General features: G+C 40.2%; 105 protein-coding genes, 1 tRNA gene and 1 other RNA gene (2 of these 107 cut by a window edge). 47 read left to right on the top strand and 60 right to left on the bottom strand.

Annotation, left to right across the window (positions count from 1 at the left end; translation table 11 throughout):
* Positions 1 to 1,088, bottom strand: the 5' portion of a protein-coding gene (locus CHB71_RS06325; RefSeq protein WP_089356053.1) for an MATE family efflux transporter. It extends 319 nt beyond the left edge of the window; only the first 1,088 of its 1,407 coding nucleotides appear in the window; its start codon is at positions 1,086 to 1,088; its stop codon lies off the left edge, out of view.
* Positions 1,089 to 1,516: 428 nt separating this feature from the next.
* On the opposite strand from CHB71_RS06325, the gene CHB71_RS06330 reads away from it, so the two are divergent.
* Positions 1,517 to 2,524, top strand: a complete 1,008-nt coding sequence (locus tag CHB71_RS06330) for a hypothetical protein (RefSeq protein ID WP_089356054.1) — start codon at positions 1,517 to 1,519, stop codon at positions 2,522 to 2,524.
* Here CHB71_RS06330 and CHB71_RS06335 read toward each other — a convergent pair whose 3' ends face one another.
* On the bottom strand, positions 2,525 to 4,567 hold the full coding sequence (locus CHB71_RS06335; RefSeq protein WP_089356055.1) for a M3 family metallopeptidase: 2,043 nt from the start codon (positions 4,565 to 4,567) through the stop codon (positions 2,525 to 2,527).
* A gap of 79 nt (positions 4,568 to 4,646) precedes the next feature.
* On the opposite strand from CHB71_RS06335, the gene CHB71_RS06340 reads away from it, so the two are divergent.
* On the top strand, positions 4,647 to 6,239 hold the full coding sequence (locus tag CHB71_RS06340; protein ID WP_089356056.1) for a mechanosensitive ion channel family protein: 1,593 nt from the start codon (positions 4,647 to 4,649) through the stop codon (positions 6,237 to 6,239).
* A 52-nt stretch (positions 6,240 to 6,291) separates the two neighbouring features.
* Here CHB71_RS06340 and CHB71_RS06345 read toward each other — a convergent pair whose 3' ends face one another.
* The 3 genes from CHB71_RS06345 to CHB71_RS06355 form a co-directional block, all read right to left on the bottom strand.
* Positions 6,292 to 12,105 carry an FG-GAP-like repeat-containing protein gene (locus CHB71_RS06345; RefSeq protein ID WP_089356057.1) on the bottom strand — a complete coding sequence of 1,938 codons (5,814 nt, stop codon included), beginning with the start codon at positions 12,103 to 12,105 and terminating at the stop codon, positions 6,292 to 6,294.
* 132 nt (positions 12,106 to 12,237) lie between these two features.
* Positions 12,238 to 13,350 carry a TIGR03032 family protein gene (locus tag CHB71_RS06350; protein WP_089356058.1) on the bottom strand — a complete coding sequence of 371 codons (1,113 nt, stop codon included), beginning with the start codon at positions 13,348 to 13,350 and terminating at the stop codon, positions 12,238 to 12,240.
* A gap of 68 nt (positions 13,351 to 13,418) precedes the next feature.
* On the bottom strand, positions 13,419 to 13,889 hold the full coding sequence (locus CHB71_RS06355) for a hypothetical protein (protein ID WP_089356059.1): 471 nt from the start codon (positions 13,887 to 13,889) through the stop codon (positions 13,419 to 13,421).
* A 217-nt stretch (positions 13,890 to 14,106) separates the two neighbouring features.
* On the opposite strand from CHB71_RS06355, the gene CHB71_RS06360 reads away from it, so the two are divergent.
* Positions 14,107 to 15,246 carry a cystathionine gamma-synthase gene (locus tag CHB71_RS06360; RefSeq protein ID WP_089356344.1) on the top strand — a complete coding sequence of 380 codons (1,140 nt, stop codon included), beginning with the start codon at positions 14,107 to 14,109 and terminating at the stop codon, positions 15,244 to 15,246.
* A gap of 186 nt (positions 15,247 to 15,432) precedes the next feature.
* Positions 15,433 to 17,700, top strand: a complete 2,268-nt coding sequence (locus tag CHB71_RS06365) for a patatin-like phospholipase family protein (RefSeq protein WP_089356060.1) — start codon at positions 15,433 to 15,435, stop codon at positions 17,698 to 17,700.
* On the opposite strand, the gene CHB71_RS06370 is transcribed toward CHB71_RS06365, so the two are convergent.
* From CHB71_RS06370 to ald, 3 genes are all read right to left on the bottom strand, one after another.
* Positions 17,678 to 18,388 (bottom strand): LytR/AlgR family response regulator transcription factor, encoded by a 711-nt coding sequence (locus CHB71_RS06370; RefSeq protein ID WP_089356061.1) that lies wholly within the window; start codon positions 18,386 to 18,388, stop codon positions 17,678 to 17,680. The genes CHB71_RS06365 and CHB71_RS06370 overlap by 23 nt on opposite strands.
* Positions 18,385 to 19,416 carry a sensor histidine kinase gene (locus tag CHB71_RS06375; protein ID WP_089356062.1) on the bottom strand — a complete coding sequence of 344 codons (1,032 nt, stop codon included), beginning with the start codon at positions 19,414 to 19,416 and terminating at the stop codon, positions 18,385 to 18,387. Before CHB71_RS06375 ends, CHB71_RS06370 begins: the two co-directional genes overlap by 4 nt.
* Positions 19,417 to 19,557: 141 nt before the next feature.
* Positions 19,558 to 20,670 carry an alanine dehydrogenase gene (gene ald, locus CHB71_RS06380; RefSeq protein ID WP_089356063.1) on the bottom strand — a complete coding sequence of 371 codons (1,113 nt, stop codon included), beginning with the start codon at positions 20,668 to 20,670 and terminating at the stop codon, positions 19,558 to 19,560.
* 266 nt (positions 20,671 to 20,936) lie between these two features.
* Between ald and CHB71_RS06385 the strand changes: the two genes are divergently transcribed.
* Positions 20,937 to 23,342: a thiamine pyrophosphate-dependent enzyme gene (locus CHB71_RS06385; protein WP_089356064.1), complete on the top strand. Its 2,406-nt coding sequence runs from the start codon at positions 20,937 to 20,939 to the stop codon at positions 23,340 to 23,342.
* Here CHB71_RS06385 and CHB71_RS06390 read toward each other — a convergent pair.
* Positions 23,336 to 24,100 (bottom strand): hypothetical protein, encoded by a 765-nt coding sequence (locus CHB71_RS06390; RefSeq protein ID WP_089356065.1) that lies wholly within the window; start codon positions 24,098 to 24,100, stop codon positions 23,336 to 23,338. The genes CHB71_RS06385 and CHB71_RS06390 overlap by 7 nt on opposite strands.
* 48 nt (positions 24,101 to 24,148) lie before the next feature.
* Between CHB71_RS06390 and CHB71_RS06395 the strand changes: the two genes are divergently transcribed.
* Positions 24,149 to 25,105: a LuxE/PaaK family acyltransferase gene (locus CHB71_RS06395; RefSeq protein WP_089356066.1), complete on the top strand. Its 957-nt coding sequence runs from the start codon at positions 24,149 to 24,151 to the stop codon at positions 25,103 to 25,105.
* Between the two features lie 107 nt (positions 25,106 to 25,212).
* Positions 25,213 to 25,341, top strand: coding sequence for a hypothetical protein (locus tag CHB71_RS19080; RefSeq protein ID WP_262485921.1), 129 nt, complete (start codon positions 25,213 to 25,215; stop codon positions 25,339 to 25,341).
* Here the strand turns inward: CHB71_RS19080 and CHB71_RS06400 are convergent.
* The 4 genes from CHB71_RS06400 to CHB71_RS06415 form a co-directional block, all read right to left on the bottom strand.
* The gene (locus tag CHB71_RS06400; RefSeq protein ID WP_089356067.1) at positions 25,338 to 26,495 is read right to left on the bottom strand and encodes a sigma-54-dependent transcriptional regulator; all 1,158 of its coding nucleotides are present in this window, start codon (positions 26,493 to 26,495) and stop codon (positions 25,338 to 25,340) included. The genes CHB71_RS19080 and CHB71_RS06400 overlap by 4 nt on opposite strands.
* 28 nt (positions 26,496 to 26,523) lie before the next feature.
* Positions 26,524 to 26,884, bottom strand: an RNA gene (gene rnpB, locus CHB71_RS06405) — RNase P RNA component class A.
* A 9-nt stretch (positions 26,885 to 26,893) separates the two neighbouring features.
* Positions 26,894 to 27,292: a hypothetical protein gene (locus tag CHB71_RS06410; RefSeq protein ID WP_089356068.1), complete on the bottom strand. Its 399-nt coding sequence runs from the start codon at positions 27,290 to 27,292 to the stop codon at positions 26,894 to 26,896.
* Between the two features lie 66 nt (positions 27,293 to 27,358).
* Positions 27,359 to 31,846: a translocation/assembly module TamB domain-containing protein gene (locus CHB71_RS06415; RefSeq protein WP_144017345.1), complete on the bottom strand. Its 4,488-nt coding sequence runs from the start codon at positions 31,844 to 31,846 to the stop codon at positions 27,359 to 27,361.
* Positions 31,847 to 31,854: 8 nt separating this feature from the next.
* Between CHB71_RS06415 and tsaD the strand changes: the two genes are divergently transcribed.
* The 4 genes from tsaD to CHB71_RS06435 are packed head-to-tail and all read left to right on the top strand — an operon-like array spanning position 31,855 to position 34,236.
* Positions 31,855 to 32,856 (top strand): tRNA (adenosine(37)-N6)-threonylcarbamoyltransferase complex transferase subunit TsaD, encoded by a 1,002-nt coding sequence (tsaD, locus tag CHB71_RS06420; RefSeq protein ID WP_089356070.1) that lies wholly within the window; start codon positions 31,855 to 31,857, stop codon positions 32,854 to 32,856.
* A 23-nt stretch (positions 32,857 to 32,879) separates the two neighbouring features.
* Entirely contained in the window at positions 32,880 to 33,347 is a 468-nt protein-coding gene (gene smpB / locus CHB71_RS06425) for an SsrA-binding protein SmpB (protein WP_089356071.1), read from the top strand.
* Between the two features lies 1 nt (position 33,348).
* Complete coding sequence (locus tag CHB71_RS06430) at positions 33,349 to 33,861, top strand: HNH endonuclease (RefSeq protein WP_089356072.1); 513 nt, start codon at positions 33,349 to 33,351, stop codon at positions 33,859 to 33,861.
* Between the two features lie 24 nt (positions 33,862 to 33,885).
* Complete coding sequence (locus CHB71_RS06435; RefSeq protein WP_089356073.1) at positions 33,886 to 34,236, top strand: hypothetical protein; 351 nt, start codon at positions 33,886 to 33,888, stop codon at positions 34,234 to 34,236.
* 57 nt (positions 34,237 to 34,293) lie between these two features.
* Here CHB71_RS06435 and CHB71_RS06440 read toward each other — a convergent pair whose 3' ends face one another.
* The 12 genes from CHB71_RS06440 to CHB71_RS06495 form a co-directional block, all read right to left on the bottom strand.
* Positions 34,294 to 34,755 carry an ExbD/TolR family protein gene (locus CHB71_RS06440; protein ID WP_089356074.1) on the bottom strand — a complete coding sequence of 154 codons (462 nt, stop codon included), beginning with the start codon at positions 34,753 to 34,755 and terminating at the stop codon, positions 34,294 to 34,296.
* A gap of 8 nt (positions 34,756 to 34,763) precedes the next feature.
* The gene (locus CHB71_RS06445; protein ID WP_089356075.1) at positions 34,764 to 35,384 is read right to left on the bottom strand and encodes an ExbD/TolR family protein; all 621 of its coding nucleotides are present in this window, start codon (positions 35,382 to 35,384) and stop codon (positions 34,764 to 34,766) included.
* Entirely contained in the window at positions 35,384 to 35,686 is a 303-nt protein-coding gene (locus CHB71_RS06450; RefSeq protein ID WP_089356076.1) for a hypothetical protein, read from the bottom strand. The genes CHB71_RS06445 and CHB71_RS06450 overlap by 1 nt, the downstream gene beginning before the upstream one ends.
* A gap of 19 nt (positions 35,687 to 35,705) precedes the next feature.
* Positions 35,706 to 36,542 (bottom strand): MotA/TolQ/ExbB proton channel family protein, encoded by an 837-nt coding sequence (locus CHB71_RS06455; RefSeq protein WP_089356077.1) that lies wholly within the window; start codon positions 36,540 to 36,542, stop codon positions 35,706 to 35,708.
* 142 nt (positions 36,543 to 36,684) lie between these two features.
* Positions 36,685 to 36,772: transfer RNA gene (locus CHB71_RS06460), tRNA-Ser, on the bottom strand.
* A 91-nt stretch (positions 36,773 to 36,863) separates the two neighbouring features.
* Positions 36,864 to 37,925: an asparaginase gene (locus tag CHB71_RS06465; RefSeq protein ID WP_089356078.1), complete on the bottom strand. Its 1,062-nt coding sequence runs from the start codon at positions 37,923 to 37,925 to the stop codon at positions 36,864 to 36,866.
* Between the two features lie 5 nt (positions 37,926 to 37,930).
* Positions 37,931 to 38,701 carry a TatD family hydrolase gene (locus tag CHB71_RS06470; protein WP_089356079.1) on the bottom strand — a complete coding sequence of 257 codons (771 nt, stop codon included), beginning with the start codon at positions 38,699 to 38,701 and terminating at the stop codon, positions 37,931 to 37,933.
* Positions 38,698 to 39,318: a polysaccharide deacetylase family protein gene (locus CHB71_RS06475; protein ID WP_089356080.1), complete on the bottom strand. Its 621-nt coding sequence runs from the start codon at positions 39,316 to 39,318 to the stop codon at positions 38,698 to 38,700. The genes CHB71_RS06470 and CHB71_RS06475 overlap by 4 nt, the downstream gene beginning before the upstream one ends.
* Complete coding sequence (locus CHB71_RS06480) at positions 39,315 to 40,502, bottom strand: PP2C family protein-serine/threonine phosphatase (RefSeq protein WP_089356081.1); 1,188 nt, start codon at positions 40,500 to 40,502, stop codon at positions 39,315 to 39,317. The genes CHB71_RS06475 and CHB71_RS06480 overlap by 4 nt, the downstream gene beginning before the upstream one ends.
* Complete coding sequence (locus tag CHB71_RS06485; RefSeq protein WP_089356082.1) at positions 40,499 to 40,753, bottom strand: hypothetical protein; 255 nt, start codon at positions 40,751 to 40,753, stop codon at positions 40,499 to 40,501. Before CHB71_RS06485 ends, CHB71_RS06480 begins: the two co-directional genes overlap by 4 nt.
* Positions 40,750 to 41,859 carry a glycosyltransferase gene (locus CHB71_RS06490; protein WP_089356083.1) on the bottom strand — a complete coding sequence of 370 codons (1,110 nt, stop codon included), beginning with the start codon at positions 41,857 to 41,859 and terminating at the stop codon, positions 40,750 to 40,752. The genes CHB71_RS06485 and CHB71_RS06490 overlap by 4 nt, the downstream gene beginning before the upstream one ends.
* Before the next feature lie 9 nt (positions 41,860 to 41,868).
* Positions 41,869 to 42,945, bottom strand: coding sequence for a lysylphosphatidylglycerol synthase transmembrane domain-containing protein (locus CHB71_RS06495; RefSeq protein ID WP_089356084.1), 1,077 nt, complete (start codon positions 42,943 to 42,945; stop codon positions 41,869 to 41,871).
* 22 nt (positions 42,946 to 42,967) lie between these two features.
* Between CHB71_RS06495 and ruvC the strand changes: the two genes are divergently transcribed.
* Positions 42,968 to 43,522 carry a crossover junction endodeoxyribonuclease RuvC gene (ruvC, locus tag CHB71_RS06500; RefSeq protein ID WP_262485922.1) on the top strand — a complete coding sequence of 185 codons (555 nt, stop codon included), beginning with the start codon at positions 42,968 to 42,970 and terminating at the stop codon, positions 43,520 to 43,522.
* Positions 43,523 to 43,632: 110 nt separating this feature from the next.
* Here the strand turns inward: ruvC and CHB71_RS06505 are convergent, their stop codons facing one another.
* Both CHB71_RS06505 and CHB71_RS06510 read right to left on the bottom strand, forming a co-directional pair.
* Positions 43,633 to 43,911 carry a Txe/YoeB family addiction module toxin gene (locus CHB71_RS06505; protein ID WP_089356085.1) on the bottom strand — a complete coding sequence of 93 codons (279 nt, stop codon included), beginning with the start codon at positions 43,909 to 43,911 and terminating at the stop codon, positions 43,633 to 43,635.
* Positions 43,908 to 44,159, bottom strand: a complete 252-nt coding sequence (locus tag CHB71_RS06510; protein WP_089356086.1) for a prevent-host-death protein — start codon at positions 44,157 to 44,159, stop codon at positions 43,908 to 43,910. Before CHB71_RS06510 ends, CHB71_RS06505 begins: the two co-directional genes overlap by 4 nt.
* Before the next feature lie 422 nt (positions 44,160 to 44,581).
* On the opposite strand from CHB71_RS06510, the gene CHB71_RS06515 reads away from it, so the two are divergent.
* From CHB71_RS06515 to CHB71_RS06535, 5 genes are all read left to right on the top strand, one after another.
* Positions 44,582 to 45,208 carry a hypothetical protein gene (locus CHB71_RS06515; RefSeq protein ID WP_089356087.1) on the top strand — a complete coding sequence of 209 codons (627 nt, stop codon included), beginning with the start codon at positions 44,582 to 44,584 and terminating at the stop codon, positions 45,206 to 45,208.
* Position 45,209: 1 nt separating this feature from the next.
* Entirely contained in the window at positions 45,210 to 45,815 is a 606-nt protein-coding gene (locus CHB71_RS06520) for a hypothetical protein (protein ID WP_089356088.1), read from the top strand.
* 1 nt (position 45,816) lies between these two features.
* Complete coding sequence (locus tag CHB71_RS06525; protein ID WP_089356089.1) at positions 45,817 to 46,422, top strand: hypothetical protein; 606 nt, start codon at positions 45,817 to 45,819, stop codon at positions 46,420 to 46,422.
* Positions 46,422 to 46,940: a hypothetical protein gene (locus tag CHB71_RS06530; protein ID WP_089356090.1), complete on the top strand. Its 519-nt coding sequence runs from the start codon at positions 46,422 to 46,424 to the stop codon at positions 46,938 to 46,940. The genes CHB71_RS06525 and CHB71_RS06530 overlap by 1 nt, the downstream gene beginning before the upstream one ends.
* Positions 46,941 to 47,007: 67 nt before the next feature.
* On the top strand, positions 47,008 to 47,835 hold the full coding sequence (locus CHB71_RS06535; RefSeq protein WP_089356091.1) for a putative zinc-binding metallopeptidase: 828 nt from the start codon (positions 47,008 to 47,010) through the stop codon (positions 47,833 to 47,835).
* Positions 47,836 to 47,887: 52 nt separating this feature from the next.
* Here CHB71_RS06535 and CHB71_RS06540 read toward each other — a convergent pair whose 3' ends face one another.
* The 5 genes from CHB71_RS06540 to greA form a co-directional block, all read right to left on the bottom strand.
* Positions 47,888 to 49,774, bottom strand: coding sequence for a DUF3857 domain-containing protein (locus tag CHB71_RS06540; RefSeq protein WP_089356092.1), 1,887 nt, complete (start codon positions 49,772 to 49,774; stop codon positions 47,888 to 47,890).
* Positions 49,775 to 49,780: 6 nt separating this feature from the next.
* Positions 49,781 to 51,754: a DUF3857 domain-containing protein gene (locus CHB71_RS06545; protein WP_089356093.1), complete on the bottom strand. Its 1,974-nt coding sequence runs from the start codon at positions 51,752 to 51,754 to the stop codon at positions 49,781 to 49,783.
* Positions 51,755 to 51,892: 138 nt separating this feature from the next.
* A complete protein-coding gene (locus CHB71_RS06550) occupies positions 51,893 to 52,075 on the bottom strand; it encodes a hypothetical protein (protein WP_089356094.1) in 183 nt (60 codons plus the stop codon).
* An 84-nt stretch (positions 52,076 to 52,159) separates the two neighbouring features.
* Entirely contained in the window at positions 52,160 to 52,555 is a 396-nt protein-coding gene (locus CHB71_RS06555; RefSeq protein ID WP_089356095.1) for an HIT family protein, read from the bottom strand.
* Complete coding sequence (gene greA / locus CHB71_RS06560) at positions 52,555 to 53,025, bottom strand: transcription elongation factor GreA (protein ID WP_407918763.1); 471 nt, start codon at positions 53,023 to 53,025, stop codon at positions 52,555 to 52,557. The genes CHB71_RS06555 and greA overlap by 1 nt, the downstream gene beginning before the upstream one ends.
* Positions 53,026 to 53,355: 330 nt before the next feature.
* Between greA and CHB71_RS06565 the strand changes: the two genes are divergently transcribed.
* The gene (locus CHB71_RS06565; protein WP_089356096.1) at positions 53,356 to 53,886 is read left to right on the top strand and encodes a hypothetical protein; all 531 of its coding nucleotides are present in this window, start codon (positions 53,356 to 53,358) and stop codon (positions 53,884 to 53,886) included.
* A gap of 1 nt (position 53,887) precedes the next feature.
* Here CHB71_RS06565 and CHB71_RS06570 read toward each other — a convergent pair whose 3' ends face one another.
* From CHB71_RS06570 to rsmA, 3 genes are read right to left on the bottom strand one after another with little or no spacing between them, the layout of a single operon-like run.
* Complete coding sequence (locus CHB71_RS06570) at positions 53,888 to 54,823, bottom strand: NAD(P)-dependent oxidoreductase (protein WP_089356097.1); 936 nt, start codon at positions 54,821 to 54,823, stop codon at positions 53,888 to 53,890.
* Positions 54,820 to 56,184 (bottom strand): magnesium transporter, encoded by a 1,365-nt coding sequence (mgtE, locus tag CHB71_RS06575; protein ID WP_089356098.1) that lies wholly within the window; start codon positions 56,182 to 56,184, stop codon positions 54,820 to 54,822. The genes CHB71_RS06570 and mgtE overlap by 4 nt, the downstream gene beginning before the upstream one ends.
* A 1-nt stretch (position 56,185) precedes the next feature.
* A complete protein-coding gene (gene rsmA / locus CHB71_RS06580; RefSeq protein WP_089356099.1) occupies positions 56,186 to 56,944 on the bottom strand; it encodes a 16S rRNA (adenine(1518)-N(6)/adenine(1519)-N(6))-dimethyltransferase RsmA in 759 nt (252 codons plus the stop codon).
* A gap of 214 nt (positions 56,945 to 57,158) precedes the next feature.
* On the opposite strand from rsmA, the gene pdxA reads away from it, so the two are divergent.
* The 8 genes from pdxA (at position 57,159) to CHB71_RS06620 (ending at position 64,678) form a co-directional block, all read left to right on the top strand.
* Complete coding sequence (pdxA, locus tag CHB71_RS06585) at positions 57,159 to 58,202, top strand: 4-hydroxythreonine-4-phosphate dehydrogenase PdxA (RefSeq protein ID WP_089356100.1); 1,044 nt, start codon at positions 57,159 to 57,161, stop codon at positions 58,200 to 58,202.
* A 68-nt stretch (positions 58,203 to 58,270) separates the two neighbouring features.
* Positions 58,271 to 58,783, top strand: coding sequence for a YceD family protein (locus CHB71_RS06590; RefSeq protein ID WP_089356101.1), 513 nt, complete (start codon positions 58,271 to 58,273; stop codon positions 58,781 to 58,783).
* Between the two features lie 24 nt (positions 58,784 to 58,807).
* On the top strand, positions 58,808 to 58,999 hold the full coding sequence (gene rpmF, locus CHB71_RS06595; RefSeq protein WP_089356102.1) for a 50S ribosomal protein L32: 192 nt from the start codon (positions 58,808 to 58,810) through the stop codon (positions 58,997 to 58,999).
* Positions 59,000 to 59,010: 11 nt separating this feature from the next.
* Entirely contained in the window at positions 59,011 to 60,009 is a 999-nt protein-coding gene (locus CHB71_RS06600) for a beta-ketoacyl-ACP synthase III (RefSeq protein ID WP_089356103.1), read from the top strand.
* Positions 60,010 to 60,033: 24 nt separating this feature from the next.
* Complete coding sequence (gene efp, locus CHB71_RS06605; protein WP_089356104.1) at positions 60,034 to 60,597, top strand: elongation factor P; 564 nt, start codon at positions 60,034 to 60,036, stop codon at positions 60,595 to 60,597.
* A 66-nt stretch (positions 60,598 to 60,663) separates the two neighbouring features.
* On the top strand, positions 60,664 to 61,143 hold the full coding sequence (accB, locus tag CHB71_RS06610; protein WP_089356105.1) for an acetyl-CoA carboxylase biotin carboxyl carrier protein: 480 nt from the start codon (positions 60,664 to 60,666) through the stop codon (positions 61,141 to 61,143).
* Between the two features lie 11 nt (positions 61,144 to 61,154).
* Positions 61,155 to 62,501: an acetyl-CoA carboxylase biotin carboxylase subunit gene (gene accC, locus CHB71_RS06615; RefSeq protein ID WP_089356106.1), complete on the top strand. Its 1,347-nt coding sequence runs from the start codon at positions 61,155 to 61,157 to the stop codon at positions 62,499 to 62,501.
* Positions 62,502 to 62,587: 86 nt separating this feature from the next.
* The gene (locus CHB71_RS06620; RefSeq protein WP_144017346.1) at positions 62,588 to 64,678 is read left to right on the top strand and encodes a c-type cytochrome; all 2,091 of its coding nucleotides are present in this window, start codon (positions 62,588 to 62,590) and stop codon (positions 64,676 to 64,678) included.
* Positions 64,679 to 64,784: 106 nt separating this feature from the next.
* Here the strand turns inward: CHB71_RS06620 and CHB71_RS06625 are convergent, their stop codons facing one another.
* Both CHB71_RS06625 and CHB71_RS06630 read right to left on the bottom strand, forming a co-directional pair.
* Positions 64,785 to 65,828 carry an AI-2E family transporter gene (locus tag CHB71_RS06625; RefSeq protein ID WP_089356108.1) on the bottom strand — a complete coding sequence of 348 codons (1,044 nt, stop codon included), beginning with the start codon at positions 65,826 to 65,828 and terminating at the stop codon, positions 64,785 to 64,787.
* A gap of 93 nt (positions 65,829 to 65,921) precedes the next feature.
* Positions 65,922 to 66,485, bottom strand: a complete 564-nt coding sequence (locus tag CHB71_RS06630; RefSeq protein ID WP_089356109.1) for a DUF3109 family protein — start codon at positions 66,483 to 66,485, stop codon at positions 65,922 to 65,924.
* A 116-nt stretch (positions 66,486 to 66,601) separates the two neighbouring features.
* Between CHB71_RS06630 and CHB71_RS06635 the strand changes: the two genes are divergently transcribed.
* The gene (locus CHB71_RS06635; RefSeq protein WP_089356110.1) at positions 66,602 to 67,171 is read left to right on the top strand and encodes a YceI family protein; all 570 of its coding nucleotides are present in this window, start codon (positions 66,602 to 66,604) and stop codon (positions 67,169 to 67,171) included.
* A 287-nt stretch (positions 67,172 to 67,458) separates the two neighbouring features.
* Here the strand turns inward: CHB71_RS06635 and thiL are convergent, their stop codons facing one another.
* The gene (gene thiL / locus CHB71_RS06640) at positions 67,459 to 68,490 is read right to left on the bottom strand and encodes a thiamine-phosphate kinase (RefSeq protein WP_089356111.1); all 1,032 of its coding nucleotides are present in this window, start codon (positions 68,488 to 68,490) and stop codon (positions 67,459 to 67,461) included.
* A gap of 181 nt (positions 68,491 to 68,671) precedes the next feature.
* On the bottom strand, positions 68,672 to 69,073 hold the full coding sequence (mce, locus tag CHB71_RS06645; protein ID WP_089356347.1) for a methylmalonyl-CoA epimerase: 402 nt from the start codon (positions 69,071 to 69,073) through the stop codon (positions 68,672 to 68,674).
* 212 nt (positions 69,074 to 69,285) lie between these two features.
* Between mce and CHB71_RS06650 the strand changes: the two genes are divergently transcribed.
* The 3 genes from CHB71_RS06650 to CHB71_RS06660 are packed head-to-tail and all read left to right on the top strand — an operon-like array spanning position 69,286 to position 70,583.
* The gene (locus CHB71_RS06650) at positions 69,286 to 69,693 is read left to right on the top strand and encodes a hypothetical protein (RefSeq protein WP_089356112.1); all 408 of its coding nucleotides are present in this window, start codon (positions 69,286 to 69,288) and stop codon (positions 69,691 to 69,693) included.
* Positions 69,693 to 70,019 carry a HesB/IscA family protein gene (locus CHB71_RS06655; RefSeq protein ID WP_089356113.1) on the top strand — a complete coding sequence of 109 codons (327 nt, stop codon included), beginning with the start codon at positions 69,693 to 69,695 and terminating at the stop codon, positions 70,017 to 70,019. The genes CHB71_RS06650 and CHB71_RS06655 overlap by 1 nt, the downstream gene beginning before the upstream one ends.
* A gap of 30 nt (positions 70,020 to 70,049) precedes the next feature.
* Positions 70,050 to 70,583 carry a hypothetical protein gene (locus CHB71_RS06660; RefSeq protein ID WP_089356114.1) on the top strand — a complete coding sequence of 178 codons (534 nt, stop codon included), beginning with the start codon at positions 70,050 to 70,052 and terminating at the stop codon, positions 70,581 to 70,583.
* Here CHB71_RS06660 and CHB71_RS06665 read toward each other — a convergent pair.
* Positions 70,580 to 70,999, bottom strand: coding sequence for an arsenate reductase family protein (locus tag CHB71_RS06665; RefSeq protein WP_089356115.1), 420 nt, complete (start codon positions 70,997 to 70,999; stop codon positions 70,580 to 70,582). The genes CHB71_RS06660 and CHB71_RS06665 overlap by 4 nt on opposite strands.
* A gap of 124 nt (positions 71,000 to 71,123) precedes the next feature.
* On the opposite strand from CHB71_RS06665, the gene CHB71_RS06670 reads away from it, so the two are divergent.
* On the top strand, positions 71,124 to 71,549 hold the full coding sequence (locus CHB71_RS06670) for a MarR family winged helix-turn-helix transcriptional regulator (protein ID WP_089356116.1): 426 nt from the start codon (positions 71,124 to 71,126) through the stop codon (positions 71,547 to 71,549).
* Positions 71,546 to 72,259, top strand: a complete 714-nt coding sequence (locus tag CHB71_RS06675; RefSeq protein WP_089356117.1) for a hypothetical protein — start codon at positions 71,546 to 71,548, stop codon at positions 72,257 to 72,259. Before CHB71_RS06670 ends, CHB71_RS06675 begins: the two co-directional genes overlap by 4 nt.
* A gap of 28 nt (positions 72,260 to 72,287) precedes the next feature.
* On the opposite strand, the gene CHB71_RS06680 is transcribed toward CHB71_RS06675, so the two are convergent.
* The 13 genes from CHB71_RS06680 to CHB71_RS06740 all read right to left on the bottom strand — a co-directional run bounded on the left by CHB71_RS06680 (position 72,288) and on the right by CHB71_RS06740 (position 85,654).
* Entirely contained in the window at positions 72,288 to 74,174 is a 1,887-nt protein-coding gene (locus tag CHB71_RS06680) for an amidophosphoribosyltransferase (protein ID WP_089356118.1), read from the bottom strand.
* Positions 74,167 to 75,597, bottom strand: a complete 1,431-nt coding sequence (locus CHB71_RS06685) for an NADH-quinone oxidoreductase subunit N (protein ID WP_089356119.1) — start codon at positions 75,595 to 75,597, stop codon at positions 74,167 to 74,169. The genes CHB71_RS06680 and CHB71_RS06685 overlap by 8 nt, the downstream gene beginning before the upstream one ends.
* On the bottom strand, positions 75,594 to 77,177 hold the full coding sequence (locus tag CHB71_RS06690; RefSeq protein WP_089356120.1) for a complex I subunit 4 family protein: 1,584 nt from the start codon (positions 77,175 to 77,177) through the stop codon (positions 75,594 to 75,596). Before CHB71_RS06690 ends, CHB71_RS06685 begins: the two co-directional genes overlap by 4 nt.
* 6 nt (positions 77,178 to 77,183) lie before the next feature.
* Positions 77,184 to 79,073, bottom strand: coding sequence for an NADH-quinone oxidoreductase subunit 5 family protein (locus CHB71_RS06695; protein ID WP_179213327.1), 1,890 nt, complete (start codon positions 79,071 to 79,073; stop codon positions 77,184 to 77,186).
* Positions 79,070 to 79,897 carry a sulfurtransferase gene (locus CHB71_RS06700; protein ID WP_089356122.1) on the bottom strand — a complete coding sequence of 276 codons (828 nt, stop codon included), beginning with the start codon at positions 79,895 to 79,897 and terminating at the stop codon, positions 79,070 to 79,072. The genes CHB71_RS06695 and CHB71_RS06700 overlap by 4 nt, the downstream gene beginning before the upstream one ends.
* On the bottom strand, positions 79,894 to 80,205 hold the full coding sequence (gene nuoK, locus CHB71_RS06705) for an NADH-quinone oxidoreductase subunit NuoK (protein WP_089356123.1): 312 nt from the start codon (positions 80,203 to 80,205) through the stop codon (positions 79,894 to 79,896). The genes CHB71_RS06700 and nuoK overlap by 4 nt, the downstream gene beginning before the upstream one ends.
* A complete protein-coding gene (locus CHB71_RS06710; RefSeq protein ID WP_089356124.1) occupies positions 80,198 to 80,692 on the bottom strand; it encodes an NADH-quinone oxidoreductase subunit J family protein in 495 nt (164 codons plus the stop codon). The genes nuoK and CHB71_RS06710 overlap by 8 nt, the downstream gene beginning before the upstream one ends.
* Positions 80,689 to 81,339 carry a 4Fe-4S dicluster domain-containing protein gene (locus CHB71_RS06715; RefSeq protein ID WP_089356125.1) on the bottom strand — a complete coding sequence of 217 codons (651 nt, stop codon included), beginning with the start codon at positions 81,337 to 81,339 and terminating at the stop codon, positions 80,689 to 80,691. The genes CHB71_RS06710 and CHB71_RS06715 overlap by 4 nt, the downstream gene beginning before the upstream one ends.
* 1 nt (position 81,340) lies before the next feature.
* Positions 81,341 to 82,315, bottom strand: a complete 975-nt coding sequence (gene nuoH, locus CHB71_RS06720; protein ID WP_089356126.1) for an NADH-quinone oxidoreductase subunit NuoH — start codon at positions 82,313 to 82,315, stop codon at positions 81,341 to 81,343.
* A 58-nt stretch (positions 82,316 to 82,373) separates the two neighbouring features.
* Positions 82,374 to 82,862, bottom strand: a complete 489-nt coding sequence (locus CHB71_RS06725) for a hypothetical protein (RefSeq protein ID WP_089356127.1) — start codon at positions 82,860 to 82,862, stop codon at positions 82,374 to 82,376.
* Positions 82,863 to 82,870: 8 nt separating this feature from the next.
* A complete protein-coding gene (gene murI, locus CHB71_RS06730; RefSeq protein WP_089356128.1) occupies positions 82,871 to 83,695 on the bottom strand; it encodes a glutamate racemase in 825 nt (274 codons plus the stop codon).
* A gap of 95 nt (positions 83,696 to 83,790) precedes the next feature.
* Positions 83,791 to 84,144 (bottom strand): four helix bundle protein, encoded by a 354-nt coding sequence (locus CHB71_RS06735; protein ID WP_089356129.1) that lies wholly within the window; start codon positions 84,142 to 84,144, stop codon positions 83,791 to 83,793.
* Positions 84,145 to 84,280: 136 nt separating this feature from the next.
* The gene (locus tag CHB71_RS06740; RefSeq protein ID WP_089356130.1) at positions 84,281 to 85,654 is read right to left on the bottom strand and encodes a cystathionine beta-synthase; all 1,374 of its coding nucleotides are present in this window, start codon (positions 85,652 to 85,654) and stop codon (positions 84,281 to 84,283) included.
* A 150-nt stretch (positions 85,655 to 85,804) separates the two neighbouring features.
* Here CHB71_RS06740 and CHB71_RS06745 point away from each other — a divergent pair, with 150 nt between their 5' ends.
* The 6 genes from CHB71_RS06745 to CHB71_RS06770 are packed head-to-tail and all read left to right on the top strand — an operon-like array spanning position 85,805 to position 91,517.
* Positions 85,805 to 86,968 (top strand): T9SS type A sorting domain-containing protein, encoded by a 1,164-nt coding sequence (locus CHB71_RS06745; protein WP_179213328.1) that lies wholly within the window; start codon positions 85,805 to 85,807, stop codon positions 86,966 to 86,968.
* A 43-nt stretch (positions 86,969 to 87,011) separates the two neighbouring features.
* The gene (locus tag CHB71_RS06750; RefSeq protein ID WP_089356132.1) at positions 87,012 to 88,364 is read left to right on the top strand and encodes a M24 family metallopeptidase; all 1,353 of its coding nucleotides are present in this window, start codon (positions 87,012 to 87,014) and stop codon (positions 88,362 to 88,364) included.
* Positions 88,361 to 89,179: an AraC family transcriptional regulator gene (locus CHB71_RS06755; protein ID WP_089356133.1), complete on the top strand. Its 819-nt coding sequence runs from the start codon at positions 88,361 to 88,363 to the stop codon at positions 89,177 to 89,179. Before CHB71_RS06750 ends, CHB71_RS06755 begins: the two co-directional genes overlap by 4 nt.
* A 53-nt stretch (positions 89,180 to 89,232) precedes the next feature.
* Entirely contained in the window at positions 89,233 to 89,640 is a 408-nt protein-coding gene (locus CHB71_RS06760; protein ID WP_089356134.1) for a DUF1761 domain-containing protein, read from the top strand.
* 28 nt (positions 89,641 to 89,668) lie between these two features.
* Positions 89,669 to 90,559 (top strand): PD40 domain-containing protein, encoded by an 891-nt coding sequence (locus CHB71_RS06765; protein ID WP_089356135.1) that lies wholly within the window; start codon positions 89,669 to 89,671, stop codon positions 90,557 to 90,559.
* Between the two features lies 1 nt (position 90,560).
* Entirely contained in the window at positions 90,561 to 91,517 is a 957-nt protein-coding gene (locus CHB71_RS06770) for a TolB family protein (protein WP_089356136.1), read from the top strand.
* A 106-nt stretch (positions 91,518 to 91,623) separates the two neighbouring features.
* Here CHB71_RS06770 and CHB71_RS06775 read toward each other — a convergent pair whose 3' ends face one another.
* Both CHB71_RS06775 and CHB71_RS06780 read right to left on the bottom strand, forming a co-directional pair.
* Positions 91,624 to 92,031, bottom strand: a complete 408-nt coding sequence (locus CHB71_RS06775; RefSeq protein ID WP_089356137.1) for a DUF1761 domain-containing protein — start codon at positions 92,029 to 92,031, stop codon at positions 91,624 to 91,626.
* 278 nt (positions 92,032 to 92,309) lie between these two features.
* Complete coding sequence (locus CHB71_RS06780; protein ID WP_089356138.1) at positions 92,310 to 93,017, bottom strand: CPBP family intramembrane glutamic endopeptidase; 708 nt, start codon at positions 93,015 to 93,017, stop codon at positions 92,310 to 92,312.
* An 80-nt stretch (positions 93,018 to 93,097) separates the two neighbouring features.
* On the opposite strand from CHB71_RS06780, the gene CHB71_RS06785 reads away from it, so the two are divergent.
* Positions 93,098 to 95,365, top strand: a complete 2,268-nt coding sequence (locus CHB71_RS06785; protein WP_089356139.1) for an ATP-dependent helicase — start codon at positions 93,098 to 93,100, stop codon at positions 95,363 to 95,365.
* A 54-nt stretch (positions 95,366 to 95,419) separates the two neighbouring features.
* Here CHB71_RS06785 and CHB71_RS06790 read toward each other — a convergent pair whose 3' ends face one another.
* Entirely contained in the window at positions 95,420 to 96,169 is a 750-nt protein-coding gene (locus CHB71_RS06790; protein ID WP_144017347.1) for a PA3715 family protein, read from the bottom strand.
* A gap of 103 nt (positions 96,170 to 96,272) precedes the next feature.
* Between CHB71_RS06790 and CHB71_RS06795 the strand changes: the two genes are divergently transcribed.
* The 4 genes from CHB71_RS06795 (at position 96,273) to CHB71_RS06810 (ending at position 100,026) form a co-directional block, all read left to right on the top strand.
* Positions 96,273 to 96,665, top strand: a complete 393-nt coding sequence (locus CHB71_RS06795; protein WP_144017348.1) for a hypothetical protein — start codon at positions 96,273 to 96,275, stop codon at positions 96,663 to 96,665.
* 127 nt (positions 96,666 to 96,792) lie between these two features.
* Positions 96,793 to 98,637 (top strand): PLP-dependent aminotransferase family protein, encoded by a 1,845-nt coding sequence (locus CHB71_RS06800; RefSeq protein ID WP_089356142.1) that lies wholly within the window; start codon positions 96,793 to 96,795, stop codon positions 98,635 to 98,637.
* 336 nt (positions 98,638 to 98,973) lie between these two features.
* Positions 98,974 to 99,621 carry a hypothetical protein gene (locus CHB71_RS06805; protein WP_089356143.1) on the top strand — a complete coding sequence of 216 codons (648 nt, stop codon included), beginning with the start codon at positions 98,974 to 98,976 and terminating at the stop codon, positions 99,619 to 99,621.
* Between the two features lie 81 nt (positions 99,622 to 99,702).
* On the top strand, positions 99,703 to 100,026 hold the full coding sequence (locus tag CHB71_RS06810; protein ID WP_089356144.1) for a hypothetical protein: 324 nt from the start codon (positions 99,703 to 99,705) through the stop codon (positions 100,024 to 100,026).
* A gap of 199 nt (positions 100,027 to 100,225) precedes the next feature.
* On the opposite strand, the gene CHB71_RS06815 is transcribed toward CHB71_RS06810, so the two are convergent.
* Positions 100,226 to 100,951: a tetratricopeptide repeat protein gene (locus CHB71_RS06815; protein ID WP_089356145.1), complete on the bottom strand. Its 726-nt coding sequence runs from the start codon at positions 100,949 to 100,951 to the stop codon at positions 100,226 to 100,228.
* A 77-nt stretch (positions 100,952 to 101,028) separates the two neighbouring features.
* Here CHB71_RS06815 and CHB71_RS06820 point away from each other — a divergent pair, with 77 nt between their 5' ends.
* The gene (locus CHB71_RS06820) at positions 101,029 to 102,642 is read left to right on the top strand and encodes a VRR-NUC domain-containing protein (protein ID WP_089356146.1); all 1,614 of its coding nucleotides are present in this window, start codon (positions 101,029 to 101,031) and stop codon (positions 102,640 to 102,642) included.
* A 30-nt stretch (positions 102,643 to 102,672) separates the two neighbouring features.
* A complete protein-coding gene (locus CHB71_RS06825; protein ID WP_089356147.1) occupies positions 102,673 to 103,788 on the top strand; it encodes an NAD(P)/FAD-dependent oxidoreductase in 1,116 nt (371 codons plus the stop codon).
* Here CHB71_RS06825 and CHB71_RS06830 read toward each other — a convergent pair.
* A complete protein-coding gene (locus tag CHB71_RS06830) occupies positions 103,785 to 105,578 on the bottom strand; it encodes an ATP-binding protein (RefSeq protein WP_089356148.1) in 1,794 nt (597 codons plus the stop codon). The genes CHB71_RS06825 and CHB71_RS06830 overlap by 4 nt on opposite strands.
* A gap of 128 nt (positions 105,579 to 105,706) precedes the next feature.
* On the opposite strand from CHB71_RS06830, the gene CHB71_RS06835 reads away from it, so the two are divergent.
* Positions 105,707 to 106,363 (top strand): hypothetical protein, encoded by a 657-nt coding sequence (locus CHB71_RS06835; protein WP_089356149.1) that lies wholly within the window; start codon positions 105,707 to 105,709, stop codon positions 106,361 to 106,363.
* The gene (locus CHB71_RS06840; RefSeq protein WP_089356150.1) at positions 106,363 to 107,679 is read left to right on the top strand and encodes an ABC1 kinase family protein; all 1,317 of its coding nucleotides are present in this window, start codon (positions 106,363 to 106,365) and stop codon (positions 107,677 to 107,679) included. Before CHB71_RS06835 ends, CHB71_RS06840 begins: the two co-directional genes overlap by 1 nt.
* Before the next feature lie 5 nt (positions 107,680 to 107,684).
* Here CHB71_RS06840 and CHB71_RS06845 read toward each other — a convergent pair whose 3' ends face one another.
* A complete protein-coding gene (locus tag CHB71_RS06845) occupies positions 107,685 to 108,290 on the bottom strand; it encodes a T9SS type A sorting domain-containing protein (protein ID WP_089356151.1) in 606 nt (201 codons plus the stop codon).
* Positions 108,291 to 108,297: 7 nt separating this feature from the next.
* On the bottom strand, positions 108,298 to 115,343 hold the final stretch of the coding sequence (locus tag CHB71_RS06850; protein ID WP_089356152.1) for a BspA family leucine-rich repeat surface protein. The gene runs 7,756 nt beyond the window's last position; 7,046 of the gene's 14,802 nt are visible here — the last part of the coding sequence; its start codon lies off the right edge, out of view — the gene reads right to left on this strand; its stop codon occupies positions 108,298 to 108,300.

Below are 115,343 nucleotides of genomic sequence, written 5' to 3' on the forward strand. Positions count from 1 at the left end.
AACACCTCTGTTGAAAACAGTGAAAAAAGGACAGTGATGAAGACGAGAAAAATGGCGTTCCATTTTGCGGTTACCCAGACTGACTTTTCTGCTCGTTCAGGTTTCAGAGCTCCCAAATTTTGACCTACTAATGTTGCAGCTGCGTTTGCCATCCCCCAAGAAGGTAATAGAGTGAAATAAATAACTCTAAAGGATATTTGATAGCCTGCCATGGCTTCTTTACCAAACTCACTTACGATCCTTACAAGAAACAGCCAGCTCAATGTTTCAACCAAAAACTGCCCAATTCCTCCTGCAGATATCACAATGATCTCTTTAATTGTTTTCCATTTAATAATAAAATTGGCGACAGTAATCTTTATCAGTGATTTTCCATTAAACAAATAGAAAATCTGGTAAACTACCCCACAAGATCTCCCAATTGTAGTGGCAATTGCGGCTCCTTCGACACCATATGCAGGAATTATTCCCCAACCAAAAATGAAAATGGGATCAAGGATAATATTAAGGCCATTTGCCAATAAAAGAGACTTCATAGCAATGGAAGCATTTCCAGCTCCCCGAAAAATTCCATTTATAAGAAATATCAAAACAATGCTGATATTGGCCCCATACATTACTTGAGTATAACCTACTCCTTCCTCAATCAGGCTGCTATCACCTCCCATTAGTTCAAGGATTTCAGCTGAATATTGGTATCCGAAAATACCAAGAGTAATTCCTATAACTATGGCGATTATTATTGCTTGAAATGCTGCATTTGCAGCTCTTTCATATTCTTTTTCACCAACCCTTCTAGCAACAATGGCCGTTGCGGCCATACTAAGACCAATTGCGAGTGAAAAAATGATCATGAGGGGTGCCTCTGTCAATCCAATAGTAGCGACTGCATTGACACTCACTCTGGATACAAAAATCATATCAATAAGTGCAAACAATGCTTCGCCTGTCATTTCAGCAATGATTGGGATAGATAAAAGCACAATTGCGCGATTAATACTGCCGGTAGTAAATTCTGTTTCTTTGCCTTTAAGGGCGGATATAAAGAGCTTAAATACTCTGGATATAGAGAATGATTCTTTCGTCATTTTCGTAAGAAAATTAAATGTTTGTAGCTGCTTGTCTCAGATGCAGCATAAGAAATTGTTAATATATACTGATGTATGGAAGGTTGAGATACCCAGCCTGGGGGTTACCCTCTGATACGAGAGGGCGTGGTATTTACAATCTCTGCGAATAGAATCATAAGACTACAATGGTAGTATATTTTTTTATATGAAACTCTAATCCGAAGACATAATTTTTACAACAAAGGCAAAAATCTTTGTTTCCTTCAAAATTGGAATCACGCATATGCTTATTTTAAAAATTGCTTCTAAAACTATTAATCAAGTCGAAAAAGGACTAATTAAGGTGTTTTTATATCTACAATTTTAATCCAAGCATTTCCTCATCTGAGCGATTAATCTTCTAAAAATACAATTCATATTTACATAATTGATTATTTTGGCACTCGATGGAACACGACTACAGCCTGTTTGTAGAAAACCTAAAGGGAAGAAGGTATGATGAAGCCTTGCGTGAGCAAGTATTATCAGAAGCTTTTCATCAGTGTGGATATTCTGATTGTCTGCGTTATACATTGGAATCCATGGTGGAAATCGACCCTTCTTACGCATACAAGGTTTACGCCAATTCACGCAGGATTCACGAAAACATTGCAAAAGTATTAAAAAAGAAGGGTTATGATGCTGATTACAGGTATCAGGGTGCGTTGAAAACTTATTCTAACATTCGACTTTATGGGGATGTAGAAATCATTGTCATTAAGAAAAATGTGTCTGAAAAGCCTCACACAGACATGCAGATATTAGCCAAAGATTTGTTGGATGTCCTTTCAAAGGATCCAACCTTGAAATCTGTAGACTATAGTGATAAGACTCGTATCAGGGTCATCGCACAAAAGCCTACTTGTGAGATTGATGTTTTGCCGTCAATGTGGATCAACAGTGCTGAATACGTTAAAACTCGTAATGAAATCTATAAGGGCATTGCAGAGTTTGATTTTGCAAAAAAGAAGGTGAAGAAGTACCTCCCCTTTCTAAATATTGCGAGGATAAATGCTCGTGATCAACATACCAATGGTAACCTGAAGGCAATGTCCAGGCTGTTGAAATCACTAAGGGCCGATGCTGTTGACCGCATTCATTTGCGAGATTCTGAAATTAATGCCATTCTTTACAACATCCCCGAAGCTGATCTGACTGTACCAGCAAACAAGGTGCTTTCACTTTTACCAACTGTAGCAAAAATGCTCGATAAGCTTGAATCTGATGCTGCGTACTTTAACCAGATGCTTTCTCCTTCGGAAAAGGATCGCGTATTTGGAGGTCGTCCGGATAAACAGAAAGAGCTTCAAAAGCTAAACGCACAACTCAAGAAATTGATTTCTGATTTAAAAGCAGATTTGGACAGTCAAGGCAAAACCTTGAATTCTGAGATTGAGTATCTGCCTACTCCTTAACTATACCAATCCTGCTCTTTTCAAAAGCGCATCAGGTTTTGGTTCATGTCCTCTGAATCGCTTATAAAGAACCATTGGATGCTCAGTTCCACCTTTGCTTAGGATGTTTTCTTTAAACAAACTGGCAGTAGCAGGATCAAAAATGCCATTCTCCTTGAATACAGAAAATGCATCAGCATCCAGGACCTCTGCCCATTTGTAGCTGTAATACCCTGCTGCATAGCCACCGGCAAATATGTGTCCGAACTGAACACTCATATTTGTATCCTCAACCCTAGGGAATAGTTCGGTAGGTGCAAACGATTCATTTTCAAAAGTTCCCACATCTGATACACTTTTAGCTTCTTCAAAAGAAAGGCTGTGCCATGCCATATCCAATAAGCCAAAGCTAATTTGTCTCACGGTTGCATATGCTTCGTGATACGTTGAGGACTTCTTGATGCGCTCAACCAAATCAGCAGGGATTAACTCGCCAGTCTTGTAGTGCTTTGCAAATAGATCAAGGCACTCTTTTTCATAGCACCAATTTTCCATAATCTGTGATGGAAGCTCTACAAAATCCCAATAAACACTTGTCCCAGATAAGCTTTGATATCTTGTGTCAGCCAGCATCCCGTGCAATGCGTGCCCAAATTCATGAAATAGCGTCTTTACCTCATCAAATTTTAGTAAGGATGGGTGGTTTGATGATGAAGGGGTAAAATTACAGACAATGCTCACATGCGGAATGACCCGTTTATCATCTTTATATTTTTCATCCCGATAAGAAGTCATCCATGCGCCAGCTCTTTTCCCGTCTCGAGGGAAAAAATCAGCGAGGAAAACAGAAACGACTTTTCCAGACTCATCATAAACCTCGTATGCTTTTACATCTTTATGATATACTTCCAGCTCCGTATTTTCCTTGAAGCTTATTCCAAATAATCGTTCTGCTGTTTCAAAGGCTCCACTAATTACATTTTCAAGTTTAAAATATGGTTTCACCAACTCATCATCCAGCTCATATTTCTCTTTTCTGAGCTTCTCTGAATAATAAGCCCAGTCCCAGCGTTGAAGCTCAATATCCACTCCCCTGGATTTTACAAATTCCTTGATTTCCTCAACCTCTTCCTTAGCTTTCGGCAGACTTTTTTCAAGCAGGTCATTCAAAAAAGCCAAAACAGTATCAGGAGATTCCGCCATCCGTTGCTCGAGCACGTAGTGACCAAACGTTGGGTATCCCAGCAATGAAGCTAGTTCTGCTTTCAATTGAATGATCTTTAAAACAAGCTCCTGATTGTCCCGACCGTTTCCTTTAAAGCACTTACACATAAATGCCCTATACATCTTTTCTCTTAACTCACGATTATCAGCATACTCCATGAATGGAATGTAGCTTGGGGCCTGAAGGGAAAACACCCACGCATCTTCTCTACCATTTTTTCTGGCCAGCTCTCGTGCTCTATCCAAAACATCTGCTGGTAGTCCTGAAAGATCGCTCTCATCTTCAATCACCAATTCAAAATCGTTAGTTTCTGCAAGCAAATTCTCAGAAAATGATAATGATAATTTTGAAAGCTCGATGGTAATCTCCTTGAACCTCTCCTTCTTGTCACCTTCCAGCTCCACTCCCCTTCGCACAAAGTCCAGATAGGTTTCCTGAAGTAATTTCTTTTGTTCGGTGCTCAGACCCAAAGTATCTCTTTGATTATAAACAGCCTTTACTTTCCTGAACAAATCCTCATTCTGCTTTACCTCGCTATTAAACTCCGAAAGTTTCGGGGAGATTTCTTGTGTAATTTTTTGCAATTCATCACTTGTTTCAGCCGAATTCAAGTTGAATAAAATAGAAGCATTACGCTGGAGCTTAGCACCACTCTCTTCTAAGGCTTCAATCACATTTGAGAATCCGGGCTCATCTTTACTTTCAATGATTTGTTGAACCTCATTTCGCGCTTCCTCCAACGCACCTTCAATCCCATCCTTATAATCGTCGATCTTAATTTTTGTAAATGGAGGTAATTCGTATTTCGTTTGAAAATCAGATAATAAGACGTTCGACATTGCAGCAATTTTGATTTAATTAAAGAGGCGGCAAAGGTAATAGCTGTGGAAGTTTACTTTTGCAAAAAAGGCATAAGATATGAGAACCTATTTCCTTCTATTCTTACTATCACTTGGTTTACTTTCCAAAGCACAGGAACCATATGTTAATCTGAATAGCCCTCACAACTCAGTAAAAACTTTTCTTGCCAATCTTCAGCCTGAAAATCACAATGATTCTCTGGCAGCCCAGCCATTTTTAACCAGCAACAGGGATATGAAGAGTGCCAGAAAAACAGCTGTTCAGTTTAAACGTGTGCTTGATGGAAGAGGGATTTATATCTATTTTGATGAAATCCCAAAGTCCCCCAACTACCTTGACTCTGCCAGCAAAAAAAACAAATACATACTCATAGAAGAGTACAAAGACATATTCTTGCTCAAGGCCGATAATGGGAAGTGGTATTTTTCTGACTCAAGTATTGATGCTATAAAAGAGCTCTACAAAGAAACTTTCAGATTTGGGACTGGTGAACTACTGAATCTGCTTCCAAAACTCGGAACAAAGAAGACGTTCGGTTTATATACCTATCAATACATTACCATCTTTATTTTGGCACTTATTAGTGCCCTGGTGTATCGGTTTTTTGCATTTTTTACTGAGCGAATTTTTTCGAGAATCGTGAAGAAGTTTGGGTATGAAGGAGAAGCTTCTGAAAAATACCTTTGGCAGATAGCCAGACCAACCAGCGTTTTAATCATCGTTGGGTTACTTCTATTATTTACTCCCGCTCTCCAACTGCCTGTCACCTACTCCAAGTATGTGAATATTATCCTTCGGGTAATGATGCCTCTATTCGGGACAATTATATTATACCGTCTAGTAAATATCATCAGTGTTTTTCTGATGCGGATGGCCCAGACCACAGAGAGTACATTAGATGATCAGTTGGTACCATTACTGAGAAAGACACTGAAGACCTTCGTCATTATCATTGGTACTTTACTCATATTGGACAATCTGGATGTACCAATCCTTCCATTACTCACTGGTTTATCTATCGGAGGTCTTGCATTTGCACTGGCAGCACAGGACACCATTAAGAATTTCTTCGGTTCTGTAATGATTTTTGTGGACAAGCCTTTTCAGGTGGGCGACTGGATTACTGCCAATGATGTGGATGGAACTGTTGAAGAGGTTGGTTTTCGATCTTCACGAGTCAGGACATTTAGAAACTCTGTTATCTATGTCCCAAACGGCAGGCTGGCTGATAACACCATCGATAATCATGGACTGAGAAAGTATCGTCGTTTTTATACTCAGATATCCATTACATACGATACCCCTCCGGAAATGATTGATGTTTTTGTGAAGGGTTTGAGAAAAATTGTAGAAGATCATCCTAAAACATGGAAAGACAACTATCATGTGTATTTTAATGAAATGTCTTCCAGTTCACTCAATATCATGTTTTATATTTTCTTCAATGTACCGTCCTGGGGAGAAGAGCTACAAGCAAGGCATGAAATACTAATGAGCATAGTTAGGTTAGGAAAAGAATTGGGTGTCAATTTTGCCTTCCCTACTCAGACATTACATATTGAAAATCTTCCGGGTCAACCTTCTTTATCTCCAAGCTATATGAGTGGACACGATGCTGAAATGAAATTAGAATCGATGTTTAAGAAATAAAAAAGCGATTGACTAGATGAGTCAATCGCCCTTAATCCCTTTCATCAGAAGTTTAATTCCTCTTGATCCATCGCTGCAATATTGTTTGATCTCCGATAAGCATCTCCACAATATAGACGCCCGGTTCAGCGGAAGACATTTCTATCGTTTGAGTTAAAATCCTGGTTGTTTTCATAATTATCAACTCATGAATTTGACGCCCCGAAAGATCTGAAACTTTCATTATAACTTCACCAGTAAACTCATTTTCAAGTTTAACCTGAAAGTTTTCGATTCCCGGATTCGGATAAATTCCCAAATCATTTTGGATTTCATCGCCAACTCCAAGCACTTCATTAAGCGTAAGTGAGAAAGCCTGCGTTAGACTTTCACCAAACGAATCTGTAGCTCGTAAATTGATATTTACACTCGATTGATCATTAAACTCCAGCTCTGATATCAGAATCAAAGCATTGCCTTGAATGACAAACTTGCCATTATCTACATCATTTGTTCCATCGCCTTCTACTAGTACATAGGTATGGCTGTCTTCCAGATTAGCATCTGTAACTTCTATCGTAGCTGCTGTAGCTCCAATCTGTATATTTTCATCTAATGCCGTAACTGAAAGTGATATCGAAGTTGGTGCTTGGTTGATATCATTTACTGTAATCTCAAAAGCCTGCGCAACACTTCCTTCACTATCAGACGCTGATACATGAATGTTATAACTCGCCTGTGTTTCAAAGCTTGGTGCTTGCTTTATGACCAGCTGGTTTCCATCAATCAGGAATTTATTGTTATCTGCATCATTTGTGCCGTCCCCAGCCACAAGCTGGAAGGCATGAGTATCATTCTCATCTACATCTACTGCTGATATTGTTGCGACGGATGATCCCGCAGCAATGTGTTCATCAATAGCAGTTGTCGAAAGTTCGATTGCAGTTGGAACACTATTTACATTATTCACAGTGAGAGTCACGGCCTGCTCAAAAGTTTCACCAAATGAATCCGTTACCTCCATGTAAAGACTTACACTACTTTGATCCTCCTGGGAGATTGATTGCAAAAGTATCAATTGGTCTCCTTCAATCGTAAATTTGCTATTGTCAGCATCATTTGAACCATCTCCGGCAACCAGGTCGAATGAATGAGTATCTGTTTCGTCTGCATCATCGGCAGTAAGCGTTGCAACCGATGATCCGACTATTGTATTCTCATCAAAACTTGTAGCATCAAGCTGAATGCCCGTTGGTGAGCTATTGATATTGTTAACCGTCAAAACAAACGCCTGCTCGACGCTTCCTTCAGAATCTTCAGCTGACAGATAAATATTATAGCTTGATTGCGTTTCAAAACTTGGAGATGATTTAATGACCAACTGATTCCCATCAATAAGGAATTTGCTATTATCCGAATCGTTTGATCCATCTCCGGTTGACAAACTGAATGTATGACTATCTCCTGAATCCAAATCCTCCGCTGATAAAGTAGCTACGGTTGAGCTAGCTTCAATCCCCTCATCAAAAGATGTGCTGGATAATTGAATGCCGGTAGGTATGCTATTCGTATTGTTTACATCAAGTGTAATCGCCTGCTCAAAAGTTTCACCAAATGAATCGGTCACTTCTAGATATAGGTTCACACTACCCTGATCTTCATTTGCGATTGATTGTAATAAGATCAGCTGGTCTCCTTCAATCGCAAACTTGTCATTATCCGTGTCGTTGGAACCATCACCTGAGACAAGATCAAAGCTATGGGTGTCAGCATCATCAGCATCATCAGCAGATAAAGTAGCTACAGAGGTACCTGCTGAGGTATCTTCATCAAAACTTGTAGTTGATAACTGAATGCCGGTAGGTGCGCTGTTGACATTATTCACAGTGAGAGTAATCGCCTGCTCAAAAGTCTCACCAAATGAATCGGTCACTTCAAGATATAGGTTCACACTACCCTGATCTTCATTTGCGATTGATTGTAATAGGATCAGCTGGTCTCCTTCAATCGCAAACTTGTCATTATCCGTGTCGTTGGAACCATCACCTGAGACAAGATCAAAGCTATGGGTGTCAGCACCATCAACATCATCTGCAGATAAAGTAGCTACAGAGGTACCTGCTGAGGTATCTTCATCAAAACTTGTAGTTGATAACTGAATGCCGGTAGGTGCGCTGTTGACATTATTCACAGTGAGAGTAACCGCCTGCTCAAAAGTCTCACCAAATGAATCGGTCACTTCAAGATATAGGTTCACACTACCCTGATCTTCATTTGCGATTGATTGTAATAAGATCAACTGGCTACCTTCAATTGCAAACTTGCTATTATCCGTGTCGTTGGAGCCATCGCCTGAGACAAGATCAAAGCTATGGGTGTCAGCGCCATCAACATCATCAGCAGATAAAGTAGCTACAGAGGTACCTGCTGAGGTATCTTCATCAAAACTCGTAGCTGAAAGCTGAATGCCGGTAGGTGCACTGTTGACATTATTCACAGTGAGAGTAACCGCCTGCTCAAAAGTCTCACCAAATGAATCAGTCACCTCAAGATATAGATTCACACTACCCTGATTTTCATTTGCGATTGATTGCAGTAAGATCAGCTGGTCTCCTTCGATTGCAAACTTGCTATTATCAGCATCGTTGGAGCCATCGCCGGTAGCAAAGCTGAAGGTATGAATGTCTCCTCCATTCGGATCTGTAGCTGAGATATCAGCAACTGCTGTTCCACCAATTGTACTTTCATCAAAACTTGTAGAGGATAAATCTATTGCAGTTGGCGCTTGATTTATGTCATTAACATTGATTGTGATTGGCTGTTCAAAGGTCTGATGTCCATCATAGGCACTGACAAGAATGTACAATTCGGGTGTATCTTCGAATCTTACATTCTTTGTAAGTTTTAAGCTATTTCCATCTATCGTAAAATAGCTGTTATGCTCATCGTTAGAGCCGTCACCCGTAACTAACGATAATACGTGATTATCACCAATATTAAGATCTTCAATACTTATAGTTGCTATTTCAGTATCTAGCGCAAGGTGTTCATCAAATGAGCTTGATGATAAGTTAATTGCTGTAGGAGAAACGTTGACGTTCTTAAATACTTTTAATTGAAACTCTTCCCCAGTCGGAGCGGCCATATCTCCATGTAATACAAGGTCAAGGTCATCATCACCATCAACATCCATCATTTTGAAGTTCTCACCTCCAATTTCATCAATGGTTTGGAATGCATTGAAATAACCAGAACCAATATTCGTAAATGTTTCCAGCGACATAGATATATCAAATTCTCCACCTACATCAACGGCTTTCAGGTTGGTTGTTATCAGGTCTAGATCAGCATCGCCATCTATATCTGCTAAATCTATGTTTCCCCAAAATTCACCGCCAAGTGCAATGGTTTGATTTCTGTTAAATGATCCGGTTCCGTCATTAAGATGAATGTCAACATGAATTTGATAGTTTGTGCTGTTATCCCACCTCATGATAGCTATGTCCTGGGATCCGTCACCATCAATATCACCAATGGATAATTCGGTTTCCCCTCCATCTGAATCTGTAATGACTGAAGTGAAAGAACCACTAAAACCATAATCTCCGGGTCCTAGGTATGTCCCTCCTAAGAAAATAACATCATCACCGTTCCTGGTGGTGGCTATTAAATCTCCATAATCATCATCATTTATTTTGGCAATTGCGATTTCGTCAAATGTACCAACCCCATCCAATAAGCCGCTTGACCCATTGCTCATTAGAAAATATTGATTATTAGTCCAGCCATTTCGATCCTCGAATGTATGTACCACGTTATACCCTAAAGAATTCGTAGCTCTAACGGCTACTTCAAATAAACCGTCTCCATCAAAGTCTCCGGTTACCATTTGATTCACATCGGTAATTCCTGTTTGTAATGTGGTATAACCACCTGAAAATCCAGAGTCTCCATTTCTAATTAGGCGTATTTCGTCAACTTCTGAATCATGAACTATCAAGTCTTGCATCGCATACGTATGAACGAATGCTGCTGCATTTTGCTGACTGCTAAATGCGGACAAATAAACATCACTAAAGCTACCTTCATTATGCTGTAAAAGACTGTTATCAAACTGGCCGCTGGAAGATGTAAGGAACATGTCAACATCTCCATCCATATCATAATCACCAGGCACGAAAATATCTACAGTACGGTCGCCAAAGGTTTTTACAGGATCAACTCTAAAGGTCCCATTACCCAACTCGGGCAGGTTATTAATCTTTACAACCCCGCCCGTGACCCTCGACTTCATTCCATCGGAAAGGTTGAATAAAAGTGACAGATCACTTCCTTTTGTTTCCCAATCCAATTCGGCATTTATTGTGAGTACACCAGTCCCGGCATCTAAGCTAAAATATGAAGCATCCTCACCAGCTAATGTCGCTGTGATGGGATCTCCTTGAATATCCGTAAAAACAAAGGTTCCAAGACTCGTGCCGATTTCAACATTTTCATCCACAATGAGGTCACCGGAAAAACCTCCTATGAATGGTGCTGCATTATCAAAATAGGTTCCCACTTCCAATGCACGACTATCTGTTGCAGCAAGATCAAGGTTACCGTCCTGATTGAGATCAGCCACGAATAAACTATTTAAATACCCAGTAACTTCTCCTATTTCTCCACCTAATCCACCTCCATAACCCTGGAGTACTGATCCATTATAGCTTAATAATCTGTTTGATGAACTGCCGGCGACAATCAACTCATCATTGCCATCATTATCAAAATCACCTGACACAGCTTCAGTTATAGTTCCAGCAGGAGATAAGCCATCTACTGATACCGTGTTAAATGATAAGGAGTAACCTTCCTCAAATTGGTTAGACAGCAGAAAACCTGAACCATTATCAAAAAAGAAGATGTCATCATCCCCATCCCCATCAAAATCCAGCAGTTCAATCCCATCAATCCTACTGTAATATTTTTCATATGAATAGGTTGGATTCGCAGTGTCAAAAACTGGGGTACCAACTCCATCTAATGTATTTTCTAGCACATAAACATTTCCTCTGTAAGGAGATGTATTGTAGTAGGCGACATGAATCAAATCCATATCACCATCAGCATCCATATCAGCAAATTCAAAGCTGGTGACATTACTCACGAAGCTATTTGCTCCTAAATCAAGATCAGCTAATGGTGTGAAGTCACCATCATTATTTTCAAAAATTTCTAGGTAGTCACTTCCTGAAGCAGAAACGATATCAAGGTCTCCGTCAGAATCCCAATCAACCAATTCAATGTCATCGGGGCGTTCAATTTCACCAATGGAGTCTACATTGAATGTCCCTATTCCTGTATTTATTGCTTTATAAAGATATGTGAAATCACCGTTATTAGTGAAAATCAGATCCATATCCGAATCACCGTCAATGTCACCAGCAAGAAGTAGCTGCCTTGCATATTGCAATGAGTTTGGCGCACTTAACTCATAGCTATCTTTACCATCCCAGTTACCTATTTCACCACCTACTGAAGTAGAAATAATTAATTCCAGATCTTCATCCTGATCAATATTAATAGCTACAATATCTCTGGGTGCAGAAATGGATGATCCTGAAGTTTTATTAAGATAGATATTAGGATCAATATTTTGAGCACTAGCAATACTTGGAACAAGTGCAGCTCCCGCAATAGACCCTGCTACCATTGCGCCTCTTAAAGACAAATTCCAGAATTCTAATCTCTTTCTGAATTTTTCAACCTTAGATATTAAGCTTTTTTTCTTGCGATATGGCATGGATTGAAAAGTACCATTCGCAATATTTTTTTCTAATCGTGATTTAAATTTGAAGTATTTAGTCCGGGTTGAATTAAATAGTAATCGTTGGTAGTGGTTCATACGGATTTCGATAAGGATGCAGCTACTCGAATTTATCGTCTAAAGGTAACTGATCTACCTTTAAAATTCAACGGATATTTTACAATTTAATCTTTAAATTATCCTGTTTCGACGATATGTAATAAGTTCAATTCATTTATCAGACTTTTTAGACTCTTCTGGGTTTTGTGTCCAAAAGATTTTTTTGGGGGTTATGATTGCCCGAGAATGAGTAGGGTTTATGTTATTCAAAATATTTGGACGCATGATTCCAGGAAGAATATGTACATCATAGAGTTCCTTAACCGCATCTTTATACTCCAAAAGACCTTCTACTTGTTTTGTCATCAGATTTACAATAGCTACTCCAGCAATGGGATTTTTAGAGGCAACCGGCATCTTGCCAAAATCCTTACTGTCCTCTCTGATTTTGGATAAACCAATAAATAGGAAATTTTGATAAAATGACATTCCTCTTGCAAATCCAGGAACTTCACAAATTCGCTTATTAGTTTTTGTTGGTATATGATACTTCCATAATTCACCAAGTGCTGACTGCAGGTAATAAATTTCGTCACCTATTAACCTTGGACTATGTGGCATGGCCAGGCCATCGATTAGAGTTTCATTTGTATCAACGTCCATTAGTATGCCTCCATCTAGCTTATGATCTCTCCATCCGCCAGGCTTATCTGATTTACCGAGAGCCGTTACATATTTTGGCACTCCATCCTTCAAAGTCATGCCATTTAGGTGGCACCTATCTCCCGGCATAATTTCTGATATGAACTTTGGCTTCCATCTAGGCAAGAAACTAAAACGAGAATCCAATTGAGCAATGCATGAAAATTGGGTTATAACAGCCCATAAACCCTCTTTCCCATAACAGATATCATGGGTATCAACCACACCTGTATAGTGAGTAGACCTGGGTAAGTAAATTGCGTCATAAGTATCCGGTTTATTCGGATAAGTTTTCGCAGCATTTTGAGACCGATGAGTCAAAATTATCTCATCTATACAGGCAACTGCCAAATGTTTACCATGAGATGCGACTCCCATTGGTTTTCTGAAGTTTCTGGGAAGTTGGATTAATTTCTCTTCAGATTTAGGACTAAACATAACCACCTTCCCAGTTTGATAAGTACTGAGTACCAAGCTGCTTTTCAATGCAAAAAGTATTTGAGCAAAAGACTTAGAATGCTGATAAACAAAGGGATTTTCCTCTGCAAATGGCTTAGATTGGGGATTGTTTGATAGATCCATTCATTAGATTTTAATCCTTGAAATTAAAATCTTTTCACAAGAACGAATGAATCTGATCTTAAGCTTGTCTATTTATTTTCTGATATAGTAAGGTGGTGTCCTTTTACCCAATCAAATCGATGAAATTCCAGTAATTCACTTTCTGATTCATCGTTGAATATCTCTTCAATCACAATAAAGTGTCTGTGCTTGTCCTCACCGTGATATCCTAGAAGGATATACTCCCATTCATTTCCATCCCACATAAATTTTAAAACATGAACGGAAATAATTTCTTCCCCATGGCTGTATTCGGCAATCAATTTGCCTCTTTCTTCATCATTGGCTACAAAATGAGCCGTCTGTTCCCATAACTCGCTATGGCCCAAGTAAGCATGAATAGTCAGGTCTCCATCGATCTTCGTGTGCCCATGGGCCTGTTTTATCTTAAAATGATCGAATGAATGAACCTGAGGATCACTTAAGTAATAACCAGTATAATACTGACTATAGGAAAGCACAGAAAAAAGTAAAAGCAGTGATGTGGCGAAAAGTTTCATGCGCTAAGCGTTTTTTAGGTGGTGGTCTAAAAATTCATTAGCTGATGACAATACAAGAATATAAATATATTAATGAAAATCCTCTAAAATTTATATATAACCCACTATTTATTCGATAAAACTAAGAAATACTTCAACTTGGATGAAAAACAGGTTCCTACTAAGGAACTTACTATATAAATTCGACCTTTCCTTGGAATTTAATAATCAAGACCAAATGAAATTCGGAACCAAAGCATTACACGCAGGCATAGAGCCAGATCCATCTACTGGCGCCATTATGACTCCTATTTTTCAAACCTCCACATACGTCCAAGATGGACCCGGAATTCATAAAGGGTTTGAATATGCAAGAACACAAAACCCAACAAGAAGTGTTTTGGAAAAGAATATTGCGTCCCTGGAAAACGCGACGTTTGGAAGGTGTTTTGCAAGTGGAATGAGTGCTACTGAAACTGTAATCAAAACACTACGACCAGGGGATGAAGTAATAAGTACTGGAGATTTATATGGTGGAAGCTTTCGGCTTTTCACGCAATTATTTGAGCAATTTGGCATCAAATTCACATTTGTGGATATGAGAGATGTAAAAAACGTTGAAGAAGCAATAAGTAACAAAACGAAGCTTCTTTGGATAGAAACGCCAACCAATCCTTTGCTCAATATTATCGACATTGAGCAAATAAGCACTATAGGTCATAAATATGGAGCTAAAGTGGCTGTGGACAACACGTTTGCCTCTCCCTACCTTCAAAACCCGCTTGATCTTGGGGCAGATATCGTCATGCATTCTGTCACAAAATACATCGCTGGGCACTCAGATGTGATCATGGGTTTTCTTGGAACAAATGATACAGCCATTGATGAACAATTTGGTTTTATCCAAAACTCAAGTGGCGCAGTTCCTGGCCCACAGGATTGCTTCCTTGTAATAAGAGGAATAAAAACTTTACACTTAAGAATGCAGAGGCACTGTGAAAACGGGGAGGTGATTGCAAATCACTTGAGAAATCACCCTAAAGTTGATAAGGTGTTTTGGCCGGGGTTTAAAGATCATCCTAACCATGACATTGCGACAAAGCAAATGCGAGGGTTTGGAGGTATGATCTCATTTATACAGAAAGAAGACACCATCGAGAAAGCCGAAAAAACACTAGGCAGTTTCAAGCTATTTAGCTTAGCTGAATCACTAGGTGGAGTAGAATCTCTGGTAGGACACCCCGCAGGAATGACACATGCAAGCATACCAAAAGAGAAAAGAATAGTCAGCGGACTAACTGATTCTCTAATCAGATTAAGTGTAGGCATTGAAGATATTGACGATCTAATAGCAGATCTTGATCAGGCCATTGGTTAGTAGTCTTATAATAAGAAAAACCCCGCAAAAGCGGGGTTTTTGATGCTATGTCGAAAAGACCTTGAATCGGAATTAGTTGTGAATAGATATATGAATATACTGCGTATATTCGGTCTTGGTTGGTTTGTTTCGACCATCGCCTTATATAACCAATTCGACAGCAATTAAAACTCGATAAACCCAAACATGAATAAAATAAAACGAGCGCTGTTTCAAATTCTTCATTCATTGATGATGCAATTGACATTCCATCATTTCAAAAAGAATTTGGCGTTGCTTACCGTATGGATCATTATTATAGCTGCCTTTTCCGGCGGTCTGGGTAAAGTCTATGGCATTCATTACCTCTTTCTGGATCCTGAATATCTTGGCTCTGTAAGTTTTTGGAGCTTTTTTATTGTAGGGCTAGCTTTTGGAAACCTCATAATGGCCTGGCATATCACAACCTATATTTTAGATGGGCATAGGTTTCGATTTGTAGGGGTACTACAAAGACCTTTTACAAAATTTTCCATCAATAACAGCCTCATCCCTCTTCTAATATTGGCTATCTATATTGCCATATTAGTGAGCTTCCAGGTTAATAATGGATTAGCCGAATCGCTTGAGATTGCACTGTATGTTTTAGGTCTCCTGCTCGGGATTATTTCCATGCATCTGCTTATGATTCTTTACTTCCGCTTTACCAACAAGGATATATTTATTTTCCTTGCTGGAACACTTGACAGAAAGTTGAGGAAGAATGTGCTAAGCAGGGACAGAGTCATGAATAAAGTTCGTGAAAACCGCGCCGATAAATATAATGTCACCAACTATTTAGACTTAAAACTTAAGGTTAGATCGACGGAACACATTGTAGATTTTGGGAATAAAGAAGCTGTCATAAGGGTCTTTGATCAAAATCATTTTAATTCGGTAGTGGTTGAGCTTTGCATCATAGGTGTGATTCTTTTGCTGGGCTTCTTTATGGATATTGAATACCTGCAAATTCCTGCTGCAGCAAGTTCATTACTCATATTTGCGATTGCTGTGATGCTTGTAGGGGCCATTAGCTATTGGTTTAAAGGATGGGGACTCGCATTTGCACTAGGTGTTTTTATCCTGGTCAATGCGGGAGTGAAAGTAGGATTAGGAAAAGGCATCAATCAGGCGGCCGGACTTAATTACGATACCATTCAAACCAATTACTCAGTTGAGACATTACTAGACAATCATTCTAAGGAGCAATTTGTCCATGACAAGCTACACATGCTTCAAACCTTAGAAAATTGGAAGCAAAAATGGGAAAACCCAAAAGATCAAAAAATGGTTTTCCTATGCGTCAGTGGTGGAGGTCAGCGAGCAGCTCTTTGGGCAGTTAACTCCCTGCTAAAGGCAGATAGTGCTTTGAATGGGTCTTTGATGGACCAAACAGTTTTGATTACTGGTGCATCAGGCGGGGTTATTGGAGCAGCTTATTATCGTGAAATGTTTCGGCGAAATTCCAAAATAGCATTATCAGAAGACAGGCATACTTTGCTAGCTAATATGGGTAAAGACAACCTTAATCCTGTCATCTTCGGATTACTTGTAAATGATTTGTTCTTCAAAATCCGTACACATGAGTATGCTGGAAGGACCTACAGCGTGGATAGAGGATTCGTTTTTGAACGTAATCTTAACAAAAACCTTGGGCACACTTTAAACAAGCAAATAAAAGACTATAAGGTTCATGAAGAGCAGGCCCAAATTCCCACTTTGATAATGTCACCGACTATCGCCAACGATGGCCGTAAACTCTACATTTCTTCACAGCCTGTGTCCTTTATGAGTGTCTCTTCCCAAATACTTGACGGAAAGGAATCAAAAGTGCGGGCGGTTGACTTCCAATCCTTTTTTAAAGCACACTCACCAGAAGATCTGAGTTTTCTGTCTGCTCTTAGAATGTCTGCTTCATTTCCTTACATAACTCCCAATATTAGTCTCCCTGCAGAACCTCGGGTTGAAATCATGGATGCTGGAATTTCTGACAACTTCGGTATTTCTGATGCGATCCGATTTATAGGCGTATTTGAAGATTGGATTCTTGAAAACACAGACGGTGTTGTGTTTCTGGTCGTCAGGGATACCAAATCAAATGAACCCATTGAAAAACGACCTAACCCGTCTGTGATAGATCGGCTGACCTATCCTATCGCCAGTGTATATAATAACCTTACAAACATGCAGGATATCAATAATGATATTCGTTTAGAACAAATGAATTCCTGGTTCGAAGGTGACATTGATGTAGTGGAAATCGCCTATGACTCTTTTCAACAAGATGAGAATACAACTGATGTTGAGCGAGCCTCATTAAGCTGGCACCTTACCACTAAGGAGAAGCAACACATACTGGAAAATATACACATTGAAAGCAATAAGAAATCGATTAGAAAACTTCAGCGATTGCTTAAAAACTCATCAAATCCTTAAACCTGGAGGTTTGTCTTCGGCTTACCTCGACTTCTGTTCCATCCTTTAGATAAAGTCGAATAGTGCCACTAAACCAGGGTTCTATCTTATCAATCCACTTCATATTGATAATCTGCTGACGATTGGCTCTAAAAAAAACTTTGGGATCCAGCCTGCTCTCCATGTATTGAAGCGTCTTTGGAATCATTGGTTTGTGGTCTTCAAAATATATACGGGTATAGTTATCCCATATTTCAAAAAGTCGAACTTCCTTTAGCGTGACAAACCAGCACTTCTCCCCATCCTTTACAAAAACCTGACTGTTTTCATTAAGCACTCCCTTGGGTTCATCTGATTTCTCAAGATTCTCTCTTACACGTTGAAGAGCCACCGATAAGCGATCATCTGTTATTGGCTTTTTCAGATAATCAAGCGCATTGTAGTCAAATGCTTTAATCGCATATTCACTATATGCTGTTGTAAAGACAATTTGAGGAACCTCATCCAGCATTTCCAATAATTCAAATCCATCTTTGTCAGGCATCTGTATATCAAGGAAAACCAAATCTGGCTTTAACTCCTCAATCATCGTCTTGGCCTCATCTGCATTTTCTGCTTCACCAATGACCTGTACGTCTTTATGGTTTTTCAACAAAAACTGCAGCTCTTGCCGAGCCAGTCGTGTATCATCTACAAGTAGTGTCTTCATTTAACTATTGGTAATTTAAGTCTTGACCGAACCATGTTTCCTTGCTCTGTTAAATCCAAATCTGGCTCGCTATCAAATAAAATTCTAATTCTTTCTGTAGCGTTTCTTAGCCCAATTCCATTTCCAAGATTTTTCTTGAGTTTTCCAGTGTTACTAACCTCCAAAACAAGGTCATTATCTTCCTGATCAACAGAAATTAAGATATCTCCTCCATTCTTTACCTGGGAAATTCCATGCTTTACCGCATTTTCCGCCATTAGTTGGATAAGCATAGGCGGAATTTTACATTTCTTCAACTCCTTTTTTGACAGAATTTCATAATGTAACCTATTCTCATAATGGATGCTCTCAAGCTCAAGGTACTTATTAACAATTTCAAGCTCTTCCTCTACCGTCACTTTTTCATTATCGTTGAATTGGATTGAATATCGTAGTAACTCAGACAAGTGCGAAACCATATCCCTGGCTTTCATATGATCTTCCAGAATCAAAGCCCTTATATTATTTAGTGCATTAAATAAAAAGTGAGGATTGATTTGTGCCTTCAGGGCGATCAGTTCAGCGTCTTTAACAGCCGTCTGCAGCCGCCATTTTTCGACCTCTTCTTTCTTATAGTTTCTGAAAAAATAAATAATAAGATATAAGGCGGTCCAGAGTGAGAAATAAACGAATGTTTGAAAGGAGAAAAGCAAGAAAACTGTGATACTGAATTTCTCAACCTCAATAATTTCGGTAGTCAAGATTGTGTATCCAACAACAATACCATTTGCCAAAATGGAAATAATGATAAGCGTAGGAACAAGACGAAGAATCAGCTTTTGTATTTTAAGCTTAAGCCAGCCATCAAGCTTCATTTTGTAACGAAGCAGATGAGTAGAAATCAGCATGATCACAGCACTGAAAAACTGAGCTAGAATAACCCAAACGTCTACATTCTCATAAAAAAGAAAGGCTACTACAACGCCAATCATACCGTAAATGAACCAGCCTACTGATTGAAAAAGCCAATACGAATTATTCCTAGTCATACAATTAAATTGTACTGTAAAGAAAGGGATGGTGACGTTACTGCAAGTATGCTTTAAAGTGAATGGTCATAAAATTACGATGAGTGGAAATAAAAAAGCCCATCTTAGTTAAGATGGGCTCTAAAGTGTGCAATTTTAATCTTATAAGAATTTTTCAACCGGTGTATAAGGCATATCAAAAGCTTCAGATACTCCTTTGTACACAATTTCACCACTAATTACGTTAAGTCCCAATTTTAACTCGTTACTATCATTACACGCCTGCTTCCACCCTTTGTTGGCAAGTTGCAACGCATACGGAAGTGTGGCATTGGTTAAGGCTAAAGTTGAGGTGTATGGAACAGCACCCGGCATGTTGGCAACACAGTAGTGCACAACATCCTCAATAATGTATGTAGGATCCTGATGAGTTGTAGGTTTACAAGTCTCTATACATCCTCCCTGATCAACCGCTACATCAACCAGGACGGTTCCGGGTTGCATATCTTTTAACATGTCTTTTGTAATAAGGTTTGGCGCTTTAGCCCCAGGTATTAACACAGCTCCAATGATGAGGTCATGCGTTGCTATCAGTTCGCGAATGTTGTATTCACTACTCATGAAGGTATTCACATTCGCAGGCATTACATCATCCAGATATCGTAAGCGCTGCAAATTCAGGTCAAGGATCGTTACATCAGCACCCATTCCAGCAGCCATTTTCGCTGCATTGGTACCAACAACTCCCCCACCTAATATCATAACCTTTGCAGGTCTTACTCCAGGAACACCTCCAAGAAGTATTCCCCTTCCCTTTAATGGTTTTTCTAAATATTTAGCTCCTTCCTGAACAGACATTCTGCCGGCAACCTCAGACATGGGAATTAAAAGAGGAAGAGATCGATCTGAACTTTCAACAGTTTCATAAGCCAGGCAAACTGCCCCACTATCAATCATTGCTTTTGTCAATGGTTCATGAGACGCAAAGTGGAAATAAGTAAATATGAGCTGGTCTTTTTTACAAAGCTTATACTCTGGCTCGATCGGCTCTTTTACTTTAATAATCATTTCCGCTATATCATACACTTCTGCAATCGTCGGAAGAATTTTAGCCCCGGCCTCAGTATATTGATCATCTGTAAATCCGCTTCCGTCACCAGCAGTTGTTTGTATATAAACTTCGTGACCTCTTTTGGTGAACTCCACTACTCCTGATGGAGTGACAGCCACCCTGTTTTCATTGTTTTTAATCTCTTTTGGAACGCCTATTATCATGGTGTAAATCGTTATGGATGGCAAATATAGGGTCTGCACTTTAGAGAAAAGTCAACATTTCAAAATACAAAACATGCCTATCAGTAATTAATAATTATATAAAATTTTATTTTACTTAATAATTATTATCCAAATAATATACTTAAACAGTGGGCTTAATGATATCAAACCATAGTTTTATATCGAAGGTTATACTTTTAAAAGTGGCTTGTTTTTAGTAATTTTGAAAGTGGCCTAAGGCCAACCATTCACAGTAAATATCTATTATGAGCGAAGCTAAAAACAAGACCAAGTTACCTGTTTCAAAAAAAGAAATTCTTCAGGACTATCAGTTGGCAGTGGAAAGTAGGGAAGCCAGCTTGATTGGAAGAAAGGAGGTTTTCATGGGAAAAGCCAAGTTTGGGATTTTTGGTGATGGTAAGGAGTTGCCCCAAATCGCTATGGCCAAGTACTTTCAAAACGGTGACTGGAGATCCGGATATTATCGTGATCAAACTTTTATGATGGCGATTGGCCAACTTACTACACAACAGTTCTTCGCACAACTTTACGCTCATACGGATGTAGAAGCTGATCCGGCATCTGCAGGAAGAATGATGAATGGCCACTTCGCCACCAGGTACCTCAATGAAAAAGGAGAATGGCTAACACAGACAGATAAAAAGAATAGTAGCGCAGATATCTCCCCGACTGCTGGTCAGATGCCACGTCTTTTAGGACTTGCATATGCTTCCAAGCTATACCGTGAAAATAAAGAACTAAGTGAGTTTGAAGATTTCTCTATCAATGGAAATGAAATTGCTTTCGGAACAATTGGTAATGCATCCACCTCTGAAGGTCATTTTTGGGAAACCATGAATGCAGCTGGTGTTCTACAGGTTCCAATGATCATGTCTGTTTGGGATGACGGCTATGGTATCTCTGTTCCACAGAAATACCACACCATCAAAGAAAGCATTTCAGAAGCATTGAGCGGCTTTCAGCAAACGAAAGATAAAGCTGGGTTTGAAGTAATAAAAGTGAAAGCCTGGGACTATGTTGGCCTATTAGAAGCGTATAAAAAAGCAGTTGATATATCTAGAAAAAAGCATACTCCATGCTTAATACATGTTATTGAGGTGACTCAACCTCAGGGGCACTCTACATCCGGATCACACGAAAGATATAAATCAAAGGATCGATTAACCTGGGAAAAAGAACACGATTGTATCCTGAAGATGCGTGAGTGGATAATATCTGAAAAACTCGCTTCAGCTGATGAGCTTGATCAACTGGAAAAAGAAGCAAAACAATCAGCGAAACAGGCGAAAGATCAGGCATGGAAAGATTACATCACTGATATCAAAAAAGATGTTGATGAGGTATTGAGCTTAATTGATAAAGTTGCCATTTCATCATCAAAAAAAGCAGAGATTGCTAAAATTGCTGACTCTTTGAGGAAGGAGCTTAATCCTGAAAAGTCTCATATTATTAAAGGTGCAAAAAAGACATTGAGACTTTTAAAAGGTCAGCCCTCCGGTGAAAAGCAGAACCTTGTTAATTGGCTGAATGAAAAATCTGATGTATACGAACATCAATTTAGTTCGAAACTATACAGTGAGTCTGCAGATGCTGCCATAAATGTGGAGACCATTCCTGCTTCCTACAATGAAAATAGCGAGTTGGTAGATGGACGTGAGGTACTAAATGCCTGCTTCGATCACCTTCTGAAAACTGATGCACGAATCTTTGCTTTTGGTGAAGACGTGGGAAAAATTGGTGATGTAAACCAGGGATTTGCCGGCCTACAGGAAAAGTATGGTGAGTTAAAAGTAACCGATACGGGAATACGTGAAACAACAATCATTGGTCAGGGTATTGGTGCAGCGGTTAGAGGTTTAAGACCAATTGCTGAAATTCAGTACCTCGACTACCTACTTTATGCTATACAGACACTTTCTGATGACCTTGCTACATTACAATATCGAACATTCGGAGGACAAAAAGCTCCTTTGATTATTAGAACCAGAGGTCACAGACTGGAGGGAGTTTGGCATTCAGGGTCACCCATGGGAATGATCCTTCATTCACTACGAGGCATGTATGTGCTTACTCCTCGTAATATGACGCAGGCAGCAGGTTTTTACAATACACTAATGCAATCAGATGATCCAGCATTGGTAATCGAATCATTAAACGGATACAGACTAAAAGAACGTGTGCCGGAGAATCTCACTGAATTCAAACTAGCTCTTGGCGAGCCGGAAATTTTGAGAGAAGGCAGTGATGCAACTGTTGTCACATACGGCTCCACATGCAGAGTAGTGATGGAAGCAGCTAATCAACTATCTGAAGAAGGGATTGAATTGGAAGTAATCGATGCGCAAACATTGATTCCGTTTGACCGACCAAAAATGATCGTTGATTCTCTTGAAAAGACCAATAGACTAGTGGTAGTAGACGAAGATGTGGAAGGTGGCGCTTCTGCTTTCATCTTGCAGCAGATTCTGGAAAGGGATAATGGCTATTTTAATCTTGATTCAAAACCATTAACGATTACAGGAAAAAATCACCGACCTGCATATGGCAGTGATGGGGACTACTTCTCTAAACCAAACGTTGAAGAAATCTTTGATAAAGTGTACGCCATGATCTCGGAAACTAATCCTGAGGAGTTTCCTTCGATTTATTGAGACTGAGTGATGTCTGCCAGAACAAAATCAGGAGAAACAACCTCATTGCTTTTGTTCCTGGCTCTATCATAGATATAGAATTTAACACGTATTACATCATCAAGGAAGGCTAACCTAAAAGCTTGAGAGAGCATAGAGTAAGTAATTGTGCCACTCTTTCCTTCCGGATCATAGTATGGTATTCTGCCATTAAAATTGCCTAGAGAGCAATCCGGATTATTGAAAATCTGACGGAAATTAATTGGCTCGTACGAATCCTCTCCTAATTTCCTTTGAAACTCAATATGAAAATTATAATAGAATTCGTTTCGTGCAATGTAGAACGTATCTGATTCAATTATTTCATATGAATCACAACTATAAGGTGGTCGGTTATCTTCGTCCGAAAACAATACCTTATCACCAGGGAAGAATATGTATTCCACCTCTCCATTGTTTTCCCCGATAAACACAGGGGCTTTAAACAATGGTGGAGATATTCTGGAGGGATCTGTGCTTATTGTAATCACTGAGTCCTCACTATCAATTATCAGATCGTAGATTTGATAAGGCACTAACAGATCTGGCCCATCGTCTAGTCCGACATCTCCATTCCCATCCTCAAAAGTGAAAGTCAACTTGAGGGAGTCCGTTGATTGCGTATCAATGAACTTAATATCCTCAAAAGCTATACTAGGTGTGTCAGGAAAAATATCTTTGTCAAAGCAACTTGTAAGAGTTGCCATGATCAAGCCTAAATACAATAGTTTTCGATTCATATTAGTCAAAACAAAAATAAACTACCTTGCCCCTAATTGGACTAATTTATGTGTTTCTCTGAGGAATTTAAAGACTCACTCGCTGAGATAAACGAAAAAACGTTTAATGATAGTTCGTTAGCAGCTTTTAATTATCAATATCATCACTGCGAAATCTATCAGGAATACTGTAAGTATCTTAATATTGCCCCAGACAGCATACAGACTACTTCAGAAATTCCTTTCCTACCCATTGAATTCTTCAAAAATCATGCGATAAAAAGTGGAAATTGGTCTGAATCAAAAATTTTTAAAAGTAGTGGAACTACAGATACAGGCAGAAGTCATCACTATGTGAAAGATGAAAGCCTTTATCATTCACTTTCCAGATCATTATTCGAAAGTATTTTTGGCCCGTTAAGTGATTTGCAAATCATAGCAATACTGCCTTCCTATCAGGAGCAAGGAGATTCTTCCCTCATCAGCATGGTCGATTACTTTATTCGATTCGGAAAGCAAGGGTCGGGATATTACTTAAATGATAATGTTAAAACCATATTAGAGACTGATAAGAAAAAGATAGTATTTGGCGTTTCGTATGCCTTGCTAGACCTTGCAAGAGTAGGCATTCGAACTGTAAATACTAAAATCATAGAAACAGGAGGTATGAAGGGAAGGCGAAAGGAAATGACGCGGAAAGAGCTACATACTGAACTAACAGAGGGATTTGGGGTAGATGAAATTTGGTCTGAATATGGCATGACCGAATTAATGAGTCAGGGATATGGACCGAATGGCAGTTTCGTTTTCCCACCATGGGCCAAATGCATGATTAGAGACATTAATGATCCGTTCTCCTATGTAGAAACCGGCAGATCGGGTGGTATAAACGTTATTGACCTTGCAAACATTGATAGTTGTTGTTTTATAGAAACGAAAGACCTGGGAAGGGTATCAGGGGAATCTTTTGAGGTCCTTGGTCGTTTCGATAATAGTGATATTCGTGGATGTAACCTGATGGTTTAGCGAAAAACACGCAATATTTTAGACGATTCTCTGTTGTTTAGAAGATTATTTCTTCTATTTTTGAAGGGTTGTCAAACAAATAGCTTGCTCATCGAATAAAACCGCTTATGAAATTGAAACTTACCATATTAGCTGTAATAATCCTTGCTATGAGTGCATGTACTCAAAGAACATGCCCTACTTATGCGCAGGAGGATACCAAGGAAGTAAAAACAGAACAGCAAGCTGACGCTTAAGCTTCAACGTATTTCTTTACGTCATTTTGGGTTATCTTGTCTTGAGACATGATAACTAATCTTTCAATTACGTTTCGTAATTCTCTTATATTTCCAGTCCAGTCATATTTTTCCAATTGACTAATGGCAGCATCGTCTATTAATTTTTTAGCGGTACCGTATTCCGATGCTACTTGCTCCAAAAAATGATCCGTTAAAAGCCTAATATCTTCTTTTCTTTCTCTCAACGGAGGAACACTAATCACCATTACACTCAGCCTGTGATAAAGATCTTCCCTGAAGTTACCATTCTCTATTTCGTTCTTCAGATTCTTATTTGTGGCGGCAAGCACTCTTACATCCACATTGATTGTTTTATCTCCTCCCACTCGGGTGATTTTCTTATCCTGCAGTGCTCTTAAGACCTTTGCTTGAGCAGATAAGCTCATGTCTCCTATCTCATCCAGAAACAATGTGCCACCGTGCGCCTGCTCAAACTTTCCTATTCGCTGCTTATGCGCAGATGTGAATGACCCCTTTTCATGACCAAAGAGCTCACTCTCAATCAGTTCGGAGGGAATTGCTGCACAATTAACCTCAACAATAGGTGCTTTTGATCTATTACTTTTTTCATGTAACCATCTGGCCACCAGTTCCTTTCCAGTTCCATTCTCGCCATTAATTAAAACACGTGCCTCTGTGGGAGCCACTTTTTCAATTGTCTCTTTAACTTCTTTGATTGCAGTTGACTCACCAATTATCTCAAGTCCTTTACTTACTTTCTTTCTTAATACTTTCGTTTCGGTGCTTAATTGAGAACTCTCAAGTGCATTCCTAACAGTCAATAAAATTCTATTTAAATCCGGCGGTTTTTGAATGAAATCATAGGCTCCTTTTTTTGTTGCATCCACTGCTGTATCAATCGTCCCATGAGCTGAAATCATTACAAAAGGAACATCAAGCCCTTCTTCAGAAACTTTATTTAACAGTTCCATTCCATCCATTTTGGGCATCTTAATATCACAGAGGACCAAATCGATCTTCTCTGATTCAAGTTTGTTCCAGCCATCTTCACCATCTTCAGCTGTTAGGACTTCATACTTTTCCTCTGTGAGGATATCATTGAGTGCATCTCTGATACTTTTTTCATCGTCAACAACTAAAATTTTAGGCATAAGATATTTTTTAAAAACTTAATCAATAACAAAAAGCAAGCCAGTAAGCCGGGTTCTGTTCTATCCCGTCATTTATCTAGCCTTGCTGTCACCAGCAAGATCAAACGACCTACCCAATTCTGCTCGGGCGAGCGACCCTCAATTGCAGAACCTATTTGGTCTTTCAGCGCGTAAGGTTTACCATGCGTTCCGATTCACATCGAGACCGGTGAGCTCTTACCTCACCTTTTCACCTTTTCCCACCAATGGCAGGTAGTTTGTTTTCTGTGGCACTATCTCTATACTGACGAAAACCGTCAGCACGCTTCCATTTCGGAAGTACGCTGCTCTATGCTGCCCGGACTTTCCTCACTAACAGCAAATGTCAGTGCGACAGGTCGGCTTGCGTTGCAAAAGTATTAATGAATGTCTTTACCAGTGATCTTTAATTCCCAATCATCAGCATGTTGGGCAATTTCAAGTATCATTTCCTTTACCATTTTGTCTTTAAGGTTTACAAGGAAATTAATCGCCTCAACTTTAAGGAATCCATCTTCAACAATAAACTTGGTATACGGATACTCTTTAGATGCCTCCAGGCAGTCTAAATATGGAATGTCATAGGTTAACTTACAAACCTTAGATTTCAGATGCACTACTTCTCTTTTATAGCCAGAGTGCTCAACAATATGTCCAGTCACGGTTTGAAATCTCCCATCTTTTAATGGGACTATTATTACTGACTGAGTATCATCGTACTCTCGAAACTCCCCTCCTATTTCTTTTGCGAAATTTTGGCTAAATTTTCTGTAGTTCATGGCGATTCAGGTTTAGAATCATAAGATAATAATTCCTTTTCAATTAGCTGCCATGTTATAAATCAATTATTCTCGTGTTTCATCCTGTGATTCTTGCTCGTCATCTTGAGTGGCCGGCTCATCCTCTTCCTTCCTTCTGGAGAGCACTTCGTTGCGCTTCATGGTAAGGAGTTCAGTCAAGTCGTTAAAGGAATGTACAAACCTTAGACTTATCCCAGTCTCTTGATTTTGTTGATTTTGGTTGATTAAGTTCTGCTGATCTGAGTTTCTAAATACCTTAGCTCTTAACCTTCCATCTTTTGTAAGGCTATATTCAACAGACCAATCACCAACAATATCATTTAATACATTGTCATTATTATCCGTTTGGCTCCCAAAGTCACCTCCTCTGGTAACCTTGAGCCTGCCGTTTAAAAATGTGTAGGCAAACCGTAATTGAAATGTATTGAACGCATCTCTATTCAAATCTGCCAGGTTGACCTCAACTTCCAGGTTTTCATCTATCTGACTGACCAGGTAGCTTACCTGACTGGATAAAAATTCGCTTACACTATTACCCACAGTTCCACCACCACTCAACGTAAAACTTTCCCTCGGTGAGAACCGCTTTAAGAATAACAAACTTATTACCTGCCTTTTAAGCTCCTGTTCATTAGAAATAATTTGCGTAAGCACGGGATTTCTTGTCTGATCACCTTGATTTTGAACCTCTAAGTCAAAATCGATTTGAGGTGATAGCATTCCTCCATTTAACCTTAGTACAACCAATATAGGAACCTTGTTAGCCATCTCCTCCGGTTGCTGCAATTCAGGGTTTTTCAACTCTTCGAAAGAGGCGCGTTGTAAATAAGTCGCATCTAAATCCAGTATAGCATTGTATGGATCACCGTACCAAGTTATTCTGCTTCCCGGAATGACATCAAATTCCTTACTTATGAAGTTCGGGATAGTGAAATTATATGCCCCTTCTGTGATTTCCAGCGGGCCGAACATGTTAAAATCGCCATCTGTATCCAATCTTAGCTTCAGGTTGCCTCTGCCTCTCCCACGGATAATATCTCCGGTCTTAATATCAAAAATAAGCTCACAATACGCGTCTGGCGTTACTTCTATGTCAAAATCAAGTGTAAGTCCTTTGATGGTAAAATCATCTTCATCTGTAACTCTAGTTGTATCTGAGAAATCAATAAATGTGATATAGTCTTCTTGACCGGAGCTTGTGCCGTCTGCAATTGGAACAAAAAATCTTGTATCCTTTTCCGTTTTAATCTCTGCTTTTATTTGAAGGTCATTTAACCCGCCTTCAATATCTATATCACCTGTTCCATATGCAGATCCATAGTATAAGCTATTATCCAGGCTGGTGGTATTCAAAAACTCGAAATCATTGGCAGATACATTGATATCCAATACAAAATTCTTGAAGCCGTTATGTCCTACCACCCCAGACACCACTGCATTGGCTCCTTTCCTATCAATCAGCCCGAAATTTATCAGTTTAATCTGATTAGCATCAAAATCAATCCTACCTTCAAAATTATAATTTGTATTCAAGTAATCGACTGTTAGGTTTCCATTTTGGATCTTACAATTTCCAACAACATTGGGTTTGGCTATACTTCCAGAAAGCTTCAATGATCCATTGGCGTACCCACTAAAACTTGAAAAGTTAGCTTCAACAAAAGGACGTGCCATCCGAAGGTCAGCCTCATCAAATGTGATGCTAAAATCAAGTTGTTCACTAGATTTTAATGGAAAATAATACCCCTCCACATTGATCGCACTCACATCTGCCCTTTGGACAGATACTTTTGTGTAGATGCTTTCCTTTAAAGGATCCCACCTGGAGGTACCATTTACATCGCCGATCTCAAGGTCATCGTACTTCAAGTTTTTAAGCAAGAACCCTCCATCAAACTTGAATGATTCTTTACTGGTTTCTCTAAAAATTTTAAAGTTTCCATTTAAATATCCACCAATTGTGGCTTGAGAAAATAATCCTGCCTTATTCATATTAAGATCTTCAGCAGAAATTACAATGTTTGTTGGAATAGAGTCTGCATAGACACCTTCAACTGCAATCGATTCACTGGAGTCAAAAATTTCAAGATTTATTATTTCTGTTTTTTCATTTGTTATGACGATTCTATTGGATGGGTTAAACTTCCAATTGTCCTCCAAAAGCTTAATTGAAGATGGAAGCATCTTTACAACTATTGAATCATCACCCAACACAACATTGCTCTCCAATCGAATATCACTTCCAGTTCCAGGCTGCTTCACCAATGTTGTCAGATCAACATTGTCGTCATACCATACTCCTTCCACAAGCAGCTCTTCTGTGCTGGGCATACCCTTTATGACCTGTTTGTCTGATTGAAAGATGAAGTTTGTAAGAATCGATCCTTCATCCATATCTTCTGAACCATTCACTTCCAGGCTGGGATTATAAAATTCATTGCTGCCTACAAAAAAAGTGTCAGATTCGAGATAAAAGGAAAGATTCGCATTTTTACTTTGCCTAAATTCACCTTCAATTATAGTCTTGCCTCCAAAGGAAACAGGTAATTGTAGAGAGTCAAGATATTTTGAAATATTATCGACTCGAGCATCAAGTTTAAATTTGTAAGTGTTCCCGCTTCCTGCACGTTTACTAGTATCAGTGTTTATCAGGAGCTTCGATGCATACCCGGCGGCCATATTTGGGATATCTTTTAATACATCGCTTACTTTAAATTCTCCGTTTATTCGAGAATAAAAGCCAGGGAAAGCTAATTTAATTAGACGTGTACTATCCTCCAGATTAGCAGTAAAACGAATGGAATCAAGTATGATATTTTTGGAGTCATACTCCAACAGACCCGAATCAATATCTAGTCGAGCTACAAAATTATCAATGTCTAAATCAAGTACATCCAGGCCAATTTTTCCATATGCTGATATTCTTCTTTCGGTGAGATTTAACTGATTTGCATTGAAGGTGTTAACTTCCAGATTTAGCTTTAATTCTTCCTTTTCGTCCCTAAAATCAACCTGTCCTTCTCCTCGCAGATGGCAATTGGGATCTCGAATCGCAAAAATTCCTTCAAAATAATTCTTAGCGAATTTCCCGTCAGCTTCGATGGTATCATACACGTACCCTTTGAGGCCACTCGAATAAACAAGAGCCTTAAGGTCAAACTCTGCATTGTCTGGTCTTATTCCCTTTCCATTAACAGTCGCCTTTAGGTTTACGCGCTGAACCAACGTGTTTTTAAAAAAAGCCCCCACATTGACATCCTTAAACTCAAGATTTCCCACATAGGACATTTCTTCGGGGTTGTCCGGGATTTTTAGATTTATATCTGTGTGAACAGATCCTTGATTAGTAACAAAATCACCACGTGCAACGAAATCTTTAACAAAGCCAGCAAAACTCCCGGTGAAATCAATTTTGCCCATGCGGTTAAGATTTCTTGTGTACTCACCAATGTAAGGTCTTAAATCTCTTGGTTCAAGGTGAGAGTCAGTGAAATCTGCCAAAATAAATACCTGTGAAATATCCGGTAAACCAAAACAGCTCACACCTCCTACAAAATAGGACTGACCATAACCAAACCGTGTCTCTTCTATATTAAAATCACCTACAGTACCCCATATTATTCCATCAATGGTAATATCATCCTTTACCTTATCAAGCCCGGTTACAATTTTTATATCTTCATCAGAAATTCTGGAATCCTTGAAATGCAAAATGAAGGAAACACTATCCTGAAAGTATCCTAGATCATCCAATCCATTGTAGAAAAACTCAAGACTATCAGAAATATGGCTCGTGGGTGTTCGTAAATTCAAATCATCTACACTGAGTGAACTATTACAAACAAGAAATCTTGTGTTAAAATCCCTTATTGTAAAGTCTGAATTTTGTTCAATACCCCTCATCTGCACTATGTCACCAGTAATCGTGTCAGACCTTATGGAAAGATCAGCTACAGTGAAATCAGGAATTGAAAAATTAAGGTTCGCGAAATCTAATCGCGTTCGAACAGGTTCTTTTGTTTTATCCTTAAGGCTTAGATTCAAATTTGATAATGTAATCTGCCCCACATGAATGGGTTTTGACTTTTTCTTAACTGTATCTTTCTTCAACGCATTAATAAACTCGGAGAGATTAAGCTTAGACAGGCTGTCATGTTTTATCAAATTCAACCTTAGGTCGAGAGAAGATATTTCTTCCACACTGAGGTAATCCTGCAAGATCAAATCCCATATTCTGTAGTTTATTTCCAAATCATGCGAGTACACCATGGTATCACCAGCATGATCTTTAATTAAGATTTCCATTAGACTCGCCTTATCAAGCCAGGAGACTTTCACACGCTGAATGGAAATTTCGTGATCTGTTTTCTTTGAGATTATTTCCAGTACCTCATGAGCTAGAAAAGTTTGAACAGGACGAAGCTGCAACAATAGCATCACCACCAGCAAAATAGCTATGGAATAAAAGAAAACACCTGAAAAAAGCTTCCAGAGTGTTCTACGAACTTGCGATATCGTTATCTTGGCCTTCAAAAAAAGCAGTGGCAATTATTCTAGGTATAGAGTCTTCTTGTGACGAAACTTCAGCATCTGTCTGTATCGACGGCAAAGTAATCAATAATGAGATTGCCGGACAAGATATACATGAGCAGTACGGAGGTGTCGTTCCTGAGCTTGCTTCCAGAGAGCATCAGAGAAATATCGTGCCAGTTGTCAATCATGTGCTTACCCACGCCGGTATTAACGTAAAAGACTTAGATGGGATTGCCTACACCAGAGGGCCAGGACTACTTGGAGCCTTATTAATAGGATCAAGTTTTGCAAAAGCAATGGCAAGTTCACTTGATATTCCGCTGATACCGGTCCACCATATGAAAGCTCATGTGCTTGCGCACTTCATCGATGACCCCAAACCAACCTATCCTTTCATATGCCTGACCGTAAGCGGAGGTCACACACAAATCTTGCGTGTGAACAGTCCTACCGAAATGAATATCCTTGGCCAAACACAGGATGATGCAGTAGGTGAAGCTTTTGATAAAGCAGCTAAACTATTGGGGCTTCCTTACCCAGGTGGTCCCATGATCGATAAGTTATCAAAAGAAGGAGATGAAAATAAATTCTCTTTTGCGGAATCTGAGATGCCTGATTTGGATTATTCTTTTAGTGGGATTAAGACCTCAATTCTTTACTTTCTCAGAAAGGAGGTCAGAAAAAATGAAAATTTCATTGATGAGAACCTGAATGATCTGGCAGCAAGTATTCAAAAAGTACTCATATCCATGTTGATGGATAAACTTATCAAAGCCGCCAAACAAGAGAATATTAATCAGATTGCAATTGCCGGGGGCGTCTCTGCAAATAGTGGCCTTAGAGAAAGATTGGAACAAGAAGCGCAAAAAAAAGGTTGGGACATATTTATTCCCGACTTTCAATATTGCACCGATAACGCTGGCATGATCGCAATAAGCGGTCACCTACTTTTTCAGGAACAAGCATTTGGGAAGCTGACTGACAGTCCGCTTCCCAGGATGCCATTTTAAGAAGTCTATTATATATTTAAACTATGAGTAAGGACAAGGGCAGGTTTTCTAACAACGTTCAAATAAAGAATCGTAAAGCGAGCTACGAGTATGAATTTGTAGAAAAGGTAGAAGCTGGAATCATGCTCAAGGGTACTGAAATAAAATCATTGAGAGAAGGCAAGGCAAGCATTCAGGAGGCTTACTGCTATTTCAAGAAAGAGGAACTCTATATTAAAGGAATGAATATATCACCTTACTCACAAGCTAGCTTTGAGAGTCATGAAATGACTAGGGATCGCAAACTGCTACTTAAGAAACGTGAACTTGAGAAATTTAAATCTAAAATGGATGAGAAGGGCTTAACGATAGTTCCTGTACGCATTTACATTAATAGCCGCGGTTTAGCGAAGTTAGAAATAGCTCTGGCTAAAGGAAAGAAAATTTACGACAAGAGAGACAGCATTAAGAAGAAGGATCAAAAAAGAGAACTCGAACGAATGAAGATTTGATATGATGAACACTGTACTGATACTCAATCAAGACTACACTCCCCTAACTGTGTGCTCAGTACAGCGAGCATTTATGCTCATGTTCCTAAAGAAAGCTGATTTAATCACTCAGATTAAAGAAAAAGAACTTAGATCAGTAACTCAATCATTCCCATTCCCCTCCGTAATAAAGATTAAGTATTATGTGTCCATACCCTACAAGGGTGTAGTTATGAGTAGGCATAATATTTTCAAACGTGATGGTGGGAAATGTCAATACTGCGGTACGAGCAGCGACCTTACAATTGATCATGTGGTGCCCCGATCCAGGGGTGGTAAGTCCACCTGGACGAATCTGGTGACAGCATGCAAAAAATGTAACTCAAAGAAAAGTGATTATACCCTTGAGAAGGTTGGCATGAAGCTGACAAAAGCTCCCATAAAGCCTAATTATCTTACTTTTCTAAGAATGAACAATGGTGCTTTTCGAGATGATTGGGCCCCTTATCTAAATCCGAAAAAAGTTAGCGCCTAGTACTAACTTTAAGTCAAAAAAAGAATGAAAAGATTATCCATCATTTTAATGGGTGTGATTGCTTTTGCCTGCAATCCTTCTGAGAACCAGAAAGAAAATGAAAGGGAAGAAGCACTTGAACGGTTTGAGGAGCGAAAGAAAGAACTTGAGGATCAAATAGAGGAATTAAAGAAAGACTCTAAAGATGCTGCAGAAGATGCAAAACGAGACATTGAAACCGCATTAAAGAAGCTGCAGAAACAACGAAGAAAAGTGGTTGATGAGGCGGATAAGCTCAGAAAAGCAACTCAAAAAGAACTGGAAGATGCAATCAATGATGCCAAAAAAGAATATGAGGAATGGCTAGAGGAGAAGAAAAAACAGATAGAGGATTAAACAAAAAACCCAGACAATTTATGCCTGGGTTTAATATATATTTCTGAAAAAGTTATTCTATTTATCTACACCTCTAACAGACTTGTACAGAATCTTTCGGGCATTTGATTTTCGCAATGTTTGTTCAACATCGGAAACAATACCCATTTTCACTTCTGAGTCGATATTCAACGCCATAGTGATACGATCCCTCTCTGCTTCAGTCAGCTTGTCTTTCTCCTGATTAACAAATAGTGTCAATTCATCAGGCTCCATAAAAACATCATTGGTTTGAATCCTTGGTTCTTCACCGTACGTACCAATGTTCTTTGGTTCTCCGATGTAGATATGACTTACCAATGACTTCTTTTGGATCTTAGAAAGTTGATCTGCTTTGGGAAGTAATTGCTTTACTAAAATCTCTTGCTCTCTCATCACAGTTGTTACCATGAAGAAGAATAGAAGCATAAAGATAATATCCGGCAATGCTGCTGTTGGTATATCCTGAGATGCGCTCGATTTTTTCTTAAACTTCGACATAGTACACCTTATTTATCTGGTTCTGCAATTGAGATCGCCTTAGGAATTCCAGCTCTTGCTTGTTGATACATTCTCTTCTCCACGTCCTTGCTTTGATCAAGCTCAAGAAATTCCTTAGATGTGATACCTACACGCTCACCATAAATTTCGTTGTATGCAGCGTGTACTGCATCCAACACATCTATGTAAAGCTCGTAGCTAGTACCTCTATTTGCTTTAAATGAAACTACTGCCTTTTTTGGGTGATCAGAAGATTCCGGACTTTGCTTTGCTTTGACTTTCATCTGAGAAGGCAGGCTATTGTATGTATCAATACCCTCCTGATCAGGATTACCAAAGTTTAAAACAAATGCCTTGACTTCTTCTTTCAACTCCGACATAGGCTTATTGTATGGCTCGTTCTCAACCAATAGTTGATCATTTGAGTTAGCCAATATCTTAAAGATATTTCGCTCCTGAAATTCAATTTCAGGCTGATCATCTTCCGGTGGAGGAGGCAGCTGCATTAGAATTCCCTTGTCATTTGCTATCGTGGTTGTTACCAGGAAGAAAATGAGCAAAAGGAAGGCAATGTCTGCCATAGAGCCAGAACTCACTTCCGGAGTACCTCTCTCTTTATTCCTCGCCATTATTCAGCTGCTTTTTTGATTTCTGTGTATACAATTCCGCCAATCGCTCCGATTGCCAGTATGTAGAAGGTGGTTAACCCAGCTCCTACCATTTTTGCTGTTGTAGAAGAAGCATCTCCTTGTGGAGTTCCATCTGCCAAAAAGAATGACACAAGGAAAACAACAATTAATGCTCCAACTCCCATTCCCATCTTCTTTAACGAATCCGGGTCTCCAAACGCCTTCACCAGTGGCATACCTACCGCAGTAAGCAAGCAAACACCAATGAGTATATATGATATAAATAATCCTACATCAACCATAGTCTAATCTATTTTTAGATTACTTAGAAAGATTGTGCTTCACAAGAAGGTCTACCAAAGAGATAGATGCATCTTCCATGCTGTTCACGATTGAATCTACTTTAGAAACCAGGTAGTTGTAGAAAAGCTGAAGAATTACAGCCACAATCAAACCACCAACAGTTGTCAAAAGTGCCACTTTAATACCGCTTGCCACAAGAGCAGGGGATACATCACCAGCCTCAGCAATAGCATCGAAAGCTTCGATCATACCAATTACAGTACCCATGAAACCAAGCATCGGAGCAAGTGAGATGAAAAGTGAGATCCAGATCATTCCTCTTTCAAGTTTGCCCATTTCAACTGAACCGTAAGCAATGATTGACTTCTCAACCATTTCGATTCCTTCAGACATTCTCATCAGACCTTGTGTAAAGATTGAAGCAACCGGGCCTCTTGTGTTTCTGCAAACTTCTTTAGCTGCATCTGCACCACCAGCATTCAATGCATCTTCAACATCAGCAAGAAGCTTTTTAGTATTGGTAGATGCCATATTAAGGTGAATGATTCTTTCAATAGCAATAGCCAGTCCAAGAATCAAACACGCAAGAACGATACCCATAAAGGTAGGTCCACCATCAATGAACTGTTCTTTTACTACCTGGTGAAATCCTTTAGATGGAGCAGCTTCTTCTTCAGGAGCAACAATCTCTGCGATTTCTTCTACAGGCTCTTCGTATACTTCTTCGGCCTGTGCTGAGTCAACAGCTGCGGAATCTACTTCAGTAGAATCATTTGCCGAGTCAGAAAAACCCTGAGCAGTAGCACTGAAGGTGAATACACCTGCCAACATTAAGAGAGTCAATAACTTTTTCATAATTCAGTCTTCTAAGTTAAGTCTTCGGTTTAGTTTAAATATTTAAGTTTTAGTAAAATCCAAATTTGCATTTTCATTCCCACAAAATTCGCACCACTCATCAAAAATTGTCGAATTCCGCAGACTTTACTCTGCAAAATCGCAGAGAGGAAGGGATTCGAACCCTCGATACCCTTTTGGGGTATACACACTTTCCAGGCGTGCGCCTTCGACCACTCGGCCACCTCTCTGTGGTCCGCCACTTTTTGACGGGCTACAAATAAATCATGAAAAATACCTTTATGCAAGTTTTATCCCAACATCAAGGTTATTCTATGACATTCATTCTTCAACTAAGTCCATCTCTCCAGCCAGAGAATGAGTTAACTGATGTTTAAGTGCTGTTTTATCCTTTGATCCCAGCAAAAACATCATTTTAGTAATTGCGGCCTCTGTAGTAATGTCTCCGCCACTTAAAACCCCTATATCGTTTAATTTTTTACTTGTCTCATACCTACCCTGCTCCACTTCTCCACCAATACATTGGCTTACATTTAGAATTGTTTTCCCTTCATCAATTGAATCGCTTAGGCATTTGATAAACCAACTTGATTTCATTGTATTACCTGATCCAAAGGATTCTAACACAATACCTTCAATGTTCTCGTCGCTAAGGATAGCCCTAACTGCTGTCTCAGTGATACCTGGGAATATTTTCAGAATTGTCACTTTATCACTAAGGTTGTTACTAACCTTTAGTTTGGACTTACGGTCATACGGCTTTAAAGCTGAATAATTAAATTCAATTTCAATTCCAGCTTCAGCTAATACCGGATAGTTTTCTGACTCGAAGGCTGCAAAAGTGCTACTCCGTATCTTTTGAGAACGTGACCCTCGTAGTAACATGTAATTGAAATAGACGCACACTTCGCTTACAATTGGCCTACCTTCATTATGTGCTGCTGCAATTTCCAATGCAGTGATTAGGTTTTCGCGAGCATCTGACCGAATTGACCCTATTGGCATTTGAGCCCCGGTAAATATCACTGGCTTATTTAACCCAACGAGCATATAGCTCAACATGGATGCAGAATAAGCCATGGTATCTGTACCATGAAGAATCACAAAAGCATCATATTGAGCATAATTTTCCTCAATGATATATGCCATATCTTTCCAGTCCTGTAGTCCAATATTGGATGAATCAATGGGCTTGGGAAATGAGATGACAGTGAGCTTGATGCCCAATTGCCTAAGCTCAGGAACTCGATCTACCACCTTCCCAAAATTGAATGGTGCGAGTGCCCCACTTGCATCCTGAATCATACCGAAAGTACCTCCGGTATAAATGATAAGAACGGATCGATCACCCGTGTCATTGATATTTACAATCTTGTATTTCAAGTCTGTTATTTTTCAGAGGGGAAAAATAGCGCATTTGCATTAGCTGTTGTCAATTCATCCACTGCTTCTTTTGACAATTCTAAATAGCTAGCAACCTTTTCGGCAATTATTGAAGTATATGCCGGCTCATTTCGCTTGCCTCGATGAGGTGCCGGAGTGAGGTATGGACTGTCTGTTTCCAGAATAATTTTTGTCCGATCAAGATGTGGGATGACCTGATCCATCCCTCCATTCTTGAAGGTACTGACTCCTCCAAGCCCCATGTAAAAACCAAAGTCAGTTATCTTCTTTCCCTGATCTACCGACCCTGTAAAACAGTGAAAAACACCTCTCAATCCCTTGCCTTCATATTCTGCAACCAAGTCAATGGTTTCATCAATGGTTTCTCTGCAATGGATCACAATGGGTAATTCATGCTTTAGCGCCAAATCACATTGAAAACGAAAAGCCTCTTTCTGTTGCTCCCAGAAGGTTTTGTCCCAATAGAGATCTGTGCCCATCTCTCCTATTGCCAGGAACTTCCGCTTATTCAGCCATTCTTCAACGAGTTGTAGTTCCTTTTCAAAATCCTCTTTGACTGAACATGGATGAAGGCCCATCATTGGATAACAGATGTCCGGGTACTTTTCTTCAAGCGCCAGCATTGAGTCAATGGAAGTACTATCAATATTTGGAAGAAGGATTCTTTTTACGCCCTTTTCAAGTGCTCGCTCGATAACCGCATCTCTGTCTTCATCAAAATGCTCGAGGTAAATATGTGCGTGGGTGTCTATCATTTAATTGCTTCAAATTTCAATCCTTTTTCTTGGAAATGGGTAAGGATTTCAGGAAGAATAACCTGAAGATTTTTAAAGGCTTTCTGGCTATCATGAAATACAAGGATATGGCCTGTTTGAGCTTGTTTCAATAGTTTGATTGAGTTATGAGGGCTTACCCCTGAATCAAAATCATAGGATACATACGTCCACATAATGATTCTTTTATTTTCTAGTCTATGAATTTGTCGCTTTCTAATACGACCATAGGGAGGACGAAAAAGATCACTTTGAACCCCGATTTCATTCAATATAGTATCACATGCTTTAATGTCGTTTAAGTAAACCTCATCAGGAGTACTCCAACCGCTTAAGTGATTAAACCCATGGTTGCCAATAGAATGACCTCTTTTTGTAATTTCCAGGGCTAATTCGGGAAACTTCACTAGCTGCCTTCCCTCACAGAAAAAAGTTCCTTTCCCATTCACTTTATCTAGTTCATCGAGAACCCAGGGAGTCACTTCAGGATCAGGTCCATCATCAAAAGTTATAAAAATGGATCGCTCTGTTGGTAATCGCCAGGTTAAATTAGGGTACCAACTTCTTACAATCCAAGGTGTCCTGAAAAAACGAATCATTTGTTTTGAATGCGGCAGGAAAGCATGGTGATATCGTCATGATAAGGCTTTGCACCTTTAAAGTCATTCAATGCTTTCAGAATTTGATTATGAAACTCGGATAAATCTTCCGGGCAATCCCCTTTCACGATCTCAACCAGTCGGTCAAATTCAAAGGCTTCATCGGCCTCATTGAACGTTTCAGTTAGTCCATCTGTGTAGGTAAACAAAAAGAATTCATCCAACCCTTCTAAAAGCTTTGTCTCAATGAAAGGCAAAGGATCAAACATCCCAAGCACTGTGGTGCCATCATTCAGCAACTCGATCTTATCGTTATGCTTTAGAATGATCTCATTATGCCCACAATTAATGTATTCCAGTTTCTTTGTCTTGAAATCATAGATTCCGGCGAAAAACGTGATGAAATTCTCAGCATTTCCACTCACGAATGTGCTGTGGTTGAGCTCAGTCACAATTTCTTCTAGACTTTTCGTTTGGCGAACGAGCGCCCTCAGGGAAGCCTGGAAATTAGACATTAGCAAAGCCGCCGGAACACCTTTCCCTGACACATCAGCAATACAAGCTAGGAACTTATTCTCATCTATCTGAATGTAATCATAGTAGTCGCCACCTACATCATGGTGCGGCAGATAGAACGCTTCGATCTGCAACCGCTCGATCTTAGGTAGTTCTTTCGGAAAGAGAAAGTTTTGAACCTTCTTCGCAATTTCCAGCTCTCTCCGATACGCTTCCTGTTCCATCTGCTGTCTGGCCAGTCGCTTATTCTCGATTGCCACCAAAATGATATTTGTGAGTGCATTCAGGAACCGATTTTGTACGCCAAGCTTTGAATCCGATTCAATGAAAACGACTGCCAGCAGTTTGCTTTTATGATAAACAGGAAACACTGAATCAAACTCATCAAATGAGGTTTCGGTGACACCCATTTTGTTTTCAAGCTCCTGATATTTCTTTGGCAGCTCGCTCCCGATCAGGTTATTCTTCGTTCCGAAATTTACCCGACACACCCATTTTTCATTCTGTTGCGTGTATAGGGCAAGCTTATTGATCTTCAAATCTGCCAGTAGGGTGAACTTGTAAATTTTCAGCAGGTCATCCTCAGGCAGGTTATTGTTAACCGCCTGGGTAACTTCCAGCAGCGCATTGAGTTGCAAATCTTTTATGTCGATGGAAGTTTCCTTCACTGAGTGTTGTGTTTAAATAGTCCTTTTTTGGAAGCAAGGTAGAAATATGATTGGTAGTCCTTTTCCATGTTCAGTTGATCTAGCTCCGATTCCTCATCCACATTCTTATACACCCTGACCCATCCTTTCTTAGCCATCCCGCTCAGGTTTTTAGCCAGCTCCTCGTCCGTCAAATCAATGGCTTCTTTTAAGTCTTTGTAGGCTGTAACGAAATAAAGCTCGTCAATTATATCAAACTCCGCGTCTGTCATCCGTATTTCCTTCCTTTCCAGGTGTATGAACCAAAGATAGAGTTCATACCCATGAATAAAACGTGCAACGGATAAATAATTTGGAAGAGTAGCAAAGGAAAGAAGCTGCTCCTACCTCCCATGAACCTGTTCACCGGAGACACAAAAAATAAAAGAACTAAGAATCGCATAATTGCAATGCCTGTAATGAACACATCATCAACAATACCCAAAATAGCTCCCGCAATTGCTCCATAAAAAATCAAGTAGTCAAGGAAAAAAAGGATGGCACTTATTCTCACCTTCCAGTTTTTATTGTACTTCCACTTACTCGTCCATCTGGTTCGTTGATTCACGAAAGAACGAAGTTTTGAGTGTGCTGGAGTACAAACTACGGCCTCCTTAGACTGAAGGAATATGGTAGAATGCGGAAACTTCCGCATGATATTGAAAAGCAGAAATTCATCATCACCGGATGGAGTAAACAAGTTATCGGTATAGCCGCCTACCTCCTCGAAAGCAGCCTTTTTAAATCCCAGGTTTGCACCACTGCACATGCTTGGGTTTTCTTCTGAAATAGTTACCGCACCAAAACCAATCAGCCCTGCGAACTCCACCTGCTGCAATCGAGCGAAAATTCCTCTTCCCTCGATAGCCACCGGCCCTGCAACCATATTTACCTCTTTGCCAAATGCATCGCTATATGACCTAATCCAACTTTCACCAAACCAACAATCCGCATCGGTGGTGAGAATAGTTTCATACTTCGCTGCTTTTACTCCAGCTGTCAAGGCATGCTTTTTACCCTGCTTTGTTGGGTCACTAAGCTGCACAAGCCGTAGATTCAAATTGAGAGATGGTATTAGCTGATTAACAATCTGAGCAGTGTCATCTTCAGAAAAATCATCAATCACAATCACTTCAAATAGCTCTTTCGGATAGTGCTGACTTTCCAGATTCTTCAGAATAGTCTGAATATTGGTGGCCTCATTTCTGACAGGGATAATTACTGAAAATGAAATCTTATTCCCACTTTTCTCCACCACAGGAATCTTCCTCCACCCCTGAGCCAGTCGCAGGTAAAAGAGGACATGAAGTAACGTAAAAGCCGTGATCAGGATCATCATCACGCAATGTTAACCTGAATAATTTGAGGTAAGCTTTATTCCCCAGACAAAAACTAATCCAACAAGCGAGGGGATCACCGTATTGATGACCCAGATGAGAAAAATTGGAATGACCACCAGCTGCAGGTCATTCACCAGTGGCTCAAAAAACAAGATGCCCGAAGCTTCCCGTATCCCAACTCCACCGAAAAACAGCGGCAGTGCGGTACGTATAAGGAAAATCCAACCTATCCCGGCGATGATTGAATCGACTGGAAGAAACGGAAGGAATGCTGTGAGGAGTAAGTAAAACTGAAACACGAAAGTCAGATAACGCAAGAGGGAAATGCCAATGATTCGAATCAAAAGCTGTCTGGGCAATTCCTTAAAGTAGGTTAGAAATCGATTTTCAGACTTTTTGAACAACCACCTTATCAGTGGAATTCCAAACAGGATGATTAATATAAACCAGCCGTTCATCTCGTACTCCAAGGCAAGCTGACTAACTCCATACAGTCCCAAAACCAGCGTAAAAAAAAGCATAATACCCCTATTCAGGATAGCAGCCGAAGTGGTCTGATACTTATCTCGTTGTTGAGAAATACGAGCGATAAGGTCACCAGAAGTGAGTGGGAGCACCCAGTTTAATGCCAGGCCACTCAGAATCACATTCCAAGCTTTTCTGATTGAAATGGGATCGAAACTTTGCAAAGACACCTTCCAGCGCAAAGCTTCCAGATACCAGTTCAAGATCATTAGGAAAAAGACAAAACCGAGGGTAAGTCCAAATGATTTCGGCCATTTGATTTCATTTAGGTTTATTGATTGATCCTGGAACTTGGTTGTGATGAAATAAAGACACGTAACTAATAAAGCAATCTTCAAGAATGCTATTAGCCAGGGTTTACTTAAATGAGATTGTCTGTACTCTTCGATTTGCTCCTTTGATTTTTTGTAACAAGAGACTTCAAGTTTACTTTCACTTTTTTTCTTGCCGCGGTGGCGAACCACTGAAAAAAGTGACAAACTCAAAGCTCGTACAAAATTAAATGTGCTGCCAAATTTTCTTACCCGCCCTCCTTTTCGCAGCGTTTTTCCTAAGTTCATTCAAAGACACTAATTTGCATCTGTGGCGATTAAAGAGCGAATCATTTTAGGAATAGACCCGGGCACGAATGTAATGGGATATGGATTGATCCATTGCAAAGGTGAAAAAATGAGCGTTATCCAGTTTGGGGTAATCCATCTCAGCAAGTATAAAAACCATGAGATAAAACTCAAGAAAATTTTTGATCGGGTGACGGAGCTCCTGAAAGAATACCTACCCGATGAAGTCGCGCTGGAAGCTCCTTTCTTTGGAAAGAATGTGCAGTCCATGCTTAAGCTTGGACGAGCGCAGGGTGTCGCAATGGCCGCCGCACTGAACAGAGATATGCCCATTCATGAATATGCCCCTAAAAAGGTGAAGCAATCCGTAACCGGCAATGGCAATGCCAGCAAGGAGCAGGTGGCCAATATGATCCAGATGCTGTTGAAATTTGAAGATGCGCCCAAACTTATGGATGCCACGGATGCACTTGCGGTAGCGATTTGTCATCATTATACTTCCAAGTCGCCGCTCGGAGGCGGTGGTAAGAAAAGCTGGAAAGCGTTTATTTCTGATAATCCTGGGAGGGTGAAGTGAGCTGGTGTAAAAGGTGAGCAACATCCCCCTGCCATTACACAACTCCAACGCACCCCCTTCAAAGGGGGATTTAGCGGTTTCGGGACGGTTCAGTCGCCTCGAGTATAATTTCATTTATCTCCGCAAAGCGAATGGGCACTTAATACGTATACAGTAACTACTCTTTCTTTGATAGCATAAACCAACCGATGTTTTCTGTTAATCCGCCTGGAGTATAAACCAGCCAATTCGTGCTTTAACATTTCAGGCTGCCCAGTTCCTGTTTTTGGATGTTCCATTAGCTCGTTAAGTAATCGTTGTATCTTCTTTAAAATTGATTGATCTCCAGCCTTTTTGTGTTTTTCTATGTCTTCCAATGCCTGATCTGAGAATTCTAACGTATAGCTCATAGACCGAGTAACTCATTGATCTCTTGAGAAGAAGAAACCTTCTTAGTCTTACCTGCTTCAACCTGTCTCAGGCTGTCCTTTATCCGTTCTACCATTTCAGCATTGAAGTAAAGATCTTCCTCTCCTACAGGAGTAAGGGCATATGCTCTATCTTTTCCCCGTTGAACAATAATCTGCTCTCCTTTATCTGCTTTTTCAAAATACATCTTTTGATTTTGTCTAAACTCTCTGCTACTTATTACTAACATGATTTTAATTTGTGTACCACAATGGTACAAATATACGAAATAAAAAAGTGATATGTTCCAAATTTGTAACAGATTCATGCTAGCTCGCGGATCATATGCCGTTTAGTTAAGACTTTCTTACCCTCAGTCCCTAAAGGGATGACTTACAGGTTTGAGTCATTCCCCTTTAGGGGTCAGGGGTTTAATCAAATTGCTGAAAATTTTTCTTAACTCAACGGCATTGAATTATAACAAGCAGCATCAGTCGTCCTACGACTTGGAGTCGTGGGACGACTTTTGATCAATTACCCTTTGATAGGTATTGACTTTAGCTGCCAAAAAGCTCAATTTAAATTTTTCAATAATCCGGATGTATCACTCCTCAACCAAATGGGTGTGAGAGATATTTTGTAAATTAGTCTAACACCCAGTCACCAACAGCCATGAAAATACTTGCTAGTTATTTCATTCTATTTCTACCTTTTTTCATAACCGCTCAGACAGAGGACCCCAATGCTAAAGCGAAGGCAATGGGACTAACTGAGACCGACATAGCTGATCTTTGTAATGCTGCAGTCGGCGATTTACCTAATTACTATGATTGGGAAGTCCCTCCTGTTTTTGAAATCATCTATGATGTAGAAGGTAAGCCATACCCTGACTTTCCTACGAAAAAAGAAGCCCACGATTGGCTGGACAAGATCTGGGAAGAAAAGTACTCGTGCGTCTATTGTGAGATTACGGATTCTATAACGGGGACTTTGGATATGATGGGGCTTTATCATGAAACCGGAAATTGGGAAAAATGGGTCTACATCCTATATGATCCTGAGGGGCCATTCAAGGCAAAAGGCATCAACAAAATTCGCGTCATTAATGACTACCTGGAGGTGAAAGGCACCTTGTTGGACTATTTATACTACGTCACAGAGGAGCGACCTACTCGTGAGGTTGAGAAAAATCCTTCCTTTGAAGATTCACTCAATGGGATGAAAGCCCGAATCATCAAGTATGGGGGTAAAAGGATGAAAGACATGACACCCGAAGAAATTGAAGAAAATAGCCAGTGATATGAAATACCTAATTATTCTACTTCTCCCAATTTCCCTCATAGCTCAGGATATAGATCCAAATGCTAAGGTGAAAGAGATGGGATTGAGTGAAAATCAAATTAGTACGCTTTGCCAAGCTGCTATCGGAAAAATTCCAAAAAGGACAGATTGGGGGATTTACACCATAATGGAATATATGTATGGATATGAAGGCAAACCCTATCCAGACTTCCCTTCCAAAAAAGAAGCTCATGAGTGGCTAGCGGAGATTTGGGATGAAAAATACGCCTGTGTCTATTGTAAAATCACCTCAAGCATCACCGGATCATTAGATATGATGGCGCTCTACCATGAAAAACAAAATTGGGTATATGCGCTATATGATCCTGAAGGAGTTTTTAAAGCACCTATCAATAAAATTCGCATCATCAACGACTACCTGGAAATAAAAGGTACCCTGCTGGACTACCTCTACTATGTTACCGAAGAAAAGCCTACCAGGGAGGTGGAGGGGAATCCAGCTTTTAAAAACTCATTGGATGGTATGAAGGCCCGCCTAATCGAGCACGGAGCAAAAAGGATGAAAGACATGACTCCTAAAGAAATTGAAGAAAACAGTCAGTGATATGAAATACCTAATTATTTTCCTTCTCCCCTGCACCCTTTTCGGTCAGACAAAAGACCCCAACGCTAAGGTGAAAGAGATGGGGCTTACTGATCAAGACATCAATGACCTTTGTGAAACAACAAGTGGTAAATTACCTAACTTTTATGATTGGGGCATTCCCGCAGTTTTTGAGGTAATTTTTGACATTGAAGGAACACCCTATCCAGACTTCCCTTCCAAAAAAGAAGCCCATGAGTGGCTCGCGAAGATTTGGGAGGAAAAATACGCGTGTGTCTATTGTAAAATCACCTCAAGCATCACCGGATCATTAGATATGATGGCGCTCTACCATGAAGAACAAAATTGGGTATATACGCTATATGATCCTGAAGGAGTTTTTAAAGCACCTATCAATAAAATTCGCATCATCAACGACTACCTGGAAGTAAAAGGTACCCTGCTGGACTACCTCTACTATGTTACCGAAGAAAAGCCTACCAGGGAGGTGGAGGGGAATCCAGCTTTTAAAAACTCATTGGATGGTATGAAGGCGCGCCTAATCGAGCACGGAGCAAAAAGGATGAAAGACATGACTCCTAAAGAAATTGAAGAAAACAGTCAGTGATGCGGGAGTTTGTTGCCAACTTCCTCTACCCCAGCCTACTTTACGCATTACCCATGTACGTGCTGCTCAGTATTTTTCTTGCTCACAAAGCCAATAAAAATGTACATCGAAAATCAGAAAACCTCCAAGAAACGCGATTTTCCTATGGCTGGTCTCGAGAAGCTTATGCCCTCCACTTTGGTGTTTCCGCACTACTCCTGTGGTTGGCCATCATGTTTTATGCCTATGACCTGGGATGGTTTGTAGATGTGCTATGCCTAATCGGCCTGTTATTGGGATTGGCTCTTTTCTTTGGATTTTTCCAGGTCGAAAAAATTTACATTGATGAGACAGCCGTGTATTTCGTTCCGGCGTTTGGAAGCACGGCACATTTTGCCTTCACGGACATACGAAAGGTAGTGATCGAAAAAGATCAGCGCACTTATCGGGATGTGAGCCAGGATACGTACGAGGTGAAGCTATTTACTGACGAGCAGCAGAAAGACCTATCAGAAAACACCCATATATGCTGGATTTAATCGTACACCTGGAAGAAAAAATAGGCAAAGAAAAATTTGAACTGATCGATAAAACGTCCGGCGAAAAATGAAGCGTTGGTTCATCATTGCTACGCTAGCCTGCATCGGCACTATACAGGCACAATACCTGGGACAGACCATTGCTGACTTTGAAGCCAAATTTCAAGTTGACATTCTGGTTGATTCCATCGATGTGATCCATCAAGGTATTTCTCCTTTAGAGCAAAGAAATAAGCATGGAAATGTTACGGTTATTATTCCAGGTGATGCATTCCACCCTCAGCCAAGAGATACAGTACTTTATCAGTATTTGATTTTTTTAGATAATGAATTATCAAAGTATCCGGATGGCTATTTGGTTAAAAACGGAGTTGAGGCCATTGCCCTGGGTGAAAAGCTCTATGTGGGTGAAACCAAACGTAGTGCCATTCCCCATTACAGATCCAAAACACTACTGTATGAAGCCTCCTACCCGATCTTATACGATGAGACATACATGGCCAATGTGATTCATCATGAGCTGCATCATTTTGCCGAGTACTCCCTTCAAAAGGCGGACAAATACTACAAGAAATGGAATAAAATCAATCCCAAAAAATTCAACTATGGATATGGTGGGGTCATGCAGTTTGATAAACGTTACAAGAACATTGATTTCACTTCACATAATCATCCTCGGGAAGGGTTCATTGGCAATTATGCGATGACCGGAGCAGAAGAAGATCGGGCCATGATCGTTGCATTAATAATGAACGAGCGGGAACGGGGTGACCTGCTCAAATGGCTACCAATAGATGAACGGCTAAGAAAGAAAGTAGAACTAGCCATTGAGATATTGAATGAATTGAGTGGAACTACTGAAAATTACTGGACGGAGGTGATGGTTGGGCATTAATAGGTTGTTCCCAAGACCTGAATATGCTCAGTTACGGAAGGATGAAATAACCTTAAGTCTTATTTACAAACACTAGTTGTCTAACCTCGGTCTTTTTTACATCGGAAACAAAACCCTGAAAGTCAGCATATTTAGATGGATCATGAAGACCAGCATTAATCACAAGCTTTCTAACCATGATTACCTTTTCCCCATCTTTAATGACACTAAAATCAAGCGAACCATACTCGCCTTTCATATTCATGTCTCTGTAGTTTGATTCAAGATGATAGCCAACCGGCACTTCAAAAATCAGAGAATCTAAATAAGTTTTACCATATCCTATTTCAAACGGATACTGTTTGGTGCTTCTATCAACTATCAAATCATCCGAGTTTAGAAATCCACGCAAAGGTACAAATAGTCTTTTCCCGGCTTTTTTCACTGCGTTATTCAGTTGAAAGGTCGCACTAAGCTTTCCTTCAGGAACAATTTCATTTGTTGGCGGCTCAAATTTTATGTCCTCCAGGTTCATTGAACTCCAATCACTCCTATCTACAAACCAATCTATCTGATCCTGATCATCAGCCACCGAAAAGTCATCAAACCTATTTTCCTCGATCATTAGTCCGGTGTAAACCCTATTCAACTCAATTGCTACAATCCCATCGGGATTTAACTTAATTTGATATTTTGATACCTTTTTACTTTCCGCCGGAGCATACTTTTTTGTTCTTATTATTTCACTACCCTGCTCCTTAATAAGTAAAGCGTTTCTATCGCTCGTAAAACTCCCCATATATCCAAAAGGGTTCGTTTGAGAGGTGCACTCCAGCCAAACTGTATCGTTCGCCATGGGTACTGTAAGTATCGCATGATTGAATTTCGACATGGGAAAATCTTTCTTGGTATCAGAAGCATTCTTTCCAGCATTTATCAACGTGTAATAGGAATCTACTCCTACTCGTTCAAGCAGTGATTTGGTATAAAAAGATAATGCTTTACAATCCCCATATCCGTTCGTATGAACAAAGTTGGAACTGAATGGCTGCCAACCACCAATGCCAAGCTGAATACTTACATACCTTGTACGCTCCTGTAAATAATCATACACTATTTTGACTTTTTCATGTTCACTTGCATCGCCAGGGATTAGAGACTGTATCTCATTTAATACTGCACTATCCAGATCATCCTTTCCGGCATTCAACCGGCTAATCCAATCTCCAAAGGAGGTCCAGCTGTCCATATTCCCCTCGATAAAGTCCATTTGAAATTGATTTGGAGCGGTATAAACAACCGGACCATAGTATTCATCATCATAGGTATAATACTCCGTTTTATAGGGTTTGAGGTTGGTGACCTGCCAATGAACTTTTTTTCCTTCTTCAACTACTTCCGGATCAACATTAAAAGACTTGAAGCGAAATGAGTTTGGAAGCTCACTTTCGACGGTAAAGGCTGCCGAGATAACAGCTACATCTTCATCCTGCGGTTGCCATTTTGGATAAAACATGGATCCCGAATAGGTGACTTCATAATCAACCTCTATTTCATAGGGAAGGTCGTTTTCAATAATATTCCGATACAATAGCCTGCTATCGGAAGCCATACTGTATCCCTTAAGACTCACATCATTGAAATCCTTCAATTTCAGCTTTTCCCGTACGCTTCCATTTAAAGATCTGACCGTAACATTGACAAACTCTACATTTTTAAATTGATCCTGATGCAGGTAAAGATCTTTGCCTTGATTTAAAGGATCTTTTAAAATAATAACCTTGTATTTTCTTACAAGCTTAGACTCATTAATATCCTTTACAGAAAACAGGGTACTGTCAAATACGATAACCTCATTAGCGTTTTGAATCAGGGAGTCTTCCAAGGCTGAAAGATCATACTGGCCAAGGCTAGAGAAAAATATGCCTGCAAAAACGAATGAAATCAGGATCCGACTCATCTCTTACTAGATCTTTTGTAAAACCACCGGTTCTGAGTTCTTATCAGCCATTAGTTGATAAAACTGTTTTAAAACCGGATATTCTTCCGCTGAAAAGATTGTTTGTTTCAATAGGAATTGGCTCAGGATTGTTACCCTGTTACCATTTTTTTGGACTGTATAAACAAATCTACCTCCACCATTCGGCAATGCAATAGCTGTTGCTTCCGGTATTTCAATTGTATATCCTTCAGGTATCTCCAAATTGACGATAACTTTTCTTGATGAACCGTATGGAAAATCTACGTTGGAAAACCTAGTGTCTCTTTTAAACGGATTTTCTTTTATTACACCATACTGAAAAGGATCCAGGTAAATAAAATCCTCACCAAGTTCATTGCTCGATTCAATTTGTAACCTTAATCCTTCTTCGTCTTCGACATCAACTGTGACATTTTCGCTGGTGAAGTTATTAGCCAATTTTTCACTGTATTCTTCCTTATCTTTTAAATAGGCACCTCTTTGCCTGTAAAGTGCATAATCGTCAAACTTAACTAGCGTTTTTCTGTTTAAGGTTCCTTCTGAAACAGAAATATCTGATTGAACAACATAAGATTCCCTGGTATTTGTTTTTAAGTCAATCCACTGGCTTCCAACCTCCTTAACTAACCATCCTTTCCCATTTAAACAACGAGAGGGTAAAACACCAAAAGGCAAGCTAGAGGCAGCATCTGCATAGATCAGGTAGTCATCTTTAACAATGCAGGCAATCACGTAATTAAAATCTTCATAGTTAGGATAAACCGGGTGGGGTATCCCATTACCCCTTGTACTTAAGATCACAGGATGAGCTTCGAAACCAGCTTCTCTAAGTACGGAGACCAACGTTAAATTAATATCCGCTACGGTACCTTCCCCACTCTGAATTAGTTTTCGTTTAGCGTTATCGCTTGTGAAGCCATAAACATTATTGAATGTAATATCATCTCTTAGCCAGTTATACAGCTTCACCATCTTAGTCTCGTCATCTTCTCCACCAAGAGCTTCAATTTGTTCTTTAGCAAATCCTCCGCGTTTAATTATACCCCCGAATGAAGATCTACTAATGAGTGTTTTTGAAAAATCATCATATGTTTGTGCAACCGACTCATAATGTTGTCCTGGAAAATCTGTAGCAATCAATTGAGATTCTATTCGTGATGGCAGATTGGACTTATTATTCATCATGGGTTCATCTTGAAGGGCCAGAATTTTTGATGCTTCCATTTTACTTACAAAGCTGTTCGAATTCATGGTTGCCTGCTTCTTGGTAGGAGCTGCACCTTGAGCCATATGGGTGTACATGTAAGTAATAGTTTCATCTCTCCGGCTTTGTTCAGTTTCCACAGAGATAACATTTCCGACCATATTATGACTGTAAATAAAAAATTCAGGAACAGTCATTCGATATTTTACATAGTTGACAGGAATTTCTTCCTGAAAGTGCCATTCATACAAATTTGAAATGTAGTCGGAAGTGAGCGTATACTTATATTCAATGACAGACCCTTCATTTACATTAGGCATAGCAAAGGATGTTTCTGAACGATAGTCACTTAGTCTCGTCTCAAACTCCATGTCGTTGCTCAACTTCGTTTTGTCAATTTTTCCACCAACAAGGTTATAGGTAACTCCTTTTACAGCTGCTATCTCTTCACGGTTATTACCGGAAACAGGATCATAAACCTTAATCGATATGTCGCCATAAGATTTCCCGTCAGCATTAAAGATTTTTACTCGCTTTGTGACCTCTATTGAGTATCGCCATCCCTTTTCATCGCTATAACTGAAGGTAAGCTCTCCTGTTTTTGATAGGACCATTGCATCTGCGGTGGAGTCAAAGGGGCATTGCGTCATTTGAAGCTCTTCCTTCGATACCTTTCCCCATCGGGAATTAATATCTTGAGCTATTGAAACATGAAATAAAAAGAATAGGGTGAATAGGCTAATTAGGTTCTTCATAGTACTAGGTTTAGGTGGCTAAAATAAAAGGATCAGCTAAATTGTGCTACTTAATGGCGGTATATACCAAAAATTACCAGATTTTGGGTATATCGTAAAATTGAAAAATCCACCTTCAGGTGGGTTCAATTCTAATAACTACTCTTTCTCCATACCCTTCACACGCCCCTTTGCAATCTCAACAGTCATCTGATCAATGACAGCTCTAAGGGTCTCTTCGCAAGGGTCAGCTTCGTATTTAGCAACTACTTTATCAAATTCTCCCGGATCGGTTAGAAGTGAACGAACCTCATCTATTTTTTTGATCATTGCTGCATCCATGGTGGGTAAATTAATGTGAGGTAATTAAAACAAAAAAACCCACCTTCCGGTGGGTCAATATCTTATTCCTAAAAATAGCTTTAATTACTTAATCGCCTTGCTGATCTTCTTAGCAGTTTCTGCCATTTCTTCTTTGCTCGGTGAAAGCTTCATGTTGGCAAAGTTCATGTCGTCCATGGTTTGCATGGGGATCAAATGAACGTGCGCATGCGGCACTTCCAGCCCCATCACTGTCACACCTATTCGCTCACAATCTATCACCTCTTCAATTCCGGCAGCCACTTTCTTTGCAAACAGGTGAAGTCCGGCCAGGGTATCATCATCCAAATCAAAAATATAGTCTACCTCTTTCTTTGGGATCACCAGGGTGTGACCTTCCACCAATGGATTGATGTCAAGAAATGCAAGATAGTTATCATCCTCTGCTACGATGTGTGCAGGAATTTCTCTTTCAATGATTTTTGTAAAAATACTGGCCATTAGACTGTGATGTCCAGGATTTCGAATTCCATATCGCCGGCAGGCACCTTAATTACTGCCTTTTCACCTTTTTTCTTTCCAAGTAGTCCTTTTCCGATTGGGGACTGAACGGAAATCTTACCGTTTTTCAGATCAGCTTCTTCTTCAGCAACCAACTGATACTTGACCTCCATTTTGGTTTTCTTATTCTTGATCTTAACAGTAGAAAGGATGGACACTTTAGATGTATCTATGGTAGACTCATCAATTACACGCGCATCACCAACCACCGTTTCTAACTTTGAAATCTTCAATTCCAAAAGTCCCTGTGCTTCTTTAGCTGCATCATATTCAGCGTTTTCACTCAAGTCTCCTTTATCACGAGCTTCCGCAATTTGCTTTGCCATATCCGCTCTTCCCTTGGTCTTAAGCTCGTTCAATTCTGCTTTGAGCTTATCAAGTCCTTCCTTTGTGTAGTAATTAACTGCCATAATTGTTCTTACCCCTTTAAACAAAAAATAACGGCCTCATAGTGAAGCCGTTTCCTTGTGTTTTCTTATTTCAGTCGCAAATATACATCAATGATAAAGTGATGTCAAATAGCTAAATCAATTTGGATACCACTCGATAGTGGAAAAACTTAAAATAATTATATTGAAATCTCCTAATTATTCTATCTACCCTATTAAGGTCAATTTTATCCAAAATAGCATATCGTTAATTAACCACAGTTCATCACTCAGTTTGGGTATTTCTGTCGTAAGAAAAAATAACCTCCATTGATACAACGTAATATTGTTCTACCACTAATTAATACTGCCATGAATATTTCTTATTTAGGAGACCAATTTTATAATCATTCCAACGCATTTAAAACTTATAAACAAGAAAATCATCCTATTATTTCCAATTCAAAATCGAACGATGAGAAATTCTCGAATGGTTTAGATTTCAAAGTCATCAAGGACCTTGATGGAAATACATTTGATACAAACAAAAATCTTGGAATTTGTAGGATTAACTGGAATGGGGTCGTTGACATTGAAAAGGCTCAGCAACTCGTAGGTCTTGGAGGAGATTATGTAGAGTACAATAAATACAGCAAAGTAATTCTAAATCAGTCAGGTCTACTTGAGTTTGATTCAGAAGCAACAATCTGGATTAAGAGTTTTATTAAGTCTCGAGCTAAGAAACTATCCGATTCAGTTGACAAATTGGCTCTGATCAATGCGAAATCCATAAAGGGAATCATATTCAGTAACCTTATTGAGGGAGTGATTCGATTGGTTATGCCAAAACTTAAAATAAAAAAATTTAACAATGTAGAGGACGCCATTAGCTGGCTGATTTGAATCAATCTTCCTTGATTTTTTCAACAATTACCTCACTGATTCGCTGGTAGGATTCATACGTCCACCCGCCTACGTGAGGAGTAAGAAGCACATTAGGCATAGATAAAAGTTTATCTAACTGAGCCTTCTCTTCATCAGAATAGGTGTCAAGCTTCTCATTCTCGAGAACATCTAATCCAGCGCCATATATTGAACCAGCCTCTAGCATTTTGATTAGCGCTTTTGTATCCAGAATTTCACCTCGTGCTGTATTCAGCAAAACTTTCAGGTTTTTGAACCTGCGCAAATAAGCCTCATCAAAAAGCTTTCTGGTTTCATCATATAATGGAACATGGATACTCAATATTTCTGTTCGTTCCATTAGCTCATCCAGCTCTACATTTTTGATAAATCCTCCCGGAAACTCACCTTTGAACTTATCATACCCAAGTATCTCACAATCAAAACTTCGTAGCTTGCTGGCAAAAGACATACCCATATTACCAACCCCGTAAATGCCAACTACTTTGCCTTTTAGCTCAATCCCTCGATTGCCTTCCCTATTCCAGATTCCACTTCTGATTTCTTCATGTGCCGATGGTATGCTGTGAAGCAGCGCCAATAACATCCCAAGCGTATGTTCAGCCAAAGCATCTCTATTGCCTTCAGGTGCATTAATTGCCTTGATCCCCTTTTCTTTCAGATATTCCTCATCTACTTTATCCATACCGGCACCTGCCCGAGCCACGATTTTCAGGTTAGTTCCTGCATCAATCAACTCCCTGTCTACTGCCGTTTTACTTCGAATCACCAATCCTTCGAATTGAGAAATGATCTCGAGTATGCCTGCCCGATCAATCACCGGCAGATAAACAGGATCAAACCCCGCTTCTTTTAGAAGTGGAAGTATACACTCATGCATGTCATCAACGATGAGAATGCGTTTGGTTGAACTCATAAATTATATAATACATGTGCTATCGAGAAATAGACAGCCAAACCAAGCAAATCGTTCGTAGTGGTAATAAATGGACCGGAAGCCAGCGCCGGATTAACACCAATTCGGTTGAGCACTAAAGGGGTAATTGTGCCCATAAAGGAAGCGAGAAGTACAACAGCGAAGAGTGCTATAGCAACCGTAGCTGCCAAAGGCTGCTCCCTCATAAACAAAATGACGGCTCCAAATACCATCAATGAAAGTATGGCTCCATTCACTATAGCCACAAAGAATACTTTTAATAAACGCTTCCACATGCTGTCCGCAAAGACATTGGGATTGGCTAAACTCTGCACAACTATTGAGGAAGACTGGATACCCACATTTCCGCCTGAAGCAGTAATAAGTGGTATGAAAAAAGCTAATGCCGGCACTATGATAATTTCGTCCCTAAAGAACCCAAGAAACTGAGCACCTACCAATCCACCAACCATACCAATGATTAGCCAGGGCAGGCGAGCTCGAGAAATTTTCCATACCGTATCATCTTCCTCCACGTCTGAACTTACCCCTGTCATCAGTTGCCTTTCCTCTTCTGCATTTTCACGAATCACATCGATGACATCATCAATGGTAATACGTCCGACTAACCTCCCTCTGGCATTCACTACGGGTAAAGCTTCCAAATCATACTTCTGCATGATAGCGGCCACCTCTTCTTCACTGGTAGATGTTTCCACCGAGATGATTTGATCATCATAGATATCCGCAACTTTTGACCCGGCCTTACCCAGGATCAAATTCTTGATTCCTACTTTACCCAGCAGGTTTTCACGATCGTCTACTACATATACCGAGTAGATTTTCTGCACATTTTCGGCTTGCAGCCGAATCTCCTCAATACACTGTGAAATGCTCCAATTTAGGTTTGCTTTGATGAGCTCTTTCGCCATCAGACCACCCGCCACATCCTCATCATATTCGAGAAGCTCCATCAGGTTGGAGGCCTTCTCTTCATCTTCAATCTGGCGTATCACCTCATTACGATCAGCCACTCCCATTTCATAGAGAATGTCTGTTCCGTCATCTGAGTCCATTAATTCAACAAAAGCGGCAAGGTCCGTAGCTGAAAACTCTTTTATGAATTCCTCCCGAACATCCTCTTCCAAATCTTCAAGGATTTGGGCGCCTGTTTCGGGGGTGAGCAGATCAAACACATATTTGCATTCTTCCGCATCAAACTCATCTAGTAAAGCAGAAATATCCGCAGGATTTACACCGTCGAGGCTTGACTTAATAAATGCACTATCCTTCTCATCGAGCGCTTGCTGAAAGCGATCTTTGAATTCAACGGATAACTCAAAAGTCATTGCTGCCTCCATATCAGGAAATTTTTTCAGTAAGCGAGATAAATTCTTGAACAGACAACTGTTCCGCTCTTTGATTCATCACATCGAGAGCAGCGACAGAGTCAGGCAAATTTAGGTCTTTTAGTGCGTTGCGCAAGGTCTTTCTTCGCTTGCCAAAACCTGCCTTAACCACCCGTTTAAAAAGCTTTTCGTCGCAGGAAAGTTTGTCTACTTTATTTCGCTTCAGCCGTATAACCGCCGACTGAACTTTAGGCGGTGGATTGAAAACACCGGGAGGTACTTTGAACAAATATTCAATATCAAAAAATGCCTGCAACAGCACGCTTAGAATTCCATACGTTTTTGAGCCTTCCTTCTCACAAATCCGATCTGCTACTTCCTTCTGGATCATACAGACCACTTCATCCACTTTTTCCCTATCGTCCCAAATCTTAAAGAAGAGCTGTGAGGAAATATTGTAAGGGAAGTTTCCTATTACATTGAATCGATCAAAGGGCACATCATATTTCAGGTAATCCTGAAAAAGAAACTGATTGGCCTGCAGTGGATAATTAGTTCTGAGGTAATCAATGGATTCGGTATCCACATCGAGTGCATAAAATTGGTGCTTCTTGTTCTCAATCAGGTACTTGGTGAGCACACCTGTTCCCGGGCCTATCTCCAACACCGGAAGGTTGGTTTCATTTTTCAATGCATCCACAATCTTCAAAGCGATGTTTTCATCCTTTAAAAAATGTTGACCTAAATGTTTCTTTGGTTTTACGCTTGCCAATTTATTTGCTGTTTATATTATTGTCCTGAATCAATGCCGTTTAGTTAACTAAAGTTTGCATCAATTTGATAAGAACCCCTTACCCCTAAAGGGGAAATGATTTTAAAATCTTTAAGTCATCCCTTTAGGGATTGAGGGTAAGAAAATCTTAACTAAACGACATTGATCGAAGTTTTCTAAATAACTTCCGATTTGATAAAAGTACTGCTTCAAAATGAGTGAATCATCACGCAAAAAAAATAAACCTGTCATAGGAATCACCATTGGGGACATTAATGGTATTGGCCCTGAGGTCATCATCAAATCGCTGGAAGACAATCGCATTCTAAAACAGTTCACACCGGTTATCTACGGATCAGGAAAAGTAATTTCCTACTATCGCAAAGGCCTGGATAAAGAAAACTTTAACTACCAGCAAATTTCGAGCATCGATAAGGTAGTACACAAAAAGGTCAATGTATTAAATGTCTGGGATGAAACTGTTGAGATCAATCCCGGGCAAGCCAATGAGATCGGCGGGAAGTACGCAGTATTGTCACTACAAAAAGCAGTTGCAGATCTGAAGGAAGGACAAATAGATGCGATAGCTACTGCCCCATTGAGTAAAGAGCTTGTGCAGTCAGATGATTTTAAATTCCCAGGGCACACGGAATATCTCACACAAGAAGCGGGGGAAGCAGAAAGCTTGATGTTTCTGGTTCACGATACGCTACGTGTCGGTGTTGTTACAGGACATATCCCTCTCAATCAGGTGAGTGAGAAAGTGACGAAAGAAAAGATTGTGATCAAACTGCAAAAGATGATCAAATCATTGCAGAAGGATTTTGGTATAAAAAAACCCAAAGTAGCGGTATTGGGACTAAATCCACACGCAGGTGAGAATAGCTTGCTTGGTGATGAGGAAGAGAAAGTGATTATTCCTGCCATCAATGAAGTGAAGAGTGGACATCATATTGTCATGGGTCCATTTCCTGCAGACGGTTTTTTTGGTATGAAAACCTATAAGCAATACGATGGTGTGCTCGCAATGTATCATGATCAGGGGCTCATTCCTTTCAAGACACTGGCGTTTGAGGAAGGTATCAATTATACGGCCGGATTGCCGTTTGTTCGCACTTCTCCAGATCATGGAACAGCCTTTGCAATTGCAGGTAAAAATGAGGCAGATGAGACCTCTTTTCGCAACGCGCTTTACCTCGCCAATGACATTATTCGCCAGCGAAATGAAAATCAGTATGAAAGTGCGGATGAAAAGTAACTCATAAACCTTTTGTAGTACTTGGATTCTATCTAAATTTGCGGGTCTTTACCGGGAAGTGGACGGACATGAAGGATTTGAAAGCGTTTAAAATTGAGATTTTCGGACTGAGTAACAGCACTCACGACTTCAATTTCACCTTTGACGATGAATTTTTCTCACATTTCGAAAATAGCCTGGTAAGCAAGGGCAAAGGCACTTGTGACGTGGTTTTGACAAAAACGGATTCAATGATCACTCTCAATTTAACCATTGAGGGAGCTATTGAACTGGAATGTGACAGAAGTCTCGAGCTTTTTGACTTTCCTATTTCAGTAAATAAGGAAGTCATTTACAAATACGGAGATGAGGAGAAGGAATTGAGTGAGGATGTATTTGTAATTTTAAAAGGTGAGCAGGAAATCAATATTTCAACGTTTTTGTACGAATCAATTAGCCTGGAAGTACCGATGAAGAAACTTCATCCAAAATTCCAGAATGAACCTGACAGTGACGAAATGATTTACGTTTCGGAAACAGAGGTGGAGTCACAAGAAGAAAGTACTGATCCCAGATGGGAAGCCCTAAAGAAATTGAAATAAGAAAAATTTAGATAGAGAAAGAAGATGGCGCATCCAAAACGAAAAATTTCGAAAACCAGAAGAGACAAGAGAAGAACGCATTACAAAGCAACTCCAAAGAGCTTTGTGATCTGCCCGACTACAGGAGAGGCACACCTTCCACACAGAGCTTTCTGGCATGAAGGCAAACTTTACTATAAAGGTAAAGTGGTGATGGAAAAAGAAGTTTTAGCCTAAGCTAAGTCCAGATGCCTAAAATTCAAGCAGCCATTACTGGCGTACATGGTTACGTTCCTGAGGACGTGTTGACCAACAAGGATCTTGAAAAGATAGTGGACACCAATGATGAGTGGATCACTTCCCGAACAGGCATCAAAAAGAGGCATATACTTAAAGGTGAAGATCAGGGTACCTCGGTAATGGCTGTAAAAGCAGCTGAAGGTCTCCTGAAAAAAACCAATACCAAAGCAGAAGATATTGATCTGGTGATTTGTGCGACTACAACACCAGATCTTGTTTTTCCTGCCACTGCCAATATTATTTCCAATAAGATCGGTGCGGTAAATGCATTTGGATACGACATCCAGGCTGCTTGTTCCGGATTCCTTTATTCATTAGCTACCGGCTCTCAGTTTATAGAGACTGGGAAGTACAAGAAGGTAATGGTGATTGGTGCTGATAAAATGTCTTCCATTGTAGACTATCAGGACAGAGCTACTTGTATCATCTTCGGAGATGGCGCTGGTGCTGTTTTACTGGAGCCTACTGAAGAAGATTATGGAATAAAGGATTCTGTCCTTAAATCTGACGGTTCAGGTGAGCCATTTCTTCACATGAAAGCCGGAGGTAGCAGACGTCCCGCTTCAGAAGAAACTGTAAAGAACCGAGAACACTTTGCTTATCAGGAGGGCTCTACTGTATTCAAGTTTGCCGTAAAGAATATGGCCGACGTAGCTGCTCAGGTGATGGAAAGAAATAACCTGACCGCTGATGACGTTGCATACCTGGTGCCTCACCAGGCAAACAAGCGCATCATTGATGCGACGGCCAACCGAATGGGTGTGAGTGATGAGAAGGTAATGCTCAACATCTCAGAATATGGAAACACAACGAGCGGCACCATTCCTCTTTGTTTGTGGGATTACGAAAGCAAACTAAAAAAGGGTGACAACCTAATCCTTGCTGCATTTGGTGGCGGGTTTACGTGGGGGGCCATTTGGATAAAATGGGCCTACGATCCAAAATAATTGACTAACATAGCTTAATACATCATGGCAACTACTTCAGATATCAAAAACGGATTGGTGATAGAATTTAATCACGATCTGTTCAGTGTGGTAGAGTTTCAACACGTGAAACCAGGTAAAGGTCCTGCATTTGTAAGAACAAAATTGAAAAGTATCACTACAGGTAAGGTGATTGACAATACGTTCTCTGCAGGTCATAAAATCACTACGGCGCGTGTAGAAAGAAGACCATACCAGTTTCTGTACAAGGATGACATGGGGTATCACTGCATGGACACCAACACGTACGAGCAGGTAGCTGTGCAGGAAAACTTAATCAACGCACCTAAATTTTTGAAGGATGGACAAGAGGTAGAAATCCTCTTCCATGCCGAAGAAGAAAAGATTCTGGGATGCGAACTACCGCAGCATGTGATCATGACTGTTACGCAAGCAGACCCTGGCGTGAAGGGCAATACAGCAACCAACGCTACGAAAAATGCAGTACTTGAGACTGGTGCCACCATTCAGGTGCCGATGTTTATTGATCAGGATGAAGTGATCAAAATCAATACTGTTGACGGGAGTTATGTAGAGCGCGTGAAGTAATTTGCGCTCAGCAAAAAGAAATTTTATACCTTAGTTCTTAAGATTTTATTAATCAACAATTAACCTATGAAGGCCAAAGAAATACAAGAATTAATAAACTTCCTTTCTGAATCAGGCTTGGAAGAAGTGAATATCGAAACAGATGATTTCAAGGTAAGCATCAAGCGAAGTGCTGAGCAGCATATAATCGCATCAGCTCCTCAGGCGGCTCCTGCACCAGCACCGGCTGCAGCGCCAGCACCCGCTCCTCAAGCAGCTCCTGCCCCAGCAGCGGATGGAGGTAGTGCGCCGGCTTCTGATAGTAACCTTGTAGAAATCAAGTCTCCAATGATTGGTACTTTCTACCGATCTGCAAACCCTGAGTCACCTGCATTTGTAGAAGTAGGAAGCTCTGTTAGCGCCGGTGATACCGTTTGTATTATCGAGGCGATGAAGTTATTCAATGAAATTGAATCGGAAGTGTCCGGTAAAATCGTAAAAGTATTGGTTGACAATGCGCAACCAGTAGAGTACGATCAGCCACTTTTCCTTGTTGAACCTTCATAAACAACCACCCTATGTTTAACAAGATATTGATTGCCAATAGAGGCGAGATTGCATTACGTATTATCCGTACATGTAAGGAAATGGGCATCAAGACTGTGGCTGTTTACTCCAAAGCAGATGCTGATAGCTTACATGTAAGATTCGCTGATGAAGCTGTGTGCATCGGCCCACCTCCGGGAAAGGACTCTTACCTCAAGATTCCTAACATCATAGCAGCTGCAGAAGTAACCAATGCAGACGCAATCCACCCGGGATATGGGTTCTTATCTGAGAACGCAGAATTTTCACGAGTGTGTGCTGAAAACAACATCAAGTTCATCGGGGCAAGTGAGGAGATGATCAGTAAAATGGGTGATAAAGCAACAGCTAAAGCCACCATGATTGCTGCTGGTGTTCCCGTTGTACCTGGATCTGAAGGGTTACTTGAATCCGCTGAGCAAGGCATGAGTCTCGCGAAAGAGATTGGCTACCCGGTGATGATCAAAGCGACCGCCGGTGGTGGTGGCAAAGGGATGCGACTGATCAAGGAAGAGAAGGAATTCAAAAAAGCATGGGATAGTGCACGTCAGGAAGCTGCGGCATCTTTCGGAAATGATGGGATGTACATGGAGAAATTCGTGGAAGAACCTCGTCACGTTGAAATTCAGATCGTTGGAGACAGCAATGGAAAAGCCTGTCACCTTTCTGAACGAGATTGCTCGATCCAGCGAAGACACCAAAAGCTGATTGAAGAAACGCCTTCCCCTATCGTATCTCAAGAATTGAGAGAGAAAATGGGAGCTGCTGCGATTAAAGGTGCAGAAGCTATTAAGTATGAAGGAGCAGGTACTGTAGAATTCCTGGTAGATAAGCATGGCGATTTCTTCTTCATGGAGATGAATACGCGTATTCAGGTAGAGCACCCGATCACTGAGGAAGTAACGGACTATGACCTGATTAAAGAGCAAATCAAAGTGGCTGCTGGTGAGCCTATCTCAGGAAGAAATTACTACCCTCAATTGCATTCAATTGAAGTGAGGATTAATGCCGAAGATCCGGCAAATGGTTTCCGACCAAGCCCTGGTAAAATCACGAACCTTCACTTCCCGGGAGGACATGGAGTTCGAATCGACAGTCATGTATATGCTGGCTACACCATCCCTCCTTACTACGACTCAATGATCGGTAAGTTAATCGTGAGTGCACAAACCAGAGAGGAAGCTATTATTAAGATGAAGCGGGCTTTGGAGGAAACGGTGATTGAAGGCATCAAAACGACCATTCCATTCCACCTAAAAATGATGGATGACAAAGCGTTTAGGTCCGGGAACTTCACCACGAAGTATCTAGATACCTGGGACTTTAGTGTGTTGAAATAGCCTAGAAAGCTTTGATAATATTGAAACCCCTTGCCAGGAATGGTGAGGGGTTTTTGTTTAACAGAGGATTGGATTCATTATATTTAATGGAATATTACCTGTTTCACCTTCAAGTAATGAACGACTATTTCAACCTCACCCAATCATTATTGGGAAAGTGTTTCTTACACTCACAGCTTGTAGTATTAATCTTTTTAGTGGGATTTGTTTCATCCTGCCAAAATGAGCATGCAGAAAAACCATTTCTATTTGGGAAAGGGTATGGCATCAATAGCGCTACACTAATAGTTGATGATCTCGATTCAGCTAAAAGCTACTTCTCAACTACATTAGGCTTTGATGTAGATGACGTTGAGAAAGGAGAGTTCATGGGAACAATAGTAGCTTCAGCTGGACTGGCTGACATGTCTTTTATCGAACTCCTTTCGCTGAATGATTCTGTGGACGGTCTAAAACCTTCATTTATTACATCATTTCTGAAATCCAACACAGGTGTGAGAGTGTTCTCATTGTCAAGTTCTTCTACCGATTCAACATCAATGTGGCTTACTTCAAAAGGTTTCGAATTGGATTCTATCCAATCACATAGAAGCTCTGAAGAAGCACCTGAAGGCTGGTCGTGGGATGATGGTGAACCTGAAAGCTATAGCCTCGATTTTGATTCAAATAACCCACCAGCACACCTTCCCAGGTTTGTTGAGTACTCAGACTTTAACTATAAGCAATCACAAGAGCAATGGAGAACTTATTACGGTTATGGCAGACGATATAACGAGCATCCAAATGGAGTTGTGGGTACATCCGCGATAAGAATTGCAGTTGAAAATGTGCAAGCAGCCAGAAAGGAATTTCAGCAAATGGGATTCACTGAGTTGGAAGCAAATGACACTATTGCTCGCTATCAACTCATTCGAAATCAGGAAATACATATCATAGGAGTCCTCTCAACAGATCCTTCAGTTTCAAAATTTCTTAGCGATCGGGGGCCCGGAGTAATGGCTATGCAATTGGAAGTTGCCAACATTGATTCAACACACACTTATCTCAAAGAACGTCTGCCTGAGGTAGCATTGACGATGGAAACATCAAAATTGATAATATCGCAAGAGCATGCTTATGGCGTACAGTTGGAGTTTGTACAGGAACCGGATGAACAGGCATTGATGGCTAAGATGCTGAGACCAGATGATGAACTGGATAGTGCCGCGGCATCTCATGCAGCAGGTATGTACGAAAAATACTGCGCACTCTGTCATGGGGCAGATCGTGAAGGGTATGCAGCTGACAATGCTCCCTCCCTTCGTTCTCAGTCCTTATTGGCAACAAGCAAGTCCTCCAATTTCCTAAGATATACCATCCAATATGGTCGCTCAGGTACAGCAATGGCTGGATATTTGGATCGGCAAGGCGGTCCGATGGAATACATTGACATTGAGATTTTATTACAATGGCTGTATGAAACAAGTGAAGTAAATGAGCCTATTGAATTGTCCAGAGAGCCAGTCCTAGGAAATTTGGAGCTGGGAAAAACCATCTATGCCAATGACTGTGCCGTTTGTCACGGCGCGGATGGTGAAGGGGTTACAGCTCCTGCCCTGGGAAACCCCATGCTCTTAGCAACAGCTACCGATCACTTTCTTCGATATGCAATTACAGAGGGAAGGGATGGTACACCAATGATTGCATTTAATGAGACACTCAAAAGCGAGGAAATAGATGCTGTTACTGCTTTTCTCAGAAGTAGAGCGTCAGGGTGGGATGTACCTCAGGCTGACACGCTCACCATTCCACCTCCGGAAAAGTATGTATTGAATCCTGAAAGGAAATCTCCAAAATTCACACTTAAGGAAGGGAAGTATGTTCCGGCAAAACAAGTAATGGAAGCCATGGAGGACAGCCTCCGAATGGTGATCCTGGACGCACGGTCTGAGGTGGCCTGGCGCCAAACTCACATTCCTGGCGCTATTCCGGTCCCATACTATGAGGAGCCCGAAAATTTTGTAAATGACCTGCCGAATGACAGCACAATGATTTTCGTATACTGTGCTTGTCCTCATGCAGCTTCCCAACGTGTAGTAAACACCCTAAAGCGTCATGGATTTAAAAATACGGCCATCATTGACGAAGGAATCTTAGTTTGGGCCCAAATGGGTTATCCTGTGCAGCATGGGAATTGAAATTTGTGTCTGGAAGTATCTGATTTCTAAGACAAGGCTTCTTAGAAATGCTCAGCCTCGTCCTAGTTGCTTAAGGATTTCCTTTTATACCTCGAAACAATTCGTATCAAGCCAAACTTCTTGACTTACCAGATATTAATTCCGAAATAACCTTTGTGCTTTCAGATTGATCAAAAAGTATTTTAAGAAACACGGTAATAGGAATAGACATGATCAAGCCCGGGATTCCCCAAACATATCCCCAAAGCATCAGCATTATCAAGATCGTGATCACATTGATTGAGAATGATTTTCCCATAAAAATAGGCTCTAAAACACCTCCAAATAAAGTTTGAACTCCTGTTGTAGTAAGAACGAATAAAAAAAGCATGGATGCTGCTTCTATTTCTACAAAAGCAAAAACTGCAAGAAGTACTACGGTGATTACCGATCCAATCATCTGAAGGAAATTGATCATAAATGCAAACAACCCCCAAAAGATGGGAAAGCTTACACCGAAACCCCAACAGGCAATTCCTATACCTATGCCAGTGAATAAGCTTAGAAAGAATTTTACCTTAATAAACGTAATCAACTCTTTCTCTATCTTCATGAAGGTTTTGACCGATGAAAAGTGCTGCTTCAGAATCGTGCTATTCAATACCTTTTGCATATCAATGGAACCTGCCAGGAAGAGTACTACAAAGAATATCGTGACAAGTGTCATAGATACAGTATCAGTGATGAAGCTTACTGTAGGAGCAAAATTTTTGATGATCGTATCTTTTTGAATCAATGAACCTAATGTGTCTTCTCCTTGCAAAAAATCAACACCAAAGAATACTTCAACCGAATTCAATAATGTGGTGAGTTTGATCTTCGCTTTTTCAAAAAAGGCATTGTCTGTTGCTAAGATTTCACGGCTCGAAAGTTGAATCAATTCACCACTTAGCTTAAAGAAAGTTGCAATTATTAGGATTACGATCGTAATGCTCAAGATCTTGGGCACACGTTTCTTCTTAAACCATCTCATTAGAGGTAAAAAAAGCAATGCAATGAACATTGAAGAAACCAATGGAATGAAAATAAAAGAAAGCGTTTTAAGCAAATAAAACACCAGTGGCACGACAAGAATTAGTAGTAGGATGTTGGTGGTTTTTCTATCGTTCATGCGTATTGAATTGACTATAATGAAGAGTAATGCTTATTGATATGGTTTAGTTCACCATATTTCTTTCAAAAGAATCTGAGTAAAATCAACAACTCAAGCCTCGCTCACACGCTCCTCCAACTCCGCGTACCAATCCGCTCCGTACTTTCGAATCAGGGCATCTTTGAGGAATTTGTAGACAGGCACTTTAAGCTCCTTTCCGAGATCGCATGCGGGAGAACAGATTTGCCACCGATCATAATTGAGTGCTTCGAAATCAGGAAGTTTTGAAATTCTAATCGGGTATAAATGGCAGGAGATTGGTTTTTTCCAGTCGGTTTTGCCATCCTTATGTGCTTGCTCGATGCTACACTTCAGGACTTTATTTTCATCATAGAAAGCAAATGCGCATTCTTTTCCATTAATTGTGCTTGTCGAGTAATCTCCGTCCTCGTCCAGGATGTAGCCTCCCTCCTTTTCCAATACATCGATGGCTTCCTGAGTCAGGTAAGGTTTTACAAGCTCAATAACCTCTTCGATTCGGGGCAGCTCATCTTTCAAAAGTGGAGCGCCCAGGTCCCCCTCTACACAGCAGGCCCCCTTGCATTTGGTTAAATCACATACAAATGCCTCCTCTATCACATCATCAGAAACCAACGTCTTGCCTACCTCGATCATAACCTTCAATTTTTCTTCAAAATTATGGAACTAATTTGTATCGAGCACGTTATTCGCTTATACATTATATGTACATACATTTAATTTGAGAAAAGAAAACTTAACAATTAAAAACCATGATTAAAGCATTTATCATTTTCGCAGCGCTTCTAAGCAATGAAGCAAAAGAAACATACAAAGTAAACGCAGAAGAAAGCACTGTAGAATGGGTTGGCAAAAAGGTAACAGGCCAACACAATGGAGTGATTGAATTGAAAGAAGGCAAGCTTGAAATGGAAGATGGACAGCTTACAGGCGGAACATTCACCATTGATATGACTACAATTGAAGATAAAGACCTTTCAGGAGAATATAAAGGCAAACTGGAAGGTCACTTGAAGTCTGATGACTTCTTTGGAGTGGAAAAATACCCAACTTCTACGTTTGTGATCACAAGCGCCGTTCCTCAAGGACCCGGTAAATACAAAGTGATAGGAAACATTACCATTAAAGAGAACACAGAGGAGATTCAATTTACAGCTAATGTTGAAGAAAAAGATGGAAAGATTACCGCGTCAGCTGACCTCACAATCGACCGATCAAAATTCGACGTTCGGTATGGATCAGGTAGCTTTTTTGATAACCTTGGAGATAAAACGATATATGACAATTTTGAACTTAGCGTGAGCTTAGTTGCGAGTAAGTAAAGTAGGTTAGTGATTAGGTGATGGGCCGCTTCGAGCAATCGGGCGGTCCTTTTTTTGTATCTAATTGTAATAGAACATGCAGGAATCGAAAGTTTGATGATTCCACCTTTGCAGTCATCAACCTGTGAATGCATGAACTTTAATAACCGCTTAAAATTGTACCCACTCAAATTGGTTTACAACAAATCATTGAATGAATGGAGGGTCTACAGAGGAAAAAGTCTACTATTCCTTGGTAGTAAAGATAACTGTAGGCAATTTATTGAAGAAAAACGCAGTAGAGAAGCTTAAAAATGCTTCCATCCTTGCGCCTGTAATTCCACCACATTCTGATTTCTGGTTACAAACGTTCTGCCTTTCTTCTGCGCTTGCATATACCCAATGGTATGAATATCTGCGTGATTCTTAATCTTCTCGAAATCATCTTGCCCTATGGTAAATAGCAGTTCATAATCTTCTCCACCATTAAGCGCACACGAATTTGGATCAATGCTAAACTCAGCGGCTGTTTCAAAAGACTGTTTCTCAATAGGAATTTTATCTTCATAGATCGCCACTCCTAAACCAGACTGCTTGCAAAGATGGAATGCTTCTGAAGCTAACCCATCTGATACATCAATCATGGAGGTTGGTTGAATCCCCAGATCCTTAAACTCGTGTATGATATCCATCCGAGCTTTAGGTTTTAACTGTCGTCCCACCACATAATCGTACTTATCCAGTTTTGGCTGCATGTCCGGGTTGGCAAGGTATTCAGCCTTTTCGCGTTCCAAAATTTGCAATCCCACGAACGCCCCTCCCAGATCACCGGTAACGCAAAGAATATCGTTTTCCATTGCTCCGTTACGGTAGACTACTTTGTCACGATCAACTTCACCAATGGCTGTTACTGAAATCACCAATCCAGCTGAAGATGATGTAGTATCCCCTCCTACCAAATCAACATTGTATTCATCACAAGCCGCTTTGATACCTTCATAAAGAGCCTCGACAGCTTCAACAGAAAACCGATTACTTAGACCCAGATTCACCGTTATTTGCTTGGGTATGCCATTCATGGCGGCAATATCCGAGACATTAACGGCTACCGCCTTGTAACCCAAATGGGGCAAAGGCATGTACGAAAGGTCGAAATGCACACCTTCCAGCAGCATATCTGAGGTGGTAAGGAGGTATTTGTCACCCAAATCATAAACAGCCGTATCATCACCAATACCTTTGACCGTTTTTTCATTCTTAGGCTCAAACTTTTCAGCAATTCGATCGATCAGACCAAACTCACCTATTTCGCCTATTTCTGTACGTTTTTCTTCGCTCATATTTTATATTTAACCTCAGAGAAAACTGAGAGTAAACAGAGACCTCAGAGAAGTCACCTGCAAAAAAAAATCAGTTTCTCTATTACTTTTTTATATAAACCTCAACTGCCGAGAAATTTGTGAAATACTCAAAAAGCTCAGAGCTCTCCGCGAAATACCCCGTGCCCTCTGCGATTAAAAATCACTTAATTTCCTGACACAACTCCACCAGCACACCATTGGCTGATTTTGGATGGACAAAACAAACCAACTTATTGTCCGCACCTTTTTTTGGTTCTTCATTCAATATCTGAAAACCCTCTGCTCTCAGTCTATCCATTTCCGCATAGATATCATCCACCTCAAAAGCAATGTGATGAATACCCTCTCCTTTCTTTTCAATGAATTTCGCAATGGCACTGTCACTTCCTCCCTCAAGCAACTCAATTTTTGTTTCTCCGAGTTGGAAAAATGAAGTGGTTACCTGCTCAGACTCTACTTCCTCAGCTTTGTAAGCAGATTTATTGAAAAGAGTTTCAAAAAGCTTGTTTGAATCATTTAAGTTTTTGACTGCTATGCCAATATGCTCAACGTTTTTCCACATTTTTATTAATTCATTAAAGCTGACAGGTGAGCCAAATGGCAGATTTTCAGCTATGTATGTACAATTTGTCTCAATAATTGGGTTTAGCCTGTCTGCCCTGCCTACCGGACAGGCAGTTGACAAAAGGCAGGCATCATGCTCATTATTATTAAGTTTGCAAAAATGCAGGAACTTTCAGTCGATCTGAAAAGTTTACCGATTAATTAAAGGAAATGGAGCTACGATCTGACGTACATGTAGAATCGGCGAAGATTCAGAATGAAATAAAGAACTTCCTGGGACTAAGAAGTGATGAGGTGATTTTTGAATTTGCCAACAATGATGGGAAAGTGAAGCTGGACCTGATCACAATCAATCCTCGTCATAACCAGTCATTCTTATTCAAAACCATAACGGGATTTGATAAGATGGATGTCCTTCACAAGATGTTGGATTATGTACGCACCCATAAAGACAAGGAAAGCTCTTTTACCATTCAGTGGATGATGAAAGGTATGAATGAACTTCAGACGTCCTATTTCCGCGCAAAAAACATGTATGACGCCATGGACAAACTGTATTATGGCCGAGATATGAATAATTTGACTGTATTTAGCATAGTATTAAATCCTGTAGCCTGATGATAAATGTAACTGACAAAGCAAGAGAAGAGATCGTAACCTTGCTGACTAAAGAGGGTAAATCCCTGGAGAACAACATTCGTGTTTCTGTAAAAGGAGGCGGATGCTCGGGCTTAATGTATGACCTTTCTTTTGACCCGGAGATTCATGAAGCTGATGAAGTGTTTGAAGATAAAGGTGTGAAAATACTGGTAGACAAAAAGAGTTTGCTATATCTGCTTAATACGACTCTTGATTTCTCTGACGGGCTAAATGGCAAAGGCTTTCAGTTTGTAAATCCAAATGCATCCCGAACCTGTGGATGTGGAGAGAGTTTTTCAGTATAGAAATTTAAGAGATGTGACTATTTTAGTCGCATGAAAAAATGGTCTTCCGATCGTTGGATTAGTATTGTTGCTATTGTTGCTTCATTAGGAACGCTATTCACCATCATCTATCAAACTGATATTTTCAGAAAACAGCAATATGCATCTGTACTCCCCTACTTAGAATTGTGGAATTCTTCAAATAATGACTCGTACCGGCTAATTCTAATTAATAATGGTATTGGCCCTGCATTTATTGAAGAAGTCAGCATTCTATATAAAGACAGTGTTTATCAGCTTGACCCGGCAGAATTTACCAGAAATGTGGTTGATCCAATTGACACGATCACTCGCTTTGGTCACTCAAACATCCGCAAGGGCAGGCTGGTACCGGCCGGAACGCAAATTAATCTAGTTCAAGCCTTGGACGATAGTACAAATGCAACCAAACTTTGGTCTTGGTTTTCTGGAGGAGATACTACCAGAGTCCATAGACCGGAAATAGAGATCATTTATGCCTCTGTTTATGGTGAAAGGTGGAAGATTCAAAAATATGGAACTGACCAGCCGATCAAATTAGATTAATCCCTGGTTTCTCGCTGCTTCAATGTTTTTGATGTTTGAACATCCGTTCTACTATTAATTCCATCTTCTTTAATCAACTCATATTGCGATTCTACAAATAAGGCATGATCGTGATACACTGCAATGGGAGTTTTTAACATTTCAAGATTTGAAGACAGATAATCTAAAAAATCATGACTGTCCAACTCCATGACTTCACTTAATTGAATCTCCCCGTCAACGTTGATTAATTTTTTAGCCTTGATTCCAAGCTTTTCGGCCAGGTTGCTAAGTTGAAGTTGTGTGATTTTATCATGCCTGATATCCAACTCTTTGGTTTCGTAATGTCTTAGCGATTTAGCATAAATTAAACCTTCTCTCTGCTGAATATCAGATGAGTCATATATGTAGAGTATTTCATTTTTGCTAACCTTCATACCCTATTAAGTGATTTTAAGGTCAAATTGTTTCCAACATACATTTTCATTTCATATTTCAAAATAATTAAAATGAATAGCAACTATATCAAATATTTATCGTAAAGTTGTATATACAACTGATATGAACTATCCATTACTAGAAGCTACAGACCCTACTACCTGCCTCTCAGGGAAGATGTCTCGGATAAGCCGTATAACCGCTAATATCTTTAGAAAGCACATCAAAGAGTACGGACTTTCGAATAGTCAAATGAGCTTACTATTCGTCCTTTCTAAGCGAAGAGATTTGACTCAAAAAGAACTGTGTGATATACTCTTCATGGAAAAATCTACACTTAACAGAAACCTGAAACGGTTGGTTGATCAAAAGTATGTTACTAAAAAAGATTTTCCAGCGCTCAATATCACAGAAACAGGAAAAGCACATCTTGAAAAAGCCATCCCGGCCTGGAGAAAAGCTATGAAGGAAATTCGATCGCTTCTACTCGCAGATGGAGAAGAGGCGGTAGACACCATTTTAACTAAACTAAAACAATCACAACTATGATGCTCAAACTCGGTTACATTGGACTTACAATCGCTGTGTGTGTTTTGCTCATTCATTTTGGTTTTATAGCTATCAATAAAAGCTTTGAGGCCTCAAAACGGAAGAGTAAAAAAAACCAACTTATTGCAGGAGTTGTTCTTTGGCAAATTTATCTGGTACTTGTCGGTTCATGGGATTTCATTCAATCCTATTCTTTCCCGCCTCGTTTTGCACTTATGATGATTATCCCTGCCTTCATTTTTACAGGGGTATTTGTTTATCGTAATAGAAATGAGGTATGGATACAACACCTTCCCACAAAGTCAATCTTCTATTTTCAGTCTTTTAGAATTTTGGTTGAAAGCTTATTTGTTGCTTCTGTGGCAGCCGGCATTCTACATAAGGAAGCAAGCATTGAAGGGTACAATTACGATATGGTTTATGCGATTACAGTACCAATTGTTGGTTTGATCGCTTTTAATGGAAAGTCTCCAAACCTGAAGCTTGTAAGATTTTGGAACTATTTAGGATTAATAATTTTAGCCACTGTCATTTTTGTATTTATGACGAGTGTTTACAAGCCTGACCTTTATGGAGCAAATGAGCCATTACTACCTTTTGCTGCTATGACTTACCCTTACGTATTGGTTGCAGGAAGTCTTATGCCGATTGCTGTATTCATGCATGTACTGTCAATCGCACATTTAAATAAATTGATTGGAAAGAAATGAGAAACAAAAAATGTGGTGAGAAAGGCATTTAATAAGCTCTTACTTCTATCCCCTTCATAAAGTTGATAAATGCTTTATTCACTACTTTATTTCCTCCAGGTGTAGGATAATCACCAGTGAAATACCAGTCGCCTAAATGATTTGGACAAGCTTTGTGCAGGTTATCCACCGTCTGATAAACCACTTCAACTTCGGCTTTCATACCTTTAGGCTTCACTATCTCTGTGATCTTTTGAGATATCTCTTCATCCGTAAACTGATGATAAAGCTCATTAACATGATTAACAGGAGTAGGATCAGATTGGCTGGCCAGACATTTGTCAAATACAATATCCAGCAATTCTTCCTTGCCATGATCCTTTAGCAATTCCAAAACAGCCCTGAAGGCAAGAAACTCCTTCATCTTGCTCATATCAATTCCGTAGCAGTCAGGGAAGCGAATTTGAGGTGCCGAAGATACAATAACGATCTTCTTAGGCTCTAAACGATCAAGCAGCGTTAAAATACTTTTTTCGAGTGTTGTTCCACGAACTATACTGTCATCGATTACCACCAGCGTGTCCGTATGTTTGTTAATTACCTCGTAGGTTGTATCATAGACATGTGAGACCAGTTCATCCCTCCCTTTGTCATCAGTGATGAACGTTCTGAGCTTTGCATCTTTCAACACCAGTTTTTCAACTCTAGGCTGAAAGTTGAGCATTTCCTCAATTGAATCCGCAGATGGCTTACCTTCAAGAATAACCTCCATGCGTTTGGCAATAAGGTATTTTTCCATTCCATTCATCATTCCCAGAAAAGATGTCTCTGCCGTATTTGGAATGTAAGAAAACACGGTATTTCTCAAGTCAAAATTGATTGACTTTAATATCTGAGGCACCAATAGCTCCCCAAGCTTCTTTCGCTCACTATAAATATCCGGGTCTGTTCCTCTAGAAAAATAGATGCGCTCAAATGAACATGACTTGCGTTCTAGTGGCTCTATAAATTGTTTTTGTTCGTAACTACCACCCTTACCAATCAGCAGTGCATGACCGGGTTTGATTTCCTGGATATCATCATATTCACACCCAAAGGCAGTTTTGATTGCTTGCTTCTCTGATGTCACTACAACGACTTCATCATCCGCATAGTAGTATGCTGGTCGAATCCCTGCAGGATCTCTGGCGACAAATGACGCTCCGTACCCAATAATTCCAGCCATCGCATATCCACCATCAAAATCTCTACATGACCGGTGAAGAACGCGCTGAAGATCAATTTCTTCTTCTATTTTGTAAGTGATCTCTTCATTGGAAAGCTCATCCTTATACTTATCAAAAATTCGCTGATTCTCTTCATCCAGGAAGTGACCAATCTTTTCCATCACAGTGACAGTATCAACTTTGTCTTTTGGAAACTGTCCCAATCCAACCAGGATATTAAAAAGCTCTTCAACATTCGTCATGTTGAAATTTCCAGCCATTACAAGGTTTCTACTCCTCCAGTTATTCTGCCTTAAGAATGGATGGCAGTTTTCGATGCTGTTTTTTCCGTGAGTTCCGTACCTCAGATGACCCAACCATGATTCCCCTGTAAACGCATAATTTTCCTTCAGCCATTGGGCGTTAGATTCATCGCCTCTAGGGTCCTTTTTTGCCTTCAAGTATTTCTTGCTGATCTTCCCGAAAATCTCTTCAATCGGATTTGAGTTAATCGTACGGTAACGGGAAATATACCTCAGCCCGGGTGGAATATCGATTTTGATACTTGCTACTCCAACACCATCCTGCCCGCGATTACTCTGCTTTTTCATCAGCAGGTACATCTTTTTGGCTGCATAAGCAGGCGTGCCGTATTTGTCAATGTAATATTGGAGGGGTTTCCTTAAGCGGAGGTGGGCTATGCCACATTCGTGTTTTATCGGGTCACTCATGGACGTTGTTAAGCAATTGTTGTGCTTCCATTACCAGCTGAGGTGCAAAGAACAACAATAACAACACAATACAGAAAAGAGTTGCCAGAATTTTCGTCGATAAATTTAAATTAATAGACTGATTATCTGTTGACTGGCTTAGAAATATCGCTCGTGGGATTCGTAGATAGAAAAAGAGCGAGCCTACTGTAGCAATTACTGCGACAATTAAATACCACAACATCTGACTGTTTTCCAATAAAGAATACCCTTCCCATAAGGTGGTGAACAGGAACAGTTTAGCAGTAAAACCAGCCAGTGGCGGTAAACCCACAAGCGAAACAAGTATCAATGAAAATATAGCTCCTATCCAAACAGACCTGGAGGTTTGTTTGTAATCATCGATTTCAACTATTCCGTTTCGTTCATGTACATCTAACAGGTAAAAAGTGACCATGTTCATAATAGCATAAACAACCGAGTAATACCATAATGACTCTGATGCAGTAGTCGATTGGATCAATGTCAAAGGCAATAAGAAGCCGGAATGAGCAATGGCTCCAAAACTGATCATACGCCGAGCATTGCTTTGCCTAAAAGCTCCCAAAGTACCAGCAACAATGGTGAGAATCCCCAGCCCTAAAACAAGACTGTATATCCAATGGTTTGAGGTAAAAATTTGCCCTTCAAATATCCTCTTTAGCAACACCAGAGCTGCTAGTTTTGGAACGATGGACATGAATGCAGTCGCATCTGCAGGGGCTTCCTGGTAAGTGGCGGGTACCCATAAATGAGCCGGTGCAATAGAGATTTTAAAAAAGATACCCACCAGCAATAATATAAACCCAACTTGAGGAAGGAGGGCACTAAATGTTTCAGAGTTCCATTCACTAACCAAAAAGGTGCTTGTTGATCCATAGATTATCCCAAGACCAAAGAGCATGATAGCTGAACATATTGCTCCGAATAGCAAGTACTTTATACTTGCTTCAAACCCCTTCTTCTTAAATGAAAAATTGGTCAGGATGTAAGAGGAAAATGAAACCAGCTCAATAGATAAGTAGATGATGAGCAAGCTATTAGCCTTCATCATTAACAGACTCCCTGTCAACATTGAAAGGATAAAGAAGTAGAATTCTGTGCTATGCTTATCTCCCCTTTTAAACAACAGCAAAAACGAAGCGGTTATTAGAAAAAGGATTCCAAAAGTAGACGTATGAACTGACAGAAATAGAGATCCAGAGAGGATGTCTCCCCTTAATCCATTCGTCAAGTTGAGGTAGCAAGCAAATATTAAAACTATAAGGAATAATGCTTTAATCGCTCTGCCAGATCGAGCTAGACCTAGCACTAAAACCGCAATTGCGCCAAGCATCAAAGCACTCTCTGCCCATACACCTTGCAGATCTGCTAATATTCCATTTAATTGGTCAATGAGGTTCATGGTTGACCGATGCTAAATTGCTGAATGAAAAAATTGATGGTTTCATTGCTGTAATCCAGCACCAACCGCGGGTAAATACCCATGGCAATTACCAGAATGGTCAACGGGATCAACATGAGTTTTTCTCTGGCAGTGAGATCAAACATACTACTCTCCCAAGCAGATTCACGAACAAAGTATTTTCCATAAAACATGCGCTGGATGGTCCAAAGGAAATAGGCAGCTGATACTGCTATTCCAAGTGTGGAAAGTATTCCAATCCAAAGTGAGAACTGAGAACTACCAAAGGCTCCCATTAATACCATCAATTCACCCACAAATCCGGATAATCCAGGCAACCCTAAACCTGCAAAAAAGAATACAGCCATGAAAAATGTGTAAACAGGCATCTTGGCAGCCAATCCGCTGAAATTCTCCATTTGCCGGTTTCCGGTACGGTCATAAATCACGCCTGCAATTAGAAAGAGTGCGGGAGAAATCAATCCATGAGAGATCATGTGAAAAAGTGATCCTGAAAAACCTACCGAGGTTATTGATCCAAGGCCTACCAGAACAAATCCCATATGTGAGACCGAAGAATAAGCGACCATCCGCTTAAGGTCCCTTTGGGCCAGTGCATTCATGCCTCCATACAGAATGGATATCACACCGATGATCGCAACGAAACCGGAAAAATCAATTGCTACATCAGGAAAGATACCATATGCGATCCGGAGTAGTCCATAAGCACCAACCTTTAACAAAAGACCAGCTAATACTACGGAAATTGGTGTTGGTGCCTCTACGTGTGCGTCAGGTAGCCAAGTATGAACCGGAACCGCAGGTAGCTTAATCCCAAAGCCGATGATTAAAAAGATGAAGGCCAATACTCTTGCTGAATATCCGAAAATCAATTGAGGAGATCCTGGGTCTAACACAGTATCTGACGCATAGGCACCATCCAGCATTTTTACCATACTAAAGGTGCTTGAATCTCCATCTACAACGCTCAAATACAATCCAATCATTACCACCAGTATGAAAAGGGAGCCTAATAGTGTGTAAAGGAAAAACTTAATGGATGCATACGAACGCCTGCTTCCTCCCCATATCCCGATAAGGAAAAACATTGGAAGTAGCATGAATTCAAAACACAGGTAGAAAAGGAAGAAATCAAGTGCAATGAAACAGCCTATTATGCTTGAACTTAGTACCAAATACAGGATATGATAGCCTTTGGCTTTTTCTTCAATATTCCAGGATGAAATCACCCCGATAAGCAGAACAAAACTTGAAAGCGCGACCAATGGCATGCTGATGCCATCAACGCCTAAGTAATATTGGATACTAATTGTCCCGATACTCCCCAGAGACATGTTGATCCAGTTTGCTTTCTCTACAAACTGAAAGGCTCCTTCCCAACTTTCAGGAACCAGTGATTGGTCAAAGTTGATCATCAGTATGACTGAAAGCACCAGCTGGATTGCTACAGCAGCAAAAGATAGCCTTCTAAATACTTTCCATCGCTCTGCCGGGATGAAAAGCATAACCAATGCAATAAGCAATGGAAACAGGAATATATAGGTTAGGGTGTTTTGCATGCGACGCTAAAAAAACAGTATCCAACTTAAAATCAAAATAACTCCTGCAAGTAGCCAGGCTAGCTGCGTTTGTATATCACGTGAACTCAAACCTGCCACCCGCTTTCCTACGAATGCTGAAATATGACCACATAGGTTAACTGGTCCATCAACCATGAAACGATCTATCAGGGCAATCACCTTAGATATTACCACTGAACCAACACCAACGAAATGAATGAATCCATCTACGACCATTTGATCAACGGCAAAAGTGAATTGCGAAAATCGACTGAAACCTCTTCCGATAGATTGATACAATGCTACCAGATAAAATCCATTGAAAGCTAATTTGAACTTTCCAACTTCCAGTTTGGAGAACGATTGCTCGTAATTTGAACCAGGCTTGAAAAAGGAGTAAGCCAAAACCAGTCCTGAGATAGCAAGCAATGTTGACAAGATCATCACAATCAGCGAAATAGAATCGCTTGAGTGACTAGGAGTGCTACTCCAATACCCTGAAAGCCGGCTTTCATGAGCGAATGGATTCCAGTCAAAGACAAACCAAAATGAACCTAAAGCCAAAACGATCAATGGTACTTTCAGCGATAGATTTTCAGAAAAAGCCACGATCTTTTCCTCTAACCTATTTTCACTATAGAATACCAATAACACCATTCTTCCTACATAAAGCGCGGTAAGAAATGCGGTAATCAATCCGACATCAGGCACAATGTACGCCCAGGCACCTATCTGTTCTGCCCACTCCCACCCGGCAATAATGATTCCTTCTTTGGACATAAACCCACTGAAAAAAGGAATGCCAGTAAGCGCGAGTGCGCAAACTAAAAAGGTACTGTAGGTCCATGGAAGTGCTTTTTTCAAGCCTCCCATATTTCGCATGTCTTGTGCATCTGCTTTGGTCACTTGATGTAGGTAATGAATGATAGCTCCGGCTCCAAGAAACAATCCTGCTTTGAAAAAAGCATGGGTAAACAAATGAAAAATGGATGCTGATCCTGCCCCCACTCCTATTCCCATGACCATATACCCTAATTGAGAAATGGTTGAATAGGCCAATACTTTTTTAATGTCATGCTGAAATAGCGCACACAAACCTCCATAAAGCGCAGTGAATGTTCCGGTTAATGCGACAATGATCAATGTGCTTTCATGCATGAATGGAGCCACTCTAAACAGTAAGTAAACACCTGCAGCAACCATGGTAGCAGCATGTATCAGGGCTGATACGGGTGTTGGGCCCACCATCGCTTTGGTCAGCCAGCCCGAGAATGGCAGCTGAGCAGATTTCCCAAAAGCACCAATGGCTACCAATATTGAAGGCAAGAACAACCAGGTTCCGCTCAGTTCAGAAATATTGAGCGATCCGGAATTGTTTATCATTAAAATCCCTGCAAGCAGTGCTACATCCGCAATTCGGTTGACCATAAATGAAAGTCTGGCTGAAGCTGGGATTCCATCCTTCTTATACCAAAATCCAATCAACAGGTAAGAAGTAAGCCCAACCAGCTCCCAGAATACAAACAGCAGGATTAAGTGATCCGCCAAAAGCAGTCCAATCATGGAAAAGGTAAATAGCCCCAGCTTGGCAAAGTATCGGTGCTTTCCATCGTCTTCTCGCATGTATTCCAGGGAGAAAGTGTGCACCAAAAGGGATATAAGTGTCACCAGGCATATTAGAATAGCTGCTGTACTATCCAGTTTAATTCCAAGGGAATAATCAGGTAGCCATTGGATGGCTGTATTGAATTCAATGCTATTTATAATAACAAGCAATGAAGCTGCAAATGAAAGTCCGATACCGCCTATTGAGTAAGAGGTATTTTTGAAGAGCATTCCAAAAACTCCTCCTGCAAGAGGTAAGAACAAAAGCGATATGATCAATACTTCATTCACGCTTCCTTTGTGTTTATAGGGCCACCACTTTGTGCCCACTCCGTCCATGACCCATCATAAACAGGGCTTATTTTATCGGAAATAAGCGAATGAGCCAGTGAAACAATACAGGCTGTAAGGCCTGATCCACAGGAAAAAGCAAGCGGTTCATCAAGGTTGGTATGTTTAAATAGTTCTTTTAGCTCATCCGATGATTTGAAATAACCATCGTTTAAAACATCCTCATGTGGAATGTTTGATGAATCTGGAATATGACCAGATTTCAAACCTTCCCTTGGCTCAGGAGCAGCTCCATCAAACCTTCCTTTGGATCGGGCATCCACAACATGGAAGCTCTGTGAAGTCAGGTTTTGATTTATATCCTGAATGCTTTTCACCAACTCCTTATTGAAATTAGTCTTAAAATTTCCTGGTCGATCTGCCTGACTTGGAGATTCTACTGTTGCCCGGTTTTCTTTTATCCATGCCGGTAAACCACCATTCAATACTGCTATCTCCTCATGTCCCATCACACGAAACATCCACCATACCCGGGGACTCCAGTAAATTCCGGCATTGTCATAAACCACAATTTTACTAGTGCCATTGATTCCTAACTCACGACACTTTCGCTCGAAATATTCAGGACTTGGAAGGGTGTTTGGTAGCTCGCTATACTGATCTGAAAATTCCTTCAAGTTAAAAGTAATTGCCCCTGGAATATATTTCCCCTGAATAGCATTTTCCTGCTTATTTACGCTTGTTGACTGACTGGCATCCAGAATAAGCAGTTCCGGATCGTCAAGACGTTGCTCGAGCCAGTTTGTATCTACCACCTTTTTCATGTGTTTCCAATTTGGTTTAACTCATCCAGGTTTGAGACTCGGGATTTGCGGTAAATATTTAACAGGATAGCCAGCGCAATCGATACCTCACAAACAGTGAGAACCACCGCGAAAATGGCAAAAATTTGGCCGTTCATTGCCGGGTCAAATTGTGAAAATGAAGCAAGCACTACGTTAGCTCCATTTAGCATCAACTCCACTCCTATGAGCACAAAAATGGCACTCCTTCGGGTAAGCACGATGTATGTCCCTGATGCGAACAAAAATGCAGCGAGGTAGAGATAATATGTTAACATTTGTTCACTCATCCGCAGCATTTTTAGCAAGGTAGGCAGCCCCTACCAGCGCAACCAACAATACAAAAGCGATCAATTCGAAAGCAACTATATGATCAGTCAGAAAACTAACTCCAATCTGAGCGATCTGATCTTCATTCTTTTCAACCGAAGTGGTTTGGAAAGGTGAGATTGAAATTAGATAACACAAGCCGGCAAACACTCCTACCGAAATGATTCTTCCAATCCACTTATTATTAGATCCTGACAGGACTTTTTCGCCCCTCAATCGATTGGTCATCATCACTCCAAAAGCCAGAAGTATAACCACTCCACCAGCGTAAAGCATGATTTGCACAACGGCCAGCAATTCAGACATCACCAGGACATACACTCCAGCAATACCAAGTAAAGTAAGACACAAGGCATACGCCGCATGTACAATATTTCGGGTAAAGAGGATAATACCAACTCCTGCAAGTACCATCATCAAAAGAAATATCTGAACTGTAATTATCATTTCTTTTTAGGGATTCGCGGTTTAAATACAGGTTTTGCAGCGGGCTTTTTCATCACATCAGATTCCTTCTTTATGGCCGGCAGTTCAGGCTTAGCCTTCAGTTTGTCTGCCTGATAATCTTCAAACTCCTGTTTCTTTTCAGCTATCTCCTGATCAGTCATCTTGCTGAAGGAAAAGTTGTGATCCAGAATATCGTTCGTGCTGAAATCAAACTCCTTCGTCATGGTCAGGCATTCGGTTGGACACACCACTGTACATAAACCACAAAAGCAGCACTTTGCCATATCTATGTCAAACTTTGCCGCATGGATTCTTAACGGAGTGCCATCTGACGTTTGACCAAATACCTCAGGTGAACGAACAGGTTCAATGTCAATGCAATCGACCGGGCAAACTTTTGCACACTTGTCGCAGACGATGCAGTCATCGATTTCATTGTGGAGCTGATACCTTCCATGATCCGGTACAGGTATTTGCTCATGCGGGTATTGAACGGTGAAAGTACCGTTTGCTTTTTCAAAGTAGTTATCTTCTGTGACAGACTCCTTCTTTCTACCCTTTCTGGCTTGAAAGAAATACTGAATGGAAAGCATCATGCCTTTCCATGTAGTTTGAATTCCCTGCGATATGTTACCCAAATAGCTCATTTCAACCAATCAACCATAATTTCCATAAAGCACAAACAAACAGCATCACAATCGAGATTGGAGTTAAGTATTTCCATGACAAACTCATCAACTGATCGACTCTTAATCGAGGTAAAGTCCACCGAACCCACATCTGCACAAAGATCAAAAGCAGTGACTTGGATAACAACCAAAATGTACTCCAAATAGGTCCATTGGCTATCTTTTCCATTGGAGAATTCCATCCTCCAAAAAACAGGATCGATGCAAGAATCGATAGCAGAAGCATCATTCCATACTCAGACAACATGAAAATACCCCAACGGAATCCCGAGTATTCAGTATGATAACCTCCAATTAGCTCAGACTCTGATTCCGGCAGATCAAAAGGTGTTCGGTTTGATTCAGCCAGTCCGGATATAAAGAAGATGAAAAATGGAATGATGAGTACCGGATGGCTGATGATATACCAGGATAATATCCCGCCTGATTGAAGCACACTCATTTGATGCAAATCAAGTGTTCCAGAGATAATAATCACACATAAGACACTTAAGCCAAGCGGCACTTCATAAGAGATGATCTGAGCAACCGACCGCATTGCGCCATACAAGCTGTATTTGTTGTTGGAAGCCCAGCCAGCCATCAGTATGCCAAGTACATCGAGTGAAACAATGGCGAGTAGGAAAAATACACCGCTTGTAATCGTAGATCCTGAAAGATCTGCATTGACAGGTAATACAGCAAACCCTGTGAATACAGCAGCAAAAACAATAAATGGTGCCAGTAAATAAGGAATGATGTCTACAGCACTTGCTCTGATATCTTCTTTCTGCAGCATTTTCAGCAAATCTGCTACTGTTTGAAGTATTCCTTTTGGTCCTACCTCCATTGGTCCCAGCCTGTTTTGGATGAAAGCAGCGGTCTTCCGCTCCGCATAAACAGCAAAGACAACAAAGATTAATAGGAACGCAAGGTAGAAGGCGAATGAAATCACACTCGAATTTACCTACCAAGTAGGTTTAAGAAAATATTATTTGGGATTTATGTGCGAATTATCCTGGAAGCCAGCCAACATTAACACTATCGACTCGGAGATAGTCAATGGTCATGGTGCCAAAAATCACATTTTTAAGGATAACCGTCACATTATACGGCTGCTTGGCTAATGCTTTTTCACGTTCAGCTTCATTGATCCTTACCTCCACGATTCCTTGTGTTGCTTTCTCTTCTAACAAATCCTCAGGTCGGTCTTTCATCACATCATTACAAAGTGAGGCGTCTATTGGTCCACTGAATTTTTTGCGAATTACCTGAACGACCTCTGCTTTCCCAAGAGCATATGCCTGCACTTGTGTCAATTCTATTGAACTGACGTCAAGAATAACAGAAACGTATTCAGTATTATCCTCCGATAATTTATAAACGATAAAATTTCCACAACCCAAACTTCCTCCTGAGTACGGATGCATTGATTTCGTGCTCTTATTGACTGCACATGCAGAAGCTCCCAGGATAAGAAATGAAATCAACAACTTATTCATATTTAAATCTAATGCAATTCATCCCAAATAGGGACACGTTCAAGGTGAACTTCTTTACCAAAGAATGTTTTGGTTGTATGCTCAAATGATGGGGTAAAATCAGAAACCATAAAGCGATCTGACTCCAGAGACCCTTTATTAATCAACTGGTTGTATTCCAGAAAAGACTTCAGTGCATTCGCAACAGTCTCAGCTGAATCGATGATTTCAACCTCCTCGTTCAAATCGGCATAATGTTGACCGATTTCATTTTTGATGATTGGATAATGGGTACAACCAAGTATCAATGATTTGATCCCATTGAGAAGTGGATCATTTAAATACTTAGAAATTACGTTGGTACTTATGATATCATCATGAATACCTTCCTCGATCATTGGTACCAACAAAGGAGTGGCGAGCGAGGCAAAATCTATGTTCTGCTTCAATTGCTCTATTTTACGCGCATAAACTCCAGCTGAAATTGTTTGTTTAGTACCAATTAGACCAATTTTGTCATCACGATGGTTTTCACGAATAAAATCTACAGTCGGGTTTATTACATCGAACACCCTGGCTTTCTTCCCCACATATTCTGTTACTAATTCATAGGCAGCTGAAGAAGCTGAATTACATGCAATCAGAATCACCTTGCATTTCTCCTTCAAAAGCATTTCAGCAATTCTAACCGAATAGGCTTGTATCGCCGCTGTTGATTTATCTCCATAGGGTAAATGCGCTGTGTCACCAAAGTAGATAATAGACTCATTTGGAAGCACCTTCTTAACCGCTCTTGCCACGGTAAGCCCTCCTATTCCACTATCAAAGATGCCAATGGGTTGGTTAGATTTCATGTATTTCAGTAACCTCCAAATTTCAAATAATAAATGACAAACAAAAACTCAATAGATCAAACACCAAACAAAAATCAACTTACAAATAACAAAACTCAACCTGATTTGCTGATAATGGCAGACAAAATTTTCTTTAACTCTGTGGCTTCATCAAAATGAGTTTTTATTTCACTAGAAAATTCTTGATCATTCGTCTCTAGTATTAAACGCAACCAATATGCGCTTTCTTTGGCCTCTTTCCGAGAAATTTTAACACGGAACAAAAAATCTTTCTTACTCAAAGCTTCATTTGCTTCGATATAGTTTGCACCAATTGAACCAGAAGATCGAATTACTTGCTTTACATCTTCAATATTAGCAGGAGTTTTTGGTAATTTCTTAGACAACATTCGAATTGATTTAGTGAATTGAAATGTTCGCTCTTCTAGATCGTAAACCTTTTCAGACATTGAAATTTGAACGTTTATTTGGGATTTGGTTTCTTGGATATTGGAATTTCTATTTCCAAAAGAAAACCCCTCAGTAAATTAAACCAAGGGGCTGCAAGTAAAGAGTTAAAATTTAATTGTGCTAATTCAAATTTACTCAATTCGTCATCGCAACCAAAAGATCACTTTGTGTAATGATATGCGGATTGTTGTTCTCATCCCTGATCATCAAAGCTTTTTTCTCTTTGCTCAACATTGATGACATTACATCGATTGGCTCCAACGAAGAAATAAACTGAAATGGTGCTTCCATTATTTCAGAAACCGGCTTTCCTTTCAATTCAGGATTCTCAACCAGGCTCTTGAGCAGCAAACTATCTGAAACACTTCCAACAAATTCGTTTCCATCAACTACTGGTGCCTGATCTATGCCTTTTTGATTCATCAGCTTGATCGCCTCCCCAACCTTCATTGTCTGTTCAATGGTCACCAAATCTGATGCGCCATTCTTGCTCATGATGATATCCTTTGCTGTCGCAAACTTTCGGTCTTCCAGGAATCCATGATCTTTCATCCAATCGTCGTTGTAAACTTTTCCAAGATACCTGGTTCCATGATCCGGTAGGATGATCACCATCACATCATCTTCTTTCAAATTTTCTTTTGCATACTCCAGTGCCCCATGAACAGCGGATCCGCAGGACCATCCAATGAACAGTCCTTCCTCTCGAGCAAGTCTTCTGGTCATAATCGCCGCATCCTTGTCAGTCACCTTCACGATATGATCCACCATATCAAAATCCACATTCTTTGGCAGAATGTCTTCGCCAATTCCTTCTGTCAGGTATGGATAAATCTCTTTTTCATCAAAAACGCCTGTTTCTTTATACTTTTTAAAAACAGATCCATACGAATCCAGCCCAATGGTAATTACATTAGGGTTCTGCTCTTTCAGGTACTTAGATGTTCCGCTAATTGTACCTCCCGTCCCCATTCCTGCAGCATAATGTGTGATTTTTCCATCTGTATCACTCCAAATTTCAGGACCTGTTGTTTCGTAATGCGAGATTGCATTCGCAGGATGGTCGTATTGATTGGGGTAGAATGAATTTGGAATGTCCTTTTCGAGCTGTTTTGCAACCGAATAGTATGACTTAGGATCATCCGGCGCTACGTTTGTCGGGCAAACCACTACCTCTGCACCCATGGCTCTAAGCACATCCATCTTTTCTTTACTTTGCTTATCTGCCAAGGTGAAAATGCATTTATAGCCTTTAGAAATAGCCACGAGTGCTAATCCCATGCCTGTATTTCCTGAAGTACCCTCGATAATGGTCCCTCCCGGTTTAAGAATGCCTTTTTCTTCCGCATCCTCAATCATTTTCAACGCGATTCGATCCTTGATGGAGTTTCCGGGATTGAAATACTCTACTTTAACTAAAATCGTCCCTTTTATACCTTTATTGACACTATTTAGTTTGAGAAGTGGGGTATTTCCGATTCCCTCCGTTAGATTATTTAGATACTTCATTTTTGAGTTTTAGAATGAAACGCAAAGGTAGAAAAACACAGTTCAACTTCCTATTTGGACACTACATCGAAATAAATGGCTGAAATTCATGATTAGCAAAACTAATTGCACTAACAACTACGTATATTTGATATGTTATCAATTGATAAGATGAAAAAGGTCATATCGTTTTTAATATTGATTGGTTCTTTTGCTATAGTAGCTCAAGAAACTTCGCTTAATAATTACACCGGAGATTGGGGCAATAACGCTTCCTGGTCTGGCGGATGGACTGATGGTTCGCCTGCTTTTTTAAACCTCCCGGAGACCAATGCTGACATTACCATCCAGGGAAATATAAAAGTTGGTACTACGGTTTCAGATCAAGATTTAACATTTTCTGCTAACAAAGATGCTTATGATCTTACTGTAAATGACACATTGGTTGTTCATGGAGATGTAACCTTTGCCAATAAAGCAATGAACCTAAATTTAGGTGATGATGGTGTTTTTATAATATTTGGGGACCTGGAAATGAATAATAAAATCAATATCGCTAGTGGTGGAACATTGGTAGTGAGTGGGAATTTTCATAAAAATGGCTCTCAGGGAACATACACTGGTGATGGAAATGTATATGCCGGATCCTACAGTGGCGATGCTCAATCTACCATTGACGATGGTACAGGTGAAGATAGTTCATTCACAATTGACCAACTTTCTGATGACGGCTTTGATGAAATTGAAGAATATGTGAATAGCGGAGGCTCTACACCTCTACCTGTTGAACTGCTTTACTTTGATGTATCAAAATCTGACAACATTATCCTCACCTGGGCAACTGCTTCTGAAATCAACAATGATCACTTCATTATCGAAAGGTCCGAAGATGGCTCTCATTTCTATGAAATAGGAAGAGTAGATGGAAATGGAGATTCCAACAAGGAAATCAAATATGAATTCACAGATAAATTTGTTCTGTCGCAAGTTGAATACTACCGTTTAAAGCAGGTAGACTTTGATGGTCAATTTGAATATTTTGAGGTTAAACGGGTCGATACAGGAATAGAAAGTAAGATGAGCCAAATCATTGCCTATCCTACTACTGTTAAAAATGGTGTAATTCAGTTGACATCAAACACTCCATTCCAGATCAAACAAATTACGCTCTACAACCTGTCAGGTGGTGAAGCTAAAAGCCTGTCACAGAATACTGTTCAGGAAAACTCGCTTAATTATCTTGTGAATACTGCAGATATAGGAAAAGGCTATTATTTCTTAAAAGTAACCGCTTCGGATGGGACTGAATTATCCACTCGAATAATAGTAGAATAAGCTCCGAATTGAATCATTATCTTTAGTGCCCAAACACTAAAACATGAGATCAATTTTTACTCTATCCCTTATTATTCTTGGTACAACCATTTGGGGGCAAAACTCTTATTTCCCAAAAGTTCTTTCCATGCGAGAGCGTGCGGAGGTCATAGACCAATGGTTAGAAGAACGAGTGCAAACTGTATTGCCTGAAGTGATGCGCCGTTCAGAGATAGATATGTGGATCATCATAGCCAGGGAATACAATGAAGATCCGGTCATCAAAACACTGCTCCCCGCCACCTGGCAATCTGCGCGACGAACCACCATGCTCATCGCATATAATCCGGGTGAAGGCAAGCCTTTGGAGACATTCGGAATGTCCAGGTACAATACTGGTGAACTTTTCAAAACAGTCTGGAACAAGGAAGAACAACCAGATCAATGGAAAGCATTGGCTGATATGATTGTCTCCAAAGAACCGAAGAAGATTGGAATTAATAAGTCGGAAACATTTGCTTTGGCTGACGGCATCTCCTCCACGCATTATGATATGCTGATGGAAGTACTCCCCAAAAAATATCAGTCGCGTGTTGTAAACGCTGAAAATGTAGCGATCGGTTGGTTGGAAACCCGCACAGAAAGCGAGATGATAGTCTACCAGAACATCGTAAGAATGGCGCATCAGATTATTGCTGAAGGGTTTTCAGAAAAAATCATTCAGCCAGGAGTCACTACCACTGACGATGTAGTCTGGTGGTACAGAGATCGAATACGAGAGCTCGGCTTTACGGCATGGTTCCACCCTTCTGTATCTATTCAGCGAAAAGATCCGGAATCATTTGACCACCTAAGATCATTCTCTGAACGACCGGAACAGCAAATCATCTATCCCGGTGATTTGTTACATGTTGACTTTGGGATCACTTACCTGAGGCTCAACACCGATACTCAACAGCATGCGTATGTTTTGAAACCAGATGAAAAGGAAGCGCCCGGTTTTCTCAAAGAGGCTTTCAAAAAAGGAAACAGAGTTCAGGATATCCTGACTGATAATTTTAAGACCGGACGAAGTGGCAATGAAATTCTGAAAGCTACACTCGATCAATGCGAAGCAGAAGGCTTAAAAGGTGTGATCTATACCCATCCTATCGGTTTTCATGGTCATGCCGCCGGGCCCACCATCGGTTTATGGGATCAGCAAGGGGGAGTGCCAGGAAAAGGAGATTATCCATTATATCCAAATACGGCTCATTCCATCGAATTGAATGCTGGAGTTTATTTAGAAGAATGGGGAAAAGAAATTCGGATCATGCTGGAAGAAGATGCCTTCTTTGATGGTGAAAATGTGAGGTATATTGATGGCCGAGCTACAGAAATCATGACCATTCCAAGAGTCTTATTTCCAAACGAATGAACTTTCACCTTCACATACCGGAAGGACAATTAGCCTTACACATTCAATCTATTGCCTATTTTGACACCTACAGTCCGGATCATGATAAAGAACGTTTGCTACCCGATGGATGTCAGACCCTGATCATTGATCTTACCGAAACGCCCAAGCGCATCTTCGATAATATTGACCTCACTGATAAGCAGCTATGTAAACACTATTGGTTCTCAGGTGCCAGAAATGAGCTCCTCACCATTGATTCCGGAGGTATCAACTCCAGCATGCTGGTGATCAACTTTACCTTCACAGGTGCCTATCAATTTATTCATCATCCCTCAGAACAAACAAGAAGTCAGGTCATAGACGCAGATGTCTTTTTTCAATCCCAAATACATTCACTAAGAGAGCAGTTGCTCAACACAGCAGAAGTTCAAACTAAGTTTTCCATAACCGAGCATTTTTTAAAACAAAAGCTTTTGGATCAAAGCCCTCCTGAAGCTATCATACGTGCTTCCAACCTCATTGCCTCCAATCCCAAAGCAGGAACATTGAAATGGATATCTGAAAACAGTGGATACAGTCAAAAGCATTTTATCAATCAATTCAAGAAATATGTTGGGCTTACACCCAAAGGATTTCAAAAGGTAATGCGTTTTCAGAAAGTGGTAAAAGATCTCGAATCTGTCAAAACCATCAACTGGACTCAACTCGCATTGGATTGTGGTTATTATGATCAGGCACACTTCATCAATGAGTTTAAAACCTTCTCCGGGTATAATCCCCAACAATATCTCTCCGAGAAAGGGCCCGATCTCAACTATATTCCTCTGAGGTAAATTTTTTCCAATACAGAGTCTTCGTCACCACCTACTTTTATCCTAAAAAACGTATGGAAGACATGTACATCAATCACTGGGCAGTGCTCGTCGCTGCAATTTCCAACTTAATTGTTGGAGCAATCTGGTATTCACCGGCGCTGTTTTACAATGCATGGAAAAATGAAAACAACAAAACAGACGATGATTTTAAAGACATTAATGTTGGAAAACTCTATGGTATATCTACCATTCTTTCGGTCATCATCTGTTACAACATGGCATTTTTTCTGGGAGATTCAAACACAGATTGGGTCTGGGGAACAACCGCAGGATTTCTTACAGGATTTGGTTGGGCAGCAATGATCTTCGTCATCATTGCCATGTATGAGCAAAAATCCATCCGCTACATGCTGATCAATGGAGGCTACATTGTAGTGTATTTCACTCTGATTGGCTTTATATTGGGAATCTGGAGATAATTCCTATTAAACAATCGTCATAAGAAACATGAAATACTTGAGCGCCTTTCTCATCATTGTTTGCATTGGTATCAATGGATGCAGCGAACCATCAAAATCTTACTCGCTTGTATACGTTACTGACGCTAATATTCAGGAAATGGAGGTTTACAAGACTGACCTAACCAATGAGCCGATCAAACTATTTGGTGATACTTCCTACTATGTATATGGCCTGGCTCCTTCCAAAGATGGTCGATCCATCTACTTTCGGGATTTCAAAGGAAGTACCCCGGATCTGAGAAAATATGATGTCAAATCCGGTGAGATCTCCGATTTCATTGCAACCGAATTCAAAGAAGGTGGTATGGACATGACCAAAGATGGATGTGTGGTTTACGTTTCCAACAAGGACAGTGAAAAACCGGAAGTTTATTACATAAATACCAAAGGAGAAGAGACACGAATTACTTCCAATGATTTTTGGGAACTTTCGGCAAAATTTTCTCCTGATGGAAAACGGATTGTCTTCAGCAGGCAAATCACCTCCCCAGATTCCACAGATGTAACCGGAAATGGAGAGCTCTTTATTTATGACCTAAAAAAGAAGGTTGAAACCAGGCTTACTGATAAGAAAGGGTTTGACGCATTACCCGACTGGTCACCCGATGGAAGTCAGGTTGTATTTCATGGTTGCGTTGAGGGAGGCTGTCATATATTCATTATTAACAGAGACGGAACCGGCATTAGGCAAATAACGAATGAGAATGACAACCGCTGGCCGAGGTGGTCTCCGGATGGGGAATGGATCGCTTTTACTTCAACCCAAAATGAGCAAACCGATATCCATATTATAAGGCCTGATGGCTCTGAAGAACGAAAAATTACAAAATCTCCAAAACGCGAAGAGATCGCAGAATGGATATTAAACATCGATTAAAATGAAAAAAAACAATATATACATAGTCCTCCTTGTCTTATTTGGATGTCAGTCTCCCTCAAATGAAGAACCTGAAACCAACAATTATCGTATTGCCTATAATGTCTGGACAGACCAGCAAGGAGATAACTATGAAGTTTTCAGCATGAAAACAGATGGTTCTGATGCCAAAAACATTACCAATCTTTTGGGTGTTGAGTGGACGTATTCTGCTTATGGTTCGGACGTACTCTATATCTCTGACAAAGACACCTGTGCCAGGTGTTACTTCCTCTACTCAACAGATGCTTATGGTACCGAACACTCAAAGATTGGCGGGCCGCAACTTAAAGACAGCTGGATGAGTACGCGAAAAGGTGGTGAAGAAATCATTGTAAACCCCATAGTAAAAGGTGATAGTGCATTTTACATTATTGACAGACAGGGTGCATTGGTTCAAAAAGTCTATACCGGTCTCCCCTACTTCAGTGATCCATGCTTTTCACCTGATGGATCGGAGATTGTTTTCAGAGGATCTGAGAAGCGCTTTCGTCCGAATATCGGCTATCAGGATGAACTGTATATTGTTGGAGTGGATGGCAGCAACTTAAGACAACTGACCTACTATCCTGAAGGAGACACCACGGCAGATTGGTACAGCTACCATGCAGGCCCGCCTTTCTGGGAACCAAATCGAAATATTATTACCTATCACTCGAAACAGCAAGGTGGATCATATCTATTCCAAATCAACCCGGATGGATCAGGTTTGAAAAAACTAACTCCTGATTCAATCACCATCGGATGGCATTCTTGGTCTCCCGATGGAAGCATGATCACTTTTGATGCTAATTCGGGTGGCAGAGAAGGGAAAATGAATTTCGACATCTTCACGATGAATTATGAATCAGGCGATATCACACAGGTTACGACAGACACACTGTTTGAGCAGGCCCCTGTTTTTGTGGAGGTGAAGTAGAAAGAATTATTAACTAAACATCCCCCTAGCCCCCTTCAAAGGGGGAATATCCCCTTGAGGGGATTATAGGGTTGTTTTAAAGATTTGATTATTTAAATTACAAAGCTTACATCACAGTCAAAATCACTCCCATCAATGTAAGTAGCACTACAAAGTAGAAGCCATTGATAAACCACAATTTGAATGATGTTCTTGAGAACAAGGCGTTCACCCCCATAGACAGAGCAATAAAAAAGAACCCAATGTGGAATCCGTAGGCTGCTCCTTGCCCCACCGAAGGTTCTGTTCCACCGTGACCTAAAAAGAAAGCAAGTTGCAACGCAATGATAAACTCCAGCACGAAAGCCGTCCCGTAAATTTTTGCCATATTGGCATCCTTGAGGTCATCCTCAGTAAAACCCATTTCCGCCATCCAGGCTTTGCCAAACAATGGCCCATACCAAATTCCGCCTACGACAAAAGCTGATACAGTAGCTACCACAACCGCCAACCAGTTAATTGATGAAAAATCCATAATTGTGTAGTTTAAGTTAGTTATTGAATGATTCAAGATAATTGTTTTCCACCATTATTCATCACGCCATCAGTGTCGATTTATTGAAAAATATTGTTTGGCGTTTCCTGGATAAAGAATCTGATACTAACCTTGCAATAACATTTATCTTAATTGTTTGATTATTTTTAGTCTAACAAAACCCTTGTAAACACACTTTTTTGACTGTTGTGAAAAAACCATTCATTCGAGCAAGCAATCTAATCTTGATTATAGAGGTACTCGTTTTCCTTGGGTTTTTAGCGTTTATTATTCTCAACAGGTACTTTCAATTTGTTTCCTAAGTGTTTCAGGTAAAAGAACAAGATAAGAGGAACGCCCAGCCATTGTATTGAGAAAACGCCTAGTGACACCAGACCTTTGGCTTCTACACCACCGGAGCTAATTAACAATTGATCGCCAAAACCGCCTTGAGAAAACACAACCAGTTGTACTAAATTCCAACCAAGGTGCAAAGCAATTGGCAAATACAGTGAGCCCGTTTTTGCAAATGCATGCGCAAACATGAATCCCCATGTTCCTGTTAGCAGAAACACGAAAATCATCTGAATAGGACTGCCAATAATTCCATAGGAGAACCAATGGTATATCCCGAAAGACACGGCGGATATCAAACATGATTTTTGAACACCAATTCTCTTAATCAAAATGAATAATAGTATTCCTCGAAAAATCAGCTCCTCAAAAAGCACGGACTTGACCATATACCAGGTGCTTCCTAACCCCTCCATTAAACCATAAGTAGGATTTAGCCTCCATTCGGTCGATGTGACAGTTGTTTGGATTTGAAAATAAACCACACACATCAAGCTGGAAATCAAGAATCCACTAACGAATTGAATCAGTCTCTGCTTAGTAGGCAATAGACCAAGCGCATTCAAATTTTTACTTTCCAGCCAGTATAAAAGTGCCCATGAAATGACGAGTTGAATAATGATTCCGAGCATAGTCGGCAAGATGTTTAAAAATTGAACATCATACCCTTCCGGCTGAAAAAATATTCTCTTAAATCAAATAGATTTGCCGGATGGCAGAAGCGCAGGCAGATTACCTTGATCAACTCAATCCCCCACAAAAAGAAGGTGTAGTAAATGTAGAAGGACCATGCATGATTATAGCAGGTGCAGGATCCGGGAAAACACGTGTACTCACCTACCGGATCGCTCACTTGATTCGGGCACATAATGTCGATCCATTTAATATCATGGCGCTGACCTTTACCAACAAAGCTGCTCGTGAGATGCAAAAGCGGATTGAGCAAATGGTGGGGAATGATGCGAAAAATCTCTTCATGGGTACTTTTCACTCGGTTTTTGCCAGAATATTAAGAGCCGAAGCAAGCAGCATTGGCTACCCCAGCAACTTCACCATTTATGATACTGATGACTCCAAATCTTTAATCAAATTGATCGTAAAGGAATTTAACCTGGACGACAAGGTGTACAAGCCCAATATCGTTTACAATCGCATTTCGAGTGCTAAAAACCGATTGGTCTCCTGGCGGGAATACCAAAACAACCCAATCTACCTGGAAGACGACAACCAAAATATGCGTCCGGAGATGGGGCGCATTTACAAAGCGTATTCGGAGCGATGTTTTGCTGCTGATGCCATGGACTTTGACGATCTATTATTTAATACAAACATTCTTTTCCAGGAGCATCCGGATGTGCTGAACAAATACCAGCAGCGCTTTCATTATGTGATGATTGACGAGTTTCAGGATACGAATATCTCCCAGTACCTGATTGCTAAAAGGCTGGCAGCCGTTAGACAAAACATCTGTGTGGTAGGTGATGACGCACAGAGTATCTATGCATTCCGTGGTGCCGACATCCAAAACATTCTGAATTTTGAGCGGGATTATCCCGACCTCAAAACCATCCGTCTTGAACAGAATTATCGATCTACCAAGACGATCGTAAATGCCGCCAACTCTGTCATTGGAAAGAACACGGCGCAGCTGAAAAAGAATGTATGGACCACCAATCAGGATGGAGACCTGATTGAGCTAATCAAAGCAACCTCTGATAACGAAGAAGGACAGTTGGTTGCCTCTGCGATCTTCGAAACTCGCATGCAGCAGCATGTACCTGAGAAAGACTTTGCCATTCTATACCGAACGAACAGCCAGTCGCGGGCAATGGAAGAAGCACTGAGAAGAAAGAACATCAAGTACCGAATCGTTGGTGGACTTTCATTCTACCAACGTAAAGAAATCAAAGACCTCCTTGCCTACTTCCGATATACCGTCAATCCGAATGACGAAACGGCGATGCGACGAATCATTAACCTGCCAAAAAGAGGAATCGGGCCGGGTACCATTGATAAAATGGTGGTTGCTGCAAGTGAAGAAGGAAAGCCGCTTTGGGACATCATGGAAAAAGCTACATCCTATGTAGGCAACCGAGGTGGCACACAAGTGGAAAACTTTACTACACTCATCAAGTCCTTTCGTCTTACGAACGAAAAGAAAGATGCATACGATACTGCTTCGCAGATTGCCAAGACTTCCGGCTTATTGAAGGAGCTGTATGAGGATAAGACCATAGAGGGGATGAATCGGTATGAAAATACGCAGGAGCTCCTTAATGCCATCAAAGAATTTACCGACAACCCGGAAAGAGAAGACAAAAGCCTGGGTGCTTTTCTACAGGATGTGGCGCTACTGACCGACGAAGATCGAAATCAGAAATCAGAAGATGTGGTCACATTGATGACCATCCACATGGCCAAAGGTCTTGAGTTTCCATATGTCTTTATTGTGGGACTGGAAGAAGAGCTCTTCCCTTCTCAAATGATGCTGAGCAGCCGGGCTGACCTGGAAGAAGAGCGCCGTTTGTTTTATGTAGCCATCACGCGTGCTGAAAAGAAACTATTCCTGAGTTATGCACTCAATCGCTATCGCTTTGGACGGCTGAAAAACTGTGAACCAAGTAGATTCCTGGAGGAAGTAGAACCTCAATTCATCAAAGTGAATCGAAAGTTCTCGTCCAAAGACCCTGTCTCACCCGGAGTGAATTATGTGACGAAAAACTTTGTCTCAAACATTAAAAAAGAGAATACAACCAAGCGTTTTGCTGCGAAGGTCAATCACACCCCAAGCGCTGATTTTGAACCAAGCGATACCACTAACCTGGCTGAAGGCATGAAGGTGGAGCACCCGAAGTTTGGCTTTGGACTAGTAGTCAACATTGATGAGCAGGGGTCTAATAAAAAAGCAAAAGTGGAATTTGAAAAAGCAGGTGAAAAGACGCTTTTGCTAAGCTTCGCGAAGCTCCGCATCGTGGATTAACTACACTTTGTTCAACATATTTAAAACCTGACCTTAATTTAATTCTACCTGATTTTAGTTACCCTGCTTGGAAGCTGTATCCTCAAACACATATTCCCTAAGTTCAGAATTATATTTCAAAAATCCTTTTACTGTAAACTTTGAGGTGGTTTCGTTTTCATTTTCCGCTGTATAAGTACGAACTTTTTCTTTCACCTTCACAACTATATCATTATAGCCATTGGATTGGGAATCACCGATTATTAAGATTGACTCTTGGCTTTTAAAGGTTCCACTATCCCATCCGATATTTTCACCACGCTCACTTAATACTTGAAATTCATTTAAAATATTCGTTAGTTCACCTCCTGAAAATTCGTACAAGTTTATGGTCTCCGAACTATATGGATTCACCCGAGAACTTCCCGAATAACTAAGTCTAAGCCCAAATGCTCTACTATTTTCCTTTACCATATAAGGAGCTGTATCAATTTCAACATTTGTAAGCCTCAATGCATCAGTGTAGATGCTGTTGTCTTCTTTTAGTATTCCGAGTAGTGTGTTGTTATTCTCAACCACTAGAACATTAATGTTAAATTCAGTATACTCATCTCCTTGCTCCTTGATAGTCAACATTGCGTATATGATAGAGTTTTCAAGGAAAGGCACTTCTTTTGAAATAGAAAACGCTTGAGAAACAGAATCTGATGATATGTTCAGAAATTTAGTTGCAGCTTCAACCGGGGTTAAAATAGATGTGTTCTGGGCCTGAATTGAATAAGAAATGATACACATTGAGAAAAGTAATAAAGCTCTAAATTTCATAGATCATATGATATAATATAACGGTACTAATTTTCTGTCAAATTTAATGAGTTATTATATTCGTTCAATGCACTCAATAATTCTTCTTCTGACTATAAATCAAATGCTACCAAAAATTATTTTTCTCGCGCTTTCAAGCCTAATCAACATCAACAATTCATTCCAGGGTCAATGGGTATGGGTTGAAAATAGTTCTTCTAAATCATTTAATTTAGAACTGACAGTCATCGAAACAAATATCACAGGTCAGCACTGTGTCATAGCAATGAATGGAAATAGAATTGACTGTATAGATTCTACTATCGATGATTCTGTCAGTATCAATGGAGTCACCTCAGGAAATAAGGCTACTATCACCTTTAAAAGTAGCTATTCCAATGAAATCGGTGAGGCCGAGTTAACCCTATTGAGTAATGGAGATTTAAAATGGTTTATTACAAAAGAGCCAACAGAGCAGGTCTATTTTCCAAAGAATGCCATTATGAAAAAGAAGTAACGTTTTCACTTTATCCCATTCTTTCAATAATTCTTTACAGGCTGTCTAAGCATATTATTATAGTTTCGCGAAACTCCGTATCGTGGATTAATGTTTAGAACAATCATTCGATTTCAAATCAAGATTTATGAAAGAAGATAACGTGCTGTCGTTCATTAAGGAAGTAGTTAATAACACTCCGTCTGACTGGTTAAACCTCACCACCCACCGACTGGATATTTACAATGAAGAACTGGCTAAAACAGAGTTTTTAGAAAAGTTTGAAGAACTATTTGAAGCTAATAATGCTGAGACAGCAGCCTTAAGTGAGTTGCCCACTGCCTATGACTACATCCGATTGGGTCATCCGTTATCGACTGTATTAGAATGGGCGATCGCCAAAGTAAATAACCTCCAGCCAGCACAGGTTATCAGTTTTTCTTCACGTACCGTTCCTATTTTAGCTGTACTCAGAAAAAACCTATTCAATAAGAAAAACACCCGAATCATTTACACGGACGATTTACCAAAATCGTTTGATGCTGACCTGATAAAACGTGTGTATGGATACCATTTCGATTTAAAGAAAATAGATAGCGTCGATGAGCTTTCAGCGTTTGATGGAAGTACTGTTTTGGTTTCGCAACAAGCGCACATCGGGCAGGTAGACCTCCACCCTTCTATAGATTTTTATATCCATGATCATGCAAACCTCGGAAGTATCCTATTGGTCAATGGATCAAAAAACCAGGACTATATCTCTAAAATTCAGCATGTAAGAAGACGTGAGACCATAGCCATGACACCTATCAACTGCTTTTCTGCGCTAAAACAATTGATTGGTGAGGAGCAGGTTAATAATTCTAATAGTGATGTTGCAGCAAACAAGGCACAAGTGATAGCCACCATTAAGGAGATAACCGCTTCAGATACTAATGCGTTGGTCGGTTCCAGCGGGCTGTCCATTCAATATGCTATCATGATGGGACTCATTGACGATGCACTAGAGCAGCATCCCGGAAAAGACATCAAATTCATTGTGCCACCAAACTGCTACGGTGGTACCAACGATCAGGCTCGGCGTGTAGCCGCATGCGTGGCTAATGTAGAGGTCTTAGACTTGCACGTAGATGGGAATCATGACATGGTGCAAAGCATTGATCGGGTACTGGATCAGGTAGCAAAAGAGGATGCTGTTCCGTATATCATTGCAGAGATTCCTACCAACCCACGGGTGGAAGTTCCGGACCTTGATAAGCTAAAGACTGTATTAAGTACTACTCGTAAAACGACTGAAGGTAAGGATGCCATTGATCCTGTCTTCATTCTGGATCAAACCTTCTGTCCTAACGTTCAGTTTTTAAAGGAGAATGGAATACTATCAACGATCAGATCCATTTCCTATGTGAGCGGATCGAAGTTTCCCAGTGGAGGGAAATGCACAGCAGGCTACTGCGTAGCAAACAAAGAAGCAGAAGGCCTGATGGAAAAAATAGACAAGCATCTGAAACTTTGTGATAACGAAGCGACCGATCTTCAGCTGGAAATTCTAGCCGAGCAGATGCCTTCCATGAATCAACGGATTGTGGATGCGTATAAAAACACGCGCGAATTCGTCAACTTCATCAAGGATACGTTACCGGCAGCTAAAATCAATTTCGTTTCAGAGGAGCTTGCTGAAGAAGGGTTTACTCCTTCTGTCTTTTCATTAGACCTTCCCACGAAAGGAGCTACCAATGAAGAAAGAGAGGCTCATAAGCGAGCATTGAATAACAAGTTGATCACCATGATGATCACAGAAATTCCAAACGACAGCAAGTATTGTGTGAGCTACGGACAGCTAAAAGGTTGCTACTGGACCATCCCGGCAACCTCCACACAGGGCACGACCAAAGAATCAGACAAGGATTACATAGCTCGGGTGTCTGTCTCACCAGACTTAGATCTGGATCTGCATAAGAAGGTGTTTGCGGATTTCGTGGGGCAGATGTGAGTTTCCATTAGAGCTTTACGCTTAAACGAGTTGCTCTCTTTTTCTATAAAACGATATATTTGAAATAGGCCCTTTGACATAAAGAAGTGTGTGTTATACCCGTGTATAATTGCCTGCAAATGCTTATCTGCCGCTCTGCCTTTGCCGGCAGGCAGGCAAAACCTGATATGCTTTCTAATCTTCTGCTCGGTGGAAGTTATTATTCTTCATAGCGCAGTGGACATTTAATACTTTGAATACACCGGCAGATTCACTAATTTCATTGTAATTAATTTAGCTAGAAGGCCACAGCGCCATGTCTGGGCGTTGTACTTAATTAATCAAAATAATATAATTATGAAAAGGTTAACGCTTGTTTCCATCACCATTTTATATTCCATGCTATCTCACTCCCAGTCATTGACAAAAGAGAAATGCTATGATATAATTTATAATTCAATTAAGAATAGAAAAATACAAATTGAAGATGTTAATATCACAACCAATGATAGTAAAGAGTTTCTGTATACATATGGAGATAATAAACTAGTTTACAAGAATGGGGTTGCTTATCAATACTACGAATCAACTGAAACTTTTGTTAAAGCAAAAGTTGATTTTTTCTTAGTGCACCCAATATTCGAAATTTTGCAGATTGAATATTTCACAAAAGGAACCCTGGGAGATGGATACATTCAATTTTACACTGAATATTTAAATGATGAGTTTAATGAAATGAAATGGACTCTACACTTTAATGAGTCTAATGATCTTGTATCAATCGAATCATATCAGGTACAATATGAAACTAATAACAAGATTGATTTAAGCATTGTCGATAGGAAGGTTTTTCAAATAGCGGAATATCAACCTGAATCCCTCCCAAACTATAATAATATTCGAGTTGTGAGTACAACCAGCTCAAATCTCAAAGAAGCATCTTTACCTTCTGATATTACTGAAGTTGATCAACTTGTTCAAAAAAAATCACAAATAAACTATTAATATCGTTCAGGCACTTACGAATGGTATGGAGGAAGTAATTCTAATTGGGATGCTTCTAAAGGAATTACGAGATGTGGAAAAGTGAGAATTCGAATTACTGGGGAAACAATCAACTTTGAAATTATTGAAAACTGTGGGTTAGCGGGTGTTGCATATAATGAAGAAGAAAGCCAATTGTACCAATATTTTTCTAAGTTATTTTATCCTTACAACATGGCCACCAGAAAGAGAACCAATCTATACTTCTCAGGCACTAATGAAACTAATATAGGTTTTGCTCATTTCAGTTACGGAATTGGATTTAAATACGGAGATTTTAAAGAAATTAAACTAGAAGAAATAGATAGGAATACTCTAAAACTTGTCGATCAGAATGTAGGAGAATTTATTTTTAAAAGGTTATAGCAGATAGTTGTATCTAATCTATCAGATAGATTGAAGAAGAGCTACCTAATGCAAACACCAAATGAATATGCGCACAGAGTTTTTTGATACAGTCATGAAAAATAAAAGCTTTTGTCCTCTTAGGAACTGTAACGCATACTCATTTTAGTTTGACGTTAGAAATAACCTCTCCAAACCACTTAAAAAGATATAATAAATCTCACCCCCCAGCGAGTTCTAGCAACTTTTCATACTCAGCTATCCTATCTACGTCACCCAGGCGCTTAGAGATTGTGAGTAATGCCTCTATTATATCCTTGGAGAATGGATCGTCATATCGTGCTATCTCATAGTGTATCAAAGCAGCTTCATAATACGCCTTAGCTCGCTGCATGACAGTGACATTGGTGGTGTTATCAAAAATGATGTCTCCTGCCTGTTTATTCGTTTGTCCTAAATAGAGATCTATCATTGAGGATACTTCCAACTCTTTGGCTCGCTCCAAATATTGTATTCGTTTGTCAAGCAGACTGGTCCTTTCATCAATCCCATCTGCCTTCTTTTCCAGCTTTAGGTAGTTTTCTGCTTCGTCCAAAAGGAAACGATTGAGTTTCACAAAAGCATCCTTAACATGTGGCTCCCAGCTATTGTCTAGCTCCGTGGCTTTAATTAAATCCTCATGCGCCTGATGAACCGGGTTTTCTTCTGCATAATTCCCTTTAGAATCCTCCGCTCTTTTGAGCCAGATCATTCCCCTGTAATAGTAGATTTTTGCCTTTGAAGATTCAGTAAGCATGTCCTGAATGTCAATGGCGTTATTAAAATCCACCATCGCCTCTTCATACTCCTCCTTAGCAAAATGTTGTATGCCGGAATCGACGTAACTTTGAGAATAAATGCAGTGCGCCGTTGTAAGAAATATTACAAGTGCAATGAGCTTCATCATGTATTTTTGACGGTGTTATCTACTAATAATACTATTTATACGTGGAGTGTAACCATAAAAGACGGATTGTGTAGTGAATGTCTAAGAAAGATCCAATTATATTACCTGAAAAGTACTATTTAGACTACTTTAATTATGTCCTCTCATTTGTTGAGCAACAGTATAAGCACGTTCTGGATCAACCGGAATATCTTTTTTATCAGGCTTTCAGAGATTTATCAGAGCAAGCTCAATGTCTCTATTTGCGATTTTCAAATCGACGAGGTGATTTCTTTCGAATAAGTAAGATTTCATATGCTGAAATCCCGGATGTCCAGGATACAAAAGAGGAGCTAATGCATCAGGGATTCATCCGTATCAATGAAAGTCCAGATCCAAGGCAATTTCAACTTTTCACAAAACAAGAGCTTTTGAAGCAGTTTGATTTTCTTGATAGAAATCAAAAGAAAGAGGAAATCCTACTGGAGTTAAGCGAAGCTGATGTGCCAACGCTACACGAGTCTGATGAAATAGCTGAAGTGTTGAAAAACGAAGAAGTAGACTTCATTAAGTTACTATTCTTTGGTCATCGAGGTGGGCGAATGACGGATTTTGTTGTGAGGGATGTTGGTAATGTGAAAATTGAAAAGCTTGATGAAACCAAGTTTAAACCATGGTTCCAATCCAGAGAAGAGGCGCTTTCGGTGATGCATATATCTCAGCTTAAGCGGATGATTTATGAAATCCAACAGGCAAACCTTCCACTTGAAGATTACCTGGAGGAGATGCCCTGGGATACCTGGCTCTCCTACCCTCGTTCCGCCAAGTCAGCAGAAAAGTTGCTTCTCAAAATTGCCTATTATTTCGAGCAGGTTCAGTTGTGGGAAAAGGCCTTGGAATATTATTCATTCACTGATAAGCCCCCGGCACGCGAGCGAAAGGTCCGACTTCTTGAAAAACTTGACGCAAAGGAAGGCGCAATAGCCCTTGCTAATGAAATGCTGGAGGATCCAAGGAATGCTACGGAATACACGTTTGCCTACGATTTCCTAAATAGAAAAGGTGTCCGCATTAACCGCAGTATGACAGAACGTCTTAAAAATGCACCGCTGATCAGCATATCAAGACCAACGGGTAAAGTAGAAGATGCTGTTCTGGATTACTTCATTGAAAATGGATGGGACGGTATGCATTCAGAGAACTTTCTATGGAGAGGGCTTTTTGGCTTGTCGTTCTGGTCAGTCATCTTCGATGAAAGTCATGGCTCATTTCACCACCCGCTTCAACGGCAACCTTCCGATTTGAATGATACTGTTTTTTTTGAATCCAGACAGGAGCTACTCAATGATCAATTGAATAAGTTTAGGACCAGAAAGCAGTTCATTAATCATATTAAAAGGATTCACGATGAAAAGTATGGAATAGCCAATCGCTTTGTCTACTGGCATGAATCCTTACTTCCCACACTTGAGGTGATGATCGAAAAACTACCGCTTAAAGGATTGAAAACGGTATTGCTTGAAATGTCTAAAATCATGAAAGAAAACAGTGCCGGGTTTCCAGACCTCTTTCTTTGGAAAGATGATGACTATCAATTCTACGAAGTAAAATCTCCGAATGATCAGCTATCTGCACAGCAGCTATTTTGGCTGGACTTTCTGGACTCTGCAAAAATCAAAGTAGAAGTCCTGAGGGTCAACTATTCAGAATGACTAATTTCGGGATCAGTAAATTTTAAACGTATGCATAGCCTCTGGGAAAAACAATCATTTCTTTCACCTGATGTGGTCATAGTAGGTGCCGGCATTACTGGACTATCCGCTGCTGCCACGTTGAAGGAGCTGTCTCCCGACATGAAAGTCACTGTTCTTGAACGAGGCGTGCTGCCTACAGGTGCCAGTACAAAAAATGCCGGATTTGCCTGTTTTGGTAGTGTGTCAGAATTGCTAAATGATATCGATACGCTTGGTCCTGAAGGCATGGTCAATCTGGTGGAAAAAAGGTGGGATGGTTTGCAGAAAACCTGCCAACGGCTGGGGAGAAGCGCAATAGACATTCAAGTCAAAAGTGGGTATGAACTGATTCTTGAAGAGGGTTCCGGGATTGTAGAAAAAATTGATAATGTCAATCAACTGCTCAACCCTTTCTTCCAGGAAGATGTGTTTAAGCTTTCTGATGCTAAAATCGATTCGTTTGGACTTGGGCAAACACATCACCTAATTGAGAACCATCTGGAAGGACAGTTGGATACCGGGAGATTGATTGCAACACTGTGGAAATACTGCGCTGAATTAGGCGTGCAGATTCATACAGGATGTAAAGTAGATAATATCATAGAAGAAGAAAATGGTGTTTCTATCTTATGCGGCAATGTCAAATTCCTTGCTGAAAAAGTGGGCGTATGTACGAACGCCTTTACCAGCAAGCTCCTTAAGGAGGAACTAGATATTGCACCAGGGCGAGGGATCGTCATGAGTATCGTACCTGACAAATCACTTCCGTTTGAAGGCACCTTCCACTATGAAGAAGGATACTATTATTTCAGAGACTACTACGGAAAATTGCTCTTTGGTGGCGGGCGAAATCTGGCTTTGAAGGAAGAGGAAACCACCGAATTTGGAGTCAATAAAAAGATCAGGGAAAAGCTCCTTCTGGATATTGAAAATATCATTTTACCCAACCAGTCTTATGAAATAGAAATGGAATGGACTGGAATCATGGCCTTCGGACAAAACAAAGCGCCTATCGTCCAAAAGGTATCTGATCGAATAGCTATTGGCGTTCGGCTTGGAGGAATGGGTGTTGCGATAGGTAGTCTAGTGGGTGAAGAGGTGGCGGAGTTGATCGTTAACAGCTAAACCGTCAGCTTAACAAAAAATGTACTCCCCTTGCCCATTTCCGACTCAACCCAAACTTCACCACCCAGGTCATTTACATATTTTTTTACAATAGACAATCCAAGTCCAGTTGAAGACTCTCCGGCAGTAGGCTTGGCGCTCAGCTTTTGAAATCTGTTGAAAAGCTTTTTCTTGTCATCATCAGAAAAGCCCGGTCCTTCATCTGATACCATAAAAAGTGCACTATCATATTCGCATTCTGATTTTAAGGATACACATGTTCCCGATTGCGAAAACTTTACTGCGTTCGATACCAGATTTTCCAGCACCAACAACAAGAGAAGGTGATCGGTACGAATCATGTTATGTTCCTCACAAAATTCTACCGTTAGATCAATATCTTTCTGAGCGGCAATAGGTCGGTAGCGCTGTGACACATCTTTCATAATCGTACGAATGTCCACACGTTCATGAAGCACTTTAACTCTATTTTCCTCAAGGCCATCCACATCCAGAATTTTAGTCACCATTTGGTTAATACGTTCAGCACTTATTGTTACCTGATTGAGCATTTTTTGCTCCTGTTCGGTAATATCTTGGTTGACGTTCTTGTTGACGATTTCAGTGATCATAATGATTTGACTTAAAGGAGATCTTATATCATGAGCAAGGATTCTAACGAGGTTGTTTTTTTCCTCATTCAATGCTACTAGCTGAGCATTCCTGTTGATCAATTGTTCATTCTTTAGGTGAATATCTGTTTGCTGCTCTTCTATCTGTTCTTTTTGTCCCATCAGCAACCGTGTAGACTTGTAGTTTTTATAAAGCAAGTAGCCAATAACGAACAATAACACCGAAAGTACTGAAGTACTTATTATTAATATCTTTCTTACAGCCAGTTCTTCTTCCAATTTCAAATTTGCATTTCTAATCAAGGCAAGCTGCATTTCCTTTTCTTTTGTTAGAATAGAGGTGCCTAATTCTTCTATTCCATGGAGATTGTCTACGAATTCAAACAACTCCTCTCCGAGGTATTTTGATATGATATCTGAAATTGCTTGCTGTGATTGCGGATCAGCTAAAAAGTCATCGAGATAATCCTTCCAAATACTATTATCCGGAAGTATAAAAGCATAGCCTTGTCCAATAGTCGTGAAAAAATTTTGACGAACTACCTCACCACCATTCTGTATTCTCATTAAATATATTGGTAAATCAATAAAACCAAATCGATCGGGTTCGCCCATAATTCCATCCAGTATGTTTTGATCGCTGTTTATATAGATAGTTTTTAAACTAACACCAGTCTCCTCTTCTAAATCATTCAATAAGGTTTCATATTTTGTTCCCTTGATGGTCACAGCATCTAAATTCCTTACCATTTCCAGCTTTTCCTCAATTGTTTGAACAATAGGGGTACCCGCACTTGAAACCAGGACTGTGACATCCGGCAGGTATGAAATGGTAAATTGAGCATATTCCTGACGCTCTGCCGTGATTGAAAGTGCAGACGCTCCTGCAATCGTAGCATCTCCATTTTTCATACTGGATAAAACGCCAGAAAAATCAGGTGCTTTGGAAAATGTTATTTGAATGTTTTTCCCATTTTTCTGCTGCATGTAATCCCTAAATAATTCAAACATTTCCTTTTCAATACCAGTTACAGTACCGTTCTCATCTTCATAAATGAAAGGGAAAGAGGTGAACCAGATTACTTTTAATTCACGGTTATTTTGGACGGGTTTGTTCAGTCCGAAAACACTATTGCATAAAGTGCATGCAAATAAAATGATGGCGAAAAGGCGGTGCATACATAAATATGGACATTTTGTATTGATGAAAAAATTTACATATACTGTTTCTGTATTAGAAAGAGTATAATAGTATAAACCTTACTACCCATTTGCTGGTTTTAATGATAGCTAAACAGAAATAAGTCATGGCAAAAAAAAACACAAGTAAATCATCCATTCAAAAGGGGTATATGAACTACCTCCTAGAGGAAGGGAAAGCCCCGGAGACTGTTAGGATTTTCACTAATTTTCTAAAAATAACCGATGATGATTTTTATAAATACTTCGGCTCACTTAAAGGCATTGAAGCTTCCGTTTGGGAAGGATATTATTCCAACACTTTCAAGATCGTTCTTAACGATCCTGATTTTGAAGAAATGAATGCCAGAGAAAAGCATCTTTCATTCCTCTACACTTTCCTGGAATTAATCAAACCAGACAGATCGTATGTGCTTTTCAAGCTGGAAGGAAAAAAACCACATGAGTTACCTCAAGAATTAACAAAAACACAAAAAATTGTTACACAGTCTGAAATAGATTGGGCCAAAACATTCGATTTTATACCAGATAAAGCTAAAAATATATCTCAGTCTGCATACAAACGAATGCTCTGGTCTCACACCATTGCCACCTTATTCTTTTGGGTCAAAGACGACTCTGCAAATAGCACTGATACGGATATTTTCATTGAAAAATCCACCCGTACAGCATTTGATATCGGGGAGCTACCTGCGTTGGAGTCAATCGTAGATTTAAGTAAGTTTTTCTTACAAAAAATGGGACTATCAAAAACTACAGCCTGATGTCAAAAGAACTCAATAGAATTCCAATTGGAAAAGTAAGGCGGGCAAGCAAGTTCGTAACTACTGGAGCAAAAGTGGGTGCCAACTATGTGAAAGCATATAGTAAAGCGGCTTTAAAAGGTAAACTAGATCAAAATGAACTGGATAATGATAATGCGAGAGACATCTATGATTCGCTCAGTGAGTTAAAGGGTAGTGCCCTCAAAATGGCCCAGTTGTTAAGTATGGATCAAAATGTGCTTCCAAAGGCTTACGCTGATAAGTTTTCCATGGCACAATACAGTGCACCACCACTCTCCTACCCACTGGTGAAAAAGACATTCATTGATAATATGGATAAAGAGCCAAATGAAATATTTGACACTTTTGGTAAGAGTGCGAGCAATGCTGCATCAATGGGTCAGGTGCATAAAGCAGAATTGAATGGACAGAAACTGGCTGTAAAAGTCCAATACCCAGGTGTGGCTGATAGTATTAAAAGTGACCTCAAGCTTGCAAAACCCTTCGCGCTAAAGCTCATGAATGTAAAGGGTAAGGATGTAGATCCTTATATGAAAGAGGTAGAAGGAAAACTACTTGAAGAAGCAGATTACACACTTGAGCTGAGACAGTCCATGGATTTTGCACAGAAATGTGAAAATGTAGATGGGGTGTTCTTTCCTACTTATTTTCCAGAGTTGTCCTCCCCACAAATTCTTACAATGAGTTGGTTGAATGGCGAGCCAATTGGAGCCTGGATGAAGCATGAGCAAAAACAACCAGATAGAGATCGGCTCGGACAAATCCTTTGGAACTTCTACATGTACCAAATGCATGAGCTTCGGATGATGCATGCAGATCCGCACCCGGGTAATTTCATTATTGATGCGAACAATAACTTAGGTGTTATTGATTTTGGGTGCATCAAGCATATACCAAAAGATTTCTATGACGCATACTTTGAACTTACGAGCTATGAGGTATTGGATAACCCTCAACGGGTGGATGAGCTTTTTAGAAAGTTAGAAATTATCAGACCAGATGACCCTGAAAAGGATGTCAAAATCGTAACCGCAATGTTCACAGACTTAATCAGGCTACTATCTCGACCATTCAACGAAGGAGTTTTTGATTTTAGTGATGATCGGTACTTCACTGAGATTTATATGAAAGGTGAAGCCATCTCAAAAGATCCGGAAATGAACCGATTACAAGCACGAGGATCACGGCATTTCATTTACTTCAACAGAACCTTTTTTGGATTGTATAACATCCTCCATGCTTTGAAAGCTAAAGTAGATTGTTCCACCAAAGAAATTTTCAAAGTGGCATCTTAGCTATTCTATTTTACGATTAGTCTGTTGGTCAAAATACTTTTCGAGCCCTCAAAAACAATTATATAAACTCCAGACTTTAACCCTGATAGGTTTATTTGATTTTGAATTGGTGAATTGAAGACCTTTTTTCCTGCTGGAGAATAGATGCTAATTCGATCAAATGTTCTCTTATCATGATGGAGATTTACATAGAGGTAATTCGTTACCGGGTTTGGATAGAACATTTCGTTTTGAAAAGCCAAACCTAAAGGCTTTTCTGTTACGTTAATTTTAACAGATGCCATGATATCCCCTCCATTTCCATCACTTATATCCACTACAAGATCATAAGTGGGATTAGCTGTAAAAACCAATTCATTCTGATCATTGACAGTAAGGTCGCCGGTAGTTTGATCAAGGGCAAAAGCATCATTTTTATTACCCGAAAGCAGCGAATGTGTCAGCACATCTCCGTCAGGATCTTCAGCGGTTATAGTGCCAATCAGTGTTCCATTTGGCGTACCTTCCTCTACATAATAAACCAGTGAAATATCTGGCGATTCATTTTGCGCTTGCAATACAACAGCAAGTATCAAAGACAGAGAGAATAATATAACTCTTAACCCATTCATTTCTTCACTATTTCTTTATTACAATATTTCGAGAGACCATTTTGTCATCAAATTGGATAATCAGGTTGTAGATACCGGAAGCAATATCCGAGATATCAATTCTCATGAAAAATGCTTCTCTTTGATCAACTGAAATCTCTACCTGACTTCCATTAAGTGCATATAGTTCAACCGTAAGTTCTTGAGTGTTTCTGTTCTGCGAATCAATAAATAGGCTCATTGAAGCTGGATTAGGGTATACTCTTATACCCTCAACTTCCGGATCTATACCTAATGCATCTTCATCGATATCAATTAGGTTGATCGTTACGTCAGCAAAGGTCATCCCTCCCGCTCCATCATCTACTTCCACCATCAATTCAAATGAAGGTGTCACTTCAAAATCAAGTATAGTTTCATCATTAACCGTAAGATCACCGCTAACAGCATTCAAGGAAAATGCACCACTTTCATTTCCTGAAATGATGGAGTAAGTCAACTCATTGTTATCTGCATCAGAACCGGTCACACTCCCTATTAATGTACCATTTGGAGTGTTTTCATGGATATAGAAAATATAAATGACACTTGGGGATTGATTACCTCTCTCAACAGTCACGATAGCAGTTGCATTACCTTCATTACCAGATTGATCTGTTGCGGTCAGTGTAATGGTATTATCTCCTAAATCCTCTATTGTAAACGTAGTTTGGTCAATTGATAAGGTAAACGTACAATTATCAGTTGTTCCATTATCGATATCCGTTGGTGAAATGGTAGCTGAACCTGTATCATCCAATGTGACTGTAATATCCTGAGTAACTACGACTGGGGCCTCATCATCTACCACAGTTACTGTTGCTGTTCCCGTTGAGGTGTTGGTACCATCAGTAGCTGTTAAAGTCACCGTTTGAGTTCCAACATCCGTACAGTCAAAGTCTGTTCGATCCAAGGATAAGGTCAAAGTGCAATTATCTGTGCTGCCACTGTCAACATCTGCTGGTGTGATCGTAGCAGTACCAGTTACATCTAAGGTGACTGTGATATCCTGAGTCACTACTACTGGTGCTGTATCATCTATAACCGTTACTGTTGCTGTTCCCGTTGAGGTGTTGGTACCATCAGTAGCTGTTAAAGTCACCGTTTGAGTTCCAATATCCGTACAATCAAAATCTGTTCGATCCAATGATAAGGTCAATGAGCAATTATCCGTGCTTCCATTGTCGATATCAGTCGTTGTTATAGAAACTGAACCTGTATCATCCAATGTGACTGTAATATCCTGAGTGACTACTACTGGTGCTGTATCATCTATAACCGTTACTGTTGCGGTTCCCGCTGAGGTGTTGGTACCATCAGAAGCTGATAAGGTCACCGTTTGAGTACCAACATCAGCACAATCAAAGTCTGTTCGATCCAATGACAAAGTGAATGAGCAATTATCCGTGCTTCCATTATCGATATCTGTTGGTGTGATCGTAGCAGTACCAGTTGCATCTAAGGTGACTGTAATATCCTGAGTAATTACGACAGGTGCGCTATCATCAACTACCGTTACTGTTGCGGTTCCTGTCGAAGTGTTGGTACCATCAGATGCAGTTAATATCATAGTTTGATCGCCTACATCAGTGCAGTCAAAGTCTGTCTGATTCAATGACAAAGTGAATGAGCAATTATCCGTGCTTCCATCATCAATATCTGTTGTCGATATCGTAGCTGAGCCTGTTGCATCGAAGGCAATCGTAATATCCTGCGTGACTACTATAGGTGCGCTATTATCAACTACCGTTACTGTTGCGGTTCCTGTCGAAGTGTTGGTACCATCAGATGCAGTTAATATCACCGTTTGATCGCCTACATCAGTGCAGTCAAAGTCTGTCTGATCCAATGACAAAGTGAATGAGCAATTATCCGTGCTTCCATTGTCGATATCTGTTGGTGTGATCGTAGCAGTACCAGTTGCATCTAAGGTGACTGTAATATCCTGAGTCACTACTACTGGTGCTGTATCATCTATAACCGTTATTGTTGCGGTTCCCGTTGAGGTGTTAGTACCATCAGAAGCTGATAAGGTAACCGTTTGATTACCAACATCTGAACAGTCAAAGTCTGTTCGATCCAATGATAAGGTCAATGAGCAATTATCCGTGCTTCCATTGTCGATATCTGTTGGTGTGATCGTAGCAGTACCAGTTGCATCTAAGGTGACTGTAATATCCTGAGTAACTACTACTGGTGCTGTATCATCAACCACTGTTATTGTTGCGGTTTCCGTTGAGGTGTTGGTACCATCAGTAGCTGCTAAAGTCACCGTTTGAGTTCCAACATCCGTACAGTCAAAGTCTGTTCGATCCAATGACAAAGTGAATGAGCAATTATCCGTGCTGCCATTATCGATATCTGTTGGTGTGATCGTTGCTGTGCCGGTGGCATCTAAGGTGACTGTAATATCCTGAGTCACCACGTCTGGCGCCTCATCATCAACTATTGTTACGGTTGCCGAAGCATTGGAGCTATTGCCTCCTTCATCCGTAACCGTCAGTGTCACCGTATTTGCACCAAGTGTAGTACAATCAAAATCAGTCACATCTAGTACAAGGACTAGATTAGCTGCAATTGTCTCATCGTCTGAACTTCCATTATCAATATCCGATGGCGCTATAGAAACATTGCCGGTAGCATCTAGTGAAACAGATATATCCTGCGTGATGACAGTTGGGTTATCATCTACAGTGACGTTGAACGCATCCGAACTGATTGTTAAACCAGTGACTACACTATTCGTCACTTCCAGGTGATAAGATCCCTGATCTGCTTCAGTGACATTAGCTATATTAAGGTTGTCTGTTGTTTGACCCGAAACCGGGCTTCCATCCAGGTACCATTGGTAACTGTTGTTAGATCCGCCTACGCTAATAGTTACATCAAGTAATTCTCCAGCATTTAAGTCTTGGTCTGTGGGAGCAGTAATATTAGCTTGAGGACTGTAATTGTTCAATACTGAAATATTGAGTTCCAAATCATCAAACTCTAACACATTATCGTTGACATCAAACTCTATTAGACTAACAATGGAAGACATGTCAGGCAATCCTGATAATTGATTAGACTCAATTTCGAGTTTAGAAAGTAGAGTTAAATTTGAAAATGTGGCAGGAACACTTCCACTTAACTGATTTCCTGCTAATTGCATATCAGCTAATTGAGTTAGATTGCCTAGTTCGGATGGAATTGAACCAGTTAGCTGATTATTATCTAATTGAAAAACAGTAAGTTGAGTTAAATTTCCCAGTTCGGTCGGAATACTCCCTGTCAGCATATTGTTGTCTATATCGAAGCTTTCAAGGTTAACAAGCAATCCGAGTTCCACAGGTAAAGTGCCTGATAATTGGTTTGTTCCCAGGTTAAGACTAAGAAGGTTTGATAGGTTACCTAGCTCAACAGGTATTGATCCCGTTAATTGATTCGAATTAAGTCTAAGCTGTACAAGTGCTGACAAATCGCCAAGTTCGACAGGAATAGATCCTGAAAATTGATTATCATCAAGCCATAAGTATTCTAGGTTGACCATGGTACCTAGTCCGGGAGGTATATCCCCGCTCAATTGATTTACTGAAAGAACCAGCCAATTGAGGTTTGCGAGACCAAAAATTTCCGAAGGAATGGATCCTGTCAATTGATTGTCTTCTAAATCAATTATTTCAATGGCAGATAGGGAACCCAATTCCATTGGGATTGTTCCTGAAAGTAGATTCTCTTCAAAATCTAGTTCAATCAAATTAACAAGATTGCCTAGTTCAGAAGGAATTACGCCATTTAATTGGTTTACCTCCAAATTCAAATTTTCAAGACTGGTCAGATTCCCTATCTCTGATGGAATGGATCCTGTGAGCTGATTGAACCCTAAAATAAGTGCAACAAGCTCAGGCAAATTTCCTATCTCTGAAGGAATCGTGCCTACGAGATTGTTGCTATTCAAGTCAATCGAATTGACCCTAATCCCAGATACGGTTACTCCATACCATGTACTCACATCATTTCCGCTCAACCAATTAGTATTGTTAGTCCAGTTGGCGCCATCGGTTGAATTGTACAAAGCAACTAAAGCATTGTAGTCTTGTTCGAACACACCACCCAGAATAAGTTCTGTAAAAGAAAATTCAGAAATGCCATTTGTCACATCGGTCACACTTGTCACATATTCCTCTTCAATATCAATTGAACCGGTGTATGACCAAGTGCCGCTACTTGCAGATACGGTAGCGATATGAACGTAACCTTGACGGTCACTACAGGTGGAGTTTGTTTGATATATATCTACCGTAGAACCATCTTGAGCCATGGTGACCCCAGATATTCCTCCAGCCGAAATGGAGGTAATATGTGGAAAATCTACGGTAGGAGTAAGCTCAAATTCGACCCCTTTGACGGAATTACAGTAATATGAATTGCGTAAAATATTGTTTCCATTATCGTCAGAAAGATTTTCAAAATAGATGCCTGAACCCGAATTATTGGCAATGATATTTTCTACTCCTGTGCCACCAATGGATACCGAAGTAGTCGCATCAGAAATAGAGATTCCATGTCCGCCATTTCCGATGGCTGTGATACCGTCCAGGCCTAGACCTATTGTGTTCCCTTCAATCTCAAAGGCACTCTGCCCATTGATATAGATTCCATCTCCGGTGTTCCCGGCGATTATATTGTTATTAAAACTAAGATTATTATCACCAGCTTGTGCAAGCAACCAAACGCCATCCAGATCAGGATTTGACGAACCAATCGGCGTGTCTCCAGCAGCATTTAGTCCAATAATATTATTTTGAACGATATTATTATCAGAGGCTGCACCAAAATAGACATTGGTCCATTGGTAACTTCCGGAGATAACATTTTCATAGCCAGGAGTAGGACTTCCTATGATACAGTTGTTCGTTGTTCCATTAGAAATAATCAACCCAGTCCTATTGCCAAAATTATTCTCTCCATTGATGTCCGTTCCGATCAGGTTGCCATATACCTGAATATCACTGGCGCCATCAGCTATAAATACACCGTATTCTGATGCATCTCCATCTTCGATAATCGCTCCATTATTTGAAATAACGTTTCCTTCGCCGGCATCTCGATCTCCTCCTATGATGAAAGGCCCGGAGGTATAGCCAACTACAATCCCACTACTTTCATTTCCATCAGGTGCTAATCCGTCAGGGGTTGTACCAATTCGATTGGCTTGTATCACACAATTATTACATTGATAAAATATGATTCCATTCCCATTTGAACTGATTACATTCCCTTTATTAGGTGCTCCAATTGTACTATTATCCGGTCCGCCTGGTAAATTTTGTCCAAAAATTCCAACACTCGTAAACCCCGTAATATGAAGCCCATAAATTTCAACATTGCCGAGAGATCCAATTTCCAATCCACGACTTATCCCATTTATTGCCCCATCTATACGTGGCATCAATCCTGCGTCTATGTCCCAGCCCGGTTGAGTGGTCCCATCGATGATCATTCCAATTCCGGAGTTTGTCATTACCGGAAGCTGAGATGCAACATCAATTTTCCATGAATCACTTGACCCATCTCCAGGTAAATTGAATGAAATGGTAGCTTTTGTTGGACTTGCAATCGCATTTTCAATGCACCAACGGAGTGAGCCAATTCCATCGTCCAGCGTATTGGTCACTAGAAATGGATTTTGAGTACCAAACTCAGAGGTACCGTCGGTTCCATTGGTTGCGGTTGCTGTAATTACATCTGTGCCTAGTGCAATTATCAGCCCCGTTATCTCCCAATCACCTGAAATATCTACCGTTGTACTTCCTAAGTATTCCGTGCCTTGTGAAGGGGAGCAGGCAGAGTTATCTCGATAAACATGAATGGTGTTACCTGAAGTTCCTGTACCTCCTACGGTGGTTGCAGTAACTTCATTGATAATAGGCGCAGCAATTCCACCATTAGCTCCACTGATCAAATCAATCCCCGTTCCATTACAATAGATCTCATTGCCTATAATCTGATTACCCTGATGAACCGAATGTGTGATTTCCACCCCTACAGCGGTATTATATGCAATAGTGTTTGCTTCTCCGATCCCTGTGCCACCTATTATATTATTGTCGCACCCAGAACCTCCAACGCCAACGGTCGAAAATCCCTTGTTATTTGGAAGTGGTAATGAACCATTGGCGTCTACCCCAATAAAATTACCTTGAATTATTGTTCCATCCGAGGTGTTGAGTGAAATAGCCGTCCCTGAATTACCAGATATAACATTATTCAGTATTTGACAATTTCCGGATAAGCCAAGGCCAATTCCAGTGTTGTTCGGTACTGCAGACGTTCCTGTTGGATCAGTCCCTATATAGTTACCTTCAATGATGGATAAGGAAGCTCCATTTGTAGCAATAGCTGTGCTGTTCCCAGAGATAACATTTCCTTCACCTGGATTTGCACCTCCAATAAAATGAGTGTTCGAGCCTGTGGAAGTGGTGATTCCATTGGTATTTCCAAGCCCTGTATTTCCATATTCGTCAGTTCCAATGTAATTGCCATGAAATACGATTTGATCCGTGAAGGTCGATCTGGTTCCATCGACACAAAGTACAATGGTGTTCCCCATTCCGGGAGCTCCAATAATGGAACCGTTTGCTCCATCGCCGTATAGTCTAATACCTGTTGTGAAATTAGTAATGTAAAAACCATATACTTCAATCACTCCGGGTTGGGTATTTATGCCATTGGTTGGGCCATTGAGTCCATCAAGGACAATATTAAAGTTCCCAGTACCAGCCTGGGTTGTTGCGTCCAAAACCAAATCTTCCGTAATAACCGGCAAACCGGTAACAGGAGTAATTGTCCAGGTTTCATCACCCGTACCGCCATCTAGATTGTAATTAGGATCAGTATTTGGGATGTTAAAGGAGATGGTTTGCTGACCCGAAATGACATTTGCATTATCAATTGTCCACCGAAGCGAGCCCTCCCCATCATCTTGCGTGTTGGTCACCACAAATGCCTCAGAGCAGTCTACTCCCGCATCATTTATAGTCCAGTTATAGG

The organism is Ekhidna lutea, assembly GCF_900188325.1.
Taxonomy (GTDB): domain Bacteria; phylum Bacteroidota; class Bacteroidia; order Cytophagales; family Cyclobacteriaceae; genus Ekhidna; species Ekhidna lutea.

Excerpts from the sequence above, each read along its gene's own strand:
- CHB71_RS06330 (WP_089356054.1), top strand. The coding sequence starts at position 1,517 with ATGGAACACGACTACAGCCTGTTTGTAGAAAACCTAAAGGGAAGAAGG.
- CHB71_RS06335 (WP_089356055.1), bottom strand. The coding sequence starts at position 4,567 with ATGTCGAACGTCTTATTATCTGATTTTCAAACGAAATACGAATTACCT.
- CHB71_RS06340 (WP_089356056.1), top strand. The coding sequence starts at position 4,647 with ATGAGAACCTATTTCCTTCTATTCTTACTATCACTTGGTTTACTTTCC.
- CHB71_RS06345 (WP_089356057.1), bottom strand. The coding sequence starts at position 12,105 with ATGAACCACTACCAACGATTACTATTTAATTCAACCCGGACTAAATAC.
- CHB71_RS06350 (WP_089356058.1), bottom strand. The coding sequence starts at position 13,350 with ATGGATCTATCAAACAATCCCCAATCTAAGCCATTTGCAGAGGAAAAT.
- CHB71_RS06355 (WP_089356059.1), bottom strand. The coding sequence starts at position 13,889 with ATGAAACTTTTCGCCACATCACTGCTTTTACTTTTTTCTGTGCTTTCC.
- CHB71_RS06360 (WP_089356344.1), top strand. The coding sequence starts at position 14,107 with ATGAAATTCGGAACCAAAGCATTACACGCAGGCATAGAGCCAGATCCA.
- CHB71_RS06365 (WP_089356060.1), top strand. The coding sequence starts at position 15,433 with ATGAATAAAATAAAACGAGCGCTGTTTCAAATTCTTCATTCATTGATG.
- CHB71_RS06370 (WP_089356061.1), bottom strand. The coding sequence starts at position 18,388 with ATGAAGACACTACTTGTAGATGATACACGACTGGCTCGGCAAGAGCTG.
- CHB71_RS06375 (WP_089356062.1), bottom strand. The coding sequence starts at position 19,416 with ATGACTAGGAATAATTCGTATTGGCTTTTTCAATCAGTAGGCTGGTTC.
- ald (WP_089356063.1), bottom strand. The coding sequence starts at position 20,670 with ATGATAATAGGCGTTCCAAAAGAGATTAAAAACAATGAAAACAGGGTG.
- CHB71_RS06385 (WP_089356064.1), top strand. The coding sequence starts at position 20,937 with ATGAGCGAAGCTAAAAACAAGACCAAGTTACCTGTTTCAAAAAAAGAA.
- CHB71_RS06390 (WP_089356065.1), bottom strand. The coding sequence starts at position 24,100 with ATGAATCGAAAACTATTGTATTTAGGCTTGATCATGGCAACTCTTACA.
- CHB71_RS06395 (WP_089356066.1), top strand. The coding sequence starts at position 24,149 with ATGTGTTTCTCTGAGGAATTTAAAGACTCACTCGCTGAGATAAACGAA.
- CHB71_RS19080 (WP_262485921.1), top strand. The coding sequence starts at position 25,213 with ATGAAATTGAAACTTACCATATTAGCTGTAATAATCCTTGCTATGAGT.
- CHB71_RS06400 (WP_089356067.1), bottom strand. The coding sequence starts at position 26,495 with ATGCCTAAAATTTTAGTTGTTGACGATGAAAAAAGTATCAGAGATGCA.
- CHB71_RS06410 (WP_089356068.1), bottom strand. The coding sequence starts at position 27,292 with ATGAACTACAGAAAATTTAGCCAAAATTTCGCAAAAGAAATAGGAGGG.
- smpB (WP_089356071.1), top strand. The coding sequence starts at position 32,880 with ATGAGTAAGGACAAGGGCAGGTTTTCTAACAACGTTCAAATAAAGAAT.
- CHB71_RS06430 (WP_089356072.1), top strand. The coding sequence starts at position 33,349 with ATGATGAACACTGTACTGATACTCAATCAAGACTACACTCCCCTAACT.
- CHB71_RS06435 (WP_089356073.1), top strand. The coding sequence starts at position 33,886 with ATGAAAAGATTATCCATCATTTTAATGGGTGTGATTGCTTTTGCCTGC.
- CHB71_RS06440 (WP_089356074.1), bottom strand. The coding sequence starts at position 34,755 with ATGTCGAAGTTTAAGAAAAAATCGAGCGCATCTCAGGATATACCAACA.
- CHB71_RS06445 (WP_089356075.1), bottom strand. The coding sequence starts at position 35,384 with ATGGCGAGGAATAAAGAGAGAGGTACTCCGGAAGTGAGTTCTGGCTCT.
- CHB71_RS06450 (WP_089356076.1), bottom strand. The coding sequence starts at position 35,686 with ATGGTTGATGTAGGATTATTTATATCATATATACTCATTGGTGTTTGC.
- CHB71_RS06455 (WP_089356077.1), bottom strand. The coding sequence starts at position 36,542 with ATGAAAAAGTTATTGACTCTCTTAATGTTGGCAGGTGTATTCACCTTC.
- CHB71_RS06470 (WP_089356079.1), bottom strand. The coding sequence starts at position 38,701 with ATGATAGACACCCACGCACATATTTACCTCGAGCATTTTGATGAAGAC.
- CHB71_RS06475 (WP_089356080.1), bottom strand. The coding sequence starts at position 39,318 with ATGATTCGTTTTTTCAGGACACCTTGGATTGTAAGAAGTTGGTACCCT.
- CHB71_RS06485 (WP_089356082.1), bottom strand. The coding sequence starts at position 40,753 with ATGACAGACGCGGAGTTTGATATAATTGACGAGCTTTATTTCGTTACA.
- CHB71_RS06490 (WP_089356083.1), bottom strand. The coding sequence starts at position 41,859 with ATGATGATCCTGATCACGGCTTTTACGTTACTTCATGTCCTCTTTTAC.
- CHB71_RS06495 (WP_089356084.1), bottom strand. The coding sequence starts at position 42,945 with ATGAACTTAGGAAAAACGCTGCGAAAAGGAGGGCGGGTAAGAAAATTT.
- CHB71_RS06505 (WP_089356085.1), bottom strand. The coding sequence starts at position 43,911 with ATGAGCTATACGTTAGAATTCTCAGATCAGGCATTGGAAGACATAGAA.
- CHB71_RS06510 (WP_089356086.1), bottom strand. The coding sequence starts at position 44,159 with ATGTTAGTAATAAGTAGCAGAGAGTTTAGACAAAATCAAAAGATGTAT.
- CHB71_RS06515 (WP_089356087.1), top strand. The coding sequence starts at position 44,582 with ATGAAAATACTTGCTAGTTATTTCATTCTATTTCTACCTTTTTTCATA.
- CHB71_RS06520 (WP_089356088.1), top strand. The coding sequence starts at position 45,210 with ATGAAATACCTAATTATTCTACTTCTCCCAATTTCCCTCATAGCTCAG.
- CHB71_RS06525 (WP_089356089.1), top strand. The coding sequence starts at position 45,817 with ATGAAATACCTAATTATTTTCCTTCTCCCCTGCACCCTTTTCGGTCAG.
- CHB71_RS06530 (WP_089356090.1), top strand. The coding sequence starts at position 46,422 with ATGCGGGAGTTTGTTGCCAACTTCCTCTACCCCAGCCTACTTTACGCA.
- CHB71_RS06535 (WP_089356091.1), top strand. The coding sequence starts at position 47,008 with ATGAAGCGTTGGTTCATCATTGCTACGCTAGCCTGCATCGGCACTATA.
- CHB71_RS06540 (WP_089356092.1), bottom strand. The coding sequence starts at position 49,774 with ATGAGTCGGATCCTGATTTCATTCGTTTTTGCAGGCATATTTTTCTCT.
- CHB71_RS06545 (WP_089356093.1), bottom strand. The coding sequence starts at position 51,754 with ATGAAGAACCTAATTAGCCTATTCACCCTATTCTTTTTATTTCATGTT.
- CHB71_RS06550 (WP_089356094.1), bottom strand. The coding sequence starts at position 52,075 with ATGGATGCAGCAATGATCAAAAAAATAGATGAGGTTCGTTCACTTCTA.
- CHB71_RS06555 (WP_089356095.1), bottom strand. The coding sequence starts at position 52,555 with ATGGCCAGTATTTTTACAAAAATCATTGAAAGAGAAATTCCTGCACAC.
- greA (WP_407918763.1), bottom strand. The coding sequence starts at position 53,025 with ATGGCAGTTAATTACTACACAAAGGAAGGACTTGATAAGCTCAAAGCA.
- CHB71_RS06565 (WP_089356096.1), top strand. The coding sequence starts at position 53,356 with ATGAATATTTCTTATTTAGGAGACCAATTTTATAATCATTCCAACGCA.
- CHB71_RS06570 (WP_089356097.1), bottom strand. The coding sequence starts at position 54,823 with ATGAGTTCAACCAAACGCATTCTCATCGTTGATGACATGCATGAGTGT.
- mgtE (WP_089356098.1), bottom strand. The coding sequence starts at position 56,184 with ATGGAGGCAGCAATGACTTTTGAGTTATCCGTTGAATTCAAAGATCGC.
- pdxA (WP_089356100.1), top strand. The coding sequence starts at position 57,159 with ATGAGTGAATCATCACGCAAAAAAAATAAACCTGTCATAGGAATCACC.
- CHB71_RS06590 (WP_089356101.1), top strand. The coding sequence starts at position 58,271 with ATGAAGGATTTGAAAGCGTTTAAAATTGAGATTTTCGGACTGAGTAAC.
- rpmF (WP_089356102.1), top strand. The coding sequence starts at position 58,808 with ATGGCGCATCCAAAACGAAAAATTTCGAAAACCAGAAGAGACAAGAGA.
- CHB71_RS06600 (WP_089356103.1), top strand. The coding sequence starts at position 59,011 with ATGCCTAAAATTCAAGCAGCCATTACTGGCGTACATGGTTACGTTCCT.
- efp (WP_089356104.1), top strand. The coding sequence starts at position 60,034 with ATGGCAACTACTTCAGATATCAAAAACGGATTGGTGATAGAATTTAAT.
- accB (WP_089356105.1), top strand. The coding sequence starts at position 60,664 with ATGAAGGCCAAAGAAATACAAGAATTAATAAACTTCCTTTCTGAATCA.
- accC (WP_089356106.1), top strand. The coding sequence starts at position 61,155 with ATGTTTAACAAGATATTGATTGCCAATAGAGGCGAGATTGCATTACGT.
- CHB71_RS06620 (WP_144017346.1), top strand. The coding sequence starts at position 62,588 with ATGGAATATTACCTGTTTCACCTTCAAGTAATGAACGACTATTTCAAC.
- CHB71_RS06625 (WP_089356108.1), bottom strand. The coding sequence starts at position 65,828 with ATGAACGATAGAAAAACCACCAACATCCTACTACTAATTCTTGTCGTG.
- CHB71_RS06630 (WP_089356109.1), bottom strand. The coding sequence starts at position 66,485 with ATGATCGAGGTAGGCAAGACGTTGGTTTCTGATGATGTGATAGAGGAG.
- CHB71_RS06635 (WP_089356110.1), top strand. The coding sequence starts at position 66,602 with ATGATTAAAGCATTTATCATTTTCGCAGCGCTTCTAAGCAATGAAGCA.
- thiL (WP_089356111.1), bottom strand. The coding sequence starts at position 68,490 with ATGAGCGAAGAAAAACGTACAGAAATAGGCGAAATAGGTGAGTTTGGT.
- mce (WP_089356347.1), bottom strand. The coding sequence starts at position 69,073 with ATGTGGAAAAACGTTGAGCATATTGGCATAGCAGTCAAAAACTTAAAT.
- CHB71_RS06650 (WP_089356112.1), top strand. The coding sequence starts at position 69,286 with ATGGAGCTACGATCTGACGTACATGTAGAATCGGCGAAGATTCAGAAT.
- CHB71_RS06655 (WP_089356113.1), top strand. The coding sequence starts at position 69,693 with ATGATAAATGTAACTGACAAAGCAAGAGAAGAGATCGTAACCTTGCTG.
- CHB71_RS06660 (WP_089356114.1), top strand. The coding sequence starts at position 70,050 with ATGAAAAAATGGTCTTCCGATCGTTGGATTAGTATTGTTGCTATTGTT.
- CHB71_RS06665 (WP_089356115.1), bottom strand. The coding sequence starts at position 70,999 with ATGAAGGTTAGCAAAAATGAAATACTCTACATATATGACTCATCTGAT.
- CHB71_RS06670 (WP_089356116.1), top strand. The coding sequence starts at position 71,124 with ATGAACTATCCATTACTAGAAGCTACAGACCCTACTACCTGCCTCTCA.
- CHB71_RS06675 (WP_089356117.1), top strand. The coding sequence starts at position 71,546 with ATGATGCTCAAACTCGGTTACATTGGACTTACAATCGCTGTGTGTGTT.
- CHB71_RS06680 (WP_089356118.1), bottom strand. The coding sequence starts at position 74,174 with ATGAGTGACCCGATAAAACACGAATGTGGCATAGCCCACCTCCGCTTA.
- CHB71_RS06685 (WP_089356119.1), bottom strand. The coding sequence starts at position 75,597 with ATGAACCTCATTGACCAATTAAATGGAATATTAGCAGATCTGCAAGGT.
- CHB71_RS06690 (WP_089356120.1), bottom strand. The coding sequence starts at position 77,177 with ATGCAAAACACCCTAACCTATATATTCCTGTTTCCATTGCTTATTGCA.
- CHB71_RS06700 (WP_089356122.1), bottom strand. The coding sequence starts at position 79,897 with ATGAAAAAGGTGGTAGATACAAACTGGCTCGAGCAACGTCTTGACGAT.
- nuoK (WP_089356123.1), bottom strand. The coding sequence starts at position 80,205 with ATGAGTGAACAAATGTTAACATATTATCTCTACCTCGCTGCATTTTTG.
- CHB71_RS06710 (WP_089356124.1), bottom strand. The coding sequence starts at position 80,692 with ATGATAATTACAGTTCAGATATTTCTTTTGATGATGGTACTTGCAGGA.
- CHB71_RS06715 (WP_089356125.1), bottom strand. The coding sequence starts at position 81,339 with ATGAGCTATTTGGGTAACATATCGCAGGGAATTCAAACTACATGGAAA.
- CHB71_RS06725 (WP_089356127.1), bottom strand. The coding sequence starts at position 82,862 with ATGAATAAGTTGTTGATTTCATTTCTTATCCTGGGAGCTTCTGCATGT.
- murI (WP_089356128.1), bottom strand. The coding sequence starts at position 83,695 with ATGAAATCTAACCAACCCATTGGCATCTTTGATAGTGGAATAGGAGGG.
- CHB71_RS06735 (WP_089356129.1), bottom strand. The coding sequence starts at position 84,144 with ATGTCTGAAAAGGTTTACGATCTAGAAGAGCGAACATTTCAATTCACT.
- CHB71_RS06740 (WP_089356130.1), bottom strand. The coding sequence starts at position 85,654 with ATGAAGTATCTAAATAATCTAACGGAGGGAATCGGAAATACCCCACTT.
- CHB71_RS06745 (WP_179213328.1), top strand. The coding sequence starts at position 85,805 with ATGAAAAAGGTCATATCGTTTTTAATATTGATTGGTTCTTTTGCTATA.
- CHB71_RS06750 (WP_089356132.1), top strand. The coding sequence starts at position 87,012 with ATGAGATCAATTTTTACTCTATCCCTTATTATTCTTGGTACAACCATT.
- CHB71_RS06755 (WP_089356133.1), top strand. The coding sequence starts at position 88,361 with ATGAACTTTCACCTTCACATACCGGAAGGACAATTAGCCTTACACATT.
- CHB71_RS06760 (WP_089356134.1), top strand. The coding sequence starts at position 89,233 with ATGGAAGACATGTACATCAATCACTGGGCAGTGCTCGTCGCTGCAATT.
- CHB71_RS06765 (WP_089356135.1), top strand. The coding sequence starts at position 89,669 with ATGAAATACTTGAGCGCCTTTCTCATCATTGTTTGCATTGGTATCAAT.
- CHB71_RS06770 (WP_089356136.1), top strand. The coding sequence starts at position 90,561 with ATGAAAAAAAACAATATATACATAGTCCTCCTTGTCTTATTTGGATGT.
- CHB71_RS06775 (WP_089356137.1), bottom strand. The coding sequence starts at position 92,031 with ATGGATTTTTCATCAATTAACTGGTTGGCGGTTGTGGTAGCTACTGTA.
- CHB71_RS06780 (WP_089356138.1), bottom strand. The coding sequence starts at position 93,017 with ATGCTCGGAATCATTATTCAACTCGTCATTTCATGGGCACTTTTATAC.
- CHB71_RS06785 (WP_089356139.1), top strand. The coding sequence starts at position 93,098 with ATGGCAGAAGCGCAGGCAGATTACCTTGATCAACTCAATCCCCCACAA.
- CHB71_RS06790 (WP_144017347.1), bottom strand. The coding sequence starts at position 96,169 with ATGAAATTTAGAGCTTTATTACTTTTCTCAATGTGTATCATTTCTTAT.
- CHB71_RS06795 (WP_144017348.1), top strand. The coding sequence starts at position 96,273 with ATGCTACCAAAAATTATTTTTCTCGCGCTTTCAAGCCTAATCAACATC.
- CHB71_RS06800 (WP_089356142.1), top strand. The coding sequence starts at position 96,793 with ATGAAAGAAGATAACGTGCTGTCGTTCATTAAGGAAGTAGTTAATAAC.
- CHB71_RS06805 (WP_089356143.1), top strand. The coding sequence starts at position 98,974 with ATGAAAAGGTTAACGCTTGTTTCCATCACCATTTTATATTCCATGCTA.
- CHB71_RS06815 (WP_089356145.1), bottom strand. The coding sequence starts at position 100,951 with ATGATGAAGCTCATTGCACTTGTAATATTTCTTACAACGGCGCACTGC.
- CHB71_RS06820 (WP_089356146.1), top strand. The coding sequence starts at position 101,029 with ATGTCTAAGAAAGATCCAATTATATTACCTGAAAAGTACTATTTAGAC.
- CHB71_RS06825 (WP_089356147.1), top strand. The coding sequence starts at position 102,673 with ATGCATAGCCTCTGGGAAAAACAATCATTTCTTTCACCTGATGTGGTC.
- CHB71_RS06830 (WP_089356148.1), bottom strand. The coding sequence starts at position 105,578 with ATGCACCGCCTTTTCGCCATCATTTTATTTGCATGCACTTTATGCAAT.
- CHB71_RS06835 (WP_089356149.1), top strand. The coding sequence starts at position 105,707 with ATGGCAAAAAAAAACACAAGTAAATCATCCATTCAAAAGGGGTATATG.
- CHB71_RS06840 (WP_089356150.1), top strand. The coding sequence starts at position 106,363 with ATGTCAAAAGAACTCAATAGAATTCCAATTGGAAAAGTAAGGCGGGCA.
- CHB71_RS06845 (WP_089356151.1), bottom strand. The coding sequence starts at position 108,290 with ATGAATGGGTTAAGAGTTATATTATTCTCTCTGTCTTTGATACTTGCT.